Source organism: Rhizobium sp. AN5, from assembly GCF_900215255.1.
In the GTDB taxonomy this organism is placed as follows: Bacteria; Pseudomonadota; Alphaproteobacteria; order Rhizobiales; family Rhizobiaceae; genus Agrobacterium; species Agrobacterium tumefaciens.
Genome location: NZ_OCMJ01000003.1, coordinates 172889 through 287083 on the forward strand (window position 1 = coordinate 172889; position 114195 = coordinate 287083).

Here is a 114195-nt window from a genome sequence, read left to right on the forward strand (position 1 = left end):
GCGGCACCGCCGCGCATTTCGACCGGGCAGCGGCCGATCTGGAAGGATTTGCGCGACCACTCTGGGGCATCGCGCCGCTTGCGCTCAGCGGCGATGCCTTCGCCCATTGGCCGCTTCTGGCCAGAGGCATCGCCAATGGCACCGATCCCGCCCACGCCGATTACTGGGGCGATGTGCGGCAGAAGGATCAGCGGCTGGTGGAACTGGCCGCCCTCGGCTTTGCGCTTCGGCTTGCGCCGCAACATCTGTGGGAACCCTTGTCCGAAGCGCAAAAGGCGAATGTGCGCCATTATCTTCTGGCGGCGCGCGAGCGCATCTATGCCGACAATAACTGGAAGTTTTTCCGGGTGATGGTCGATGCGGCGCTCGATCATCTCGGTATCGAATTCGACCGGAGCCTCACCGAAACATATCTGAAAGAGCTGGACGGATTTTACATCGCCGAAGGCTGGTATCGCGACGGCAACTATCGCCGCATCGACCACTACATCGCCTTCGCCATGCATTTTTACGGGCTGATCTACGCGAAAATCAGCAAACCGGATGATGCATATGCCGAACGTTACCGGGAACGTGCCCGCCTGTTTGCCGGGGATTTCGCAAGCTGGTTCGATGAGGATGGTGGCGCGCTGGCCTTTGGCCGCTCCATGACCTACCGTTTCGCCTGCGGCGGCTTCTGGGGTGCCCTCGCCTTCGCGGATGAGGAAGCGATGCCCTGGGGCGAGATCAAGGGGCTTTATCTGAAACATCTGCGCTGGTGGGCGGGAAAGCCGATTGCCGACCGCGACGGCGTGCTTTCCATCGGTTACGCCTATCCGCAGCTGACCATGTCGGAAAGCTATAATTCGGCGGGTTCGCCCTATTGGGCCTTCAAGGCCTTCCTGCCGCTCGCCTTGCCGGAAAGCCACCCCTTCTGGCAGGCGGAGGAAAAGCTGCCAGACACATCCACAAAACCACGGCCGCTCGTTCATCCCGGCATGGTGATGATGCGCAGTAGGGGCAACGTCACGGCGCTGACGAGTGGGCAGGAAAACCTTTCCATGCGTGGCGGGCCGGAGAAATATGCCAAATTCGCCTATTCCTCGCGTTACGCTTTCGGCGTGGAAGTGGACGAGCGCGGTTTCAAGACCAATGGTTTCGACAATATGCTGGCCTTTTCCGAAGATGGCCGCCACTACCGGGTACGAGAAACCAACCGCACCGTGCTCTTGGCTGGCACTAATCTTCGAGCGACTTGGAACCCATTCCCCGATGTCGAGGTCGAAACGACGCTGGTTGCCGCCGGAGAGTGGCATATCCGGTTGCACCGGATTACATCTGCCCGGCCACTTTCGGTCGTCGAAGGCGGCTTTGCGATAAACCGCAACGATGGCGACCGCGATGCAGTGACCGAAGACAGCGGCCGGGCAACGGTCGATTGCGGCACCGACATATCCGCCATCATCGATCTCGGCTCCAGCACATCCCGCCAGGGCGTGGCGTTGAAGGCGCTACCCAATACCAACCTCATCAATGCCAAAACCACGGTGCCGCAATTGCGGGGCGACATTCCAGCGGGCAAAACCCTGCTTTCCTGCGCCGTCTTTGTGGGACTGGCGGGACCTGAAAGCGAGACAGCTTTGACAACAGTTCCCGCACTTCCGGACATGGAGGCGCTTGACCGCCTGTTTGTTGAGTGCGGTGTTCCAGTAAGCAGCATGGCAGCGGCGGGAGAACCGCAATGATGAGCCCGCTTCCGCGTCTCAGCCTTGCCATGGACCCGGAGCGGACGCAGCATGTGCTGACGCCACAGGCGCTTGAAAAGCTGTCGCAGAGCGTCGACATCCTCGACACGCGGCCGATCTGCGATTTTCACGACCCAGCTGTGACAGCCCAGTTGGAGAGGACAGATATTCTTTTGACTGGCTGGGGTTGCCCCGAGATCGACATGCGGGAACTGGCAATGATGCCGAACCTTCGATTGATTTCGCATGCCGCCGGGACGGTGAAATACTTCCTGTCCCAGGCGGTTTTCGAACGAAACGTCACGGTGTGCAGCGCGGCCGAGGCAAATGCGCAGCCGGTCGCGGAGTTTACGCTGGCAATGATCCTGCTTTCTGGCAAGCGTACCTTCGGTTTCCGGCGCATCTACGGAGAGGATCGCGCGCGGCGAAACGTCGACCGCCTGCAGTCGCAGGTCATCGGCAATCTCGGCCTGACCGTCGGCATTGTCGGGGCGTCACGCATCGGGCGTCGGGTCATCAATCTGCTGCAGCCCTTCGATCTCGATCTCATCCTTTTCGACCCGTTTTTAAGCGCGGTGGAGGCACAAAAGCTCGGTGTGCGTCTCGTATCGCTCCGTGAGCTTATGGCGGTAAGTGACGTCATTTCCCTGCACGCGCCATCCCTGCCGCAAACCCGGCACATGATCGGCGCCGATGCGCTTGCCCTGATGAAGGACGGAGCGACCTTGATCAACACGGCCCGCGGCGCGCTGGTGGACGAAGACGCCCTGCTGGCGGAACTGAAAACCGGACGCATAGAGGCCGTCATCGACGTGACCGATCCGGAAGTTCCGCCACCGGGGTCACCCTTTTACAGCCTGCCGAACGTGTTCCTGACGCCGCATATCGCCGGCGCCGTCGGCCTCGAACGCGCCCGGCTCGGCGACATGGCGATTGCCGAGATCGAACGCTTCTGCCGCGCAGAACCATTGCAACAACAGGTACGTCCGGAACATCTGGAACTGATCGCATGAGAATTTTCGAGCCGGGCCTCTGCTCTGTCACCTTCAGGTCCGTGACGCCGCAGGCCGTGATTGACCTTGCCGTCGCAAATGGCATCAAGGCGATAGAATGGGGTGCCGATATCCATGTGCCACCTGGCGACCTCGAAAATGCAAGGGATGTGGCGGCGCATACGGTGAAAGCCGGTCTTACCGTTTCGTCGTACGGATCCTACATTTTCGCACCGGATTTTGCGGCAGAAGATGTGACCGCAGTTCTCGAAACCGCGAAAGCGCTCGGCACCGGCCATATCCGCATCTGGCCCGGCAGCCGCAAACGCCCATCCGTGGATTATTCACCAGGGGAACGCCGTGCGGCGACCGACGCATTGGCGGCACTTGCCCGGCGGGCGGACGACTACGGAATGACAATCGGCCTCGAATATCACCCCAATTCGCTGACCGACACGCTGCCTTCGGCCTTGCAACTCATGCAGGATTTGCCGATGCCCAACCTCTTCTTTTACTGGCAGCCAGCCCCAGGTCTACCGCTGGATGACGCCCTTGCGGAAATATCCGCGCTCGGCTTGCGCATCTGCCACCTGCACGTCTTCGCGTGGCTCACCGATGCCAGCCGCCTGCCGCTCGGCGAGCGCGCGGACTATTGGCGGGCTTGCGTTGATGCTTTGCCAGTAAGCGACTGGGCTAAACCAGCTTATGCGATGCTGGAGTTTGTCAAAGGTGACAATGTCGGCCAGTTCTCGGAAGATGCGGCGGTGCTGAGCGAGATTCTCGCCGGTTCTTAGAACCGCTTGTTTTTTATCGAAAACCGACGAGGCGAACTAAAATTCGCTATCCATCACAACCGCCCACTGCCCTCATCCCTGTACCTCCCACAGGGATCCAGCCAGCCCAAGTCTTTGGGCTGAATGATTTCCTTCGCCGCGCAGACGCGTCGGCTGGATTCCTATGACAAGCACAGGAATAAGGGAAGGTCTGCTCCTCCCCCATCCGGTTTTTCCTCTTATATCCGCCGCCCATCCGCCCCGAACAGATGCGTCTTCGCCAGATCAAACGCAAAGGGAATGGTCTCGCCGATGCGGATGTGGCGCTGGCCGTCCAGCAGCAGGGTGGCGGGCTGACCATCTGGGGTGCTGGTATAAACGACCGTGGAACCGCCGAGATGTTCAACGAGCTGGATGGACGCATCGCCAAGCGAGGCCGATTGCGCCTGCGGGTTTACGTGTTCGGGACGAATGCCGAAGGTGAGTGGCTCGCCGTCCTCAGCCGCGACCGGCTTTTCCAGCAGAATGCGCTGGCCGGCGACTTCGATGGTACGGTTGGAGCTGTCGCCTGAAGCCACTTTCGCGGAAAGGAAGTTCATCTTTGGCGAACCGATGAAACCCGCCACGAACTGATTGGCGGGATTGTTGTAGAGATCAAGCGGGCGGCCGACCTGCATGATGCGGCCGTCACGCAGGACCACGATCTTGTCGGCCATGGTCATAGCCTCCACCTGGTCATGCGTCACATAGATCATGGTGCTGCCGAGCGTCTGGTGCAGCTTGGCGATTTCGACACGCATCTGCACGCGCAGTTCCGCATCGAGGTTGGACAGGGGTTCATCGAACAGGAAGATTTTCGGCTCGCGGACGATCGCCCGACCGATGGCGACACGCTGGCGCTGGCCGCCAGAAAGCGCCTTCGGCTTGCGCTGTAACAACGGACCGATCTGCAGGATATCGGCAGCTTTCTGCACCCGCGCCTCGACTTCCGGTTTCTTGTAACCCGCCGTCTCCAGCCCGAAAGCGAGGTTCTTGTAAACGCTCATATGCGGATAGAGCGCATAGGACTGGAACACCATGGCGATGCCGCGCTTGGAAGCGGCTGTTTCGTTGACCCTTTCGCCATCGATGCGAAGATCACCCTCGGAGATTTCCTCCAGACCGGCGATCATACGCAAAAGCGTGGATTTGCCACAGCCCGAGGGCCCGACGAAAACGGTGAACTCGCCCGGCTCGATCTTGAGATCGATGCCGTGAACGACCGGAAAAGCGCCGAACCGCTTGACGATTTTTTCCAGAGTAATGCTGCTTGCCATGCTGTTTCTCCCGACCGTCGCGCTGCAGACAAGGCAGCCGCGACGGTGTTGATGTTCTGCAATTCGTTTTCGGTCCCGTTTCGTCCGTTCAGCGTTTCATTCCGGTGGTGGCGATGCCTTCAATCAGCAGCCGCTGGAAGAACAGGAAGAACAGGAAGACCGGTACCAGCGACAGGTTGGACATGGCGAAAAGCGACGTCCAATCCGAGCTGCCGGTGGAATCCACGAAGGATCTGAGGCCGAGCTGTACGGTGTAGGTGTTGATGTCGTTCAGATAGATCAACGGACCGAAGAAATCGTCCCAGGTCCAGATGAAGGAAAAGATCGCGGCTGTTGCCAGAACCGGCAGTGAGAGGGGCAGCATGATCTTCCAGTAGATGCGGAACGGCGAGCAACCGTCCATCACAGCTGCCTCATCCAGTTCACGCGGAATCCCCCGGAAGAACTGCACCATCAGGAAGATGAAGAAGGCGTCGGTTGCCAGATATTTCGGCACGATCAGCGGCAGCGACGTATTCACCCAGCCCATTTCCAGAAACAGGATATATTGCGGGATGAGCACCACGTGATAGGGCAGCATCAAGGTGCCGAGCATCAGCGCGAACCAGAAATTGCGCCCGCCGAACCGCAGGCGGGCGAAAGCGAAGGCGGCAAGTGAACAGCCAACGACGTTGCCGATGGTGGCGAGCACCGAGATGAAGAACGAGTTCCAGAAGAATTGCCCGAAACTGACCTGAAGCCCGGTCCAGCCGCGGATATAGCCTCCGAAATCGACCGACGAAGGAATGAGCGAGGAGGAACCGAACAGCTCGTCCTGCGGGCGGAACGAACCCGAAATCATCCACAGGATCGGATAAAGCATCGCAAAGGAGGCAAGGATCAGCGCCGCATGCAGCAAAACCGACATTAGCGGTGAGCGTTGCGGGCCTTGTCCCGGCCGGGGAGCGGTAACAGCGTCAGTCATCGTAATGCACCCAGTATTTCGCGCTGAGGAACGAGAAGGCCGTGAACAGCGCGATGATGATCACGAGAATCCAGGCAAGCGCCGAGGCATATCCCATGCGGAAGAAACCGAAGGCTTCCTGATAGAGATAGAGCGTGTAGAACAGCGTCGAGTTGATCGGCCCGCCCGTGCCTTCGGAAATGATGAAGGCGGGCGTGAAGGCCTTGAAGGCGTCGATCGTCTGGATCACGGCGTTGAAGAAGATAACCGGCGTCAACAGCGGCAGCGTAATGCGGAAGAACTGCCGCATCTTGCTCGCGCCGTCGATATCGGCGGCCTCGTACATATCCTGCGGGATTTGCCGGAGCCCTGCGAGGAAGATGATCATTGGCGAGCCGAACTGCCAGACGGACAGGATCACCAGCGTGTAGAGCGAGTAGTCCGGATTGGAAATCCAGCTTGGCCCCTCGTAACCGAAAACCTGCCACAGGACCATATTGACGAGGCCATCGGACGCGAAAAGCTGCCGCCATAGAACGGCGATCGCCACGCTGGAACCGAGCAGCGACGGCAGATAGAAGATCGCCCGGTAAAGCGTGAGCCCCTTTATGCCGCGATTGAAGGCGAGCGCCACCAGCAGCGCAAAGATCAGCTTCAACGGTACCGAAAGCAGCACATAGGTAAAGGTGACCTGCATGGCGGCGGCGAATTTAGGGTCGGCAGTGGCGATGCGCACATAATTGGCCGCCCCCACCCAGTCCGGGGATTGAAGCAGGTCATAATTGGTGAAGGACAGATAAAGCGACACCAGCGCAGGCCCGAGGGTGAGACCGAAGAAACCGATCAGCCACGGCAGGAGAAACAGGTATGCGTGAACGTTGCGGTCCAAAAGCCGCTTCACGCCTGCCCGCTTCGGGAGAGCCGCGCTACGGCTCTCCTCCACAAGAGTTTCAGATCGAAAGGCCATCTGCCATCACTTCCGTTTAATGACGGTTTCGGATTCCTTGACGAGCCGGTCACCACCCTCAGCCGCCGAAATCTTGCCGAAGCCGATCTCTTCCGCTGTACGTTTCAGGACGAAGGCGAATTCGCCTGCACCCGGAGGCGGTGCCGGCGGCAGATCGCCAACGCCGGGGGTAATCTCGGCAATATATTCCACCATGCTCTTGCTGACGGCATCGAGCTTGGCGGTCAGCGCGTTACGCATCGATTCCGATGCCGGAACGCCGCGCTCCACACCCAGAACATCGACGCCCTGTGGTTCGGCAACGAGGAAGTTGATGAAACCGACCGCCTGCTCGATGCCGGCACTGCCATTGGCGACGCTGATGAGCATGGATGGTTTCAGGTAGTGACCGGAAGGACCATCCTTCTTGCTTTTCGGGTAGGAGGTTATCGCCAGCTTGGCTTTGTTGAGTGCCTGATAGCCGACAAACTGGTTGGAATGGGCAAATGCCGTTGCCGCCTTGCCCGTCGTCAGCGCGTTGGTTTCAATATTCAACTGGTCGAGCGCCTGAATATCGGCCGGCACGCATGCACCGCTCTTGCGCAAATCCGCCCACATGGTGAACCATTTGGTCGCGTCGGTCGGATCAAAACCGATACCGCCATCCTGCGTGTAGAGTGATTTGCCGTTCTGACGCAGCCAGTTTTCGAAGCTCGGCTCGACGCCGCTGGCATCGGCCGTGGCGTAGTAACCGGGTTTGGGTTTGTTCTTGCTGAGCTTGGCGGCGTTTTCTGCAAACTCTTCCCAGGTCTGCCCGATCGATGGCGGGGTCGCGCCGGATTTTTCCCAGGCCGCCTTGTCGAAGAAGACAGCGCTGGAATTCACTCCAAGATTAACCCCGTAAAGCTTGCCGTCGACCCGACCGGAATCGATGTTCATCTTGCCGAAATCTTCTATCTTCAGGCCCTTGCCGATATAGTCGTCAAGTGGCGCAAGGGCGCCGCGCCGGCCATATTCGAAGATGTAGCGATAATCCATCTGGATCAGATCAGGCGCGTTGCGGCCTGCCACCTGCGTGGCAAGGCGCGGCCAGTAGTCGCTCCAACCGGCAAATTCCCCGGCGATATCGAGATCCGGCTTTATTTGCTTATATGCGGCGATCGCCTTGTTGGTGCGATCCGCACGCTCCTGCGATCCCCACCACAACATACGCAGCCGCGCGGCCTGAGCCTGCGCCGAACCACCTCCCAATGTTGCGAGTGAAAGGGCCGCAAGCCCTGCTGAAAGCACACTTCTCCTGTGAAGCATCACGGGCATTGGCAACTCCTCCCTAATTGACTGCCAAATTGATGATGGGGGTAAACGACTATTGCCGTTTTATAACTAATTGGTTACATGGGAACACCGATCGCCAACATTGTCAAGCGGGTGCTAAGATGGACGAAACGACGAAAAACCAGCTGCCCGATCCGGCCGTCGAGGAAACGCCTGCCCCCAAGCGCAAACGCGGGGCGGCACAGGTGCGAAACCCGGAGAGAACACGGGCCGCCATTCTTGAAGCCGCCCGCCGCGAGGTGGCCGCGAAGGGCCTGGCGGGCGCGAGAATCGATGTCGTGGCGCGGCGTGCCGGCACCAACAAGCGGATGATCTACCATTATTTTGGCGACAAGGACGCGCTTTATCTCGCCGTTCTGGAGGACGCCTATCGCCACATCCGCCACACCGAACGGCGGCTGGACCTGACCCGCAAGGCGCCTTCGGAAGGCTTGCGGGAACTTGCGCTTTTCACCTGGCATTATTTTCTGGATCACCCGGAATTTCTGAGCATTCTCGCAACAGAAAACCTCAACAAAGCCCGATATCTCAGGCAATCTGCTACGATTGCGGCGATGCATTCGAACTTCATTTCCGAGCTTGAGGACGTGCTGCGGCGCGGCCGCGACACTGGCGAATTCCGTGACGGTCTCGATCCGATCGACGTCTATCTGACGATCGCCTCGCTCGGCGCCTTTTATCTGTCGAACCGATTCACGCTGTCGACGATCTTCCAGCGCGACCTGACCGACCCCGCCGAACTCGAACGCTGGGGCCAGCATATCGTCGATACCCTGCTTGCTGCGGTGCGGCCGGTCTGAGCCGTAAAAACCGAATTTCCCTTTAACAACAGCGACGACGCGCCATTCGCATCCGCGAAGCGCGTCGTTTCCTTTTGCGGCGCGGCACAAAACCGTAATTCCTGCCGCCGCAAGAGCATGTGATTTTCCTGCCAAAAACACCTTGACAGATCGCATCCTTCACGACCACAAATAACCAAATGGTTACAAATTGCCATGTTTGACGGAAGCGGCTTTCGGGAAAAGGCCGCCTTGGGAGGAAATTCATGAAACGTATCGGCGTCATCATGCACGGCATCACCGGCCGCATGGGTTACAACCAGCACCTCGTGCGCTCCGTTCTCGCCATTCGCGATCAGGGCGGCGTGGTTTTGAAGAGCGGCGAAAGGGTCATGCTCGACCCCATTCTGGTCGGCCGAAACGGTGCGAAAATCGAGGAAATCGCTAAAAAGCACAATGTCGCGCGCTGGACGACCGATATCGACGCCGCCCTTGCGAACCCGGATGACACGCTTTTCTTCGACGCCGGCACGACGCAGATGCGTGGTAGCCTGCTCGAAAAAGCCATCAAGGCGGGCAAGAACGTCTATTGCGAAAAGCCGATTTCCGACAGCGTGGCAGAGGCGCTGGCAATTGCCAGACTGGCCGAAAGCGCCAGGATCAAACACGGCGTGGTGCAGGACAAGCTGTTCCTGCCCGGCCTTCGCAAGCTGGCGATGCTGCGTGACAGCGGCTTTTTCGGCAAGATCCTCTCGGTGCGCGGCGAGTTCGGCTATTGGGTTTTCGAGGGCGATTGGCAGCCGGCGCAGCGTCCCTCGTGGAATTACCGCCTGAAGGATGGCGGCGGCATCATCCTCGATATGCTGTGCCACTGGCGTTATGTGCTCGATAATCTGTTCGGACCGGTGAAATCCGTAAGTTGCCTCGGCGCCACCCATATCCCCGAGCGTTTCGATGAACAGGGCCACGCCTATGCGGCCGACGCCGACGATGCCGCCTACGCCACCTTCGAGCTGGAAGGCGGCGCCATCGCCCATATCAACTCTTCCTGGGCGGTGCGTGTGCGCCGCGACGATCTCGTGACGTTTCAGGTTGATGGCACGCATGGTTCGGCCGTGGCGGGTCTAACCAAATGCTGGACCCAGCACCGCACCAATACGCCGAAACCGGTGTGGAACCCTGACCAGCCGCAGACCATCGATTTCTACAAGACCTGGCAGGAAGTGCCTGACAACGTCACTTATGACAACGGTTTCAAGGCGCAGTGGGAAATGTTCGTGCGTCACCTCGTCGATGACGACCCATGGCCCTATGGGCTGATGGAGGGCGTGAAGGGCGTGCAGCTGGCCGAACTGGGGCTGAGATCATGGAAGGAACGCCGCTGGCTCGACGTTCCCGCACTTTCCTGAGGAGGTGACCGTGAGCGAACTCAAGCTTCCAAAGGAAGACCGCAGCATCGAGGTCTACAGGCTATCAGGCACGCCGGTCGCCATTGAGAAACGAAGTGCGGCGGATTTCAATCGAGTCGCCTTCGCCGCCGCCCATGTGGTGGCCGATCCCCTTGCCGACAATGACCCATGGTTGACGCCCGCCATCGACTGGGACGCTACCTTGCGCTTCCGTCACCGCCTTTGGGACCTGGGCCTGGGTGTTGCTGAGGCCATGGATACGGCCCAGCGAGGCATGGGACTGGCGTGGCCGCAGGCGCAGGAACTGATCTCCCGTTCGCTGAAGGAAGCGGCCACCCGCAAGGATGCGCTGATCGCCTGCGGCGTCGGCACGGATCATCTTGACGGCGGCGGATATGACCTGAACCAGATTATCGACTCCTACCTGGAACAGCTTGATTTTGTTCAGGGAGAAGGCGGACGCGTGATCCTGATGGCAAGCCGGGCGCTCACCGCTGCCGCCCGCTCCCCGGACGACTATCTCAAGGCCTATGCCAGGGTTCTTTCCCGTGCCGAGAACAAGGTGGTTATCCACTGGCTGGGAGAAATGTTCGATCCTGCACTTGAGGGCTACTGGGGTGCCCGCGACCATATGGCGGCGATGGACACCTGCCTTGCCATGATCGAGGAGAATGCAGACAAGATCGACGGCATCAAGATTTCGCTTCTATCCAAGGAAAAGGAAATCGTCATGCGCCGCCGCCTGCCCGCTGGTGTTCGCATGTATACCGGCGACGACTTCAATTATGCCGAACTGATCGCCGGTGATGAAAATGGTCATTCGGACGCGTTGCTCGGCATTTTCGATGCCATTGCTCCGGCGGCATCCAAGGCGCTCGCCAGCCTGAAGCGCGGTGCAGATAATGAATTCTTCGACATTCTGGAGCCAACGGTGGCGCTTTCGCGCCATATCTTCAAGGCGCCGACCCGCTTTTACAAAACCGGCGTGGTTTTTCTCGCCTATCTGAACGGCTTGCAGGACCATTTCACCATGGTTGGCGGGCAGGAAAGCGCCCGCTCCACGCGGCATTTCGCCGAGCTTTTCCGGCTGGCGGACAAGGCCAATGTGCTTGCCGAACCGGATGTGGCGACGCATCGCATGAAGCAGTTTCTGGCTGTCAGAGGCATTGGTTAAGCGCGAGAGCGAAGGTGGCTGGAGGCCTTCGCAAAAGGGAGGAGTACCGTTATGGGCGTTGAGGGCCTTTCAATAAATTTTGCCACCGTGCGGCAGGGACGTTCCTTCGGGGCAATCGTGGATGCATGCCTTGCGCATGGCATCACCACCATCTCTCCTTGGCGCGAGCAGGTTCACGCTGCAGGCCTTGCTGAAGCAGCACGCATTGTCGAGCAGAACGGCCTTCGTCTCAGCGGCCATTGCCGGGGCGGCTTTTTCCCCGCCCCCGATGCAGAAGGCCGCAGCCGCGCCATCGAGGACAATAAACGCGCCGTGGACGAAGCCGCCGCCATGAAGGCAGATTGCCTAGTGCTTGTCGTGGGCGGCCTGCCCGCCGGTTCTCGAGACTTGAAGGGTGCACGGCAGATGGTGGAGGACGGCATGGCCGAACTTCTTCCCTATGCGAGGGCAGCCGGCGTGCCGCTTGCCATTGAACCGTTGCACCCCTTTTATGCCGCCGACCGCGCCTGCTTCAACACTCTGAAACAGTCGCTCGACCTCTGCGACCGGCTGGGTGCCGGAACCGGTGTGGCCATCGACGTCTATCACGTCTGGTGGGACCCGGAGCTGGAGGAACAGGTGGCGCGCGCCGGGCGAAACGGGCAGATACTGGCACACCATATCTGCGACTGGCTGGTGCCGACCACCGATCCGCTCAACGATCGCGGCATGATGGGCGACGGCATGATTGACCTCAAGGCATTTCGCGCCATGATCGAGGCCGCCGGCTTTTCCGGTCCGCAGGAAGTCGAGATTTTTTCGCATCGTTGGCAGGCACGCCCGGTGGACGAGGTTCTGTCCACCGTCGTCGAGCGTTTTAAAACCGTTTGTTGATTGGGTTCGGGAGTAAGGAAATGCCTGAAAGGGTGAAACGCAAACGTTATGCACTGGTCGGCACCGGCAATCGTGGCACCACCATGTGGGGGCGCGAACTTCTGGCCGGGTGGAGCGACTATGTCGAACTGGTCGGCATTTGCGACCTGAACCTGATGCGCGCAGAACGGGCCCGCGCCATGATGGGGTCGGCCGCTCCGCTTTACGACGACTTCGACCGGATGATGGTCGAGCAACGCCCGGAACTGGTAATCGTCTGCACGCCCGATGATACTCATGACGACATCATTATCCGCGCGCTCGAGGGCGGTGCCGATGTCATCAGCGAAAAACCTATGACCACCACCCCGGAAAAGATTGACCGCATCCGCGCGGCGGAGGCCAAAAGCGGCCGCCGCGTCGACGTTTCCTTCAATTATCGCTTTTCACCGACGGCGGCGCGCATCAAGGAGCTGATCGACGACGGCGCGATCGGCACCGTTACCTCGGTAGATTTCCACTGGTATCTCGATAACCAGCACGGTGCGGATTATTTCCGCCGGTGGCACGCTTTCACCGAACATTCAGGCAGCCTGTTCGTCCACAAGGCCACGCACCACTTCGATCTTCTGAATTGGTATCTCGATTCCGACCCGGTGGAAGTGAAGGGCTTTGGGCAATTGCTGCATTATGGCAAGAACGGACCGTTCCGGGGAACGCGCTGTCGTACCTGTCCGCACAAGGGCGAGTGCGATTATTTCATGGATCTCGCGGCCGATCCGTTCCTGGACGCGCTTTACGAGGACCCGTCGACTATCGACGGCTATATGCGTGACGCCTGCGTCTTTCGCGAGGAGATCGACATTCCCGACACGATGAGTGCCTCGATTCGCTATGCGAACGGTGTGCAGGTCTCCTATTCGCTCAATACCTATATGCCAATCGAGGGACACCACATCGCGTTTAACGGCCATAAAGGCCGCATCGAGATGCGCCAATATGAAAAGCAGCCGTGGACTGAGCCCCCAGCCGACGAAATCCTGCTGGTGAAAAGTTTCGGTGGTGGTGTCGAGCGTATCTGGGTGCCGCATGAGCCGGGCGGCCATTATGGCGGCGACAATCGCATGCGAGACATGATCTTCAAGCCCGGTTCGAACGACCGGCTGCGGCAGCGGGCGGGTTCGCGCGCCGGCGCCATGTCCGTACTCTGCGGCGTAGCCGCATTGAAAAGCGCCCGCGAGGGTGGTGCAGCGGCGGTGAAATCCCTGCCCATCTAGATATTTTCGGCCTGCGGTGCTTTCAACGGCGGTCCGCAGGCCGCAATTGCCAAAAAAGAACGGATAACATTCTGCAGATTACGCGCTTCCTCCATACCGGTAAAACGATGATCGGGGGAAGAAAGAGTGAATCATGTCCAGTTTCGAATCCTTCATTCCGCTCATCATCATCGGCACCAGCCTGATCCTTTTTTTCAAATGGGTGGGGCGTGATATGAACAGGGAAGAGAAAAAACCGAAATCGCGCCGCTGACGCAGGAAGAGACACCGGAACCGACAAGTGCAATCGCCAGATGGCGCATTTTTCCGCATCGGCCCATTGCAAAATCAAAAATTGAGGCTATATTCGGCAAATCGACAATTGCTTGTGACGTCGCTCCTGGGACTCTACGTTCCCGTCGGATTTCCTCTCAAATAATCGATCTAATTCCGCAAGGTATCGCGGAAACCAACAACGATTACTACGAAAGGAAATCGTTATGAACACTGGTACTGTAAAGTGGTTCAACGCCACCAAGGGCTTCGGCTTCATTCAGCCTGACAACGGCGGCACGGACGTTTTCGTTCACATTTCGGCTGTTGAGCGCGCAGGTCTGCGTTCGCTGAACGACGGCCAGAAGATCACCTACGACATCGTGCAGGACCGCAAGTCCGGCAAGAGCTCCGCCGACAACCTTCGCGCAGCTTGATTTGTCATCGGCCCCGCTGGCTACGCATGTACCAGCAGTGGCGCTGAGTGATTGTGAGAGGTCGGGTTAAATCCCGGCCTTTTGTTTTTTTGGCCATGGGGAGGCTCTCATGCGCAAAAATCCTTATCGTTCCGGCGATGCTATCTTTCTGAAGGCGGGCGTACTTGGGGCCAACCAGCCCAAAGGTCCAGGCCGGGTCGTAACGGCTCTGCCAGAGACACAACAAGGTGCGGTTCGCTACAGGGTGCGTTTCCAGCACGAGAACTTCGAACGTAATATAGCGCTCGATGAAATCGATGTGGCTGCGTCTTCATCGCGGCCCGTGGAAATCGAAGGCTCGTCTTCGCGCGTTGCGGGATCGAGCTGGATCAATTCGAATACGATCAGAATCAAAAAATAGCAGCGATGGCTGCGTTAAGGAGATAAGTTGCAGGTACTCGTCAGGGATAACAATGTAGAGCAAGCCCTCCGCGTCTTGAAAAAGAGGATGCAGCGCGAGGGTATCTTCCGTGAGATGCGCGCACGGGAATCTTACGAAAAGCCGTCGGAAAAGCGTATCCGCGAAGAAGCCGAAGCTGTGCGCCGCCACCGCAAGATGGCGAAGAAAAAATTGCAGCGCGAGGGACTGCTTCCTGCTCCCAAAAAGGTTGCCCGCGCCCGATAACTGTCAATTCGCTCCGCAAAGGAGAATGCCATGACCGCGACAAAAGAGGCTGTTTTCAAACCCGGAAAGCTGTCCTCGCAGGACAAGGCATCCATAACGGACAAGGCGGCGAAACAGATCATAACCGCCGAATCCGACCAGCGCGCCAAGAAGACGGAACGGCTTCGCCAACTTCGCGAAGCTCAGGAGGCGGCAATCGCCGCCCCTCCACCCACCCGCACCAAAAAGTCATCCGGCAAGAAATAACCCGGTTGCACTTTTTGACGTCACCTTTCCGAAAAACTTCTTGAACCTGATACGCAACAGGCGCACGCTTCGCCTGTCAGCAATCCGCTGAAGAGTGCTGGTGTTTGAGGGCAGAGTGTCCTCGCCCCCAAACGAAAGGAGGACGAGATGTCTTCCGACTTTTATTCATCAAGCCTTTCACGGAACCTCGTCCGCACCGGCGGTTTGGGTTACCGGGAAAACGCATCGCTTCGCCTGCTTCTCAGTGCCGCCGAAGAAACAGCCATGCGCCTAGATCAGGATCGCGGCGCATCCTCCGGCTTTGCGGCGTTTCCTGATTTTGGCCTCCAGCCCGACATGGTGCGAAGAACCTTCTACGCAGGGCGTATCCGCCTCTCCAAACCAACCCTTCCCTTCGGGAAACTTCCGCTTAACGGACTGCCTTTCCCCTGACGATGAAACCGCCCCGCAGCCTGCCTGCGGCGCGCGATCATGCCCCGGACCAAACCACATCCAACATCAGTTCAATACCAGGAGGACACCATGGCCAAGGGTCAAGTACGCAGCAACAAAGAAGTCCGCAAACCGAAGAAGGACAAGACGAAAGCTCCGGCTGCGGCACCAGCTGCCGGCACGCAGGTCAAGTTCGCAAACTCCACAACTGCGGATGGCAAGAAGAAGTAGGATTGTTCCGGACAGCCCGCTCATAACAGCGCGACGCCCCGGCACGAATTGCCAAACCGCGACCCGATACGCAAAGGGTCGCGACAAATAAAACATATACTGGAAATGCGGACTTGTTTTGGCCACATTGCTCCTCTAGAAAGTTCATACAGCAACTGCTGGTGAGCGCAAAATATGTCGTTCGCAGTTGTTTTCGTCGCTTTAGACTTTTGACCACGGATGTACTGGCACTGGTGTTAATAGCGATATGAGGAAGGTCGGTGCAATATTGCCCCGGCCTTTTTTGTTATCTGCCCTGGTGAGATAATGAATGTCGCCGCGCCGGTCACATACTCGTCAAGGGCTATGGAATTAACTTGCCTATTGCGCGCAAAGAGCGCACCCTTCCCCATCGGTACTTAAAGGGCGTTACCGCCGTCAGGCATCCTTGCCGTCTCAAGCCCCATTTGCACATGCCTCCGGTCTATAGCGCCCCGTGCGGAATTTCCCAGGGCGCGTTGAGGCACATGCCCCCCGAAAACCGGCAACGGTCATCGACCGCACCGGCGAATCGTTTCAAAGCGTTGGAGCGTCCCGTGCAGCCTTTTAAGGGCGCGCGCGAGGCTTCGGCTTTCTGAACCAGTAAGAAAAGAGGCCATCATGTCTTCTGCGCCCCGTAACTGCCTGATCTCCTCTCAAGATCTCGAAATGCTTCAATTGGTCCTCGAAAGCATCGGTTTTAATCACCTTTCCGACGATGATGACAAAAAGCTCCACAACAGAGCTGCCCGCAAGGTTATTGAATTATATCAGGATGGTTTGACCGATCCGGCAGACCTCACCGACGAAATGCGCTTCCTGTTCGGCGTGCAGAAACACGACCGTATCAAGCCGTGGAAGCCACTCCCCCGATATGCAATCCAGGGCCTGCCACTGCTTTACCACCGCCATTGAGGGGAGAGAGCAGATGCGCGAATATATCATGGTCAGCACCGGCCTGTGGCTGGGGCTATTTCTGACCTGGTACCTCGTCACCATGTACGATACGGCGGATAGCGTCTTTACGGCGAACACCGTTCCGTCGCTACCGCTGCTGCTGACATCGGCCGAATGCGAGACCCAATTCGGCATTCTTTTTTCGATGACCGAAAAGCTTTTGAAAGCCGGCGGGCCGATAGTTCCCGACGACTTGCGAAAGAACATAGAGCATTGCATTTCTTCCGATGAGGCAAGCCGCCTTAAACTCAAAGACAATCAACTCATCCGGCTTTTTCCCTGAAGCGCCTCCCGAAGCGGACGGTGTCCGCCAAAATCACTGGTAACAATAATGACTTGGCAAATGAGATATATCAGGAGAAACTGATTTAGTTGGACATCAAGTCCGAGAGTTTGCGTCTGCGTGGAGGGTGAGTATGACGTATGACTGGAGCGGCCGCAGAATGCGCCGCATGCGTGCCGCGAAACTGACGATCATCAGTCTCGTCGCGGCCTTTGTTCTCACGGCTCCAATCTTCGCGCATTACTGAAGCCCCGCAGCGACAAGACGCGATCACACCGGTTGCCCGACCCCTGCCCGCTTTCTCAGGCGACCTTTGAGCCACGTCTGCACTGGCTGATCAAAATAGACCGTCAGGTACCATGACAGACACGTCGTCCCTATCAGGAAAGCGACACCGGCCGGCAAAGCGATGTTTTCCCTATCAACGGCAGGCATCAGAAAATCCGTCCAGGCCAGCAGCGGAATATGCAGCACATAGACGGCGTAGGAAGCTGTGCCGAGAAACGTCGACAACATTCCCACCCTGCGACCCGGCACTATCCTGCTGGCTACGAACAATACCGTCGGCCAGACGAGCAGAACCACCGCGAGATCGAAGAATGGCCGAAGCTCACGCGAAATCGGCACGGCGAGGATGACGCAGACCAGCAGAAGACAGAGGGCCGCATGGACGGGCTTCAGCTCGGTTACGCGATTGCGGAAGCGGTAAACCAGTACGCCTGCGAAAAACGAGAAAAACACCCTTCCCATGCCGGCATACATTTCGTGCCAGCGAAACCCCGCATGCAACTTCCCAAACTCAGCGGCCGCCACGACAAGGACGCAGGCGCTGACAGCCAGAACCACGATTGTCTGTTTCGTAGTCGCCCGCACACCCCAACGGCTGTAAACCGCGTTCACCACCAGCTCGTTGAAAAGCGACCATGCCGGGCTCACCAGAAACAATGCGCCGTTCAATGTGAGCGTGAAGGGTGCCGGAACGAAAAGAAGCCCGGTCAACAACGCGATCGCCAGCTCGCCGGGATTGATGTGGCGATGAAGATCATCGATCGGCGTCGGCAGGCCCAACAGGTAGAGGCAGATGAAATAGGACGCCATCAACGCCAGCCCCAGCCCATACAGTGGATAAAGTCGCGCAAGGCGCGCCTTCATGAAGAAGCCTGGCGTAATCGCCCCTTCGCGCAGTTTCATGCTGTAGGCATGCGCCAGCACAAAACCGCTCAAGGCGAAGAACAAATCGACGGCGAGATAGCTCGAAGCGTCGTCTCTCCCGAAAAACTGTTCGGCATGGCGATGCACGATGAAGAGCGCAGCTACGCCCCTTATGCCATCGAGCAATATGAAGCGTTCCGGGGACGACTGGACCATGGGCGTTGATGCTCGAGAGGACTAGATTATAATTACTTCACGAAAACAAGGTTTACAGCGCAGCGGTTCATCGCATCCAGTCAAAAACTGTTCAACGTCAAACATACCCCGAATTCTTATGGGCACTTCCCCATGAGCCACGCTCTTTCGCAGCCGTCAAAGGCATGCTACGTCCGGATGTCATCGATGCTTTGACCTTCTGACTCTGTGTACCACGCCTCGCAAAAACCGGTTTCGATTTTAGCAAGTGTCCTGGGCGCAAATTCAAACAGGTTGTTCGGCGGCAAACAACTTTCGCGGAGTCCCACCATGTCCACCATCGCCGACCGTATTAAAAAAATCATCGTTGACCAGCTTGGCGCAGATCCCGGCACGGTTGTCGATGACGCTAATTTTGTCGACGATCTCGGTGCCGATTCCCTCGAAGTGGTTCAGGTTGTCATGGAAATCGAGGAAGAATTCGGAGTGGAAATCCCCGATTCCGCCGCAAGCACAATCCTGACCGTTGGCGACGCCATTCGCTTCATCGAAAAAAACAAGGCTTGACCGGCAGCAGCGGATATCAACCCGCCGACAGGGCCGCAACAGGATCGAGGTTCGAGGCGTTGCGGGCCGGCAGATAGCCGAAAACGACACCTATCAGTGTCGAGCAGACGAAGGCAGCAATGATCGACACCGTGGAATAGACCATGGCGAAATTGCTGCTGAAGGCGGAGAACAGCGCCCCAAAGCCGAAGCTGCCCAAAATTCCCAGCGTTCCGCCGATGATGCAGACGAGCACTGCCTCGATCAGGAACTGGCGCAGTATGTCACTGCGCCGTGCGCCGACTGCCATGCGCACGCCGATTTCCGATACACGTTCGGAAACGGAAACGAGCATGATGTTCATCACCCCAATGCCGCCGACCAGAAGCGAAATCACCGCGATCGCCGCAACCAGCAGCGTCATGGTCTGCGTTGTACTGGTGATGGTCTGGCGAATATCGTCAGTGTTGAGAATGTAGAAATCCCGCGTTCCATGTCGCTGGGTCAGAAGAACCGTCACCGCCTGTTCGGCAATTGCGGCGTCAATATCGTCGCTCACCTGCACCGTGATGCTGCGCAGCGACAGGCTGCCGAGGAAGCGTGACTGGACGGCAGTATAGGGCAGATAAAGTGAAAGGTTCTGGCTTGAACCGAAACCGCCCTGCTGCGCCTGCGTGATGCCTACGATGCGGGCCGGCACCTTGCCGATGAGAATGACCTGACCGATGGGGCTGCCGTCGAAATCCGCAAACAATGATTTGCGGGTGTTCTCGTCAATCACCACCTCCTGGGCTTTCTGCGCGACGCTTGCGGCATCAAAAAAGCGCCCCTGTGACAGCTTCGTGCCCTTGGCGACGAAATACCGCTCGCTGACACCATTCACGAGCGCATTCGCCTCCTTCGCGCCGAAACGCACCGTACTGGAGGTCGAGACCGTCGGCGTCACAGCCGCGACATAGGATTGTTGGGCAAGTGCCTCGGCATCGGAGACGACCAGCGTGGTGATCTTGCCCGACCTTATGTCGCCGAAATCCTTGCCCGCGAAAATTTCCAGCGTGTTGGTGCCGAGGCTTGAGATATTCTGCAGCACGCGCTGCTGTGACCCCTGCCCTAGCGCCACGACGCTGATGACCGAGGCGATGCCGATGATGATACCGAGCATGGTGAGAAAGCTGCGCAGCTTGTGCGCCCGCATCGACAGGAGCGCCATGCGCAATGCCTCCCGCAGCGAGGATGCGAGACCGGCGAGACTGGAGGAGCCGCCGGAAACGACAGCGGGCTTGGCATCATCCTTCCGAACCGGCGCGGGATCCGCCCTGCGGTCGGAAATGATGGCGCCGTCGCTGATTTCGATGATCCGTCCGGCACGTCGCGCAATTGACATATCATGCGTAACGATAATGACAGTGCGCCCTTCGGCATGCAGCTCGTCGAGGATGCGCAACACCTCGTCGCCGCTCGCGCTGTCGAGCGCACCGGTCGGCTCGTCGGCAAGAATGATTTCGGCATCGTTCATCAGGGCGCGGGCGATGGAAACGCGTTGCTGCTGGCCGCCGGAAAGCTGGCCCGGACGGTGATCGAGGCGGTCCGCCATGCCAAGGCGGCCGAGCAACCTGGCGGCATCGCTCCTGCGATCGCCTTGTGACTTTCCGGCGTAGATCGCCGGAATTTCGACATTGCCGAGCGCTGTCAGTTCGGCAAGCAGATGGTAACGCTGGAAGATAAAACCGAGATTTTCTCGCCGCAATTCCGAAAGCTGGTCTGCATCGAGATTGCCCGTCTCCCGGCCCCTGATGCTGTAGCTCCCTGACGTCGGCCGGTCGAGGCAACCGAGAATATTCATCAGCGTCGACTTGCCCGATCCGGAAGCGCCGACGATCGCCACCATCTCGCCGGCCTCTATGGTGAGGTCGATATTCTTGAGTACCGTAATCGTACCTTCACCGGACGGATAATCCCGCCGCACGGATTTAAGGCAAATCAGAGGATCAGCCATGGTTCAAAAACCCATCGGCGGGCCGCCAGGCCCCGGCATGGCGTTTTTGGTGGTGTCGATGGAAAGTTCGCCGGTCACCACGCGCTCGTTCTCGGCAAGGCCGGAACGCACTTCCGCCGTGACCTTGTCGTTCAGACCGATTTGGACCCTGCGTTCGGAAATTCTGCCATCGGTGTCTACCACACGCACGGCATAGTCATCGTTGGCGCCCTTGCTACCAAGGGCCGCCGCCGGAACGGTTAGCACGTCCTTCGCTTCACCGAGAACGATATGGACCTCCGCCGTCATATACGTGCGCAACTTGCCGTCCGGGTTCGGCACTTCGAACACGCCATTATAATAGATAGCCTCCGACGACGAGGTGCTGGAAGACGACGATGTGGTCGAGGAAGACGTCGAGGAGCTGAAGCTGGAATCGCTGCGCACTGATTCAGGCGCCGGTTCAATGGACGTAAGCGTCGCGTCGTAACGCTGCTGCGGCTCACCCAGCACCGTGAAGTAAACTGGCAGGCCGGCTTTTACGCGCGTCACATCTGCTTCGGAAATTTCCGTGCGCACCGTCATCCGGTCGAGCTGGCCTAGGATCACGATTGTCGGCGCGGACTGCGTGGCGTTGACGGTCTGCCCTTCCTGACTGACGATAGACAGAACAGTGCCTTCGATGGGCGCAGTGATCCTCGTATAGCCGAGATTGGCCTTTGCCGTTTCGACAGCGACCTGTGCCTCCTCGATCTGGGCGTCGATCGCTTCGATTTGCGCCTGGGTGACTGCGAGCGCTGCAGTGGCGCTTTCGAAATCCGCACGGGAGGCGGCGTTTTTCGACACCATTTCCTGTTGGCGGACAAGGCTCTGGCGGTTGAGAACAAGTGTCGCCTGCTTTTCCACCCGCTGCGCCTTCACATTGGCAAGCGCTGCCAGCGCCGTGCGCAGGCTGTTATTCTGGGTAACGGAATCGATCTCGGCAATGAGATCGCCCGCCTTGACCGTATCTCCAAGTGCGACCTTGACGGCGGTGATGCGACCGGAGGCCTGCGCGCCGACGGCCACCAGACGAACGGGTTTGAGCGTGCCGGTCGCCAGAACCGTCTGCTCGATATCACCGCGCTTCACAGACGAGGTGATATAACCGGGCGTTGCGGCCCGCGTATATTGTGACGAAAACCAGTAGCCACCCAGGGCGAGCGCGACAACCGTCAGCGCCACACCTGCTTTGCGAGCCATTTTCATCGTCCTGTCCTGTCCGGCCGGTCTACTCAAAAGAAGAAACCGACCTCATGTCGTGTTTCACAAGGATGAAGCCATTGTCTGCTTCGATCCATTCATAGGCGGCAGCGGACTTTCTGGCGGATGCCTTGCGGCAGGTGTCGCCACGACGCTTGCCATGTGCATTTTCGCGCCGATCCTTCGCACAGACGGGTTGGTGCCGCTGTTCTTCCTGCCGGGATTTCGCCGGATCTCGCACCGGCCTGTCACCGGCCGCAGCGACCGACCAGACAAAGCTCAAACCAAAAACCGTCGCCAGCATCAGGTAGAAATATCTCATCATCATCTTCCCGCTTGAAAATCACGCGGGGGATCGCAGGCGAGCGATCCCCCGGCTTCAGCCGTTTCCGGCTGATTTCCTCCTTTGCTGGGGGGCTATTAAAGGAGGAAACTTTGAAGAGTGGCGTCAGCCCCGCTCTGCCTGAGGCAGCGGCGGCATCCCGTCGCCATGCGGAGGCTCGACACGACCGTCTCGTGCACGGCCATGATGCGGGCCGGGAGGCGGAGGCGGCATCAATACGCGTTCGAGTTCAGCAAGCTTCTGCACCTGCTGCGGCGAAAGTTTCGGTTTCAGCGTAGCTGCTGCGTCCTGAAGTGCTTTAGCCTGTTCTGCCTTGTTCATTATAAGGCCGGCCAGCTCCTCACCGGCGAGACGCGGCTCCAGCCCCGCCGCACCCGATCCCTTCGGCGGCAATGGCTTGCGTTCCGAAGTGGGCAAAACAAGATCGATCAGCGCAGTGGCATAGGCGCGCCACGGACCAAGCTGTTCAGGTGTGACGCCGAGATAGATTTCCGCCGCCGAAAGTTTCGTCGCCAACCCCAATAAATCCGGGCCCAATAAATCCGGCCCCATCATATCCTGGTGGAGCATCTCAGGTCCGGCCATCTTGCGGCCACGCGGCAGCCTTTGCTCCGGACCATTATTCGAACCGAAGTCAGGACTGGCGAGGAGCGGCACGGCCTGTTCCGTCGCCTGCGGCGCCGGTTCACCCTGCTCCACAGCCCGGGAGGTGGCCGAAGCGCCAAGAACAGTTGTCACGACGACGGCGGTGGCGATTAGAGCGTTTCTCATCTTACCTTCCTTTTCGTTTTCCAACCTGAGAAGACGATAGGAGCTAAGCGTTTCCGGCCTTGGTCCGAATGTTGCCGGTCTTGTTCCACGCAAGGCCTATTTGTAACCGAATGTTGCCAGAGCGGCCGCAGCAAGCTTTCGTTGCAAAAATCCGCCGTTTCTTTGCGCCGCTTATGTATAGTGGCATCAAAAGGTTGGACGATATGGCGACAGTTTCGGTGACACATATTTTGATCGTGGATGACGATCCGGAGATACGCACATTGCTCGCGAAATATCTCGGCTCGCAGGGGTTTCGCGTTTCGATGGCAGCCGACAGGCGAGAGTTCGAAGAACAGTTCGCCTGCTCCGATCCGGATCTCATCGTGCTCGACGTGATGCTGCCGGATGGTTCCGGCCTCGATATCTGCCGCGATCTGCAAGGCCGCCGGCCGCGCACGCCCGTTATTCTCCTGACAGCGCTCAAGGAGGATGTCGACCGGATCGTCGGGCTGGAAATCGGTGCCGACGACTATCTCGGCAAACCCTTCAATCCGCGAGAACTGACGGCGAGGATCAAGGCCGTGCTGCGCCGCGCAGCACCTCAGGAAGCACCTCGCGGCTCATCCACCGCCTATGGTTTTGCGGACTTCACCGCCGATCCGGAACAGCGCTCCGTCATCCACGCCGGCGGTGAGAGGATCGAGCTGACGGGGGCGGAGTTCGATCTGCTGAAAGTCTTCCTCGACAGGCCCGGCCGGCTTCTTTCGCGCGATCAGCTTCTCGATCTTACGCAGGGCAAGGACCGGGGACCGTTCGACCGCTCCGTCGACGTATTGATGAGCCGGTTGCGCAAGAAGCTCGAAACCGATGCCCGGGCTCCGATCTTCAAGACCGTTCGCAATGGCGGTTACCAGATGACGGTTCAGGTCAGAACCCTGCCGGTGCATCGATGAGCTCGCTCAGAAACCGTATCGCCGCACTGTTGATCGTCTCCATCATCGCGGTCATCGCGCTTGCAACTGTGGTGGCCGATCAGACATTGCAGCCGCCGCCGCCAGATGCCACCATCGAGCCCGTTGCCCGCAGCCTTGCCTTTGCCGTGACCATGGCCGAACGCGACCCCTCGCTGCAACAACCCGGCTATTTCCGCATCGAACAGAAGCCGCCCGAAAGTGATCTCGACGGAATGCTTTCGGAGTTTCTGGAAAAGGCCCTTGCACAGGTTGGCGAGCCACGCACCGCAATTGTGATCCGCGCGCCCGGAAATAATGCCCCGGTGGCGGCTATCGCGCTGGAAAAAACCGGATGGCTGGTCGCGGAAATTCCGCATATGGGTCCTCCCCCGGGCGGCTGGAAGATTTTCGGCATGTGGATCGGGCTGATCATTCTTGGCAGTGCTGCTGTTTCCATCTTTGCCGCCAGAAAGATCACCCGCCCCCTCGACATGCTGGAAAACGCCGCTGCCAGCATTGGACCAGACGGTTCGCTGCCGCATCTTTCGGAAACCGGGCCGGGTGAAATTCGCGCCACGGCTCGGGCCTTGAACGAACTCGCCCGCCGCCTGAAGGCGGCAATGGAAAGCAGAATGCGCCTCGTCGCAGCCGCCGGCCATGACTTGAGAACCCCAATGACCCGCATGCGCCTGCGGGCAGAATTCATCGAAAACGACGAAGAACGGGGCAAATGGCTGGTGGACCTCGAGGAACTGAACGCCATAGCCGACAGCGCCATTCTGCTTGTGCGCGAGGAAGTGAGCAAGGATACCGTGAAGATGACCGATATCGGCGCGCTTCTCGGCGAAATCGTCAGCGAACTTTCTGATCTCGGTCACGCTGATGCCCTCGACTTTATGAAACCGGAAGCCGCCATGATGATCAAGGCCGCTCCACTTGCGCTTAAAAGAGCCTTGCGCAACCTCATCCTCAATGCCGTCACCCATGGCAAAACGGCACGGATCGATCTAACCGAGGACGAGAGCGAGGTCGTCGTGACGATCCGCGATGAAGGCCCGGGCATTCCGCAAGAACTGATCGGCCGGGTTTTCGAGCCCTTCTTCAGGGTCGATCTCGGGCGGCGCAAATCGATCCCTGGTGTGGGGTTGGGTCTTGCCATCGCCAAGGAAATCATCGAGCGCTTCGGTGGCACGATCACGATCGCGAACCACAAAAAACAGGGCCTGATCCAGACGGTGATTTTGGCAAAAGTGGCATGATCTCATGCCACAAAACACCTATGCCCGTTAAGATGACCGCGCCGTCATGCCAAAAACAGGCCTTCCGCATAGGCCATCATCAGCGGCCCGACGCCCTTTGCGTCGTCGGAAACGACTGGTTCCGTCAGATAATACTTCGGAGACCCATCGCGATAATTGCCCTCGAAACCGCCGAGGCCCGCGACATGCACGATGCCGGTGAGACGGACGATACCCTCTTCGTTCACCTTGAGCTGTCTCTCAAGCAGGGCCTCAAGCGCGGACCGGCCCGCCGAAAGAGCCGCATTTGCCTCCTCGCCCTTCAAAAGCCCCAGCCGCGCAGTCCGCAGTAAGGCATAGGCGAACATCGCCGAAGCGGAGGTTTCCTCGTAGTTTCCGGCAAGATCCTGTTTGTCCAGCACCTGCATCCAGAGACCGGTTTTAGTCTGCCGGGCAACGATACCTGCCAGAAGCAGACCCGCGCGTTCCCGAAGTTCGATCGTTGCGCCATCAGCCGGCAACATCACCAACGCATCGACCAGCGCCATGGCGAGCCAGCCGACGGCGCGGGCCCATACGGCCGGGGATTGGCCGCTCACGGGATCGGCCCAGCGCTGGTTGCGGCTTTCGTCATAACCATGGACATAGAGCCCACCGGCATCCGCCGTCAGCGTGAGTGCTGTTGAGAATTGCTGTAGCGCATCGTCGATCAGTTCGGCATTGCCAGTCGCCTGCGCATATTCGATCTGGAAAGGAAGTCCCATATAAAGGCCATCCAGCCAGACCTGATGCGGATAACGCTTCTTGTGCCAGTAATTACCGGAGCCCGTACGCGGATGGCTGCGGAGTTGACCCGCAAGATGTTCCGCCGCAGCGAGATAACGCGGATCGCCCGTTTCCGCTGCCAGAGGAAACAGAATGCGACCGGCAAGGATGTGATCGATATTGTATTCCTGCGGATCGTAACCGGCGAGCACTCCGTCTGCCGCTATCTGGGTGTCAGCCAGACGATGCAGATGTTCGTTCCAGCGCCGGTCGCCGGTCGCCTCGAACAGGTGCTGCAAACCCCGATAGACACAGCCATCCTCATAACACCAGCTCCCACCCTTGTAGTGCCTATAGCGGCTGGCGAATTGATCAAAATAATCAGTGGCTTTCATGGGTTTTCTCGATTGAAATCTGTGAGTGGGAAACGGTAGAGGCGCTCAGCAGCGCAGGATCGTCGCAAATGATTTCAGCCTGTTCGAAAACGATCCCCTCATGCAGCATGGGGCGCACCCCATCGGCCATGATCGGCGGTGTGGCCACGGCTGCAGGATCACGCGAGACGATGGTGAGATTGCGAATGGCGATATTGCGGATTGGGGCCTCCGGTAAACCGAGAAAGACGCCGGCGGCATGGGCCAGATGGCGGATTTCCACATCTTCGACAGTAATTCCGTCGATAAACGGGGTCCCGTCGTCGACGGGTGCAGGATCTCGCGACTGCACCCAGCCGTCATGCCCATCGGCATCGCAATGGTAATGGGCATTGGCGGAAAGCGCGGTATGCACGCCATCCAGCAACACCCGGCGCATGGTGATATTGCTGACTGAACCGCCACGGCCCCGCCGCGTCTTGAGGCGCAGGCCGCGATCCGTGCCAACCATGTCACAATCCTCTACCGTCACGTCACGCACGCCGCCCGACATTTCCGAGCCGATCACCAGCCCGCCATGGCCGCGCTCCATCAGGCAATGGCGCACGCTGACGCCGCGTGTTTCCGCCAGATGGTCGTCCTCGCCGTTCGGCCCGCGTTTGCCTGCCTTCACAGCAATGCAATCGTCGCCGACTGAAAAGCGCACGCCTGATATCGTCACGTTGCGGCAGCTTTCCGGGTTGAAACCATCGGTATTGGGACTGTTATGCGGGGCGCTGATTGTGAGACCCGCCGCTGTCAGGGCCTCGCACCCCTGTGGATGGACCGTCCAGGACGGTGCATTGCGAATGGTAAAACCGAAAAGCCCGACATTGCGGCAGGAGACGAGATGCAGGCCGCGCGGCCGGCGCGCGCCGTTGCGGGTTTCTTTCGGCCAGCTCCACCAGTCGCCTCTGTCGCCGGAACCATCAAGAACGCCCCCACCCTCGATGACGAGATTGTCTGCGCCGATGGCATGGACCGGAGCGGCGAAACAGGCATCCGGTAGCCCTTCCCAACTGCCGAGCATGCGGCCCGCCTCATCGCGGGCAGGCAGGATCGGCCAACCATTGCGGGTGGAGGGTGCGCGCAGCAAAGCCCCTTCCGCAAGATGAAACGTCATGTCTCTTTTCAACCGCACGGGAAACGCCGTCCAGAGGTCGGCAGCAAGGCGCAACGTGCCGCCCACAGGCACGGCGGCAACTGCCTCTTCCAGAGCGCGGGCGTTGGCGCGTGCGCCGGCTTCGTCGTCAAGCGCAATATCCGGCTTCAACGAAAATGCCGTCGCCTCGACAAGCCCCGCGCAGGGCGCGGTCCTGAATTCCAGGCTTGCGAACCCATCTGCTTCGAACACATACCGCGTATCCGGACGCAGATCATGCAGCAGCGTCACCACGGTGGCGGTTTTTCCGGTTCGTAAATCACCATCTTGCGAAGTCAGCCGCCATGCCGTCTGTGGCAGGTGATATCGCGCACCGGGTACGGCGAGGCAAAGCACCGCCGTTCGCGCCGAAAGCGCGATGATAGAGGGTTCGTTCATGCTCGTTTCTCGTTGTTCGTGCATGCCCCGCCAAAACAATCGGCGGGAATGCCCATGTCACCCGGCAACCGGATAAAGAGCCCGCCGCCGCGGCGGCGGCGGGCCATTGTCGTCAATCGAATTTGGCCAGAACGTCGTTGGTGGTATCGATGATCTGCTCGGCCGCCTCTTCCGCCGTCAGCTGGCCATAGGCATATTCCTCCAGCGTATCGATGAAGCCGGAGCGGATTTCCGGATGTTCGTTGAAGGGCGAAACTACCGGTCCCGATGCCGCCATGACGATGGCATTGGCGGCGCGCACTTCCGGCTCACCCTTGTCGCCCAGACGCTGCGCAGCAGCCTTGGAAGCAGGCAGGCCGCGAGACGTGCCAAGCGCATCGATACCCTCAGGCTCGTTCAGCAGGCAGTTCAGGATTTGCGCTGCCGCTTCCGGGTTCTTCGAGTTTTTCGAGATCGAAAAGACCATGGAAGGCTTGCGATAAACGCCTTCCGTCACGGCATCGGCGAGCTTCAGCATCGGCACGGGTTTCAGCACCTGCCCATCCTTCAGGGGATCGGCATATTTCGAATAGGTGGAATCCCATTCATAGGAACCAGCGATACGGCCTTCGGACCAGGACGGCTTTTCATAAAGATTGACGTTGCCATCGGCCGCTTCCTCTTTCTGGGAGCGAATGGAGCCGGTTTCCACCAGCTTGCCGACGAACGAGATGCCTTCCGCCAGTTCCTCCGGCGTCCAGGCGACACGGTTGGTCTTGGGGTCGACCAGATCCTTGCCGGTTTTCTGCACCACGGCGAGTGTCACGAGAAGCTGGGCAGTCTCCTTTACGGCATTGAAGGTGTAATGATCCTTGCCGAGCTTTTCCTTGATGGTTTTTGTTGCCGCGAAGAATTCATCCCATGTCTTGGGGATTTCAACACCAGCCTTCTCGAAGGTGGTGGCGTTGAAGAAAAACACGCGGCCGGTGGTGGAGACTGAAAGGCCCTGAAGCACCCCGTTCATAGAACCCGCTTCCAGATCCGTCTCGGCCCATTGCGAAAGATCGAGCGGTTTCAACTGACGCAGTTCGGCAAAACCTTCACCATTCTTGGAAAACAGCGGCAGCCATGGCCAGTTCACCTGAACGATATCAGCCTCCGTCTTGCCTGCCATCTGCGTGGTCAGTTTTTCCAGATATCCATCGAAGCCGGTAAACTCACCTTTGACCGTGTGGCCGTATTTTTCTCCGCAGGCGGCAATCGCCTTCTGGGTGGCGACATGACGGCTCTCGCCGCCCCACCACGACATACGCAGTTCCGCGGCACCCGCCGCAGGCGCAGCCACCGTGGCCAGATAGGCGGCACCAGCCAGCATCGCCATTGTTCTAGTCATCGTCGTCATCTTCATTGTTCTTCTCCTCCTCGAAAAATCAGGCACGCTCGTCCCCTCCTCACAGCGAGACATTGCGGCCATCGGCCTTGTCGAAAATATGCAGCTTCTCGGGGTCCGGCTTCAGTCGCAGAATGCCATCGCGCCCAAGCGCCTCGAATTCGGCTGCTCCCACCACGCTCACGAGCTTCTGTCCGCCGAGATCGGCATGCAGATAGACCTCGTGCCCCATGAATTCGGCGTTGGTCAGTTTCGCCCGCAGCGCCGGCCCATCGGCTTCACCGGCGAGCGAAAGATGCTGCGGACGGATGCCGATGACGGCGTCCGCCGGTCTGGCTGAAAGCCGCTTTTCCAGATGGTCGCCTATCGGAAGACGTTGCCCACCGATGACGAACTCCGCCCCGTCGATCGCCACATCCACAAGGTTCATTTCCGGCATGCCAATGAAACCGGCGACGAACAGATTGGCGGGCCGGTTGTAGAGTTCCTTCGGCGTGGCGACCTGCATGATGCGCCCGGCCTGCATGACGCAGATACGGTCGCCCATGGTCATGGCCTCCGTCTGATCGTGCGTCACGTAGACGACGGTCGAAGACAGGCCTTCCGCCTTCAGCTGGCGATGCAGATCGGTAATGCGCACACGCATGGAGGCGCGCAGCTTCGCATCGAGATTCGAAAGGGGCTCATCGAACAGGAACACGCCCGGTTTCTTGATGAGGGCGCGGCCCAGAGCAACACGTTGCGCCTGCCCGCCGGAAAGCTGTTTCGGCAGGCGATCAAGCAAGGGCTCGATTTCGAGAATGCGCGCGACATTGTCGATTGCCTTCTCGATCTCGGGCTTGGCAACACCGGCAATCTTGAGGCCGAAAGCAAGATTGCCGCGCACCTTCATATGCGGATAAAGCGCATAGTTCTGGAACACCATGGCGATGGAGCGCTTGCCGGGCGGCAGGTCGTTGACGCGCTGGTCTCCGATGAGGATTTCACCGCCGGTGATTTCCTCCAGCCCCGCCACCATGCGCAGCGTGGTGGATTTGGCGCAGCCGGACGGGCCGACGAAGACCATGAACTCGCCGTCCTCGATTTCGAGATTGATGCCGTGCACGGCCTTGAAGCTGCCGCCATAGACTTTTTCGAGATTTTTAAGTTGAACGCTTGCCATTTTCAGCCCTTGACCCCGCCAGACGAGATCCCTTCAATGAAATACCGTTGCGCCGCGAAAAACACGACGAGCGCAGGCGCGATCGTCAGCACCGACATCGCCAGGATGCGGTTCCATTCGAAGGCTTCGGTTGTGTCGATGGAGAGTTTGAGCGCCAGGCTCACCGGATATTTATCGACCGAGGACAGGTAGATCAGCGGTCCCAGAAAGTCGTTCATCGTCCACATGAACTGGAAGAGGCAGACCGAGATCAGCGCCGGCGCCAGCATCGGCACGACGATGTAGACCAGCGTCTGCAGACTGTTGGCGCCATCAACACGGGCGGCTTCCTCCATATCCGAGGGCAGCGAGCGCAGGAACTGCACAAGCATGAAGACGAAGAAGGCATCACCGGCTAGTGCCGAGGGAACCCATAGCGGGAGGAAACTATCCAGCCAGCCGAGGTCACGGAACAGAATATATTGCGGAATGCGGGTTACGACATTGGGCAAAAGCAGGATGGCGATGACCGAGCCAAACAGGATTTTCTTCAGCGGAAAATCGAAGCGCGCGAAGGCATAGGCCGCCATGGTGCAGGAAATCGCCGTTCCGATGACCTTCGGCAGGATGATCAGGAACGAATTCCAGAAAAACCGGCCGAACGTGTAGGGCGTGGAGGTCTGCCAGCCGCGGATGTAACCGTCCAGCGTTGGCGTCTCAGGAATGAAACCTGCACCGGAAAAGATCTCGGAATTGGTCTTGAAGCTTGCGCCGACCAGCCAGATCAGCGGATAGAGCATGATGAAGCCGACCGCGAACAGCAGCGTGTACCGGACAGAGGTCGATAACAGCCGGAGCCTTGCCCGGCGGGCGGCCTGCATGTCGTTTAAGGTTGCGATATCGGTCATGGCATCAATTTCGCTTGTCGCCGGCGTAATAGACCCACTTTTTCGAGGACCAGAAGGCCACGAGGGTCAGCACGGTGATGATGGTGAAAAGAACCCAGGCGATGGCGGAGGCATAGCCCATGTTGAACTTCTTGAAAGCCTCATCGTAAATATAAAGAGGCAGCAGATAGGTAGACTTCAACGGCCCGCCCTGGGTGATGATGTAAGGCCCGTTAAACTCCTGGAATGCCTGCACCATCTGCATGATCAGGTTGAAAAAGATGACCGGCGTCAGAAGCGGCAGGGTGATGAAGAAGAACGTCTTTACCTTGCCTGCGCCGTCGATTGCCGCAGCCTCATAAAGCGACTTGTCGATGGATTGCAGCGCGGCGAGAAAGATCACCATGGCCGAACCGAACTGCCAGCAGCGCAGCAGTGTGATTGTGAAAAGCGCATTGGCGGGATCGCCGAACCAGTCCACCGGCGACAGGCCGATTGCCGCCAGCGCCATGTTGGCCAGCCCTTCGCTGGCGAAGATGTAACGCCACAGCACCGCAATCGCGATCGAGCCACCAAGGATGGACGGAACGTAAAAAGCGGTGCGGAAAAAATTGATGAATTGCAGCTTGTAATTGAGTATCGCCGCGATGAACAGCGCAAAGGCAAGCTTCAACGGCACCGTCAGAAACACATAAAACAGGGTGACGTTCAGGGATTTCATGAACGTGCGATCACGGGTGAAGAGCCGCTCGTAATTGGCCAGTCCCGCCCATGTCGGGTCACTCATCAGGTCGTAGCGGGTGAAGCTGAGATATAGGGAACCCAGAAACGGGATCGCCGTGAAAACCAGAAGTCCGATGATGTAGGGCGTCAAATATCCCAGCCCGAGGAAGCGATTAGATTTCATGACGCTTCTCCCCCACCCCGGAAAGGCGCGGATAACAGAATACAATTTCGTGCAAGTGATTCTCCCGGAACGGCTGACGGCGGGCGCATGATGGCGCGATTTCTCGCCGCAGCCGATCTCCTCCCTCATTGATACGGCGCGTATAAGCAGTTTGTGAGGTGACAAAACCAAATTTCCGAGCCAAGGTGAATTAACAAAGACGAGGAAAAAGATGGACGAAATCGAAGGTGGCATTCTCTCGTCCGTTCCGCCTGCGGCGCTCACGCTTAATCTCACGCGCGCCACGATCAAGATGGAGCACTCCCGCACCTGGCAGATCGACAAATCCAATCAGGTGGACGATCTCATCATCTGCCTGGAGGGTCGCGGGCATTATCTCGTGGACGGTGAGGCACGGGTGCTGGAGCCTGGCGACGCCATGCTGATTTTCAGGGGGCAGCATTTTATCGGCTGGAATGAACAGGCCGTCACCTATCGGGGAGTGGCACAGCATTTCACACTGGATATTTACGGTCGACACAACCTTGTCGCGCAGATGGACCTCAAGCCCAAACTTTCGCTGAGCCGCTGGCCGCTGCTGGAGCCGCTGGTGCGCCACTATCGGCAGAGCGCTCCGCCCTCCTCTGTCACGCTTGGCCAGCATCACCTGTTCATGGTATTGCTGATCGCATTTATCGATGATGCATTTCTCGGATGGGTCGACCGTCCGAGTTTCCAGCCGGAAGGTGCCGAAGCCCTGGACCTGGCTGTCATGAAAGCGATCACGATGATTTCCGCCAATCCGCTCGACCCTGATATCGCCGCAAGGGCGACCGACGCAGCCCCCTACAATCGCGACTATTTCCTGCGGGAGTTCCAGAAAAGGGTGGGGCGCACGCCGAGGAAATATCAGGAATTCAAACGCATGGAACGTGCCATGCATTTCCTTGAAGCCGGGCTTTCAGTTGCGGCGGCGGCGGCAGAAGTGGGTTATGGAGATCCCTATTATTTCTCACGGATGTTCAAGCGCACATTGGGGTTAAGCCCCCGCGACCACATGAACAGGATACGCCGCAGCCGGCACGGCAATCTCATGGCGTTTGACGAGCACGAACAGCAGAGGCTGCTTGCCACCGAAATGGAAAAGGCCCCGGCATAGCGGGGCCTTATTGCGATAAAGCTTTGGAACTACCGGAAAAGTGACGGCAGCCAGAGTGAAAGCGACGGAATATAGGTGACGGCGAGCAGCACGGCTATGCTGGCGCCGAAGAACGGCCAGATCGTTCGCATTGCTTCCCGTATCGTTATGCCGCCAACCGCACATCCCACGAAGAGCACCGTTCCGACCGGCGGCGTATTGAGACCGATACCGGCGTTCAGGATCATCACGACACCGAAATGCACTGGATCGATGCCGAAGGCTTTCACGACAGGCAGAAGCACCGGCGTGGAAATGATGACCATCGGTGCCATATCCATGAAAGTGCCGAGCAAGAGCAGAATGACGTTGATGACCAGAAGCACGATAATCGGATTGTCCGAAATCGCGCTGATTGTCGCGATCATCAGTGACTGTACCTGCAGGAACGCCATCAACCAGCCGAACGACGCAGCCGTGCCGATGACGAGCAGAACCATCGCTGTCGTGCGAACCGCCCCCATCACCGCTTCCACGAAACCGCTCCAGTCCAGCTCACGATAGACCAGCATGGCGACAAGGAAGGCGTAGAGAACGGCAATGCAGGAGCTCTCCGTCGCGGTGAAGATACCCGAACGAACGCCGCCGAAGATGATGCCGATCAACAGAATGCCGGGAAAGGACGCCAGAAGATAATACATCAGCTTCGAAAAGCCGGGAAACGGCTCAGACGGGTAACCCTTGCGCCGCGCGACGATATAGGCGGTGACCATCAGGGCCGCAGCAAGCAGCAGACCCGGAATAATGCCGGCGGTGAAGAGATCGGCCACCGAAACATTGCCACCCGCCGCGATCGAATAAAGGATCATATTGTGCGAGGGCGGGATCATCAACGCGATGATGGCGGCGTTGACAGTGACGTTGACGGCGTAATCCCGGTCATAACCGCGCTTGGCCATTTGCGGGATCATCAGGCCACCAACGGCCGAGGCGTCGGCGACAGCCGAGCCGGAAATGCCACCGAACAATGTCGAAGCGACGATGTTGACCTGCCCTAGACCGCCGCGCAGATGACCGACAAGACCGGCCGCAAAACGGATCAGACGATGGGCTATACCGCCGCGTACCATGAGGTCACCCGCGAAGATGAAGAACGGGATCGCCATCATCGCAAACACGTTCATGCCGGAGTTCATCTGCTGGAAGACCACGACGGGCGGCAGGCCGAGATAAAGAACGGTGGCGAAGGAGGCAATGCCGAGGCAGAACGCAATCGGCGTACCGATCAGCATCAGAAGGGTGAACACACCGAAGAGGATTGTGTAAGCCATTTACGCGGCCTCCTGCACGAACACATCCGCCGCGATTTCCTCGCCGATGACGAGATCGATAAAGCGTTCGGCTGCAAACAGCGCGATCAGAAAACCGCCACCGATCAGCGGGAAGAAATCCATGCCGCCCGGCCATCCAAGAACAGGGATCGTCGCCGTCCATGTTCCGGCAGAGAGGACGGTTCCGTACCAGCACATGCCAACCCCGAAAAAGAAGATCAGTGCCAGACTGGTCAGGTCCATCGCCGCCTGTATGCGCGGCGGCATCATATAGCGCAGAATATCCAACCCCAGATGCACGCTTTCACGCACGCCCACCGCCGCCCCCAGCATGATGAACCATGACATGAGGTGAAGCGAAAGCGGCTCGGACCAACTTGGTGAATCATTCAGGATATAACGGGCAAACACCTGCCAGCCGACGATAAGCGTCATGGCGACCATGCCGACGCCGGCGATGTAAAGTGACGCACGGCTGAGCGCGCCGAGAAATGGGCGGATCGCCCGCATGAAGTTTCGCATTTGCCTTCCTCCTCCAACCTCAGACCAATGACGACAAAAGAAAACCGGCCCTGTTGCCAGAGCCGGTTTTCCCTATGTCACTTGACGGCTTTTACCCGCTCAAGAAGGTCTTTCATTTTCGGATCGGTGACGAACTTGTCGTAGACCGGCCCCATCGCGGCGGCGAACTCCTCCTTGTTGACCTTGATGACGTTAACGCCACCGGCGCGTACCTTTTCTTCCGAGGCCTTTTCGCGCGCACTCCACAATTCACGCATCTTGCCAACGGAATCCTTGGCTGCCTGACGCAGCAGCTTCTGATCTTCCGGCGACAGCTTGTCATAGGAAATCTTGGAGATGACGAGAATTTCCGGATTGAGGGAATGTTCCGTCAGCGAATAGTTCTTCGCCACTTCATAGTGACGGGCGGATTCGTAGGACGGCCAGTTGTTTTCCGCACCATCGACAACGCCTGTTTCAAGCGAGGAGTAAACCTCGCCCATCGGCATCGGCGTAGGGTTGGCGCCAAACGCCTGCATCATCGAAATCCACAGATCCGATTGCTGCACGCGGATTTTGAGGCCCTTCAGGTCCGCCAGTTTTTCGATGGGCTTCTTGGTTGTGTAGAAGGAACGCGCACCGGAATCGTAAAAGGCAAGACCGATTAGGCCGTGCGGTTCGAATGCTGCCAGAACCTCATCGCCGATCGGGCCGTCTACGGTATTGTGCATGTGTTCCGTCGAACGGAACAGGAAAGGCAGGCCGAGAACGGTGGTTTCCTTGACGAGATTGTTGAAAGGCGCAGCGTTGACGCGGTTCATGTCGATGACGCCAAAGCGGGTCTGCTCGATGGTATCCTTCTCACCGCCGAGAACCGAATTGTTCATGACCTGCACCTTGATGCGGCCATTGGAGCGTTCCGACAGAAGTTCGCCCATATATTTCACGGCTTCAACCGTCGGATAACCGTCGGGATGAATATCGGCCGAGCGCAGGGTGATTTCCTGCGCCTTGGCGGAAACGCCTGACAGCGCGATCCCCATCGCGATGCACATCATGCTTGCAATCTTTTTCATTTCTTCCTCCTCCGTTGTAACAACGGCCCCACCCCTCCAAGGCTAACGGACCGAATTTTTCACGCCCATCCGGGCCGGCATGCAAAGACCTTTCATCTGCAAAGGTGATGGGGACCTCCCTTTCCCCAACCATCCCGAATTGAAATTACGCCGCCTTGAATGGCGGCAGCTTGAACAGGGCTTCTGGATTTTCCACCAGCGCTCGATGACGGGCCGCATCATTCGGCAGCCAGCCGAGTGTAAGCTCCGCAAGGCGGGCATCATCCGGATAGGCATCCGTCTCACGGACCGAATTGTGCGGCCAGTTCGTTCCCCAGACGATCCGCTCCGGCGCATGGGCAGCGATACGGCGCGAAAAGGCTGCAACATCTTCATAGGGCCAGGCGTCGCGCGAACTTTCATAAACACCGGCAAACTTGAACCAGAGATTGCCGCGATCGATGAGCTTCAAAAGTGCCGCCATCTCCGGGCCATCCGTGTCGATACCCCTGAAGAATTTTCCATGGTGGTCGAACACCCAGCGCGAACGGATTTTTTCAAGGCGCGGCAGATGATCGAGAAGCCCATTGCCGTCGAACTGAACCGCCACCATCCAGTCGGCCGCATGGGCGCGCTGATCCACCGCTTCCAGTTCCGATAGGTTCACCGCGCCGCCCGGCAAATCCATGATACGGGCGCCCACGGCACCGGCAGCGGCAAGTCTTTCCATGTCCTTTTCAGTCGTGCTCTCATCGATAATCACCACCGCGCGGGCTGCCTCGCCCATTTCTGCCACGCAGGCCAGCGTGTTGCCGTTATCTCGCTGTTGGGCGTTGCCCTGGGTGATGATGACGCGGTCGATGCCGAGCCATTGCATCAGCTGGCGATAATCCTCAGGCCCCGGCAGCGCACCCGGCGGCAGGCCCGGCCCACCCGGCAAGGCTGGATAACCGGGCAGATACATATGCATCTGAGTATCGACCGCCCCTTTCGGGAACGCTGGCTGCGGCGGTGTCCCGCTTAGTTTTCTGACAAGTTCGCTCATGACTGTGGCATCCTGAATTCAACGAGTGCGTCGCGGTTGATCTCGATGCCGAGACCGGGACCATCGGGAATGGCGACGACACCGTTCACCGCCTCTATCGGCTGTTGCAGCACGGCCTGACGGAACGGATTATGCGTCCGATCGAATTCCATGATCGGCTCGATGGGGTTTACCCGCACCGGATCGGGCACCATCGCCGCCATGAACTGCAGGGCAGCGGCGATCTGCACGCCCGTGCCCCACACATGCGGCACAATGCGCACGCCGTGCAGCGTGGCAATCGTGGCAATCTTCTGCGTTTCGGAAAAGCCACCGCAGCCGCAGAGGTCGGGCTGGAGAATATCCACGGCACCGGCGGAAAGCGCCTGCCACATGCCGTAACGCCCGTGCCAGGTCTCGCCTCCCGCAACCGGGATTGGTTGGCCCGCCCGCACGCGGGCATAGGCATCGAGCTGCTCCGGAACCACCGGCTCCTCGAACCAGTCGATGCCGTATTCAGCCGCACGGTTGCCGAGCGCGATGGCTTCGGTAACGGTATAGCCGTGATTGGCGTCGATCATCAGCCGCATATCCGGCCCGATCGCGTCGCGCACGGCGGCAATGACCGCAAGATCCTCCTCGATGCCGAAACCGATCTTGATCTTGCAGGCGTGAAAACCCTCTGCACGGCGCTCCGCCATCTCATTGGCATTGTCGGAGATGCGGTCGACCCCATCACGCTTGAAGCTGCCGGTGGCATAGGCGCGCACGCTTTCGCGCCAGCGCCCGCCGAGCAACATGGAGATGGAGGTTCCGTAATGCATTCCCTTGATATCCCACAGCGCGATATCGATACCGGACAGGGCGGTAATGCTGAGGCCGCGCTGGCCCTGGTCACGCAGGGCATTGTAAAGCACGGCCCAGATCTTTTCGGTCTGGCGGGGATCCTGGCCAATAAGCCAACCGGAATAGGCCTGAACCACGGCGGCGTTCGGTCGCGCCGGACCGAGGCATTCGCCCCAGCCGACGGTCCCGTCATCGCATTCGATTTCGACCAGAACATGGGCACGTCGGTCAAAGCGCATGGATGCGCTTTCAAACGGCGTGCCCAGCCGATGTTCGAGCAGATGCGTCCGCACCGCTGTGATCTTCATCGTTCCCCTCCCGTTATACCTTGATCACACCTTGCGCTTGTGCGTGCCGATCAGGGCATCGAGCATGCCGATTTCCTCATTCGTCAGATCCTTCAGCGGCGCGCGCACCGGACCGGCATCGAAGCCCTGCAGGCGAACGCCAGCCTTGATGGCGGAAACGGCGTAACCCTTGGCGCGATTGCGGATCGCCATGAACGGATAGAAGAATTCCGTCAGGATGCGTTCGCAGGTGGCGCGCTCGCCGGCCCGCAGCGCCGCATAGAACTCGTTCGCAAGGCCCGGCACGAAGTTGAAGACGGCCGAGGAATAGGTGGTGAAACCGGCGCCGAGATAGGCTTCGGCAAACAGTTCCGCCGTCGGCATGCCGCCGAGATACATCAGGCGGTCACCCATCTTGGCGGTGATCTGGCGAACGAGACCGATATCACCGGTGCCGTCCTTGAAGCCGACGAGGTTCGGGCACTCATCGCAGAGACGCGCCAGCGTATCCGCCTGAAGCACCGAATTGTCGCGGTTATAAACCATGACGCCGATGCCGACCGACTGGCATATTTTCTTGATGTGCGCGTAAAGGCCTTCCTGCGGCGCATCGATGAGGTAATGCGGCAGAAGCAGGATGCCATCAGCACCGACCTTTTCGACCGAGCGTGCGATATCAACCGCAACCTCGGTGCCGTAGCCGCAGCCGGAAACGATTGCCGTTTCACCGGCCACTTCCTTGGCAGCCGAAACGATAGTAGGGATTTCATCCGGTTTCAGCGAGAAGAACTCGCCCGTACCGCCGGCGGCAAACAGCACCGGCGCCTTGTAACCGGCAAGCCATTCGACATGCGCCCTGTAGCTATCGGCCGCAAAACGACCCTCGGAATCAAAATGCGTTACCGGGAAGGAGAGCAGGCCGGAGCCAAGCGCCGCCTTGATTTGTTCAGGGTTCATAATCCGTATTCCTCTGCAAGTTCACTGACTGGAAGCCACCTAAACCGCTTGCCGCATATTTGTCAACAAGTCATCATACAAGTTATATGATGAATTTTGAAAACCGGCGCGCATTAGCGCGCCAGCCAGCCGCCATCGACATTGAGGATGGCGCCATGCACATAGTCGGCCGCCGGCGAGGCGAGGAAAACCGCCGCCCCAGCGATGTCTTCAGAATGCCCCCAGCGGCCTGCCGGGATGCGCTCCAGAATGGCCTTGTTGCGGGCAGCATCCGCCCGCAACGCCTCGGTATTGTTGGTTTCGATGTAACCAGGCGCAATGGCATTGACGTTGATGCCCTTCGCGGCCCACTCATTTGCCAGAAGCTTGGTCAGACCCGCAACGCCATGTTTCGCCGCCGTATAGGACGGTACGCGGATGCCGCCCTGAAACGACAGTAGCGAGGCGATATTGATCACCTTGCCCGGACGACCTTTCGCCAGCAATTCCTTGGCGAAGGCCTGCGTGGTGAAAAACAGCGCCTTGAGATTGACGTCCATCACCTCATCCCAGTCGAGCTCTGAAAACTCCACGGAATCGGCGCGGCGAATGATGCCGGCATTGTTGACGAGAATATCGAAACCGGCGTCGGCAAAGCTGTCCCTGGCGGCGAGTGGATCGGCAAAATCAATCGACAATGCGGCGGCGTTGCCGCCGTTCTTCGCGATCATGTCCAGCGTCTCATCCGGCGCGCGGCGGGCAGCGCAGACGACTTCCGCGCCGGCCGCGGCGAGGCCGACGGCGATTGCCTGACCAAGCCCGGTATTGGCACCCGTCACCAGCGCCTTACGCCCTTGAAGCGAAAAGGGATTTTTCATTTCAGATCCCCCGGCTGAATGAAGTCCATATCGGTATAATCGACATTGTCCCCAGCCATGGCCCAGATGAAGGTGTACGAACCGATGCCAGCGCCGGAATGGATCGACCAGGGCGGAGAAATGGCGCCCTCTTCGTTGGAAATGAAGAGATGCCGCGTTTCCTGCGGCTCACCCATCAGGTGCAGAACGCGCGACTTTTCATCCATGCCGAAATAGAGATAGGCCTCCATGCGGCGATCATGAATATGCGACGGAATGGTGTTCCAGACGGAGCCGTCCTCGAGCGTCGTATAGCCGAGCACCAGCTGGCAGCTTTCCATGACGAGCGGGTGGATGAACTGGTTGATTGTGCGCTTGTTGGAGGTCTCGGCCGCACCAAGCTTGACCTCCTTGCTGTCGGCAAGGCTGACGAGCTTTGCCGGCAGGCTGCGATGCGCCGGGCATGAAGTGATGTAGAACCGGCCCGCGCCATCGAAGGTCACCGCACCGCTGCCCGCACCGAGATACAGAACGTCGCCACGATTGAGCGTGTACGTCTCGCCACCAGCGTTGACGGTGCCGGTGTCGCCGATATTGACGATGCCCATCTCGCGTCGATCAAGGAACGACGGCGTCTTGGTTTCCTCGACCTTGTCCAGCATCAGCGGGGCACCATCAGGCACCGCGCCGCCCATGACGAAACGGTCGTAGTGGGTATAGATCAGCCTGATTTCGCCGGAACGGAACATGTCGTTGGCGAGGAAATGCTTGCGAAGCCCATCGGTATCGAGCGTTTTTGCATATTCCGGGTTGACGGCCTGCCTTGTTTCGACGGTCAGCATCAAACTCATCCTTCATGATTGTTGCGTATAGGACATAATATATGTTATCCGCTTTTTGTACGATCTGTATGACAAGGTCAAGAGGGACCTGGATATCTCGACCACGCCGGAGACGTTGAATGGGGGGGTCCCGCAGCCTCGATGATCCGCAGTCCATTCGTTTAGGGAGAATTGCAATGAAACGGCTTCTTGTTACCGGTGCGGCTGGCCAGCTCGGCCGCGTCATGCGCAAGCGCCTCGCACCGATGGCCGAGATATTGCGTCTTGCCGATCTTTCGCCGCTTGATCCTGCCGGGCCGAACGAGGAATGCGTGCAATGCGATCTGGCCGACGCCAGCGCCGTCGATGCGATGGTCGCCGATTGTGACGGCATCGTCCATCTTGGCGGCATATCGGTGGAGCGGCCTTTCGAGCAGATCCTTCAGGGCAATATCATCGGGCTTTACAACCTCTATGAAGCGGCCCGCGCCCATGGCCAACCGCGAATCATCTTCGCGAGCTCCAATCACACGATCGGTTATTATTCCCAGACAGAGCGGCTTGGCCCCGACGTTCCCTTCCGGCCGGACGGTCTTTACGGCGTGTCCAAATGTTTCGGCGAAAGCCTCGCCCGCATGTATTTCGAAAAATTCGGCCAGGAGACGGCGCTGGTCCGTATCGGCTCCTGCACGCCGGAACCGCAAAATCACCGCATGTTGTCGACCTGGTTTTCGCAGGATGATTTCGTATCGCTGATCGAGACGGTTTTCCGCGCGCCGGTGCTCGGCTGCCCGGTCGTCTGGGGCGCATCGGCCAATGATGCGGGCTGGTGGGACAATTCCCACCTCGGCTGGCTTGGCTGGAAACCGAAGGACAACGCCGAGACTTTCCGGCAGCACATTGCCGAGACAACACCGCAACCAGACCCTAAAGATGCGGTGGCGCGTTTTCAGGGCGGCGTTTTCATCGACAATCCGATCTTCAAGGCGACGTGAAATGCCATATGGGACCGACAGGCATGACAACCGGTCTTTCCTGCGCGAGCAGCGGGATTGCAAGCCGGACCTCGAATGACGTATCGAGGAATACCGGACACTAACCCGCACCCTTTATTAGAACGGCGATGACAATGACAAAAGCGATAACCTCCGAACCGGCAGCTCCGCAGGCCAAGACGCTTGTGGTGAAGGTTTCCGAGGAGCTCCGCAGCCAGATCGCCAAGGGCCGTTACAAGACAGGCGAGCGCCTGCCTTCCGAAGCGCAGATGACGCAGGAATTCGGCGTAAGCCGCACCGTGGTGCGCGAGGCCATCGCCTCACTGAGGTCCGACGGGCTGGTCGAGCCTCGTCAGGGTGCGGGCGTCTTCGTGCTGGAGCCAGCGCCTGTCGAGCGACGGCCTTTCCATAACGTCGATCTTGCCCGTGTCTCGTCCCTGATCGAAATGCTCGAACTGCGCACCGCCGTGGAAGGTGATGCCGCCGGTCTTGCGGCCGTTCGCCGCTCCCCGGCGCAGGAGGAGAAAATCATCGAAGCCTTCGATGCCTTCCGCGCCAGCGCCGCCAAGGGCATTCCGACAGCAGAGGCCGACTTCGCTTTTCACCTGGCTGTTGCCGACGCAACCAACAATCCGCGCTTCAGCGAGTTTCTACAGGTGCTTGGCCCCACGCTCATTCCGCGCCGCGCCGTTGCCGAAAACGGCAAGGAAACCGTGCTTTCGCCCGCTGACCTCAACCGGCTTGTCGGTGAGCACGAAGCAATCCTGATTGCGATACAGGACGGCGACGAAGAGGCGGCAAGAAGCGCCATGCGCCACCACCTGAAAAGCAGCCAGACGCGTTACCGCGCCATGCTGCGCGCGCCGCGCTGAATTTCAAGCTTGAACGACATCGCATGACCGAGGAGAACGACATGCAGCAGCTTCCGACATTCCCCACCGTTTCACCCGACGACGGCGTTGAACGCACCGTGCTTTCCGAAGCGCCGGAGCTGATGGTGGTTTCGTTCCGCTTCAAGACCGGCGCCGAAGGCAAGCTGCACAACCATCCGCATGTGCAATCCACCTATGTCGCCAGCGGCAGCTTCCGCTTTTACCGCGATGGCGAAGCCTACGACCTGCAGAAAGGCGACAGCCTCATCATTCCCGGCCATGTCGAGCACGGCTGCCTCTGCCTGGAAGAAGGCGAGCTCATCGACTGCTTCACCCCGCGCCGCGACGACTTTCTCTGAATCTGGCCGGCCTCAGGCCCGGGACAAATCCCGCAGGGTGCGTGGCAGGCTGTTCATGCACTCTGCCCCTGCTGTAGTAACGAGAAACTGGTCCTCGATCATCAGCGCGCCCAGACCTTCGCCGTAAAACGGCGCTTCAAGTGCCACCACCATGCCGGGAAGAATGACCTCCTCATTGTCATGGGAAAAGAACGGCCATTCCTCTATGCCCACGCCCCCGCCGACGGAATGGCCGAAATGACCGCGATAATATTCGCTGAATCCGTCTTTACGCATCGAATCCAGCATGGCGGCGTGCACCGCACCGAATGTATTGCCGGGACGAATCGCTTCCAGCCCGCTGGCAGAAGCTGCCTCCAGCGCCTTGAAAATATTGGCCGCGAGCGGAGAGACCGGACCCCATGAAAACGTCCGCGCGCCATCCGACGAATAACCATCGACCAGCGTGCCAACATCGGCCTTGATCAGGGCACCGGGCGTGACGACCGCCGTCATATCCGACAGGGCCGGACCGACAGATATATAGTCCCAATGGCCGCTCAGCGAAAAACCCGACTTCAAGGCATGCGACTGAGCGCCGGCTTTCCAGGCGTTGGAAAGCTCGCCGAGCGCCACGCCCGGCCGCACGGCCGCCGCCATCTCGGCCAGCCCTGCCTCAGCGGCCGCTGCGGCCCGCCTGAGAAGTTCGATCTCGCGCCCGGATTTCACCGCACGCAGACGTTTCAGCACTGTCGAACCATCAACCCAGGTCACAGCGGGCGTCGCCTCACGAAGAGCCAAAAAATCGGCCGCGGGCATGAATTCGAGATCGGCACCGATGCGCGCCGCAGACAGCCCGCGTTCCCGCAGAAGGTCGGCCAGCAAAACAAAGCAGGCGGCGCGATCGAATGTCTCCGGCCTCTGTCCGCCGGAATTGTTTCGGCGATAGGCACCGTCTACCTGCGAGACGTTTTCGACACCCGACAGATCGACCATATCTATCCAGATGCGGTGTCGGCGCAGATCGACATCCGGCGCGGCCTTCTCGACAAGAGGTGCGGCGTGATCGCTGACGACGGCGGCAAGCCCGGACGCAGCATCGGCTAGCACCAGCACAATCGCCGACCCCGCCCTGCCCCACATCGTCGCAACGCCCGCATGTGCTCCTACCGCATAACGGAAGGCTTCGGGCTGGAAAAGCACCAGCGCATCCATGCCCGCCTCACCCATCAACTGCTGCGCACGGCCTCGATCGATATCGCCCATAAGAACCCCGGTAGATTGTTTCACCCGCCGTGTTTTCAGGCGGGCGCGATTTTATCAAGATTCCGATTTATCAGCGGCTGCTGAGAGAAAGAAGCAGGAAAACAAGATAAGGTAGGAGGTTGGGGATAGTCCTCCTATAAAACAGTGCTTTTAGCACCACCATAGCATCCGCATTCCGTCACCCGGACGAGGTCCGGGGTCCAGCACGGTCAAGTCCTTGATCGCAAAAGGCTCCAGCCACGGCGCTGACACACCGTGGCTGGATGCCGGTCAAGCCCGGCATGACGGAGGAGAGGTAGCCGACTTTATCATCCATCTGGAGACCGCGGAAAACCCGCCGCCTCCGGTCGCGTCACGCCTCCAGCCACTTAACCTGCTCAGCCGTCAGCTTGATATCCAGCGCCGAAAGGCTGTCCTCCAGTTCGGCAATGGTGCGCGGCCCGATCAGCGGAATGACCGGGAAAGGCTGGGCGATGACATAAGCGAGCGCGATGTGGATCGGATGGCGGCCGAGTTTCCGGGCAAGCTCGATCGCCCGGTCGCGGCGGTGGAAGTTGCGGTCGGAATACCAGACGCGGACGATTTCCTCGTCATCGCGCTTGTCCCGCCCCGCACGGTCGGTGAAGAAGCCGCGCCCCTGGCTCGACCAGGCGAAATTCGGGATCTGGCGGGATTGGAGCCATGCCTTCCACTCATCATCCGATGCCGCCACACACCCCGCCCAGATGGGATCGAGCATTTCGGCAAGCGAGAAATTATTGGAAAGTGCGCCCGGCGCCTGTTTGCCGTTCTTTTGCGCATAGGCGGTGGCCTCGTCCATACGCTCGCGCGTCCAGTTCGATCCGCCAAAAATGCCCCGAATGCGACCACGCCGGACTTCGGCATCCATCGCATCGACAAATTCGCCGACCGGCACGTCGGGATTGTCACGATGCATGAAATAGACATCGACATAATCCGTCTTCAGACGCTCCAGCGACTGGTTGAGCTGCTTGGCGATCATGTCCGGATAGCAGAGCGGCGAATGCGCACCTTTGCCGATCAGCACGATTTCTTCGCGCGGCACGTTGCGGCTGGTGTGCCAGTCGCCGAATATGGCTTCCGTCTTGCCGCCGCCATAGACATAAGCCGTATCGAACAGATTGCCGCCCGCCTCATAAAAGGCATCGAGCGTCAGGGACGCGGAGGCGAAATTGGGGAAGAACTCGAAACCGAGTGCAACCACCGAAGCGGTTTTGGTGAGGCCGGGTATCTGCCGCTTCGGAACCGCATTGCCTGCCACGACCTTGCCACCGGCAATATTCGTGATGCGAGAGGTTGCTTTTTCGACGCTGTATTCCAGGCCAACGGCGGCACGCCACTGGTCCATGACACGTAGATTGCCGAGACTGTCGGCCCAGCCCATGCCGGGCGCGCCGAATTCCTGCTTGCCCTGCCTTATCGCCTCACCTGCTGCATCGACTTCGAAGGAATAGAGCCAGCGGTCTTCCGGCAACTCGATGGTTTCGACCTTGTCGCCCCTGAAAATATCGATCCGGCCGGTGCCACCCTTGTGGCCGGCGGCGAACCAGAAATCCTTGACCTCGATACGGCCTTCCGAACCGATGATGCGCAGCACATTGTCCTGCCCTGCCATGATCGAGCAGGAGACTTCGGCAATGATGCCGTTCGAAAATTTCAGAACGGCCGAAGCCCATTCATCGACGCCCGACTGGCCGAGATGGGCCGCACCTACAATCTTTTCCGGTTCGACGAAGGGTTTTCCTTCGACTGCACCGGCAATCAGCCGCACCATGGATACGGGATAACCGCCGACATCGAGAATGCCGCCGCCTGCCGTCTCATTGGAAAACAGGCGATGATCGGCACGGAAAGACCCCATGTTGAAACCGAAACTGGAGCGGATGATGCGGACATCGCCAACGGCGCGGTTCCTGATCAACTCCACCAGTTTTGCCGTCTGCGGATGCAGGCGGTACATATAGGCTTCGCCCGCAAAGACATCAGCCTTTTTCGCTTCGTGGAAAATGGCGTCGGCATCATAGGCGGAAAGCGCGATGGGCTTTTCCACCAGCACGTTTTTGCCCGCACGGATCGCCTTGATCGCCCATTCCGCATGGCCGGTATGGGGCGTGGCAATATAGACGGCGTCGATATGGGGATCGGAAAGCAGCGCATCGTAACCATGGATGATGCGCGCGCCGGGAAAGGCGTCAGCAAGGCCGGGCTTGTCCGGATTGCGGGTGGCGATAGCCTCGAGCTTACCCGTGCGGGAATGGGCAATGCCGTCCGCAAAGGTCTTGGCGATGGTGCCCGGGCCGATAATGCCCCAGCGGATCGGTTGGTCGGTCGTCATGAAATCCTCGTCTTGACTTGCGTGCTTGGGAAAGGGTTCAGCGCAGGCGATTGCCCTGACTGTCGAAAAGAAATGCCTTGCGGGCGGAAAGACCGACCGTCAGCCGATCACGATTGGCGACGTCTCGCGATTCCGGCCGCTCGATGACCAGTTGCTCACCGCCTTCCGTACGGGCATAGACATAGCTGGTATTGCCGAGGTGCTCGGCGACATCGACGTGAACGGTGAGATCGGCATCGCTCTGCCCGACATCGGCAAAATGTTCGGGCCGGATACCGAGCGAAACCTTGCTTCCCTCATTGAGCCGGTCCTTGATCGGCAGGGTCAGCCGCACGGCAGGATCGCTGTCGAGCGACAGCGTAACGCTTTGTCCACCTGTACCGATGACGGTCGCCTCCAGAAAATTCATCTTCGGCGAACCGACGAAACCGGCAACGAAACGGTTGGCGGGGTCGTCATAAAGATCGAGCGGGGCACCGACCTGTTCGATATTGCCCGCCCTCAAAACCACGATCTTGTCGGCCAGCGTCATCGCCTCGGTCTGGTCGTGGGTGACATAGATCATCGTGGTGCCAAGCTGCTTGTGCAGCCGCGAGATTTCCACCCGCATCTGCACCCGAAGTTCCGCATCGAGGTTCGACAAGGGCTCGTCGAACAGAAAGACCTGCGGTTCGCGCACGATGGCGCGGCCGATGGCGACACGCTGCCGCTGCCCGCCGGAAAGCTGCTTTGGCCGACGTTCCATCAACTCGTTGATCTGCAGGATTTCGGCAGCGCGGCTGACACGCTTTTCCGTGTCGGCCCTGGGATTACCGTTCATCCTCAGGCCGAAGGACAGGTTTTCGGCAACCGTCATGTGCGGATAGAGCGCATAGGATTGAAACACCATGGCGATGCCGCGATCGGCCGGATCTGCATCGTTGACCGTTCTGCCGCCGATACTGATATCGCCGTCCGATATATCCTCCAGCCCCGCGATCATACGCAGAAGCGTTGATTTGCCACAGCCGGACGGGCCGACGAAGACCACGAACTCGCCATCGGCAATATCGAGATCTGCACCATGGATGACTTTCAGCGCACCGTAGCGCTTGACGACATTCTTGAGCGAAAGTTCCGCCATGCGGTCTCTCCCCTTACTTGACTGCCCCGGCAGAAATGCCGGCGATGAAGTGGCGCTGCAAAGCCACGAAAACGATGAGAATGGGTGCGGTGAGCAGAACTGCACCGGCCATGATGCCACCCCATGACACTTTGGTAAGCCCGATGAGGGTGCCAAGTGCCACGGGTGCGGTCATCATTTCCGGGCGGGAGTTGATCAGCAGCGGCCAGAGATAATTATTCCACGAAGCGAGGAAGAGGATGATCGACAGCGCCGCCATGGTGGGGCGCGCCAATGGCAGGGCAATGCGCAGGAATATCTGCCATTCCTTGACGCCCTCGACCCTTGCTGCATCGAAAAGCTCCGTTGGCATCATGGAAAAGGATTGCCGCATGAAGAGCACGCCGAGCGAGTTGAACAGCGGCGGCACGATGAGTGCCACCCAGGTGTTGGCGAGCTTGAATTCGCGCGCCACCATGATGAATTGAGGAATGACGACGACTGCAAAAGGCAAGGTGATGGTGCCGAGAATGATGGCGATCACCACCGAGCGTCCCGCAAAACGATAGCGCGCCAGCGCCCAGCCCGCCATGGAGGTCAGAAACACCGAGAGAACCGTATAGATGACCGCAACGGTGATCGATATGAACATCGCCCGCAGGAAGTTGGTATCCGCCTGAAGGTTTTTGAAGTTCTCGATGAAATTGGTGGACGGGACGAGCACGATGTCGGGGCTGAAAATGCCAAAATCAGGCATTGTCGAGAACACGAACATCATCCACAGCGGAAATAGCCAGATGAGGGCAAGCGGCGTCAGCGTCGCATGCAGCGCGATCTTCTGCCAGAGAAGCGATCTGGATTTCGATCTCATTTCGGCTCCCTCCCGACCCAGAGATTAAGAAGCGAAATGGCGATGGCGAGCGCCGCCATGGTGTAAGCGATGGCCGAGGCGTAACCGAAATTGAGCGAAGTGAAGCCTTGCCGGTAAAGAAACAGGCCCAACGTTTCCGTGCCGCCGCCCGGACCACCCCTGTTGGTGATGAGGAAAGGCTCGGCAAAAAGCTGCATGGTGCCGATGACGGACAGGACCACGCAGAAAAGGATGATGGGTTTCAACAGCGGCAGTGTGATGTGGAAAAATTGCTGCCGCTTGTTCACCTTGTCCAGTGTCGCCGCCTCGTAGACATCGCCGGGGATGGATTGCAGGCCAGCCAGAATGATGATGGCATTATACCCTGCCCAGCGCCACGTGACGGCGATGATGACGAGCGCCATGGCCGCATTGGCATTGTCGAACCACGAGATGGGCGAAAGGCCAACGGAAGTGATGAGCTTGTTAATAATGCCGAAATCGGCACTGAACATCAGCCGGAAAACGGCCGCATAAGCGACTTCTCCGACGACGACGGGTGCGAAGAAGGCAAAACGGTAAAGCGGACGCACCTTCAACAGTGGCGAGTTCAGAAGCACCGCCATGACGGTCGCAAGCGCGATCATGACAGGCACCTGAATGACGAGAATGATCAGCGTATTGTAGAGCGCGTTATAAAACGCCGGATCGGAGACGAGCCGACCCCAGTTCATGGAGGGCGCAAACCGCCACGGATTGATGCGGGTATTCTGGAACGACAGCATGAACGAGCTGACGATCGGCCAGACCCAGAACGTCGCGAAAATCAGAAGATAGGGCGCAAGGAACGCATAAGCGATCCTGTTCCTTGACGGCATGACGACCTCCAGATGCGATGGTTGGAAAGCTTGGAGAGGCCGGTCCTGCTAAAACCGCAAGGCCGGCCATTCGAGAGCTTCATTCCGCGACCGGCAGCCCCGTGGCCGTTTCGATCTGCTTTGCGGCATCGTCGAGAGCTGCTTTCGCATCGGGATAACCACCTGCGAAATATTTGGTCTGTGTCGCCTTGTAGATCGCATCTGCATCCGACTGGAACGCGGTGCCACGGCTGGGCACGATTTTCGGCAGGGTCGCCAGAATATCGGTCCAGACCGCCTGCCCACCCCAATAGGGCTGCTTTTCCTTGACGAAAGGATCATCGATGGCGGAGAGAAGCGACGGAACGAGGCCGAATGACTTCAGCATCGTCACCTGCCCCTCATTGGTGGTCAGCGCGTAATCGATGTACTTCCAGGCGGCTTCCTTGTGCTTGGACGCCGAACTTATCGCCAGCGAAGAGCCACCGAGATTGGCGGCATGCGGACCGTCGGGCGTAAGGCTCGGCATCATATAGACACCCCACTTGCCCGAAAGATCGGGAGAGCCGGAGCGAACCGTGCCTTCATACCAGGCGCCATACATCTGGCTCGCGGCCTTGCCGGCAGTATTGGCCTGGATCTTCTCATCCCAGATCGCGGCCGTGATGATGCCGGCATCCCTCATCTGCTTGATCTTTTCAAGCGTCGCGACACAGGCAGGTTTGTTGATGGTGATGTTCTGGCCGTCGGTCGAAAAGTAACCGCATCCCTGCTCGTTGGCGATCATGCGGAACCACTCGCTGTCGCCGTTGAAGTCGGCCTGCGCCATCACGGTGCCGGGATTGGCAGCCATGACCTTCTTGCCAGCCGCGATGAAATCATCCCAGCTTTTGATGGTGGCCGGATCGACAGCAGCCTTTTCGTAGAAATCGCGCCGGTAAAAAACGGCCACCGGACCCGAATCCCAAGGCACCGCATAAGCTACGCCATCAACCTCCAGCTCCGTGCGTTTGAAGTCAGGAAAAAGCGCCTTTTTTTCAGGCGTATAGCCAACTGCAGTCAAATCCGTGAAACAATCCGGAAACCGGCTCCAGAACAGTTCCGCCTCGAAATTTTCGACCGTTACAATATCTGGGAGGCCGTCGCCACCCGCTGCGCAAGCCGCCAGCGTCTTGTCGAAAACCTGATTGTTTCCAAGGTCTTCAACAACAATCTTGATGTCAGGATTTTGCTTGTTGAACCCTTCGACAGTGGATTTAAGCGCCGATGCGGCGACATTCCAGCTCCAGATGGTTACGGTCTCGGATTGCGCCATTACCGGTGCTGCAAGGAGCACCAGAGCCGTCGACGCGCCAAGAAATTTAAAGCACATTGAAAACCTCCCTTTTTCAATTGCCGTTCTTTAGCGAACATGGGCACATTACCGGCGGCAGGAAATCTGTCTCGTACAAAGGGAACATCGATTTGGCGGAAAGTAAGATTGCCGAAAGAGCCTTCTACCAGCCGGGTGCAAGCAGCATCGAAGGCATGCCGACCACGCTCCAGCTTTTTTACAACCACCCGCCCATCATGCTCAGGCCGCACTGGCATGCGCAGGTGGAGGTGAACTATGTGATGTCGGGATCCGTACATTACCGGATGGGCGACCACGACCTTTCGCTCGATGCCGGCCAGATGTGCATTTTCTGGGGTGGCCAGCCGCACCAGATGGACCGTTCCTCCGATGATTCGATTTATGCGGGCGCGCATCTGCCGCTCGTCCATTTTTTCCGCATGCGGCTGCCGGCTGCGGTTTCCAGCCTGCTGATGGGCGGCGCAACGATGGTGAGTGCGCAGACAGACCGGGCCGACGAGGAAAATTTCGGCCGCTGGTTCCGTTACGTCACGTCGGGTGATCCGGCCAAGGCGCAGCACGCGGTGGAGGAATTGCTGCTGCGGGTGGAGCGCATGTTCCTCGAGCCCTATACCGTCATATCCTCCGCCGTCAGCGGCAAGCGGGAAGAAAATGACGAGAGCATGGCACCCTCCATCGGCGTGGTGCGCATGTGCGATTTCATTGCCGCCAATTTTCTAGACGACATCGACGCGACCGAGATTGCCCGCGCCGCCTCGCTTCATCCGAAATATGCGATGAACCTGTTTCGCAAATCCACCGGCATGACGCTGATCAAATACCTCACCTTGCTCAGGCTTTCCCGCGCGCAGGCGATGCTGATGAACGGCAAGGACAATATTCTGCAGATTGCCATGGAAAGCGGCTTCGGCTCCGTCAGTGCCTTCAACAAGGCGTTCCGTCAGATCGCCGGCATGTCGCCTTCCGATTTCCGCCGCGACATGCGCGCGACGGCGGCTTAATTTTCCGCCTCTTCAAAATCGGAGTAGCCGGCACTGCGCTGACCTGCCGCCTTGCGATAGGCGCGGGGCGAATTGCCGAGCATTCGCCGGAACATGGTGGTGAAAGCCGGAATATTCTCATAACCGGCATCCAGCGCCACATTGGTCACTGCCTCGCCCGCGGCAAGCCTTGGCAAAGACGCAAAAATGCAGGCCTGCTGGCGCCAGGTGACGAAACTCAGCCCCAACTCTTTGCGAAATAACCGCGTAAAGGAGCGCCGGCTCATGCCCATGGCGGCGGCCCAGTCATCGATTTCCACTCTGGCGACAGGCTTTTTCAGGAACTCGCGGCAAAGACCGGCAAGACGCTGATTATCGGGAAAGGGTAATCCCAGCGGGCGTTCCGGCAGACGGTTGACCTCATCGAGCAGAAGCGCCCGCACCAGTCCCTGCCGATGAAAAGCGGCGGGTTGCAACTCCTCGCCCAGCAATTCCGAAATCAGGCTGGAGGCGAGGGCGGTAATTTCCACCACCCTTGGGGCCTCGGCTTGAAACAGATCGGGGTGAACGTAGATCGAATGCATCTCCACCGTTGAGATGATCTCGGCCTCGTGTTTCAGCCCGGCTGGAATGATAAGCCCGTGACCGGGCGGTATCATCCAGCGCCCGGCGGCGGTGCTGACCAGCACGACGCCCTGGCGTGCGCACCATATCTGCACCCGTCCATGGCTGTGGATCGGCGTACGGTGTCCTGTGGGATAAGCACGGTGAAGCGCCAGCACCGGCTCGTTGGTGCCGTCGATCAATTTCAGGCTGCGCTCATGGTCGTCATCCGCCAGACGGGCGGGTTTTAGCGATTTGATTTTTGCCATTTGGCCCATTCACAAAGAAACTCGTCCAGAACACGAAAGCAGGCCAGAAACAATATGAATAAAAGCGGGAAGAAATAAAGGCACGTTTCCCGTCTCTCGCGGGAAATCTGGAGAGGATACATCATGGCCACCGTCACCAGCACCGGGTTCAGCCCGCAACGCACGGCGTTTTCAATCATTGCAGCAGCCAGCTTCTGCCACATGCTCAACGACATCATGCAATCGCTGCTGACGTCGCTTTATCCGCTGCTGAAGGCCAATTATGCGCTCGACTTCATGCAGATCGGGCTGCTCACCTTCGCCTTTCAGGTCACCGCATCGCTGTTGCAGCCGGTCGTCGGCATGGTGACCGATCGCTGGCCCATGCCTTTCTCCCTGCCAGTCGCCATGCTGTCCACCTGTGCCGGCCTCATCACGCTCGCATTCGCTCACAGCTTCGAGGTGCTCGTGATCGGCGCCTGCCTGATCGGTGTCGGCTCGGCTATCTTCCATCCGGAGGCTTCCCGCGTTGCTCGTCTGGCATCCGGTGGTCGCCACGGTCTGGCACAGTCCTTCTTCCAGGTTGGTGGCAATACAGGCACGGCCATCGGCCCGCTGCTGGCCGCCTTCATCGTCATCCCGTTCGGTCAGTCCAGCCTCAGCTGGTTCTCACTGATCGCGCTGATGGGCTTTGCCGTCTTGTCCTGGGTCGGCGTCTGGTATACCCGCCACCGCCGCGCGAATGTCGGCAAGGCTCCTGCCAGCCGCGCACTTCCGCTGGCACGCGGCACCGTGATGATGACGCTTGCCGTGCTGGTGGTTTTGACCGCCACCAAGAACGCCTATCTCGCCAGCCTTTCCAGCTATTTCACCTTCTACACCATCGAGAAGTTCGGGCTGGGCGTGCAGGATGCGCAGGTTCTGCTGTTCCTCTTCCTTGGCGCTTCTGCGGCGGGCGTTTTCTTCGGTGGCCCGATCGGCGACCGCTTCGGCTCGCGCGTCGTCATCTGGTTCTCGATCCTCGGCGTCATTCCTTTCGCGCTGATGCTGCCCTATGCGAACCTGTTCTGGACGACCGTTCTCGTCGTCGTCATCGGCTTCGTCTTCTCCTCCGCCTTCTCGGCAATCGTCGTGTTCGCGCAGGAACTGGTACCCGGGCGCGTTGGTCTCATCGCCGGCATGTTCTTCGGTTTTGCCTTTGGCTTCGGTGGCATCGGGGCCGCGGTTCTCGGGATCTATGCGGATAAGGAAGGCATCGAGTTCGTCTATCGCATCTGCTCCTACCTGCCGCTGCTCGGCCTGTTGACCGTGCTTTTGCCAAAGTTGCCGAGCCACCGGTAAAGACCCTTCGCTCTCAAGCGTTTCGTGACGGCAGTCACCTGTGATAATCACGGTGACTGCCGTAATTCGTTGAGCGAAGACCAGCCACATGCAGATACCGATAAAATCGATCCTCGTCTTTCATGCTGCGGCAAGGGCGGGCAGCATTTCGCGGGCGGCGGAAGAGCTGAGCGTTACGCCTTCAGCCGTTTCCCAGCAGATCCAGTTGCTGGAAGGCCAGCTTGGCACGACGCTGATGGCGCGGACCGGCCGCAAGGTGACGCTGACGGAGGCGGGCGAGCGGTACTTCTCGATGATCACCGCACAGATCGAGCAGATCACCGATGCCACCGACAGTATTCGCGGCTTCCGCTCGGTGACGACACTGACAATCAGGGCAACCCCGACCATTTCCAACAAATGGCTGCTGCCGCGTCTCGGCTCCTTTCTGGAGGAGCATCCCGAACTGGAAGTGCGCCTCGACGGCACCAACGAGCCGACCGATTTTTCGCAGGAGCTTGTCGACATAGAGCTGCGCCATGGCGATGGCCGCTGGCCGGGCCTGTTTGTGGAAGGGCTCGTGGAGGAAGAGTTCCTGCCGGTCTGTTCACCGGACATGCCCGGTGCCGGCACATTCCTGCCCGAAGATTTGCAGAACCAGCGGCTTATCCACTCGGTCAAGGCGCAGGCGCAATGGAACCACTGGTTCCCGCTCTCCGGCGTGACGGCTGAAAAGCGCTGGCGCCGCGTTCTGTTCGATCGCAGCCACATGGCCATCGACGCCGCCGTTCTAGGCATCGGCGTGGCGCTGGAAAGCACGTTGATGATGGAGCGGGAACTGCAACGCGGAATGCTGATCCCGGCCGTGGCCGATGCACCCCGCATCAAGCTCGTCACGCAATGGATCGTTTGCCCGCATTCCCACCTGCGCCAGAGAAAAGTGACGCTGTTTCTGGAGTGGATGCGAAAACAACGCGACGAGTGGCGTGCCCGTCGCGTTGTCTGATGCTTCAGGCTTCCTGCTTCAGTCTCAATAAAGACCCATCAACCGTATCGGCCCGAGCGTCAGCACCGGGAAAAGCACGAGTGCGAATATGGCGAGCGTCAGCACCGTCATCGGCGCCAGCGAACCACGAATGACATCCTCGATCTTCATGTTCGCCACCTGTGCTGCCGCGAACAGGCAGACCCCGACCGGCGGCGTTACAAGGCCGAGTGTCAGCGTCATGACAGTCACGATCAGGAAGTGGATCGGATCGATGCCAAGCGCCTCCACCGGCGGCATCAGCACCGGAATGAGGATGAACATGGCAGGGATAGCCTCCATGAAGATACCGATGATCAGCAGGAAAACGAAGATCACCAGCATGCCCGACATTGGCCCAAGGTTCATCGCCTTCAAAAGCTCGGCCACCTGTTCCGGCAGGCCGTCGAAGGTGAAGACCCAGGCGGCAAGCTGCGAGGTGGCGGCGATGAACAGGATGGTGCCGGAAATGCGCGCCGTGGAGATCAGTATTTCCGGCAATTCGCGAACCGGCAGCGTGCGATAGACCAGCACACCCAATACGGCCACATAAACGACCGCGATGGCTGCGGCTTCCGTCGGCGTGAACAGGCCACTGGCGATACCGATGATGAGGATCAGCGGCGTGAGCATCGGCAGGATGGCGCGAAGGCCGGTGACGATAACCAGACGGAAATTGAAGGGCGTCGGCGGATTGTAGCCGTAATGCACCGAATAGAAATGGTTAAACACAAGAAAAGCGAAGGCGATGAAGAGGCCGGGCACCAGACCCGCAATGAGCAGCGTGCCGATCGACACGTTGGCAATGGAACCGGCAATCACGATCAGGATCGAAGGCGGGATGATGGAGGAGAGCGTGGAGGTGCAGAGCGTCATGCCGACGGCATAACCCTTTGGAAATCCGTGTCGCTCCATGGCCTTGATTTCGATTGCGCCCACAGAGGCGATATCGGCGACAGAGGAGCCGGAGACGCCGGAAAAGATGACCGACGAAATGACGTTGACGTGGCCAAGCCCACCGGGAAGCCAGCCGACCATGGCCTCGGCGAAATCGAAGATGCGCTCCGCCACACGCCCGCGCTCCATCACCGTACCGACCAAAATAAAGAGTGGCACGGCGACGAGAAGGAAAGAGTTCATCGACGAGAACATCGTCTGCGAAAGTAGGTCCATGGGCATGGAGGTGAAGAGCCACAGCGTGCCGACACTGGCGAGCGCCAAAGCGATGGCGAGCGGCACACCCAGCATGCTGAGACCGAAAAAGGCGATGAGAAGAAAGACCGACATGGCTCAATGTCCTGCTGAAATGGAGATATCGGCGTGCGCGATCTCGTCCGCGGGGATACCGATCTCGGGGAGCGCGATCAGGTCCCGCCTGCTGCGCAGCGATTCGATGATGGCCAGCACGGCGATGACGGCCGAGACAGGCAGAACCATGCCGATGGTCCACATGGGGATGGGCAAAGTCGCGGCGGTCTCGTTCATCATGATCTGCTGGCGCACCAGGGTGAAGCCCGTCCAGCCCATCATGCCGAAGAAGAACACCGAAGAACCGACATAGATCGGCACCGCCAAGCGCCTGAACAGGCGGTGGAAAAGCACTAGAAATAGCACGACCCGGGCGCTTTCAACGGTGCGGAAACCTGCGGCGAGGCCGAGGAACACCATCCAGATGAAGAGAAAGCGTGTCGCCTCCTCGGTCCAGGGAAGAGGGCTGCCGATGAGGCGGCCAATGACCTGGAGAAGAACGACGACAAGAATACCGAAACAGGCCGCCCCGGCGGCGACATCAGCGATGACCTTGACGATGGTGCCGAGCACCGACGGTTTCGTATCGCGCATGACAATACCCTTCCACTGCTGAAACCGGATATCCGGTAAAACGAATGCCACCCTGCCGTTGCGGCAAGGCAACCCTTGCTGACGCTGGGAGCGGCCGGGTTGCTAATCGGTGCAACCCCGGCCCTCCTTTCACTGGCGGCGTCAGTTCGTCTTGAGGAAAGCCTGCGTCTTGTCGAAAAACGCCTGATCTTTCACGAGGGCGGAGAACTTTGCCGAAAGACCAGTCGCGACAGCCACGAAAGCCTTGCGCTCGTCATCGGTCAGCGTGTTGACCTCCATGCCGTTCTTCTTCAGCGTTGCGAGCGACTTGTCGATATCGGCAGCATCGTTCTCGGCTTTCCACAGCTCGGTTTCCGTGGCCGCGTCCCTCAACGCCGTCTTGAAGCCCTCGTCGAGGCCTTCGAAACGGGCCGGGTTCATGCCCAGCACCCAGGCGTCAGCGATGTGGTTGCTGATCGTCAGGTATTTCTGCACTTCATAAAGCTTGGCGCTGACAGGCACGTTGACCGGATTTTCCTGCCCGTCGACGACTTTCAGCTGGAGCGCGTTATAGACTTCCGCAAAGGCCATCGGCGTCGGGGCAGCACCCATGGCGCCGAAGAATTCGACCCAGAGCGGATTGTTCGGCACACGCAGCTTCATGCCCTTGAGATCGGCAGGCGATTTGATCGGCGCCTTGGAGTTGGTGATCTGGCGCAGCGGCCGAGACCAGAGATCGAGCCCAAGAATGCCGATCTTGCTCAGATCGCCGGAAAGCTCCTTACCAAGATCGCTGTCGAGATAGACGCGCAACTGGTCGATATCGCGGAACTGATAGGGAATGGCGATGGCCGTGAATTTCGGATTGAACGTCGCGTAAAGCGATGTCGAGTTCAAGAGCATGTCGAGCGAACCGCCGGCCAGCTGCTTGACGCCCGCCGAAGGATCGCCGCCATAAAGCGTGCCGTTCGGAAACACCTTGATCTTGAGCTTGCCGTCGGTCTTCTTCGAAACAATCTCGGCGAACTTGTTGGCCGCGAGCGTGATTTCCGACGTATCGGAATCCGGCGTCGAAAGCGTGAGCGTTTCCGCCTGCGCGATCGATGCAACAAGCATGGTGGCGGCAAGAGCCAGCCCGTAAAGTTTTGAAATTTTCATGTGTTCCTCCCTTTGTTGTGTCTAAACAGTTTCGAGCGTTCCTCCGAACGCATTCATGCGCTTAATTTCAAGGATCACACCGCTGTGATCAAGTTCGCCCGCACCATGCTCGACCATGGAACGGAACAGCCGGTCAACCTCCTCGCTGACCGGTAATTTCAGGCCCCGCCCCCGGGCAAAGGCCAGTGCCGTGGACGTATCCTTCAGCTGATATTTCGCTGGTCCGCCGGGGCGAAAATCGCCCTCAACCATGCGTTTTCCGTGCTGGCGGAAGACGGTGGAATCGGCAAAGCCACCAAGCAAAGCCTGCCGCACCTTCGCCGGGTCGGCTCCGCCCTCTTCGACAAGGGTGAGGGCCTCCGCGACGGCGCAGATCGTTGAAGCCACGATCAGCTGGTTGGCGAGCTTGGCCAACGAGCCGCAACCCACCGGACCGACATGGGTGACGCGGCCAAGGCAATCGAATAGTGGCCGCAGCGCATCCACGTCCCGCTGTTCACCACCGGCCATGATCGCAAGCGTTCCTTCGATCGCCCCTTTTTCACCGCCGGAAACCGGTGCGTCGACATAAGCGACGCCATGAGCCTTTGCCGCCTCCGCCTGTTCCCGTGCGCTGTCGACGGGAATGGAACTCATTACAAGAAGGACCGCGCCGGGTTTCATCGCTGAAATGACACCCGACGTCCCGAGCAAAACCGCGTCGCAGACCGGGCCTGAACTCAGCATGCAAAGCACGACATCCGCCTGCGCCACCGCCGCGCCAGCTGTCGCCACCGGCTCAACGCCTTTTTCCACCAGAATGGAGGCTTTTTCAGCGCTGCGGTTCCAGGCCCTGACCGGGAAACCGGCCTCAGCCAGACGCGCCGCCATGGGTGCGCCCATGATGCCCGTTCCGATGACGGCAATGTCGCGGATGTCCTGCATTTTCTCCATCCTTCAAAGCCATTGCCGGTTGAGGAAACGCACCGGCAACTCTTCTTCTATGAGGGCGGGAAACGCCTCGCGAAACCGGTCGAGATGGGGTGTTTTCAGATGGTCGTCGAAAGCTTCGCGGCTGTCATAGACCTCGTAGAACACCACGTTGTTTCCGGATTCCGGCCGCACCACATCGAATTGCCGGCAACCCGGTTCATCCTGAACCGAATGGATGGCATCATCTTGCGCTGCGTTCAGAAAGGCATCCATCGCGTCAGGCTTGACCCGGAATTCCGCGATTACCACGAAAGCTCCATTCGGCATGTCCCGTTCTCCGTCCATCACGCCGCAGCATCTTTTTGCGGACGGAACTGGTTTTCCATGTCCTGGCGAAGCTTCACCACATCCAGGTCGCTCACCAGTTCCACATCGTCGAAGCTGACGATCTGGTCCTTCCTGATGGCGCGCTTCAGCTTGACATTATGGGCAAGGCCGATCGGCAGCGCCTTGATGTCCAGGCTGCGGGTGGCCGGGATGGCATTGGCCCAAACCGCGTAACCGCCCTCGCCATCAAGCATTTCGCCGGGCTGCATGTCCTTCTTGGCCGTCGCAACCGCATCGCCGCGGAACTCCTTCGAGCAACCGGTGGCCTCATTGCGCAGTACGGCCGAAAGCACGCTGATCGAAGTTTCGAGACCGATGATGTGGAACGGACGCCACATGGAGGCGTACCAGCCCGAAGGATCGGTCAGCAGTCCATATTGCTTGAAGCAGGCGCGGGCATATTCATTATGCGCCTTGAAGGTGACGAAAACGCCGTAACGGATGTTATTAAACACCTCGCGACCATCCGGCTCCTGGCTTGCGGCAATATCCACGAGACCGGAGCGCGACATGCGGCCACCATCCGCAGCAGGGCGGAAGACGCGGGCCAGATCGTGCAGGCCGGCGGGCGGGAAGGCCAGACCGTCATCCGGGCAATCCAGCCCCGTGCCGTTTGCGACCGCCGCCATCTCGATGGCCGCCTTGGTGCCGTCGGTAAATGAATTGTACATTTTCGGATTGAAGTCGCCCTTGGCCACTTCCTCGTCAGTCCAGCCAAAGTAGCTCCAGACCGTATCAGGCGTCGAATACCGGTAACGCGGCTCGAAATTCATGCCCTTGCCGGCGGAAACGACCTCGAAGCCGGTGGCGCGTGCCCAATCGACCAATTCGCAGATCAGGGCCGGCTGGTCACCGTAAGCCATGGAGTAGATAAGACCCTTGGCCCGCGCCTTTTCAGCCAGGATCGGCCCGACCATCACATCGGCTTCCACATTGACCATGACGACATGTTTGTTGTGGTCGATGGCTCCGAGCGCATGGCGCGCGCCAGCCAGCGGATGGCCGGTCGCCTCGATCACGCATTCAATCTCGCCGCAGGCGAACAGTTCGTTCACATCGTCGGTCACATAGGTCTTGCCGCTCTTCAGCGCATCGGCGCAGCTCGTCGCGTCATAACGTTCCCTCGGCCAGCCGACGCGGTCAAACGATTCCCGCGCCTTGCCGACATTGAGATCGGCGACGGCGACCATGTGGAAACCGGCGATGCGCTGCGCCTGCGCCAGAACCATGGAACCGAACTTGCCGGCACCGATGAGACCGACCCTGACGGGCTTGCCACCGGCTGCGCGCTGCGACAGAAGAGAATAGAGATTCATGTTTTGACATCCTTCGCTGGGGAAATTGCTGGCGAGAGTGCCCAGTCAGCCCGGCGAAGGCCATGCGATACCGAGGCTGCGAAGGGTTGTCCCTCGCGGCACCGAAGACATGACGTTTCTGCGTTCCTCCCGGATCCCGGCACACACTTGCGCCGGCTCCCGCGGTCGCCTCCCAAAGCAACCCTGGGAACAGAGTAGGAGCGTTCAAATATTAGTTCTATTTAGAAAAACAGATTTTTCTTTTAATTTTTCTAACAAACTATCAAGCCGATTTGCGCAGCATCAGATCGGCACTGAGGAGAATGCGCTCGCGCATCCGTGTCGTGTCATCCGCCTCCTCATTCAGCTTCTGCAGCAGAAGTTCGATCGATAGCCTGCCGATTTCGTTATAATTCTGCGCAACCGTGGTAATCGGCGGGCAGGCATAACGCGAAAGCGGATGATCGTCATGGCCGGCGACCCTGAGATCGTAATCCGTGCCATGGCCGACCCTGATGCCCTTCTGGAAAGCGGCGGCGATGACGCCGAAGGCGATACGGTCATTGGCGCATAAAATAGTGCGCGAGGGCAAATGCCCTGCCCCATCCAGCAACCGGGTCGCTTCATCAAAGGCGAAACGCTCGAAATCCCAAGTGACGGTGCCGGGAACACCGATGACATGCGGCTCGAAACCAAGACGCTGCATCGCCTCCTCATAGGCCGTGCGGCGCGTTGCGGCGTTGGTATTGACCTGCGGCATGTCGAAGAAACAGGGCGGCTCGCCCGAACGGCAGAGATAATCCACCATCAGCCCGACGCTCTGGCGGTTGTCGGTGCCGACAAAGGCCGAGGTCTCGTCGAGTGGAGAATCGACATAGACGATCGGTATGCTGGCCGCCAGCTGCTCTAGCGTGGCGCGATGGGATTTGACGCCGAGCGGAGCGATGATGGCGCCCGCGACATTCATCGACTTGAAGGTGCGGATAGCCCGATCCTCGATTTCCGCCTTGCCGTCGGACGACAGCACGAAGGCAAGGAACCCCGCCTCGTTGGCGATGAGTTCGATACGGCTCGTCAGCGCCATGTAGAACGGGTCGGTCGAGTTGGGAATAATGATGCCGATGATATTGGAGCGGCGGCGGTTGAGGTTGACGGCGAAGATATTCGGTCGGAAGCCCGATTTCTTCAGCGCATCCTCGATGGCATCCCGCGTCTTCTTGCGGACCGAGGCCGGATCATTGAAGTATTTCGAAACAGTCGGGCGGGAAAGGCCGACGAATTCCGAGAACTCTTCCATCGTCCTGATAGATTTGGCCAAAGTGCTTGCCCCCATGAAATATTACATGTGGTACTCTATATCGACCGGCCTTCGCACGAAAAGCCGGTCGAATACGGTTATCAACGGCCAAACGATCATTCGGCTGCAAATTGCACTTTCATCGTCGCCGGATCGGACGGCTTTTTCATAAAGAACGGCAGCATATCCGAAAGCGGCAGCCGGTGCGACACCAGCCGCGCCATGACATCGCCATCCGTTTCCAGAATGGCAAGCGCCTGCGGTATGTTGCGGTTCAGCGAATGTGAGCCGACAAGCTTCAGCTGCCGCCGGAAGATTTCGAAAGGCGCAACCGAGATACGGGCATCCGGCGCGCAGACACCGAAAAACAGCGCCGTGCCGCCATCCGCGATCAGCGGGATCATTGCTTCCGCAACAGCTGCGATGCCGGTCGCATCCGCCACGAAATCGAACGACTTCTGTTGCCGCAGCAGCGCCTCTGACCCGGAAACCGCCGGCTGAAGTCCAAGACTTTCAGCGAAGTCCAGCCTGCTTTCGTTGATGTCCGCAATCGTCACCGTCGCGATGCCGCGTGATTTCAGCGACAGGGCGAGCAGCAGGCCGATGGGGCCGGCGCCAAAAACAAGCGCATTGCCCGGCACCGACCCACTCTCGCCAATGCCTGAGCTCTGCATTCCGTTGACGACGCAGGCGAGCGGTTCGGCAAGTGCTGCCACGTGATAGGGCATGGAATCTATGCCATGCAGTTGGTCGGCGCGCACCACGCTGAATTCCGCAAAACCGCCATTGTGGGAAACGCCATAGGCCTTCAGCGTGCTGCAAAGGTTGGTAAGCCCTTTCCTGCAACTGGTGCAGGTGCCGCAGGGCAGATTGGGATCGACGACAACCCTGTCGCCGACCTTGATGCCCGTGACATCTGCCGCCACCGCCGCAACTTCGCCGGCATATTCATGGCCGGGAATGACGGGAAAGGCACCGTCACCGTAACGCGCATGCAGCACGTCGATATCGGTATGGCACAGCCCCGAAGCCTTTACCCGGACAAGGGCATGCCCCGGCGGCAGATCGGCGACGGGCACGTCAGTAAGCACGGCACGTCCCTTCTCGACGAATTGAATCGCATGCATGGTCATCTCCGGCTTTTCAGCTCATCCAGTTGCCGCCGTCGACATTATATGTCTGGGCGAGAATATAGTCGCTGTCGGAAGAGGCGAGGAAAACTGCAAGGCCCTTAATGTCATCCGGCGTGGCGAAACGGCCGATCGGAACGGATTTGGCTACCGCCGCCTTCTTCTCACCCGGCTTCAAGCCTTCCCATTTAGCGAAATGCGCATCGACCACTTCCCAATGCTCGCCATCCACGACACCAGGCGCAATCGCATTGACGTTGATGCCGTGTTTGACGAGCGCCAGCGCCGCCGACTGCGTGGCGGAAATGATCGCCGCTTTGGAAGCGCAATAAAGCGTGACGAGCGCCTCGCCCCGCCGACCGGCCTGGCTCGCCATATTGATGATCTTGCCGCCGCGCGCACGCGCGATCATGACATTGGAGACGGCCTTCATCATGAAAAGCGGCCCCTTGAGATTGATGTCGAAAACCCGCTCATAGCTCTCTTCGGTAATGCCGTTGATCGGCGCCATATCGAAGATCGCGGCATTGTTGACGAGAATATCGATGCCGCCGAATTCCTCATCGACCGCCTTTACAACCGCATCGATCTGACCAAGGTCAGTCACGTCCAGCCGGATGGCCTTGGCGGATGGGCCGATAGCGGCTGCAGAAGCGGTTGCCCTGGCAATATCGATATCGGCGATGATGACCTTTGCACCCTCATCGGCGAAAGCCTGTGCAAAACCAAGGCCGATGCCGCGGGCGGCGCCGGTAATCAGCGCGACCTTGTTCTTCAATCTCATGTCGATCTCCGTGATGCATGACGAGTAAATTGGCCATGCCCGTTTGTTGTTAGATATTTTCCTCCCTCCCCTCATTGCTGTGCTTGTCACAGGAATCAGGAGATGGATGTGACAGCCCCACCCATGCCGCCCGCCACCAAGAGGCGAACGGGCGGCACGCCGGGAGGACGCGGCTACTTGATGTAGCCCGCGCGGGTCATGTCACGCTCGACCTGTTTCTGGGCGCCCTCGAGCGCCGTATCGACGGTCTGCTGGCCGGAGAGTGCTGCCGCAATCTGCTGGCCGACAACCGTGCCGATCGACTGGAATTCCGGTATGGCGACGAACTGCACGCCGGTATAGGGGACCGGATCCTTTGTCGGCTTCGACGGATCGGCGGACATGATGGCTTTCAGCACCGTATCCGCAAAGGGTGCGGCCTTCTTGTATTCCGGCAGCTCATAGGTGGATTTGCGCGTACCGGGCGGCACGGCGACCCAGCCTTCGCTTTCGCCGACCGTCTTAACATAGTTCTTCGAGGTCGCCCATTTAACGAATGACTTGGCGGTTTCGAGCTTCTTCGTGGTGTTCGGAATTGCAAGGTTCCATGACCACGACCAGCTCGATCCGTTCGGCGTTGCCTCTACCGGAGCACGCGTGAAAGCGGTCTTGTCGGCAACCTGGCTCTGTTTGGGATCGTAGATACGTCCCGCAGCCGAAGTAGCGTCAATCCACATGGCGCAATGGCCGGATGCGAACAGCGTCTGGTTCTCGTTAAAACCGTTGGTCGCCGCACCGGGCGGGCCGTAGGAGGTCATCAGCGCAACATAATCCGAGATCGCCTTTTTCCACGGCTCGCTCGTCAGCTGCGGCTTCCAGTCCATGTCGAACCAGCGTCCGCCATAGGTATTGATCATCGTGCCGAGGAAAGCCATGTTCTCGCCCCAGCCGGGCTTGCCGCGCAGGCAAATGCCATATTGCTGTTTCGACTTGTCCGTCAGCTTGGCTGCGAAGTCCTTGATCTGGTCGTAGCTTGGATTATCAGGCATTTTCAGGCCGGCCGCGTCGAACAGGTCCTTGCGGTAAAGGGTGAACGAGCTTTCGGTGTAAAACGGCACCGCGTAAAGCTTGCCGTTCACCGTCAGGCCTTTCTTGATCGGATCGAGCAGATCGGCGTAATCGTAATCGTCGCCGAGATCATCGACCGGGGCCAGCCAGCCCTGCTTGCCCCAGATCGGCGCTTCGTAACCGCCGATGGTCATGATGTCGAACTGGCCGCCATTGGTGGCGATATCGGTGGTGACGCGTTCGCGCAGAACATTCTCTTCCAGCACGATCCAGTTGATCTTGTTTCCTGTTTCCTTCTCCCAGGCGCTGGAAAGCTTCTGCATGATGATCATGTCGCCATTGTTGACAGTGGCGATGTTGATTTCTTCCGCCTGCGCAAGTCCGGCCAAAAGGCCCGCTCCAACCACAGACGACGACAGAATTCCAATGAATTTGCTCATGAGACCCGCTCCTCCTTTACGGATGTCCCCGCATAACAATACATGCGTAAATTTTTATCTCGCAAAATCGCGCCATTTGTCAACATCCAAAAATAAAATGTGACGTGAGCACTCTTGGATATATTTCTATAAATAGCTGTTTTAAAGTCGATAATGTCATCAAAAATAATTACATGATCCGCTTTACTTGCTGCATCGCAACAAAAACATCATCAAAAAATATCTTGACGCGCGTAAATTTTAACTGATATCCGGAAAATAACAGAGCCGGGACGCCGGGGATTTGCACCCACCGGAAAGGTGGGAGCCGAATGCATATGGAGGAGATGATGAGGCAGGTATCCGCACTTGCGCCGCACGCGAAAGGCCCGACCATTACGGCGGGTGAAATCCTCGTGGAAATCATGGCGACGACAGTGGGCGACGGTTTTCTCGAGCCGCAAACGCTGATCGGCCCCTTTCCAAGCGGCGCGCCCGCCATTTTCATCGATCAGGTCGCGCGTTGCGGCGGCAGCGCCGGCATTATCGCGGCGGTGGGCGATGACGATTTCGGCCGCCTCAACATCGAGCGGCTGCGCCGTGACGGCGTGGACATATCGGCCATCGCCACCATTGCGGACCGGCCGACCGGCAGCGCTTTTGTCCGCTACAGGGAAAACGGTGCACGGGATTTCGTTTTCAACATCGCCCATTCGGCAGCGCGCGAAACGCACATGACTGATAAGGCGCAGGCTCTCATCGAACAGGCGGGCCATGTGCACGTCATGGGATCGGCGTTTGCGATTGCCGGTATCGGCGAGATCATTCTGGAGGCGATCAAAAGCGTCAAGGCGCGCGGCGGCTCGGTGTCTTTCGATCCGAACATCCGCAAGGAACTGGTGCAGGGTAACGAGGGCCGCAAGCTAATCGATGATCTCCTTGATGTCACCGACCTTCTGCTGCCTTCCGGCGAAGAACTTCAAGCTGCCTCCGGTCTGGATGACGAGGACGCAGCGATAGAAAAGCTCCTCGCCTCCGGTATCGGCGAGATCGTGCTGAAGCGCGGCGCTCAAGGCGCCAGCCACTTCAGCCGCGCCTATGGACGCATCGACGCCCCCGGACTGACGGTCTCCGAAATCGATCCGACCGGCGCGGGCGACTGTTTCGGTGCAACCTACCTCACCTGCCGCCGCCTCGGCATGCATCCCGAAAGAGCGCTCGCCTATGCCAATGCATCCGGCGCGTACAACGTTATAAGGCGCGGCCCCATGGAGGGCGCTGCCAGCCTTGCCGAACTTGACGCCTTCATGACCGCGCTATTGTCGGAGGAAGTCCTATGACCACCATTCTGGAAAATCTCGCCGCCGCGCGCCGTGCCGGCAAGCCGGCAGGCATCACTTCGGTCTGCTCTGCCCACCCCGTTGTCCTGCGCGCCGCAATCCGCCGCGCCGCTGCCGGTCAAACAGGCGTGCTGATCGAGGCCACCTGCAACCAGGTCAATCATCTCGGCGGTTATACCGGCATGACGCCGCGCGACTTCGTTACCTTCGTCAACAGCATTGCGCAGGAAGAAGGACTGCCCGGCGAGCTCCTGATTTTCGGCGGCGATCATCTCGGCCCCAATCCCTGGCGCAGGGAGGAAGCCGAGGACGCGCTGACAAAAGCAGCCACCATGGTCGAAGCCTATGTCACAGCCGGTTTTCGCAAGATTCATCTGGATGCGTCGATGGGCTGCGCCGGTGAGCCGGCCGCACTGGATGACGTGACCATTGCCAATCGCGCGGCAAAACTCGCGGCTGTCGCCGAAAAGGCAGCCGCCGAGGCGGGGCTGCCAAAACCGCTTTACATTCTCGGCACCGAAGTGCCGGTGCCGGGCGGCGCCGATCACGTGCTCGACATGGTGGCGCCCACCGAGCCGCAGGCGGCGCGCACGACCATTGACCTGCACCGTGAGATATTTGCGCAGCACGGTCTTTCCGATGCGTTCGAACGGGTCATCGCCTTTGTCGTGCAGCCCGGAGTGGAATTCGGCAGCGACAATGTCGTCGCTTACAATCCGGATGCGGCCACGGCGCTCAGCGCCGTGCTGGACGGCGAACCGCAACTGGTCTTCGAGGCACACTCGACGGATTATCAAACGAGAGCAGCGCTTGCCGCCCTGGTGCGCGATGGATATCCGATCCTGAAAGTAGGTCCGGGGCTGACCTTCGCTTACCGCGAAGCACTCTACGCTCTCGATATGATCGCATCCGAGATGGTCGGCGACTATGGCGACCGGCCGCTGGCGCGGACCATGGAACAGCTGATGCTCGGCGCGCCCGGCGACTGGCAGGGTCATTACCATGGTGATGACATCACGCTCAGATTGCAGCGTCACTACAGCTACAGCGACCGCATTCGCTATTACTGGACAAGGCCCGAGGCACTCGCAGCCGTTTCCGCCTTGCATAAGGCGCTTGACGGGAAGACAATTCCCGAAACCCTGCTGCGCCAATACCTCGGCGAGCTGCCGCTCGCCACGGTTGCAGGCAAGGATATGGAGGAGGTTCTGATCGCCGCGGTGGATCAGGTGCTAGCAACCTACCATGCGGCGACGGGCGAAGGTCGCTGCTAAGACAATCGTCAAGTTAAATTCGGATGCCCCGGCGGAGACGTTGCGGGTATCGGTCATGGAGGGGACTACCAATGGCAACACGAAACACGAGCGGTCTGGCGCGGGTTATGCTTGCGCCTTCGGTGCTGCTTTTGCTGGTGTGGATGATCGTGCCCCTGGCGATGACGCTGTGGTTCTCATTCCAGAACTACAATCTGCTCAACCCTGCCAATGTCAGCTTTGCAGGCCTGTTCAATTACCAGTATTTCTATACCGATCCGGCCTTCTTCCAGTCGATCTTCAACACACTTGCCATCGTCGGCGGCGTGCTTTTGATCACCGTCATCGGCGGTATTGCGATTGCGCTTCTGCTTGACCAGGACATCTTCGGTCAGGGCATCGTGCGCATCATGATCATCTCGCCCTTCTTCGTCATGCCGCCTGTTGCGGCGCTGGTGTGGAAGAACATGATCATGCATCCCGGTTACGGCGTGCTTGCCGATCTGTCGCGCTTCTTCGGCCTGCAGCCGGTCGACTGGTTCGCGCAGTTTCCGCTGCTCTCCATCATCATCATCGTCGCCTGGCAATGGCTGCCCTTTGCGACGCTGATCCTGCTCACCGCCCTCCAGTCGCTCGATGGCGAGCAGAAGGAAGCGGCCGAGATGGATGGCGCCAACTTCATCAACCGCTTCATCTACCTGACGCTGCCGCATCTTGCCCGCGCCATCACCGTCGTCATCCTCATCCAGACGATCTTCCTGCTCGGCGTTTACGCGGAAATCCTCGTCACCACCAATGGCGGACCGGGTTACGCCTCGACCAACCTTGCCTTCCTCATCTATCGCACGGCGCTTCTGGGCTACGACGTCGGCGGCGCATCGGCCGGTGGCATCATCGCCGTCGTGCTCGCCAATATCGTCGCCATCTTCCTGATGCGCGCCGTCGGCAAGAACCTCGACCGTTAAGGAGAAGCGATCATGGCCCGCAAGACAACGACACGCGCAAAGATCGGCTTCACCATCGCGGCATGGGCCGTGGCGTTGCTGCTGTTCTTCCCGATCCTTTACGCCTTCCTCACCTCGATCAAGACCGAGCCGGAGGCGATTGCAGGCTTCAGCCTCATTCCCTCGGGCACGCTCGAAAACTACATCACCGTGCAGACCCAGCGCGATTACTTCAAGCCGTTCATGAACTCGGTCGTGCTGTCGCTCGGCTCGACGATCATCGCGCTCATGATCGCCATTCCCGCCGCCTGGGCCATGGCATTCTCGCCGACCAAACGCACCAAGGACATTCTGATGTGGATGCTCTCCACCAAGATGATGCCGGGGGTGGCGGTGCTGGTGCCGATCTACCTGATCTTCCGCAATGCCGGCCTGCTCGATACCCGCATTGGGCTGACCGTCATGCTCACCTTCATCAACCTGCCGATCGTGGTGTGGATGCTTTATACCTACTTCCGCGAAATCCCCGGCGAGATCCTTGAGGCAGCCCGCATGGATGGTGCCTCGCTCTGGAACGAGATCGTGCATGTACTGACCCCAATGGCGGTTCCGGGCATTGCCTCGACGCTGCTCCTGAACGTCATTCTCGCCTGGAACGAATCCTTCTGGACCATCCGGCTGACGACCACCAATGCGGCACCGCTGACAGCCTTCATCGCCTCCTTCTCCTCACCGCAGGGGCTGTTCTGGGCAAAGCTCTCGGCCGCCTCGATGATGGCGATCGCCCCCATTCTCGTCATCGGCTGGTTCTCGCAGAAACAACTCGTGCGTGGCCTCACCTTTGGCGCCGTGAAATAAGGAACGACAATAATGGGCAGCATTTCCCTTCAGAACGTGTCCAAGCTCTTCGGCGAGGCAAAAGTCATCCCGTCGATCGATCTCGATATCCATGACGGCGAGTTCGTCGTCTTCGTCGGCCCGTCCGGCTGCGGCAAGTCAACGCTGCTGCGCCTGATTGCCGGGCTGGAAGACGTCTCCGGCGGCAGAATAGTCATCGACGGCAACGACGCCACCGAAAAGGCCCCGGCCGAGCGCGGCCTTGCCATGGTGTTCCAGTCCTATGCGCTCTATCCGCATATGAGCGTGCGCAACAACATCGCCTTCCCGCTGAAGATGGCCAAGCTCGACAAGGCGGTGATCGATAAAAAGGTCGACGATGCCGCCCGTATCCTCAACCTCACCGATTATCTCGAGCGCCGGCCCTCGCAACTGTCCGGCGGCCAGCGCCAGCGTGTTGCCATCGGCCGCGCCATCGTGCGCGAACCGAAGGCGTTCCTGTTTGACGAACCGCTCTCCAACCTCGATGCGGCGCTGCGCGGCACCATGCGGCTGGAAATCTCCGAGCTGCACAACACACTGAAGACGACGATGATCTACGTCACCCACGACCAGGTGGAGGCCATGACCATGGCCGACAAGATCGTGGTCCTCAACCGCGGCAATATCGAGCAGGTCGGCTCGCCGATGGAGCTTTACCGCTCGCCCGCCAACCTCTTCGTCGCCGGCTTCATCGGCTCGCCGCGCATGAACCTGGTGACCGGCGATTACGCCCGGCAAAAGGGTGCGACCACCGCCGGCGTGCGACCCGAGCACCTGACGCTGTCGAAAGAAACCGGCCTGTGGCAGGGCAAGGTCACGGTTGCCGAACATCTCGGCTCCGACACCTTCCTCCACCTCGACGTCCCCGGCATCGGCCCCATCACCGCCAGAACCGACGGTGAATTCGAATGCAAACACGGCGATACCGTCTTCATCACACCCGATGATGCCAAAATCCACAGGTTCGATGACAAGGGCATCGCTATATGAAGCCTTAAGTTCAGGCCTCGTCGATCCTGACACCGTTTCGGTCAAAAACATGAAGCCGTTCCTGCGGGAAACCGACCCGCAGGGACCCGCCCGGCTGCAACAGCGCCCGATCAGACGAAAACAGCTTGAAGGGCAATCCATGCACGGTCAGGTGCAGGATGATGCCGAGACCCGTCGGCTCTACGAGATCGACGGTCGCCTCGACGGCACCATCCGCAGGCGAGACGGTGACATGTTCCGGCCGGATACCGAGTGTGACCGGCTCACCATCTGCAAGCTTCACGTTGCGGCCGAGTTCGAGGCGTGTGCCATCGCCGAGCACGACGAAACTACCGCCATTCTCCCGCCCGAGCCGTCCTTCGAGAAAATTCATGCCAGGCGAACCGATGAAACCGGCGACGAACAGATTGGCTGGGCGATCGTAGAGATCGAGCGGTGCGCCGATCTGCTGCACATGGCCGGCATTCATCGCAACGATACGCGAGGCAAGAGTCATCGCCTCGATCTGGTCATGGGTGACATAAACCGAGGTCGCGCCGAGATCAGCATGCATGCGCTTGATTTCGGCCCGCATCTGCTCGCGAAGCCGTGCATCGAGGTTGGAGAGAGGCTCATCGAACAGAAAGGCCTTAGGCTGCCGCACGATGGCCCGGCCCATGGCGACGCGCTGGCGCTGGCCGCCGGAAAGCGCCTTCGGACGGCGTGCCAGATAGGGATCGAGACCGAGTTTCGCCGAAGCACCGGCCACGGCCGCCGCGATTGTTTCCTTGGTGCTGCGGCGCAGGCGCAGGCTGTAGCTCATATTGTCGGCGACGCTCATATGCGGATAAAGCGCATAGGACTGGAACACCATGGCGATATCCCGGTCCTTCGGCTTGCGGTCGTTGACGCGCTCACCGTCGATGGTCAATTCGCCCGCTGAAATCTCCTCCAGACCGGCGATCATTCGCAGCAGTGTCGATTTTCCGCAGCCGGATGGGCCGACGAGGACGATGAATTCGCCGTCCTCGATCTTCAGATCGACCCCGTGCAAGACCGCAAGGTCGCCATAGGTCTTGCCGACATTCTTCAGCTCGATGGAAGCCATGGGATTATCCTTTCACCGCGCCGGCCGTCAGGCCCTGCACGAGATAACGTTGAATGAGCAGGAAGAAGAGACAGGCCGGAATGAGCGCCAGAACGCCCGCCGCCATCATCTGCCCGAAATCGACGGAAAATTTTGAAACGAAGGTCAACAGCCCGACCGGGAATGTGGCGCTCTGGTTGCCCGAAATCAGCATCAGCGCAAACAGCAGCTCGCTCCACGCGGCGGTGAAGACGAAGCCCAGCGTCGCAGCGATGCCCGGCAAAGTCAGCGGCAGGATGATCTGGCGGAATGCTGTAAACCGGCTTGCCCCGTCGATCATCGCCGCCTCTTCCAGATCCTTCGGAATACCGTCGAAGAAGGACTGCATGAGGAAAGTGGCAAACGGCACGTTGAAGGCGGTGTAGACGATGACGAGACCCGTCAGGCTGTTGGTGAGGCCGAGCGGCGACAGCATCTTGAAAATCGGCGCGACCAGCATGACCAGCGGAAACATCTGGGTAATCAGCATCAGCGCCACGATCCAGTATTTGCCCTTGAAGCGGAACCGCGACAGCGCATAACCGGACAGTGACGAGAGTACCGTAACGGCAAGTGCCGTGGAGCCGGCAACGATGACGCTGTTCTTAAAAAATGTCGGGAACGCACTGTTTTCTATGACATATCGATAGTGATCCAGCGTCGCGTGCGACGGCCACATCCGCACGCCTTCGCTATAAAGCAGGTCATTCGGCGTGACCGAGACCTTGAGCAGCCAGAACAGCGGAAACAGCGCAAAGACGATATAGGCGAGGATCGCCAGGCGATGGGCAAGGGTGAGGAATATCCTTGATGTCATCGGTCAGTCCTTCTCGATAAGGCGTTGGCGCAGGAGCACGATGAGCATGGAATAGGCCAGAAGCAGCACCAGAAGCACCAGCGCGATGGCCGAGGCATAACCGAAATCGAGCCGCCGGAAGGCCTGCGTGAAGATGTAGCTCGCAACGATCTGGGTGCGATCTGCCGGTCCGCCATTGGTCATGACGATGATGAGATCGGCAAAATTGGCGATCCAGACGGTGCGCAGCAAAACTGTGATGGCGATGGTGGGTGCGAGAAATGGGAGGGTGATGGAGGTGAAGCGCTGCAACGGGTTTGCCCCATCGATGGAAGCGGCCTCGTAAAGATCACGCGGGATCGCCTGAAGTGCGGCAAGCAATGTGATGGCGAAGAAGGGAATGCCCCACCAGACATTGGCGATGATCGGCCCCCACATGGCCAGCTGCGGATCGGCAAGAATATTGTTGGGCGCGGAGAGAAGCCCGAGCGAGACCATCCAGTGCGGCAGCGGTCCTATGACCGGATTGAACAGCCACGCCCAGTTGAGACCGGCGAGGAAGGTTGGCACGGCCCATGGCAGAAACACCAGCGCCTGTGCCAGCCCTCTGCCCGCGAACGGCTTGTCCAGCAGCAGCGCCAGAATGAGACCGAAGAAAAACTGCAGGAATACCGAAGCCCCCGTCCACCACAGCGTATTTTTCAGCGCCCGGTAAAAGGCCGCATCCTGCGACAGTGCCTCCAGATGCTTCAGGCCAACGAAACCGCCGGAAAAAGGATTGAGCAGCTGCACGTCGCGAAACGCATAGGACAGGCCGAGCACCAGCGGCACCAGCATGACGGCAACGATGAGCACGAGAACCGGCGCACTATAGAGCCAGGGTTCGGCCCAGTCGGCAAAACGCTGCATTGCCGGCTTGCCGACGCGGTTGCGCGCGGCCACGGGTCCGGCGCCATGGGCATAGGACATGATTGATCGCTCCTGATCGGACGGCGGGGGGCGGACAAGTTTTTCTAACGCTTCTGGCCAGCCGGTCCGCACGTTTTGAAATGGGGCCTGCCGTTTGGGACAGCCCGCAAGAACGGCCGCGCGGGTTCAAACCTCGCGCGGCCAACCGTGTGGTTTATTTGGAGGCGAGGAACTTCTGCTGCGCCTTCGTCATATAGTCAGCCCATTGCTTGGCGAGGTCTTCCGGTGAGATATCGCCAAGAAGCGCTTCCTGCGATGTCTTGATAACCAGCGAATCCTTGAAGAATGCGAATTCCTCAAGATAGGTCGGCATCTTCGTCGGCACGGCGTTCTTGTCCGCCAGTTCGTCGAACCAGCCCTTGAACTGCTCGCTGGCGTAGAAGGGGTCCTTCTCCGCCGACTTGTGCACCGGCAGCGCACCCGTCTTCTTGTTCCACTCGATATTGCCTTCCGGCCCTTCCAGCGTCTCGACCAGTTTCCAGGAGAGGTCCTTGTTGGCGGATGCCGACATGATCGACCAGCCGGCGAAACCGATGGTCGGGAAGGTCTTGCCGTCAGGGCCCTTCGGCATGGTCATGACGCCGAAATCTTCCGGCTTCATGCGCTGGGCAATGGCGATAAGGGCGTCCGGATCCTGATCGAGGAAGGCGCAGGTGCCAGAATAAAAGCCCGCGACGATCTCGTTGAAGCCCCAGTTGACGCTATCCTTCGGCGCCAACCCGGTCTTGTAGAGATCGACCACATAGGTCAGGCCCTTGACCCAGCCAGGGCTGTCGAAGGTGGATGTGCCGTCCTTGGTGAAGAACTCGTTCGATCCCGCCATAGACGCGCCGAACATGACCCAGCCGTTAAGGCCGCCCGGCCCGCCACGCAGGCAATAACCGTATTTGCCGGGAAGTGCTGCGACCTTCTTGGAGGCATCGGCGAATTCGTCGAGCGTCTTCGGCGGCTCCTTCACGCCAGCCTGTTCCAGCAGTTTCTTGTTGTAGAACATGGCCCGGAGATAAAAGCCGTAGGGAAGCATATAGGCCGTGTTCTTCACATCACGGCCGAGTTCCAGAGTGCGTTCGCTCAGACCCTTGGTGTACTCCCACTTGGCGAGATAAGGCTCGAGACTTTCGAGCATGCCGTTATTGGCATAAAGCGAAAGCCAAGTGTCGGGCATTTCCATGACATCAGGCACATCGCCGGCGGAGACCATCGTGGCGAATTTCTGGAAGGCCTCGCTCCAGGGCAGCGAGATGATCTCCACCTTGGTACCGGGATTGGCGCTTTCGAACTTCGAGACGATGCCCTTCAGCGTTTCCGTCCGTTCGGGACTTGTAATGACCTCGACCAGTTTCAAGGTCGTATCCGCCAGCGCCGTTCCGGTCATCAGGGCGGTAAAGATTGCTGCTGCTACCAGTTTTTTCATGTCGTTCTCCCCTTTTTGTCGTCAGTTTTAAGACGCGTCAGACGACCGAGGCCGCCTTGATCGCGGGTTCGAGATCGTTCCAGAGCGCTTCCGTGCCCTCCAGTCCGACATGCAGGCGCACGGAACGCGCGCTGATGCCGAACGTGTGGGCGGAGTTTGGCTGCGCCTTCTGTTCAAGCACCACTTCACCCGGGACGATCAGGCTTTCATGCCCACCCCAGGAAACACCCAGTTTGAAAAGCTTGAGGCGGTCGGCAAAAGCGCGCACATCCACCCCTTCCTTGAAAATGAAGGAAAACAGGCCGGACGTACCGTTGAGGCCAGGCGGCAGGCGGTTCGCCAATCCCGGATGGCAGACCTTTTCCACCACATCGAGCGCCTGCAGGCGGCTGGCAATATCCAACGCCGATGCCTGATGCGCCTTCATGCGCAGCGGCAGGGTGCGCAAGCCGCGGATGAGCAACCACGCATCGAAGGGCGACATCTTGCCACCGAGATAGGGATAGGTCTCTGCCCGAATGCGGTCGATCATTGCCTTTGAACCGGCAACCACGCCGGAGACCACATCGCTGTGCCCGCCGAGATATTTCGACGCCGAATGTACGACGAGATCGACACCGAGCGAGATCGGCTGCTGGAAGACAGGGCTTGCCCAGGAATTATCGATGACGGTGACGGCGCCATGGCGCTTGCCGATCGCGGCGAGTGCACCGACATCATGGGCCTCCATCACCCAACTGGTCGGGCTTTCCATGTAGAAGAGCTTCGCGCCCGGCATAGCCTTTTCAACCGCCGCCTCGTCGCGGCCGTCGACATAAACCACCTCGACATTCATGCGCTTCATGAAGGTACCAAACAGGCGGAACGCATCGGGATAGACATGGCGCACCGCGACGATGCGGTCGCCCGGCGAAACGAAGGAGAGAACGGTGGAGGAAATAGCCGACATGCCGCTGGCGAAGCCAAGCGCATCTTCCGCGCCCTCAAGCTTTGCCAGCATTTCCTCAAACATCCTGACGGTCGGGTTCAGTCCGCGCGTATAGACCGGCCTCACTTTCTCGCCGCGATAGGTGGAAACCATTTCATCATAGCTTGAGAAGGTGAAAAGCGAGGTCTGCACAAGCGGCGGGACCACAGCTTCGAAAGCGTGGGTCTCGTCATGCGCTACAATCAGGGAGGCGGGATCGAAGAGATCGTTGCCTTGGTTCATTTCGACATGTCCTTGATATCCTCCTCGACGACGGCGAGGATTTTCAGTGTTTCTTCACGGGCGGTCTCTGCATCGCCGACGGCGATTGCGTTGAATAGCGTGCGGTGAAAGGGAAAGGAGCGGCCGGCGAAATCCGGGCGGTCGAACGGCTTCGACCAGAAGCGCTCGAAACCTTCGCGCATCTGCTCCAGAAGCTGCTTGAAAAGCGTGTTGTGAGTTGCGTCGTAAATCGAAAGATGGAAAGCGAGGTCGGCCTTGCCGGATGTTCCCTCAGCCAGATGCACCCGCTCCATCTCATCGAGCCGCGCTTCCATCGTGGCGATATCCTCCACCGTGCGCCGGCGCGCCGCAGCCATCGAGGCCTCAACCTCGATGCCACGCCGGACTTCCAACGTCATCAACAACGCATCGCGCAGGCTTTCGGCATCGATGGAGATAGGCATATGCACGGTTGCGGCAGAAATCGGCTTAAGCAGATAATTGCCGCTGCCCTTGCGGCTGTCGATAACGCCCAGCGCCTGAAACTTACGGATGACCTCGCGAATGGTGGAACGGCCGACACCCAGGGCCACCATCAGCTCCCGCTCGGCCGGCAACCGGTCTCCAGCCTTCAGTCCTGCCCTCTCGACGTAATCGGAAAGTGCCGCCTCGACCTGGCGCACACGGTCGCTGGGTGGAATAGGCTGCATCAGTTCGCGGCTGGATCTGTCCAAGACTTACCCTTTGAATTGGTCTGACATCTTACCATTTCAAACGGTCGATCGATTGTCAACGGGGAACGCAAGTAGCCTCAACGGGAAGATCACCATCCCTGTTGAACCGCGTATTCGGGGAAAATAGAAGGAATTTAGAGATTTGAGCGCTTGTAACGCTGTGGAAGGCTTACCGGCTGGGCAAAATTTGCGAGACGGCTCAATGACCTTGGGGCCTAGGACAGAAGGAAAAACTTCTCCTCCGTCGTGCTCGGGCCTGTCCCGAGCACCTGCCAGCTATTGATTTTACGATACGTGACTGGATCCTCGGAACGGGCCCGAGGATGACGTCGAGTGTGGGGATACGTTAGTCAGGTGTCTGAGGGTGGCTGGTGCCACCCTCGCCCTTTTCGTCTTCTTACTGACTAAGCACGGCCGCCTTGATGGTATCGATGTTGTGGTTGACCATATCGATATAGGTTGCGGCCGGGCCGTCGGCTGTAGAGAGCGCATCGGAATAAAGCGTTCCGCCGACTTTCAGGCCGGTTTCCTTGGCAATCTGGTCCATCAACCGCTTGTCGGTGATGTTTTCAACGAAGATCGCCGAGGCCTTGTCGTGCTTGATCTGATCCACCAGCTTGGCGACGTCGGCGGCAGACGCTTCGGAATCCGTCGAAATGCCTTCCGGCGCCAGGAATTCGAGACCATAGGCATGCTCGAAATAACCGAAGGCATCATGTGAGGTGATGATGTTGCGTTTTTCCGGCGGGATGGCGGCGATCTCGGTCTTCACCTTCTCGTTCAAAGCCGCGAGCTTGGCGATATAGGCCTGTGAATTGGCGGTGTAAGTTGCGCAACCGGCCTTGTCGACCTCGCAAAATGCGCCGGCGATGTTCTTCACGTATATTTCCGCGTTCTTGATTGACTGCCAGGCATGCGGATCGAATTCACCGTGATTGTGTCCCTCATGGTCATGCGCTTCCTCTGCCTTGTGGTCGTGACCCGCCCCTTCCTCGGCTTCCGGATGTGCGTGACCGGCTGGCTCGTCGGAAATCTTGAGGGGTTTCACGCCCTTGGTCAGCTCCACCACCGGCGCCTTTGTGCCGCTGGTATCGATCAGCCGCTTCAGGAAGCCTTCGAATGCAAGGCCGTTCACCAGCACCACGTCCGCCTTGCTGACAGCAACGGCATCGGCCGGGCGCGGCTCGTAGACATGCGCGTCGCCGTCCGGTCCGACGATCGTGGTGATTTCGACGCGGTTGCCGCCGACATTCTTCGCGAAGTCGGCAATGATCGAGAAGCTGGCCACAACCTTGAGTTCAGCCGCAGAAGCCTGCGCCATCAGGACCGGGGAAAGGGAGAGAAGGCTTACGCAGGTAGCAAGACGTAGGGTTTGGAACATGAAGGGTTCTCCTTTTTTCAAACGCTGTTTTCAGGCCGTTCTGTGACGACCGGAACCGAGAAGATCGCGAAGCACACCGCGTGTGCCGAAGACGATGGACAGGACATAGATGACGCCTGTGGAAAGGATGATCGCCGGACCTGATGGCAGCGACGCGTGATAGGACAGAAGCAGGCCTGCAAAACACGAGACCATGCCGATGCCGATCGAGATGAAGCACATTGGCGCGACGCGGTTGGACCAGAAGCGGCTGGCGGCAGCGGGCAGCATCATCAGGCCAACCGAAAGCAGGGTTCCGAGCGCCTGAAACCCGCCGACCAGATTGAGGACGACGATGGCGAGGAAGAGGAAATGCACGGGGCTCCCCCAGTTGCTGACCGAGCGCAGAAACAGGGGATCGAGGCATTCCGCCAGCAGCGCGCGCCAGAATACCATCATCACCGTTAGCGTTACGACGCAGATACCGCCGATCAGGCCGAGCGCTTCGTTGTTCAGTGCCAGCACCGTGCCGAAAAGCACATGCATGAGATCGACACTGGAGCCGCGCCAGGAAACGAGCAGCACGCCGAGCGCCAGCGAAATGAGGTAAAAGGCTGCGAGCGAGGCATCCTCCTTCTGGATGGTGAAGCGCGACACCGCACCGGCACCCAGTGCCACCAGAAGACCGACGACCAGCCCGCCGATGGTCATCGGCAAAATCTCCAACCCGTAAAACAGAAAGCCCACCGCCGCGCCCGGCAAAATGGCGTGCGACATGGCATCACCCGTCAGGCTCATGCGGCGCAGCATCAGAAACACCCCGACCGGCCCGCAACTGACAGCCAGGATCAAGGCGCCGGCAAGCGCACGCTGCATGAAGATATACTGGATGAATGGCTCGATGAAGAAATCAGACATGGATATGCGAATGCGCCTGCGAGTGTTTGTGGAAATCCTGCGGCTTGTCCGCCAGGTCGGCGTTCACCGCCGCTGCAACGGGTTCGCACCAAGGGGCGTCGCCGTCCCATGCCTCGTGAAACCGTCGTGCCTGCTGCATCATTTCGGGCCTCAGAACCTCCCGTGTCGGGCCAAAGCCCACCAACCGTCTGGCAAGCAGAAGCGTTTGCGGAAAATGCTGACGCACCAGCTCGTAGTCATGAAGAACGGCCAGAACCGTGCGCCCCTCGGCAACCCATGCTTTGATCAGCACCATGAGGTCGGCGACGGTGCGCTCATCGACAGCGTTGAAGGGCTCATCCAGCAAAATCAGCTGCGCATCCTGCAACATGGCGCGGGCAAAAAGGGCGCGCTGCATCTGGCCGCCGGAGAGTGAATCGATATAGCGTTTTTCAAAGCCGGAAAGTCCGACCGCTTCCAACACATGGGCCATGGCCGCCCGGTCCGACTGGCGATGGCGAGCGAGCAGGCCGCGTTTGGGCCAGAGACCAAGCGCGACCAGATCGCGCACCTGTGCCGGAAAGGAACGGTCGAGTTCAGACTGCTGCGGCAGATAGGCGACGGAAACGCCTGGAGTAACCCGGCATTCACCGCCAAGTGGCTTCAAAATCCCGGCGATGCCCTTCATCAGCGTCGATTTTCCCGACCCATTGGCGCCGACCACCGCCGTGAGCGACCCTTTGGCAATATCGCCATCCAGATGATGCACCGCCGCGCGGCCTGCATATCCGAGTGTCAGATTTTTAAAGGCAAGGCACGGATCGTTCATCGATCCCTCCGGGGCATGATGTCATTTGATGACCCCTCATATGTAATGTTATTACATTCGTCAAACGAATACGTAATGAAATAACATTAACTATCGGAAAGGTAGGCTCCATCTCACATTGGACGACAACCTCAGGATCGCCTGGGGGTGTGATCATGCGGGGCTCTGGATTCCCGGGACAAGCCGAAGGAAGCATCCGGCAAGCAATTTTTCTAAAGCCAGTTGACACGCTGCGCCCATCTAATGTTATTACGTTACAAACAACAAGCGATGTAGCCACCAGCCCCGTCGTTCCCAAACCGCAAGTCGTGACGACGATGACTGCCACGCTACCACCGCTAATAAAACGAGGCCCGCATGTCGAAAAAACTTCCCGTCACTGTCCTCTCCGGCTTTCTTGGTGCCGGAAAGACGACGCTTCTCAACCATATTCTCGCCAACCGCGACGGTCTGCGGGTCGCGTTGATCGTCAACGACATGAGCGAGATCAATATCGATGCGGCACTTGTACGCGATGGCGGCGCCAATCTTTCGCGTACCGAGGAACAGCTTGTGGAAATGACCAATGGCTGCATCTGTTGCACGCTGCGCGACGACCTTCTGAATGAGGTACGCGCGCTCGCCGAGCAGGGCCGGTTCGATTATCTGCTGATCGAATCCACCGGCATCGCCGAGCCGCTGCCGGTGGCCGCCACTTTCGATTTTCGCGATGAAAACGGTCGCAGCCTTTCCGATGTCGCGCATCTGGACACGATGGTGACGGTGGTGGATGCCGCCAATCTTCTAAACGACTACGGTTCCTCCGACTTTCTTGCCGACCGTGGTGAGACGGCGGGTGAAGGGGACAACCGCACTATCGTCGACCTTCTGGTCGAGCAGATCGAATTTGCCGATGTCGTTGTCCTCAACAAGATCGGCACTGCCACGCCGGATGAGCGTGACGCCGCCCGCAAAATCATCGTCGGGCTGAACCCGGATGCAAAACTCATCGAAGCCGATTTCGGCAAGGTGGAACTGAAGGAGGTGCTGGGCACCGGCCGCTTCGATTTCGCCAAGGCCGAAGAACACCCGCTGTGGTTCAAGGAGTTGCACGGTTTCAAGGACCACATTCCCGAGACCGAGGAATATGGCATCCGCTCCTTCGTCTACCGCGCCAAGAAGCCGTTCGATCCCGTGCTGTTCCAACGTTTTATCGACCGCGCCTGGCCGGGTGTGGTGCGTGCCAAAGGCTTCTTCTGGCTGGCCACGCGGCCGGCTTATGTCGGGGAGATAAGCCAGGCTGGCGCACTGGTGCGCACCGGCAAAATGGGCCTTTGGTGGTCCGCCGTGCCGAGCGAGCAATGGCCGCGCGAGCAGCAGTTCCTCGACATGATGAAGCCCTATCTCGACCCGGTCTTTGGCGACCGCCGGCAGGAAATCGTCTTCATCGGTTCCGATCCCATGAGCGAAGCGCGCATCCGAGCGCAGCTCGATGCGTGTCTGATCGACACAGATGCCTTCACCCCGGACGCATGGCGACACCTGCCCGACCCCTTCGCCAGCTGGGACCGGAAGGCGGCTTGATTGGTTCTCAACTCCGGCATTTTAGACGAGCGGATGCCTCTTTCGCCTTCTCCCCGCCGGGGAGAAGGTCTCGGCAACGCAATTCAAAGAAAATTCAGCGTCACCAGCGTCAGCACAAGATAACGCCCAACCTTGGCAATGGTAACAAGCAGAAGAAAAACCGGCAGCGGCTCCTTCATGATGCCGGCCGCAACCGTCAGCGGATCGCCGATCAGCGGCGCCCAGCTGAGCAGCAGCGACCACTTGCCGTAACGCCTGTACCAGTTCTGGGCACGTTGCAGCGCGGCTTCCCCAACAGGAAACCACCGCCGATGCCGGAAGCGTTCGATGCCACGGCCGAGCAGCCAGTTGGCGAGGGATCCGGCGACATTGCCGGCGCTGGCAACAGTAACCAGCAGCCAGACCGGCTGGGACTTCAAAAGGATCAGGCCGGCAAGTGCGGCCTCCGACTGCATGGGCAGGATGGTTGCCGCGACAAAAGCCGTCAGAAACAAACCCGCATGTACCGCCAGATCGGCCATTCCGTACCCTTCAGATTTAGCGAATCCCGCTGCTCCTGAAGTGCCGGATGACGACACCTGTCGTCAAGCGCCATGGCGTTCGATACAGATGGCCTTACGGCGGATTGGCGGCGACGGCTCTGACGATATCATCACGCTCTATATCCAGCAGCGCCTGGTGAATTGAGAATTGCCGGGTTTTGCCGGATGCGGACAAAACGAGGATTACCGTTTCCTTCGGTGGGCAATCCGGCTGCACGCAGGCAATCTCGTTGACGGAAACGATCTCGTCCTCGCGGAGGGCAAGCAGCTCCCGCGTCCAGTGTTTCAGAAGACGGGCCTGAGAGACTATCGCAGAGCCGCTGCGTGCAAGCGGATTTGCTCTTGCCGTCATCGGGAAACCTTTCTTGCTGCCTGCGAGGCCAATGCCTCGAAGAGATCGCGGATCGGCTGCTGCGGCATATCCATGCCAATGAGGACAACACGGGTTGCACGGTTGCCATCCGGCCAGCTTTCCAGACGGCTCAGCGGATAAAGCCGGTGCTGCACGGCATGGGCGACCACTGGACGGTTCAGATCATCCGTCGCACCGAAAACTCCCTTGAGCCGCAGCAGACCGGAATGCACGTTGCTGGTGACGAGTTCGAGAAAGGTAACGATCGCCTGCGGATCGAAAGCGCCATCGAACGTCAAATCGAACGCCTCTACCCCGGCACCATGACGGTTGATATCGTGCCCGTGCGCGGCATGCAGGCTCAGCCTGTCGGCGGCAAGCCAGCCCGTCACGTCTTCCGGCTTGTTACGCAACGAATAATCCGCTGGCGCAAACAGCGACATCAGATTGAAGTCGCGCGCATTGCGGTCATGCAGGCGCGCGGCAGGATTGAGATCGGAGAGGCTCTCACAGCCCATCGCCGCCCCGTCAGTGAGATCGGTTTTGGTCAAAACAATGTGATCGGCAAAGGCAAGCTGTTTCCAGCCCTCGATGAAACTGTCGAGCATCGCCTGGCCGGAGGTAACGTCGAAAGCGGCAACGACGCCTGAGAGATGAAAGTGGCGGGCGACGATATGATCGCGCAGGCCCGCGGCAGGCGTACCGCCGGGAATCAGGCTGTTGATGATCGGCGCAGGATCGGCAAGGCCGGTGGTTTCGATGACGACACGCGATATTTCCGGCACCACCCCTTCCAGAAAGGCCTGATACAACTCGTAAAGCGAGGTGCGGATATCGCTGGTGGCGGTGCAACAGATGCAGCCGGTCGTGGTCCTGAAATAACGCTCCGATCCGGTGCGGACCAGGCCGTGATCCATGGGCACCGAACCGAATTCGTTGACGATGACGGCGGCACCACGCATTTCCGGTTCGCTCAGAAGCTCGTTCAGAAGCGTGGTCTTGCCCGCGCCCAGAAAGCCGGTAAGCAGTGTGACAGGCACCGTTCCGGTGGATGGGGTGACGGACGAGACGTCTTCTGGTGCAACCGCCTTCTTCCCCTTCATTCCGAACACATCCGCACCTTCAAGCAGCAAATCTTGGAGAGACTTAATACGTAATGTAATAACATATCAATACTCCTTTGAGAAATTCCTCGTGAACATGGCCTCGGAAAGCCGCTTCCGGTATCCCGTCGCGAACCATGCCCGCAAGCACACGAAAAAACCAAAGCGGACCCAAAATGGAATAATAAAACCGTTTCGTTCACTTTCGTTTTTTTCGTTCCACCGTCTATTGCATTTTCATTAGAGTTCGCTTTAAATCAGGCCGCTAATACAGAAAAGCTCGCCCGCAGCCATATCGAGGAGGATAGGCTGCAATAAGGGGCTGTATCTTTTACTGTTTTTAAAATGGGAGGAATCGCCTTGAAAAAACTCAGCTACCGTCTTGCTGCGGCATCTGCGCTTTCGTTTTTTGTCACATCGAACGCATTCGCCGCGACGGAAATCCAGTGGTGGCATGCCATGACCGGCGCCAATAACGAGGTCGTGGACGCGCTCGCGAAAGAGTTCAACGAAAGCCAGACAAACTACAAGATCATGCCCGTCTTCAAGGGCACCTATCCGGAAACCCTGAATGCCGGTATTGCGGCCTTCCGCGCCAAGCAGCCGCCGGCGATCATTCAGGTGTTCGACGCCGGTTCAGGCGTGATGATGGGTGCTGCCGGCGCAATCAAACCGGTGGCGGAAGTATTGAAGGAAGGCGGCTATACCTTCAACAAGGACGAATATCTGGCCGGCATCGTCGCCTATTATTCCAAGCCTGACGGCACCATGCTGTCCTTCCCCTATAATTCGTCCTCGCCGATCCTCTATTACAACAAGGATACCTTCCAGAAGGCAGGCCTTGACCCGGCAAATCCGCCGAAGACCTGGCCGGAGGTTTTCGAAGCCGCCAAGAAGATCAAGACAAGCGGCGCTGCCCAATGCGGCTTCACCTCAACATGGTTGACCTGGATCCAAACCGAAAACTTTGCCGCATGGAACAACGTTTCCTATGGCAGCAATGAAAACGGGCTGGGCGGCACCGATGTGAAGCTTGCCGTCAACGCGCCGCTCTTCGTCGAACACTTCCAGGCCATTGCCGACCTTGCGAAAGACGGCACCTTCCGTTACGGCGGGCGCACTTCGGAAGCCAAGCAGCTGTTCATGTCCGGCGAATGCGGCATCCTTACCGAATCCTCCGGCGGCCTTGGCGACATCATCAAGACCGGCATGAATTACGGTATCGGCCAGCTTCCCTACTACGAGGGTCATGGTCCGCAGAACACCATTCCCGGCGGCGCGAGCCTCTGGGTCTTCGGCGGCAAGAGCGATGCCGAATATAAAGGTGTGGCCGAGTTCTTCCATTTCCTTTCCCAGACCAAGATCCAGTCTCGTCTGCATCAGGTCTCTGGATACATGCCGGTAACGATCGCGGCCTATGAGGAAACCAAGAAATCCGGCTTCTATGACAAGAATCCCGGCCGCGAAACGCCGCTTCTGCAGATGATGGGCAAGCCACCGACAGAAAACTCCAAGGGCGTGCGCCTCGTGAACCTGCCGCAGGTCCGCGACATCATGAACGAAGAGTTCGAGGCGATGCTGGCCGGCAAGCAGGACGCGAAATCCGCACTCGACAAGATTGTCACGCGCGGTGATGCGGCCATCAAGCAGGCCACCGGCAACTAAACGATCCCTGCCCCCGCCCGCATCCTTACCCGGTGCGGGCGGTATTCCCATTTCATCAGGAGATCGCCGTGCAAAGCGTCGTATTCCCCAACAAGATCCTGCCCTATCTGCTGGTCGCGCCACAGATCATCCTGACGGTGATCTTTTTCTTCTGGCCGGCAAGTCAGGCGCTCTACCAGTCGACCATGCGCGAGGATGCCTTCGGGCTGAACAGCAATTTCGTCGGGCTGGCCAATTTTTCCGCCGTACTTTCGGATGAAAGCTATCTGAACGCGCTGCACGTCACGGTCATTTTCAGCGTCCTGACCGCACTCGTCTCGATGGGGCTGGCATTGCTTCTGGCAACGGCGGCAGACCGCGTGGTGCGCGGCAAAGGTTTTTACCGCACCATGATGATCATGCCCTATGCTGTGGCACCCGCCGTTGCTGGCATGCTGTGGCTGTTCATGTTCAATCCGGCCATGGGAACTTTCTCCTACATCCTGCGCCGCAACGGCATTATGTGGGACCCGCTGCTCAACGGCAATCAGGCCATGCTGCTCGTGGTCGCAGCCGCCGCATGGAAGCAGATCAGCTATAATTTCCTGTTTTTTGTCGCAGGCTTGCAGGCAATTCCGAAATCATTGCTGGAGGCGGCCTCCATTGACGGCGCACGCGGCTCGCGGCGCTTCTGGACCATCGTTTTCCCGCTGCTGGCGCCGACGACCTTCTTCCTGCTGGTCGTCAACACGGTCTATGCCTTCTTCGATACGTTCGGCATCATCCACGCAGTTACCGGCGGCGGCCCTGCCAAGGCGACGGAAACACTGGTCTACAAGGTATACAATGATGGCTTCGTAAACCTGAACCTCGGCTCTTCCGCCGCGCAATCCGTCATCCTGATGGTGATCGTCATTGCGCTGACCGCCTTCCAGTTCCGCTTCGTCGAGAAGCGCGTGCATTACGGCTGAGGATTTCCTGATGATTGAAAATCGCCCGGTCGCCCGCGTGATCGCCCATCTGATGCTTGTTCTCGGCATCATCATCGTGGCCTTCCCGATCTACTACACCTTCATCGCGTCATCCATGACGTCGAATGACATCATCCGCCCACCGATGTCGCTGCTGCCCGGCGACCATCTTGGTGAAAACTATACAGACGCCATGGTCGGCGGCGTCGAAAGAGTGGTTGGCGTCAGCCTTGAACGGCTGCTGTTCAACAGCTTTGTGGTGGCGCTCGCCATTGCCATCGGCAAGATCGTCATTTCGTTCCTGTCAGCTTTCGCAATCGTGTTTTTCCGTTTTCCCTTCCGCATGGGTTTCTTCTGGATGATCTTCATCACGCTCATGCTGCCGGTGGAGGTGCGCATCCTGCCCACCTACAAGGTCATCGTCGACCTGGGGCTTATCGATACCTATGCGGGACTGACCTTGCCGCTGATGGCATCCGCGACGGCGACGTTCCTGTTCCGGCAGTTTTTTCTGACCATTCCCGGTGAAATGGTCGAGGCGGCGCGCATCGACAATGCAGGGCCGTTCCGCTTCATGCGCGATATTCTGCTGCCGCTGTCGAAAACCAATATCGCCGCTCTCTTCGTGATCCTGTTCATCTATGGCTGGACCCAGTATCTCTGGCCGCTGCTCGTGACCAACGACGCCAAGATGAACACGATCATCATCGGCCTCAAGCGCATGGTGGATTTCACCGACGCTTCGACGCCCTGGAATTATGTGATGGTGACGGCGATCCTCGCCATCATCCCCCCGATTATCGTTGTGGTGCTGATGCAGCGCTGGTTCGTCAAAGGTTTGGTGGAGACCGAGAAGTAATGGCAAAAATTGCGCTGAAAGACGTCCGCAAGGTTTACGGCGGCAATGTCGACGCTATCAAGGGCGTATCGATGGATATAGCCGATGGCGAGATGATCGTATTGGTCGGCCCCTCCGGCTGCGGAAAATCAACATTGCTGCGCATGATCGCCGGGCTGGAAAGCATATCGGGCGGTGAGATCGTCATCGGCGACCGAGTCGTCAACGATCTCGAACCGTCAGACCGTGATATTGCCATGGTGTTCCAGAACTACGCGCTTTACCCGCATATGACGGTGCGGCAGAACCTCGCCTATGGCCTCAAGAACCGCAACACGCCGAAGGACGAGATCGACCGGCGTATCACCGAGGCGGCCAAGGCACTGGAAATCGAACAATACCTGGAGCGCAGGCCGCGCCAGCTCTCGGGTGGCCAGCGCCAGCGCGTGGCCATGGGCCGTGCCATCGTGCGCAAGCCCGCCGCATTCCTGTTCGATGAGCCGCTGTCCAACCTCGATGCCAAGCTGCGCGTGCAGATGCGCGTCGAAATCCGCCGCCTGCAACGCTCGCTCGCCACCACCAGCGTCTACGTAACCCATGATCAGATGGAAGCTATGACGCTAGCCGACCGCCTCGTGGTGCTGAATGCCGGCCGCATCGAGCAGATCGGCACACCTATCGAGCTTTACGAAAAACCGGCCACCACCTTCGTCGCTACCTTCATCGGTTCGCCCTCCATGAACCTCCTGCCCTACGGCACCCCATCGGCTAACGGCGCATCCGGATGGTCGGTGAATGGATCAGGTGCGCTGCCGCAAACCGCTGCCACACTTGGCATCCGCCCGGAAGACATCACGCTCGCGGAGACAGAAGCTCCCGATGCCGCTTTCACCGGCACCGTGCGGGTGGACGCCGTGGAATTGGTGGGCGCGGAAAGCTACGTGCACGGCTCCTTCACAGACGGCACCACCATCGTCTTCCGCGTTCCCGGCCGTTCGCAGCTTGGCATCGGCGAAAACCTGCGGATTGCCGCCCAGACGAAGGACTTCCATCTGTTTGATGCAGCGGGGAAGCGGATTTAGGATCTTACGACAGACAAGGAGACACCCGCCTCTCGGCGGGTGCTCGGACTACCAGACCAGCTCAACCTGTGGCCTACCGTTGGAGGTTTTCTCCACCGTACGTCCGGACGTATCGATATTGCAGTGGATACGCTGCCTGAAAGCCGAGAAGCTTTCGAAGGTCACCACATCCACGGGATCGTCGAGATGCAAGGTCAGCCGGTAGCGTTCCGGGTCGCCGCCTAGCGTTTGCACGCCCAGAACGGAGGCTACGAAGGGCTGGCCGAGATAGAGGCCTTCCACCCGCGAACCCAGAAGATAAGGATTGAATGCGGGACGGTTTCCCGCCGTGGCATACAGGGTGTTCCAGTCGCGGAAGCCATATTGCGCAGCGATGAGTTCCAGCGCCTTTGAATGGGTGATTGTCTGCCCCTGCCCTTCAAGGGCGGCGCGCAGCCGTTTTGCCTGCTCTTTCAGTCCCTCAAGCGCGGGAAGCGGTTTGGACACGTTCATAACGGTTCTCCAACATGCGCATGCCGTATTTTTCCGAAGGGGTCCGCGTTGCCATCGACGACATGCAAAACATGGGGATGACCGTCATTCCAAAAAGAGCTTCACCAGGGGCGCAAACGCCTGCGGACGGCCGGGGCTCTTCTGCCCGTGGCCGTCCGTATAGCTCAGAAAACGCCGCCCGTCAAAGGCGGCGCCGGAACCTAGGCCAAGGTCAGAAGCGATAGGTGATACCCGCACCGATCAACCAGGGATCGAGTTTCGCTTTGCCGCTGATTGGCGTGCCGCCGAGTTCTGCGGTCCAGTCGGTCTTCAGGAAAATCTTCTTCACGTCGAAGTTCACGCCCCAATGCTCGTCCAGCATATAGTCGAAACCCACCTGCACGGCCGCGCCGAACTTGTTCTTGACATCAAGATTGCTGAAGCCGGGTTTTTCGGACTGGTTGTAGAACATCGAATAGTTCACGCCCGCGCCGATATAGGGCTTGAAGGCGCCGAAATCGGTAAAGTGATATTGCAGGGTCAGCGTCGGCGGCAGCAACCACGTCTTGCCCACCGGCGTACCGGCCAGCACACCCTCGCCGTTGATCTTGGCGTATGTGGTGCCAAGGATGAGTTCGGCAGCGATATTCGGGGTGAAGAAATAGCTGATGTCGAGTTCAGGAATGACCGTATCCGAATAGGAGAGACCCGCACCCGGCACACCGTCAACGCTGCCGCTGTCATGGGTGATGACCCCGAGACCACGCACGCGCAGCATCCATGGGCTCGCCGCCGCAATCGCCTCTTCAGCGGTGGGGGCTGGTGCCGGCGGGGCCAGATCTGCCGCCATCGCGTTGGCCGACATCAGCATCGCCGCGACGCTCACCGTAACACTGGCAAGCAAGGCGGTCTTTTTGTTCCTGTTCGTCATTCCATCTCTCCTATCGCGCGCCGCAGCCGGGCAAGCCCGGGAAACCGGCTGATGGCGGCGGGCCTTCGCGAATCCTCGCTTGCCGCAGCCGCTACGGCCACTATCGCCAAGGGAGAGGTGAACGGATTGAGATGGATCAAACCGAAAGGCGAACGATAAGCCAGGGCAGCTAGCCGCCGCATGCTGTGATAATTACGCAACAGATAGCCATGACAACGGTCAAAATAGCGGGCTCGGCAGTCGGAAGTCGGCCTGCTTTCACAAGCCTTCTCCTTTGCAATCTCAGGCGGCCTGCGGTGCCAAAGTCGCGGAACCCGGCTTTTTGAGAAGCAGCACCGAGACAGCAGCGATCATGCACATCACACCGGCAATCTGCAGCGCGGGCATGTAAGTGTCGAAGTCGCTCTTGAAGAAACCTGCGCCAAAGGCAGCGGTGGCGGCCCCCAACTGATGCCCGGCAAACACCCAGCCGAAAACCAGGCCCGCCTTTTCGCGGCCGAAACTCTCAGCGGCAAGCTTCACCGTTGGCGGCACGGTTGCCACCCAGTCCAGCCCGTAAAATACGGCGAAGACCGAAAGCTCCACGAAGCTGAAGCCCGAGAAGGAGAGATAGATCAGGGACAGCCCGCGCAGACCGTAAAACCAGAAGAGCAGGAAGCGGTTGTCGAAACGGTCGGAAAGCCAGCCGGCGAAGATGGTGCCGAAGAAATCGAAAATGCCGATCACCGCCAGTGTGCCGGCCGCCGTGACCGCCGCCATGCCGAAATCACCGCAGATGGAAATCCAGTGTGTCTGGATAAGGCCGTTGGTGGAAAGTCCACAGACGAAGAACGTGCCGAAAAGCACCCAGAAAACCGGGTTTCCGGACACGCTCTTCAACGTCAGTATAGGGGATGCCAGTGTTGCAAGAAACTTGTGGTCCTGCTTCGGCGGTTTTACCACCACCGTCTCGCCATAGGCTGGCAGGCCGACATCGGCGGGATGGTCACGCATCAAGAGCAGCACGAGAATCATGGCGATCGCAATCACCGCAACGGATAGCGTCAGCGCGGTGCGCCAGCCATAGGCCTCCGTCAGTGCCGCGAGCAAAGGCAGAAAAACCAGCTGGCCGGTGGCGTTACTGGCCGTCATCAGGCCGATCACCAGTCCCCGACGCTTCGAAAACCAGCGCGACGCCACGGTCGCGCCCAGCACCAGTGCCGTCATGCCGGTGCCAACACCGATCACCACGCCCCATAGCAGCAACAGCTGCCACACCTCAGTCATGAAGAACGAAGCGACGATGCCGCCCATGATCAGCGCAAGGGCCGTCGACACGACCTGCCGAATACCGAAATGGTTCATGAAGGCAGCGGCAAAAGGCCCGAGCAGGCCGAAGAGCACCAGCCTGACCGCCATGGCAGATGAAATATCGGCAATATCCCAGCCGAACTCCTGATGAAGCGGCTGGATCATCACCCCGGCCGATCCCATCGCGCCGGCGGTTGCCAGCATCGTCAAAAAGGTGGTTGCAGCAACAAGCCAGCCATAATGTATATTTCTGTCGGCCATCCAGCTGGCAAGGCGTGTGGAGAGCATGTTCAAAATTCCTTTCCAGCGGCCAGCGGCCGAAATTTTACGGGTATATACCCTATATTGCGGGCAGATACCCGTTTTATCATCAAAAAATTACAGGGCTGCGAGTAGTTCCTGCAATTGAACGGTCTTTTCAGGGCCAAGCCGGGCCTCGATTTCGTCCTGTACTCCGTCCCAGAGGGGCGCGCCTGTTTTCAGGATCTCCTGCCCCTGCTCCGTCACGGTCAGCATCGCTTCGCGCTGATCCTCGCCATGGCCGATGGCCACCAGCCCAATGCGGGCCAGCACCTTGGTATTGCGACCAACTGTCGAGCGGTCCAGTTCCACCCGCGCGGCGAGATCGGTAAGCGACACCGGCGCCATGCGGTTGATGTTCCGCAACAGGCTGAACTGGCCGATATTGACGCCAAGCGGTGCCAGCGCCTCGTCGTAATAGGACGAGACCTTACGGGATGCTTTACGCAGCAGGATGCAGTGACAACTATCGTTTGGCATTTGTCTCGGGTATATACCCGCAAACTCTCCTGCGCAAGAGATGTTCGAAAATTATCGGCAATCAAAGGCCGTCCGCAAGGCCACAGGGTAGAAAGAAAAACCCCGGCAATCAGCCGGGGTTTCATATCAGTGACAGGGCTCGTCTCAGGCAGAGAGCCTGCGGCCGCTTGCGACCAGCATGCCAGCCGCACCTTCCAGCCAGCCGGCTTTGAGTTCAAGCGCCAGAAAACGGCTACGCTCGAACGGGCCGGGCATGATCAGGTGCTGGGCCTTATCGGCAAAAAAGCCGAAACGCTCATAATAGGCGGCGTCGCCGACCAGAAGAATGCCGCCATGGCCACGTTTGGTTGCCTCGGAGATTGCTGCACGCATCAGCGCCGAACCGATGCCCTTGCCCTCATGGGCAGCATCAACCGCAAGCGGGCCAAGCAGCAGCGCTTCGACAGCGCGGCCTTCGCGCGAAATGCCGGCCTCGACATTCCACAGGCGCACCGTGCCGATGACATGGCCGTCCTCGTCACGGGCGACGAGCGCCAGACCTTCCGCTGGCACGCGGCCGGCGCGCAGCTTTTCGGAAGACTTGCGGCGGCGGCCAGCGCCCATGGCGCGGTCAAGCAGGTTTTCACGGGCAACGACATCGCCCGGATTTTCCTGATCGACATGAAATGTCTGCGGGGTGAAAAATGCACGTACCGAATTCAGAAGAGCGGCCATCTCTCGGCCCTCCATCACACAACCGCCCACACGCGGCCCTTGATCAAAAATTGGTGGAGCCGTTCCGGCCCGCCGACACGCTTTCCTCGGCTGGAAGAGGAGCAGCAAGCAGGGATTTGCGCAACAGCACAATCGGCAAAGCCGGAACGGAAGCTTGTTCGAGACGCCGCCTTACTCAGCGGGCGGCGTTCGGATCAGATGACGTAGGCTTTCAGCGGCTCGAAACCGTTGAAGGCAACCGCCGAATAGGTCGTCGTATAGGCACCTGCGCCCTCGATCAGAACCTCGTCACCGATGGTCAGAGAGACCGGCAACGGGTACATGTTCTTTTCGTACAGCACGTCGGCGCTGTCGCAGGTCGGACCGGCCAGAACGCAAGGCTCCATCTCGTCCTGATCGCGCTCGGTGCGGATCGGGTAGCGGATAGCCTCATCCATCGTCTCGGCGAGACCGCCGAACTTGCCGATATCGAGGAACACCCAGCGATGGTTGTCGTTGTCGGACTTGCGCGACACGAGAACAACTTCCGCCTTGATGACGCCAGCGTTACCCACCATTCCACGGCCCGGCTCGATGATCGTCTTCGGGATCTGGTTGCCGAAGTGCTTGCGCAGCGCCGTGTCGATAGCCTGGCCGTATTCTTCGGCAGCAGGAACGTCGCGCAGGTACTTGGTCGGGAAACCACCGCCCATATTGACCATCTGCAGGTGAATGCCCTGCTTGGACAGCGAAGCGAAAACGCGCTTGGCATCGCCCAGCGCTGCATCCCATGCGTCGAGATTCATCATCTGCGAACCGACATGGAAGGAAACGCCGTAGGACTCGAGGCCCAGCTGATGTGCGTAGACCAGAACATCAACAGCCATCTGCGGTACGCAGCCGAACTTGCGCGACAGCGGCCATTCGGCACCTTCACCGTCCGTCAGCACGCGGCAGAAGACGCGCGCGCCAGGAGCGGCACGGGCAACCTTCTCGACTTCCTCATGGCTGTCGACGGCGAAGAGATCGATGCCGAGCGCGTAAGCGCGGGCGACATCGCGTTCCTTCTTGATGGTGTTGCCGAACGAGATCCGGTCGGACGTTGCACCTGCATCAAGCGCCATCTGGATTTCAGCCACGGAGGCGCAATCGAAGTTGGAGCCGAGTGAAGCAAGCAGCTTCAGGATTTCGGGAGCCGGGTTTGCCTTGACCGCATAATAGATCGCGCTGTTCGGCAGCGAATGCCGGAACGCGTTGAAATTGTCGCGCACGACGTCGAGGTCGACCACGAGGCAAGGGCCTTCGGGACGTCGGGTCTTGATGAAATCGAGAATGCGTGCAGTCGTCATCGATATATTCCCTATAAAACCGGCTCCGGAAAATCCGGAGGACAAAGGACGCTCGAGATATGCATACGAATCAGCCGGTGGAGGCGCAGAATCGATAGCATACGCTCAAGGCGCAAATATGAATGACGCCCTGCCAGAGCATCATTCGGCTTTGTCTGCCATCGATTGGAGGGAATGACCCGACCGCACTTCAGGCAATGATGGTGTGCCTCTTCAGTACCCCGGCTGATGGAAAGCCGGCAGAGAACCAGAAAGGCCCGCACCGTCGTTGCTTCATATGTCCTCGCATTTCCCGGTTGGCCGGAATAGCGACTGGAGGGGTTAGTTCCAGGTACCTTACCGAACTCCTCACCACATCGAGGACTCGGCGGACACACATGGGCACGTGCGACTTTGGGCAGCACGGGAGATAAGAATATTCGCCGTCATAATCAAGAGGATTTTTTCACCATATAGCGGATTTTTTCGGCAACCATTTTACGGGTTGAACAGTCACGCCTCAGCGTTCAATTATATGGAACGAACCGGAGGATTTTCATGGACACGCTCACCCGCATCCGCGCCTTTATCGACGTTGTCGAAGCGGAGGGTTTTTCCGCCGCTGCCCGCAAGACCGGGCGTTCCAAGGCGCTTTTGTCCAAATATGTCCGGGAACTGGAAGATGATCTCGGTGCACTGCTTCTCAACCGCACCACCCGGCAATTCTCGCTGACGGAGGCCGGCCATACCTATTACCGCACCGCCTCCGACATTTTGAAGGAGATCGACAACCTCGCCGATCTGGTGCGCGAGAAGAATGCCGATCTGAAGGGCAAGCTCAGAATATCCGTTCCGCGCACCTTCATCGACGCCGATGTTGGCCAGAGCCTCATCGATTTCGCCAAGGAAAATCCGGAACTGTCGCTGGAAATCGTCGCTGATGACCGATTCGTCGATCTGATCGAGGAAGGATTCGACCTTGCGATTCGCATTACGCGGCTGGAAGATTCAGGCCTCATCGCCCGCAAGATCTCCGATTTCCGGGTCTATGCAGTGGCGACGGCGGATTTTGTCGCCAGACACGGCCCGCTCAATGGTCCTCAGGACTTTTCCCGCGTGCCCTTCATCATCGACACCAACACCCGCTTCCACAACACCGTGCGTTATCTTGAAGCGGATGGCGGCTCGAACTCCGTTACCATCAGTGGACCGATCGAGGTGAACAGCCCGCAAGCGACACTCCGCGCCGCCCGCGCAGGGCTTGGCATCGCCATGGTGCCGGACTTTATTGCAAGACCCTTCATCCAGTCCGGCGAGCTTGTGACCCTGTTCGACGACTATATTTCCAAAGACCGCGGCATATATGCCGTCTACCCCCACCGCCGTTACCTTCCCGCCAAAGTGCGCAGCTTCGTGGATTATCTCTCGGCGTGGTTCAGGAAAAATGGATGAAGAGCGGGGGGAGCGGTATAGTTTCCGCCGACCTTCCTCTCGTCATGCCGTATTTAATCCGGCATCGAGCCGCGGCGCGCCAGCGCCATGAAAGACTCTATCGCGATCAACGACTTGATCGCGCTGCACCCCGGATCTGGTCCGGAGTGAAGGAGTGCGGATGCAACGCCTGCCTTCCCGCGGGCGTTGCATAGCTGGAAACCGCTTATCAGAACGGCGAATCCGGGAAGTGGAACTGCTTGGCATTTTCCTTGGTGATCAGCGTCGCGTCGAGAATATACTCGCCGGCAACCGGCACCTGATCGTAAAAATGACCAGCCGTCAGCTGCATGGCGGTCGCCACCATCGCTGGCGGATAGAGCACGTCGACCGGAACCAGCTTGTCGCCGTCCATCACGCGCTTGATCATGTCCTTGGAGCCGGCGCCAGCAACAATATACTTGATATCGGTGCGTTTCGCCTGCTGGATTGCCTCCAGCACGCCAACCGCCATGTCGTCGTCCTGACACCAGACCACGTCGATCTTCTTGTATTTGGTCAGGTAGTCCTGCATCACGCGGAAGGCGTCGTCGCGGTTCCAGTTGCCGTACTGGCGGTCGAGAACCTTGACGCTGGAGCCGGCAATACCCTTGTCGAAACCATCCTGGCGCTGCTGGTCGATCGGGATCGGCAGACCGCGAATGACCACCACTTCCGCATCAGGCGTGGTTTTCTTGATGTATTCGCCTGCCACCTGTCCCAGTGCCGGATTGTTACCCGCAACGTATAGATCGCGGATCGAATTGTCGTTGACGCTCGGCGCGCGGTCGACGAGCGCGACAAAGGTGCCCTTGTCCTTGATCTCCTTGATGGCGTTGACGAGCGGATCGGGATCAGACGGCAGCACGACCAGTGCGTCCAGCCCCTGCACGGCGAGATCCTGAAGCGCGTTTGCCTGATTGGCGGCATCCGGCGAGGTCTTGACGATGACGTTCAGACCCGGATGCTCCTTCATCAGAAGCTTTGCCACCCGTTCGGCATGGTAAACGACGCCCGCCGTCCAGCCGTGGTCGGCCGCCGGAATGGATACGCCGATCGTTACCTTCTTCTCCTGCGCATGGGCAGAACCCGCAAGAACGGCAGCCAGCGCGACAAATGCCACGCCGATGAATTTTCTACGCATAGTCTCTTTCCTCCCAAGACCGGGGCGTTCCTCCTGTTGTAACCGCGCATGCCCCAGATTGCGCGGCCAGATGTCTCATCGATGTCCGGCTATCTGCGGCTGAGCGAACGCTGCACCAGCATGGCGATGATGATGATCGCGCCCTGAATGGCACCGATCAGATATTCGCTGACGAAGTTCGACAGGATCATGATGTTGCCAACGATTTCCAGAATGAAGGCGCCGCAAATCGTGCCCCAGATGCGCCCCACCCCGCCCCGTAGCGCGGTGCCACCGACGACGACGGCGGTGATGGCCTGCAACTCCCACAACATGCCTGTAGTGGCCGAAGTGGAGGCAAGACGCGGCACGTAAAGCAGGACGGCAACGGCGACGCAAAGACCCTGAACCACATAGGCAATCGTGCGGACGCGAATGACCGAAATACCGGAGTAACGCGCCACATCCTCGCTGGAACCTACCGCCGTCAGATGCCTGCCGTAACGGGTACGGTAAAGCACGAAAGCGGCGATGGCGGCAGTGACGAAGATGACGATGACCGGCACCGGCACACCGATAACATTGCCGAAATAGACCGGGCGATAAAGCGTCTGGATTTCCGGGTTGCGCAGTGTGATCGCGCCCCCTTGCGACAGCCAGGTGGTGAGACCGCGATAAATGCCCATGGTGCCAAGCGTGGCGATGAAGGGCTCGATGCGGCCGATGGTGGTGATGAGGCCGTTTGCAAGCCCACAAGCGGCGCCGATGGCGATAGCCAGCGCCATGGCGGCCAGCAGCATCACCAGCGGATTGGCAATAACGCCGCTGTTCATGAACAGGATCATCAGGCTGGCAACGAAAGCCACCATCGCGCCGACGGAGAGATCAAGTCCGCCGGATGTGATGACATAGGTGGCGCCGAGCGCAATGATGGCGATGAAGGCGCTGCGGGTAACCACGTTCAGCAGATTGTCGATGCCGATGAAATTCGGATTGGCGACGGCGCCGAGAACCAGCAGCAAAGCCAGCGCCACAAAGGGCGCAACGGCGCGCAGGTCCCAGTCTTTCGAGGTCTTCGGCGTTTTGCCGTTATCAAGTGCGGCCTCAGTCATATTTCCCCTCAATTGTCTTTTCTTCAGGCCAATCTGCCGGGACATTAGCCCTCAGGCGAATTCCTGCGTGTGCACGCCAGTCGCAAGCGCCACGATATCGTTTTCGGTCATGCGTTCCCCCGTCACCTCGCCGACGATCCTGCCGGAGCGCATTACAAGGACGCGGTCGCAGATGCCGATCAGTTCCGGCATCTCCGAGGAGACGACGATGATCGACCTGCCCTCGTCTGCAAGCTTTGCTATGAAACGGTAGATCTGTTCCTTGGTGCCGATATCGATGCCGCGTGTTGGCTCGTCGATGATGACGATCGATGGATCGAGCAGCATCATCTTGGCGAGCAGCAGCTTTTGCTGGTTACCGCCGGACAGCTGGCCCGCGAGCAAGTCCTTACTTCCCGTGCGAATATCGAAATCACGCACCGCATCATCGAGCGCTGCCTTCTCTCGACGGATATCGATCTGGAACAGGCGGCTGAATTTCCTCAGCGAGGCGAGTGTGAGATTGACCCGCAAGTCCTTCGTCAGCAGCAATCCCTTGCCCTTCCGATCCTCGCTCAGATAAACGATACCGGCCTTCAGACTGTCTTCCGCCTTTGCAAAATGCACAGGCTTTCCGAGATGGCGGATCGTCCCCCGCCCTGGACGCAGGCCAAGCACGCCCTCCATAAGCTCCGTTCTGCCCGCGCCGACGAGACCCGCAAAACCGAGGATTTCGCCCTTTCGCAGGCTGAAACCGGCATCCTGCGCATAACCGGGAACGGTGAAATGCTCCACCTGCAAGACAGGCTCGTGCTCGCCGCCGGCGTTCCTGTCCGGATAGAGCTTGGCGACATCGCGTCCCACCATCAACCGCGCCATATCGGCGGGCTCAAGCGCCGATATTGGGTGGGAGCCGACCAACCTGCCATCGCGCAGAACGGTCACACGGTCGGCAATCTCCTTCACCTCCGGCAGGCGGTGCGAAATATAGAGCACGGCCACGCCCTTTGCCCTTATGTCCCTGATAACGTTCAGCAGCGCATCGGTTTCAATGGGCGTGAGGCTTGCGGTCGGCTCGTCGAAAATGACGACGCGATGCGGCACGAGCAGAACGCGGGCTATCTGCACCAGCTGGCGCTGGGCAATCGACAAGCTGCCGACGACGGCATCGGGATCGATCGTACCGCCGAGATCGGCGATAGCCCTCAGGGCGCCGGCACGCATGGCGCGGTCGTCCATCATCGGGCCTTTGCACAATTCGCGGCCCAGATAGATGTTCTGAGCCACCGTCAGATCCGGGGCCAGCAATATTTCCTGATGCACGAGAACGATGCCGCGATGTTCAGCGTCGACAGGTCCGCTCAGCGTAACTGCCTCGCCATCGATCCTGATTTCCCCACTCGAAGGCTTCTCATTGCCCGCAAGCAGTTTCATCAACGTCGATTTGCCAGCGCCGTTCTCGCCAATGATGGCGTGAACTTCGCCGGCGCGCACGGCAATCTCTATATCCTTCAGAACCTGGACGGGACCGAAAGATTTGGACAACCCGACAGTCCGTATAAGGACCTGATCTGGAGATTCCTCAGCAAAAGCCATGTGTCGTCACCGGTACCCGGTGCGAATGAACGGAGCTTGCCCCTCGATTTTACTTGAAATCATCATGCACGAACTCCTCCCAAAGCTCTTGGGAAGAAGCTAACGTTCGTTTTGAGGTACGTAAAGCAAATTTCGCTGGTCTTTTAGAATACACTCAAATTTGACCAGGACGATGGCGCCTAACGGCCCAAAAATTGGCGGCCATGGTCCCGCAGAGCATTGGAAATCCTCAGTGAGGCAATGCACCCACGAGATGCCTGTGGTTAGAGAAGGCGCTTCAGGGAGCTGGCTTCGGGTTGCGGGGAGGCCTTCGTTGTATCGCTGTTGTCGGCAGACCTGTTGCGCATTGCGGCGTAATAGGCGTTTTTTTGCTCGTACATATGCATGTCGGCACGGCGCACCAGCGATTCCATTGTCTCGCCGGCCTCGCTGGTTGCCACGCCCAGCGAAAGACTAAGCGGCGCATTGGAGTAGAACTGGTTGTTGATCTTCAGCAGTTCGTAAATGGTATCCACCATCGCCGCGGCGATCTGCTTGTCTGCGCCGGGCAAAAGGATGGCGAATTCATCACCGCCAATGCGCGCAGCATGGTTCGGCGCAGTAACGACACCGTTCAGGACTTCGCCAAGGCGCCGCAACAGCGCGTCGCCTGCGTCGTGCCCGAGCTTGTCATTGGCGTCCTTGAGGCCATTGAGATCGATGACGATGGCCGAAACGGGCCGGATCGTGCTGCGTTCCAGCCTGTTCATTTCGTCCGAATAGAACGCGCGATTGTGCAGCTTGGTTAGCACATCATGCTTGCCGAGATATTCGAGATAGGCCTCCGCCTTTTTCCGCGCCGTAATATCAGTCAGCGCCACCTGCACCAGCGACCAGTCGCGTTCGTGGCCGGGGAAAACGGAGAAATGCAGCAGCACATGCCGCTCTGAACCATCCAGCGCGTAGTTCACCACTTCGCGATGGTGGTTGAGATTGCCGTTCCACAGCTCCATCAGCTGTTCGCGGAAGGGCTTTTCCATTTCACCACGGAAAATATCGCCAAGCCGCTGCAAGAGAACCTGACGGTCCGGTGCACAAAACAGGTCCAGTGTTGCCCGGTTGACGTCGATCACGCGGATTTCGCTCATGCATTGGCGCACGAATTCGGGATGCACATCCATGAACACCCGGAAGTCGACGATGCCGCGTTCCCTGACCTCCTCGATCAGACGCCGAACCCGGCTGAAATCCTCCACCCACAGGGAAACGGGCGAATGTTGGAACATGCCTTCAGCATAACGGCGGTTGAAAAGCTCCTTGCGGCGAGCCTCCTCACGTTCCGTCACATCCTCTGTGGTCAGCAGCAACCGCCCGAGCGTCTGTTCGTAGCCGGGTATGACCGCACCGCGCAGCTGGATATCCAGCCGCTTTCCGCCAATCGAGTAATTGACGGCGTTGCTGATGAATTCGGTTTTTCCAGCCCAAAGCTCGGAAAGCTCGTTCACATGGCTTTCAAGCATGTCATCGCGGAAAATCCGGTGCAGATTATCGATCAGATGCGCCTTGTCCCGCGCTTCGAACAGTTCCAGCGTCTTGGCATTAACCTGAACTACGCGGATTTTCTGCGAGCACGCCGCCACCCGCGACAGATCTTCCAGCAAAAACGCCCGGATATCCTCGACGCCCTGCGCCCGCCAGATATCGAACTGGCTTTTCACCTCGCTGAAATCCTCGATCCACATCGCCACAGGGGCAAGATTGAAGATATTGGTATCGATCGTTTCAATCATACGGGCAGTCTTCTTCAGGATAATAAGGGCGGATGCCGAATGCCGAAATCGTGCGAGACAGCGATGACTGACCGCATATCTGGATTTATTAGGGATATTCGATCCAACGCAAGCCTTTATCGCGCAAGCCACCGGATTGCGCGATAAATCTCGGTTTCGCCAAGATTCCGCCCGTTACCAGAGCTTCACGTGGCGGTTCACATCCTTGTAGAGCAGGTAGCGGAAACGGCCCGGCCCGCCTGCATAGCAAGCCTGCGGGCAAAAAGCGCGCAGCCACATGAAATCACCCGCCTGCACTTCCACCCAATCCTCGTTCAGCCGGTAAACCGCCTTGCCTTCCAGCACGTAAAGACCGTGCTCCATGACATGGGTTTCCATGAAAGGAATGGTAGCGCCCGGCTCCAGGCTGACGATGTTGAGGTGCATGTCGTAACGCACGTCGTCGGGATCGATAAACCGGGTGGTCGCCCATTTGCCGTCCGTATCCGGCATCGCCGACAGAGCGTGCTCATCTTCATGCGTGAAGATCGCCGGCGGCGGCTCAAGGCCGTCCACCGCCTGAAACGCCTTGCGGACCCAGTGGAACTTGACTGGTGCCGTGCCGGAATTGCGCAGCTGCCAGCGCGAGCCGGCGGGCAGGAAGGCGAAGGAACCGGTCCGCAATGCATGCTGCACGCCCTCGAACTCCACGGTCATTTCACCATCAACGACAAAGATCGCCGCTTGCGCCCTTGCGTCTGGCTCCGGCCGCTCGCTGCCGCCGCCGGGCTGCACTTCAACGATATATTGCGCAAAAGTCTCAGAAAAACCGGTCATCGGCCGGGCGATGATCCAGGCCCGTGTCCCGGTCCAGTGCGGGAGCACGCTCGTCACGATATCGGACATGACGGTTTTGGGGATGACCGCATAGGCAGCCTTGAAAACAGCCTTGCTCGACAGCAGTTCCGTCTGACCCGGCAGACCGCCCATATCCGAATAATATTTCTTCATTTCAGCCATTCCATTCTGCAACGCATTTCGCGCGAATTCTTAGGCCTGTAGCGACGTTTAATCAAATAATTATTGGCGTGCACAGGGCTTGCCGCCCGCATGGTAAAATGCGGGCGGCCTATTTCGCGCGGACATGCGAAACGAAGTTCGGCTCAGGCCTTTTTGCGCATCGTGGCATAGACGATGTTGTGGTTTTCGCCGAAAAATACCTCCGCCTCGATACTTGCGGGATCGGCGCTGGCGTTGACGATCCGCCACATATCCGCCTTCGAGCGCAACAGCAGCGCCCAGTTCATGAAGGTCTCCATGTAGCCGTCGACCACGATGTCTTCGGAGAAGTTGGCGAAGAGGAACATTCCGCCGGGCTTCAGCATCTCCATGCAGCGCCGCGTAAGCTTGATCGCCACCTTGTCGTTCAGGTAATCGTAAAGACCGGCGGCATATACCAGATCGAATTTGCCGAGCTCGTGCGAACGCAGGACGATGTCACGCACCGAACCGTCAATCGCCTCGATGCAGCTGCCGTTGAAATCGCGGGCAACGGAACCGACACTCAGGGGATCTTGGTCAAGCGCCACCCAGCGCCGGATCTTGCCCTCTTTCAAGGCCACGGATGCATCCGCCTCGCGCAGATGTCCGGATGCAATGGTGAGGATTTCCGTTTCGCTTCCATGCCGGGCCGCGGCCTCGTCAACAAACCGGGTCAGCAAATCCCGCCGCTCGCGGACAGCGACCGAGGAACTGGCGTCCTTCGTATAATCGTAGAGAGCCGCGCCAAGCGGCGTTGCGTTCTTCACCTTATCGGCAACGCTGTCGTGACCGTAGATGAAGTCGAGAAGCTGCGCATCGCCCGAATAACCCCGCGGCTTTTCGAACGACCAGCGCGTGAACGGATCTTCCAGAAAATAGTCCGACACGGAGTGATTCTGCACCAGAGGAATCAGTTCAGCCCACACGCTTGAGTGGAGCTTTTCGCGCAGGCCATGCAGTGCGCCTGCCGTTCGATGTATTATCTCATGTGCTGAAACACCATTTTCGAACTGCTGTTGTGCCAATTCGAGAATGATCGCGATCTCTGCTTTCGCAACTGCGAAATGCTCATCGAACGCTTCCGTTTTCCGTGCAAAAATCTCTTTTGCGACAGTATCAGGAGTGATCAGACTTGCCCCGTCCAGATTTCTTTTCTTTACCTGCCTCACTTCAGCCTCCAGTATTAACACATTGTTAACTATACGTTTCTGGGAGACGGAAGGCCACTCGCTTTCGATTTTTGAGCAGTGTAGGGATACATTAGTTTATTAGCGTATTTTTTTGGTCACACTCGTGGACCGGAGGAGAAAGCGGATACGCGATTTAGTGAAACTTAATGTTGCGAGCGTATGATGCGCTCTTGCTTTTCATGTTTCCGCCCGCATGGAGAGAAATCGGCAGGAAATCGCGCTTAGCGTGAAAGTACACGCAAAGGTCGAATAAGCAGTTACTTGATAAAGTATACGCAACACTATGGGAAAGTGCATGAAGCACACGTTAGGCGAGGTGAGTGGACAGCAAGAATATCGGCGGCCGGACGCCCGGTTTTCTGATGAACTTCTTGCCCTTTACCAGCAGGAAGGTGAGCGTAGCCGCCGGGGTTCGATCAGGCGGGGCCTGTGGACGGCTGTTTTCATCTATCTGCTATTTGCCATTACGGACATCATTCTGGTGCCCGACGTCGCCTTTTACACCATCATCGCGCGACTTATCGTCGTCCTGACGTCCCTGCTGACGCTCGAAATTCAATTGCGCATGGGCGCGAGCACCGCCGCACTTGACCTCACCTGCGCCACTGCGCTGGTCATGGGCTATATTGGCTGGCTCGTGCCCTCGCTCTTGACCGACAATCTCGAAAACATGTCCTATTACATGGTTTTCGGGGCGATCTTCATGATGGGCGCCAATCTGTTTTTCACCTTCCGCTTCCATCTTTCGCTCGTGTCATCGGGCATCATTCTCGTCACCTATTTTCTGGCGGCGACGCAGTTTCCCGAAGATGCGTTCTACAAGCTCGCTTTCGGCACCTTCTATATATCCTGCTTCGTCTTCACCTCTTACGTGAACTGGAACCTGAACCGGGAACGCTACCACGTCTTTCTCAACGCACTGGAGGCCAAGGCCCAGCAGAAAGCGGCGGATGAGCGCGGGCAGGCGCTGTTGCGGCTTTCAAATACCGATTCCCTGACAGGCCTGCAGAACCGCCGCGCCATCGACCAGCATCTGCGCCTGTTGTGGGACAATTGGAGCAAGAAGGGGGAAGGTTTCGCCGTCTTTCTGATCGACGTGGATTTCTTCAAGAAATACAACGATCGCTACGGCCACCAGGAAGGCGACAAGTGTCTCGTTACGGTGGGCAACGCCCTGCAGGACGCGATCATCGACCATGGCGCCTCCATCGGCCGTTATGGCGGTGAGGAGTTCATCGTACTCGCTCCGTTCAAGTCCAGACAGCAGGTTGGTGAGCTTGCCGAAACCATCCGCCACACCGTCGAAGACCTGTCGCTTTCGCACGATCAGCGCCGGGACGGCACCTTCATCGTCACCGTCAGTATCGGCGCGTCTTTCACCCGCCCCAATCCGGACGGCAAGCTCGAAAAGATCATCAACGAGGCGGACCGGGCGCTTTACATCGCCAAGGCCAATGGCCGCAATTGCATGAAGCTGTTCGATCCGGACGATCCGCAGACCAGCGACGAAACCGAAAATATCGCCGCACTTCTGAAAATCGCTGTCGCGGAAAACCTCGTTTCTCTCGTCTATCAGCCGATCCTCAACATATCGACCAACGAGACGGCGGGAGCCGAAGCGTTGATGCGGCTTCGCCTGCTCGACGGTGGCTCCGTTTCGCCCGGCATCTTCATCCCGATTGCCGAACGCACCGGCACGATCATGGAGCTCGGTCTCTGGACCATAAAGACCGCCTGCCGGCAGATACTGGCCGATGACAAGGTATCGGTGGTCAGTGTCAACGTATCGCCGATGCAGCTGAAGAACCCCGGTTTTGCTACCTCGGTCGCAGCGATCCTCGTTGAGGCGGGGATTGCCGGCGGCAGGCTGGCCTTCGAGATCACCGAGGGCCTGGATATGGAGATGCATTCGGATGTATTGCGCTGCCTGAACGATCTGAAGACGCTCGGCATCAATATATGGCTGGATGATTTCGGAACTGGATTTGCGGGCCTTTCCTGGCTGCGGATGACGGATTTCGATACCGTCAAGATTGACCGCTCCTTCCTGCATGACAGCAAGACACCCCGCGGCCGGGCGATGTTGCAGGACATGATCCGTCTCATCCGCAATCGCGGCCACAAGATCCTGATCGAAGGCGTGGAGACGGAAGAGCAGCTGAGGCTCGTGCGCCAGCTCGAGATCGATTATGCGCAGGGTTATTATATCGGACGCCCGGTCGTCGCCGAAAGGCTGAACGTGGCGACTACCCCCTACCCGCAGCCCAAAATGCTACAGCGCCCCGCCTGACGATGCGATGGCGGCGAAAAGCCGCCGTCACCGACAGGCCCCGTCTTAGTGATATGCGGGCGGAATGATCGAGAATTTTGCCGCAAGTTCCGAAAACGCAGCCCGCGTGACGGGATCGACAGGTGCGCCTTCCCTCTCCCGCTTTGCCGCTACCGCCCATTCCCGATCGCCCGGCGCCATGACCTTGCAGTCCTCACGCGCTGGCGATCCCCGCAGTACCTCAAGATAGCGTTTCATGCCCTCGTCGAACACTTCGCGCTCAAGGAAGGCTTCCGGCTTCAACGCAAGGACGAAGGCCCCAAGCCCGCGCGGCTTGGAAAAATCAGGCCCCGACATTGGGGCGATATCGAAACTGAGCTTCATGCCGCTGAGAACGGCGCTGAAGATTTCTACCATTCCCGCAAGCGCCGCTCCCTTGAAACCGAAGGCACCGCCCAGCGGAGCCAGCATTTCAACGGCATTGGGGTTCTGCGTGTCGATACCGTCGCCATCAGACGCAACTCCTTCCGGCAATTGCTGTTCCAGGCTGCGGTAAAGCAAAACCCGGTTATAGGGCACGGCGCTGGTGGCCATGTCCAAAAGCCAGGGCATGTCATCGGCTGCCGGCACACCGACTGCAATGGGGTTGGTGCCGTGGAAACGCATCGCGCCGTCATGCAGGCGCACGAAACTGTCGGAGTTGCAAAAGGCGATGCCGATATACCCCTGCCGCGCCGCCTCCAGCACGTAAGCGCCGGCCGGGCCGAAATGCGAGGAATTCCTGATCGCAACGGCACCGATGCCGAATTTGCCCGCAAGCGCCATAGCGCTGTCCATGGCCGCATAGGTAGCGCGGGCGCCATGGGCATGGTCGGCGTCAATCGTCTCCACCGCGCCGAAACCGGAGACGCGGCTGATCTGCGGCCGGGGATTGAGTCGCCCGCCTTCAAGTCCTGCGACGTAGTGAGCAAGAAGCCGAACGCCGTGGCTGTCTACGCCCAGCCGTGTGCCATGCATCATGGCGCGGGTCGCCGCATCGGCCGTTTCATCATCGGTGCCGACAGCCAGGAAAACGGAACGGCAAAACCGCTCCAGTTCATCCAGCCTTGCGAGGACGGTGACATTTTCATTGCTGTGCGACATCAGGGGAACCTCCCGATTCCAGAATCCATGCCGCACAAGCTAGTCACGGGGCGCGTTTTTGCAATCGAATATCGCGCCCCGAATGGATCAATCAGTCGTCGCCGCCAATCGCCTCGTAAGTGTCGCGTTCACCGGCGATGATGGCGCGCTTGCCGACATGGTTGGCGGGACCGACAATGCCTTCCTGCTCCATGCGCTCGACCAGGGAGGCGGCACGATTGTATCCGACCGACAGGCGGCGCTGGATATAGGAGGTGGAGCATTTCTTGTCGCGCATCACGACCTTGACGGCCTTTTCATAGAGATCGTCGCTATCGTCGTCGCCCATCGATGTCTTGTCGAAGACCGCCGTTTCCTCTTCCGCCTCGTCGTCAGCCTCGTCGGCGTCTTCCGTAACGGTGCCGAGATATTCAGGCCGACCTTGGGTCTTCAGATGCGCCACGACCTTTTCTACTTCCTCGTCCGACACGAACGGACCGTGGACACGGGAGATACGGCCGCCACCCATCATGTGCAGCATGTCGCCCTGGCCGAGCAGATGTTCGGCACCCTGTTCGCCAAGGATGGTCCGGCTGTCGATCTTCGAGGTCACCTGGAAAGAAATGCGGGTCGGGAAGTTGGCCTTGATCGTGCCGGTGATGACATCGACCGAGGGGCGCTGGGTGGCCATGATGAGATGGATACCGGCAGCGCGCGCCATCTGCGCGAGACGCTGGATCGCGCCTTCGATCTCCTTGCCCGCGACCATCATCAGGTCGGCCATCTCGTCGACGATGACGACGATATAGGGCATGGCGGTGAGGTCCATTTCCTCCTGCTCGTAGACAGCTTCGCCGGTTGCGCGGTCGAAGCCGGTCTGCACGTTGCAGAACACCGTCTCCCCTTTGGCGCGGGCGGCAGCGGCCCTTGCGTTGTAACCGTCGATATTGCGCACACCGAGACGCGACATCTTGCGATAGCGGTCTTCCATTTCGCGCACGGCCCATTTCAGTGCCATGACCGCCTTCTTCGGATCGGTGACGACAGGGGTCAGAAGATGCGGAATGCCGTCATAGACCGAAAGCTCAAGCATCTTGGGATCGACCATGATCAGGCGGCATTCCTCCGGCTTCAACCGGTAGAGCAGAGACAGGATCATGGTGTTGATGGCGACCGACTTGCCCGAGCCGGTGGTACCGGCAACGAGCAGATGCGGCATCTTCGCCAGTTCGGCGATGACAGGTTCGCCGCCAATGGTCTTGCCAAGGCAAAGGGCTAGCTTCTGGCGGGTCTCGCTGTAATCGGTCGCTTCGATAAGCTCGCGCAGATAGACCGTCTCGCGCACCGGATTGGGAAGCTCGATACCGATGACATTGCGGCCGGGCACAACGGCGACACGCGCCGAGAGCGCCGACATCGAGCGGGCGATATCGTCCGACAGGCCGATAACGCGCGAGGACTTCACGCCGGGGGCGGGCTCGAATTCGTAAAGCGTCACAACCGGGCCGGGGCGCACATCGATGATCTCGCCCTTGATGCCGAAATCCTCCAGCACGCTTTCCAGCAAGCCAGCGCTTTGCTCAAGCGCCTCTGGCGTCATGGTCGTGGTCTGCTGGACGCGTGCCTGCTGCAGAAGATCGATGGAGGGGTATTCATATTCGCCGTCTGCAAAGACCGGCGCTTCCCGGAACATCGGCTGCGAGGCCTGGATGGGCGCGCGGGGCGTGAAACGCGGCTCGGCAACGATTCTTTCTGTCGGCTGAACCTGCTCAACAGGCCTCTGCGGCTCAGCAACCACGACCGTCTCCACGACCGGCTGCGGAGCGATCTCTGGTTCAACGACCTGAGTTGGGGCTGGAATTGCAGGATGATGCACGCCGATTTCGCGGTAAAGCCTGATCGCTGAACCACCTGGAATCCTGACGACGGGCGGTACGGCCGAAAGCCGGATTGCCGGAGCGGCAGGAGATGCGGATGCCAGCGTCGGGGCAATCGCAGGTGCTGTCAGCAACGGGTTTGCGAGAATTGTGCGCGCAGATGCGGGAAGGCCTTCTCCGGCGTCAACAGGCAGATCGAGCGTCATCACTTCCCAGAAAAGCTCATCCGGCAGATGGGCGGCAAAGGCGGGAATGGATGCCTGGTGCGTTGCGACCTGTTCGAAAGATGCAACCGACGCGGCGGGCAGCGGCTGAACGGGTGAATCAGTTCCCGGCACCGGCGCTTCGAAGACCGTGGGTGTGTCAACCGGCTGAGGCGGCATCAGGGCCGCTGCAGCGGCTTCTTCCGCTTGTTTGCGCGCAAGCTCCAGTCGCAATTTGTAGGTCAGCGCCCTTGCGCCCCGCGCGTCCGGCGGCTGCGGCAGAAACGGCATGCGTGGCGGTTGAATGCGCGGCTCCGGCGACTTTACGACCGTTGGAAGTGCAGGCTCCTGCACAGTAATCTCCGGCTGCACGACCATCTCAGGCTCGGCAGCTTCGGAAGGGATGTCGGCGGGAGCTTCCTCTTCCACAAGATGCGGCGTCTCGACCGGCATGCGTCGGCTAAAGGCGCTTTCCGGCGTGCGGGTGAAACGCACATTCGGGCCAAGCACGAAAGCATTCTGCCAGCCCGGCATTTCGGCGCGACCCTCGATGGCGTCGGCAGCGCTGACATCGGCATTCGGCCGGGGCGCAACACCCGCCTTCATTGCCGCGGCCTGCTCCTGACCGGCAACGGCCTTGCCGCCGGCATGACGAGCCTTATCGCTCCCCTCCCCTACGCTATTGGACGAATTCTGGAATCTGGATCGGGAGAAGCTCATGGCAGCGTGCACACTCATCATAAACGTACATATTTCGGTCTCCCTGAAATAGAAAATAAAGGTTAATTACCCCTTTCCAAACCGGGTCACGCAGACAGAATTTCGCTTTTGCCACAGGCGGGACGTGACATACGCCAGCAAGGTATCGGCACTCCAAGCCTCTATATTTATTGCGTTAAATCAGTTTTTCATCGCCGCTTTACGGCAACCGGCGCGGCTTAAGAAAAGGGGAGTGGCGCCTTGAAGCATATTGTTTCCGCAAGCGGTCGCGCAACGTAAAATCATTGCTGTAAAGCCCGTGAATTAACGTGGACACTGCTGCGGTTGCAGTCTTAAGATCGGGCAGGCCGCGGCCCAGCGGAAAGGCCCGCCCGCCCTCATTCCGGAGTGAACCTCATGTCGCCTGTCCACCTGTCCCGCCGCTCGCTTGTCAAGACCTCGCTCCTTCTTGCCGCAACCACCGGACTTGCGGGCATTGCCGCCGCGCAGCAGTCAAAGCCCGGTGGGCGGTTGATCGTTGCGGCCGATTCGGAGCCGAAGAACCTCAACCCGGCCATCGTTGCCTCCAACGGCGTGTTCTATATCGCGAGCAAGATCGTTGAGCCGCTGGCCGAGACCTCCTTCAATGGCAGGGACGGGCTGGAACCAAGGCTTGCGACGGAATGGCATGGATCGGATGACGGTTTGAGCGCCACGTTCAAGCTACGCGAAGGCGTGACCTGGCATGACGGCAAACCCTTCACCTCCGCGGATGTGGCTTTTTCCGCACTTTCGGTGTGGAAGCCGCTGCAAAACCTTGGGCGGCTGGTCTTTGCCAATCTTGAAAAAGTGGATACGCCAGATGACCACACGGCCATCTTCCACTTCTCCAAGCCGACACCCTTCCAGCTCATCCGCAACGCTTTGCCGGTTGTCACCAGCGTCGTGCCGAAACATCTTTATGAAGGCAGCGATATCGCCACCAATCCGGCCAATACGAAACCGGTCGGCACCGGACCTTTCGTTTTTGCGGAATATAAGCCCGGCGAATATTACCGCCTGACCCGCAATCCCAATTACTGGGGCAAGAACCAGCCGCAGCTCGATGAGATCATCTATCGCGTTCTGCCCGACCGGGCGGGCGCCGCCTCCGCGCTTGAAGCCGAAGAAATCCACCTTGCGGCCTTTTCCGCCGTGCCGCTTGCCGATCTTGCCCGCATCGCGAAGGAGCCGGGCATCAAGGTGATCCCGGAAGGTTACGAAGCCCTCACCTATCAGCTCGTCGTGGAAATCAACCACCGCCGCAAGGAGCTGGCCGACCTCAAGGTCAGGAAGGCGATCGCCCACGCCATCGACAAGAAATTCGTTATCGACAAGGTCTTCCTCGGTTACGCCACGGCATCGACCGGCCCCGTACCGAAAAATGCACCTCAGTTTTATACGAGAGACGTCGAGACATACGATTTCGACGTTGCCAAGGCGAACGCCCTGCTGGACGAGGCGGGTTATGCACGCGGAGCGAACGGAACGCGGTTTTCACTGAAGCTTCTGCCAGCGCCTTACTTCAATGAAACCAAGCAATTCGGTTCCTATCTTCGCCAGGCGCTACAGGAAATCGGCATCGATGCCGAACTGGTCAACAACGATGCCGCCGCGCACCAGAAGGCCGTCTATACCGACCATGCCTTCGATCTCGCCATCGCGCCGCCGGTCTTCCGTGGCGATCCGGCGATCTCCACCACCATTCTCGTGCGCTCCGGCATTCCAGCCGGCGTCGGCTTCTCCAATCAGGGAGGCTATGAGAACAAGGCGCTCGATGCACTGATCGACAAGGCGGCGGAAACCGTGGATACGGCAGCCCGCACGGTGCTCTACAAGGATTTCCAGAAGCAGATCGCCGCCGATCTGCCGCTGATCAATGTCGCCGAATGGGGTTTCATCACGGTTGCGCGCGATACGGTCAAACACGTCGCCAGCAATCCACGCTGGGCCGTTTCCAACTGGGCGGATACGGTGGTCGGCACCTGAGGAAGCGCCGTGAGGCGCGCGGCGACATTGCTACGGCGAAGGGTGATCAGCGCCATTCCAGTGCTGCTGATCGTTCTTGTCTTTACCTTCGTGCTGCTTGAAAACGCATCCGGTGACGCGGTTGACGCTTATCTCGTCTCCATCGGCGGCGGCGACGCCGGACTGCGGGATGCCCTGCGCGAGCAATATGGTCTGAACGGTTCGGTGTTGGCCCGCTTCTGGCTTTACGCCAGCTCGGTGCTGCGACTTGATTTCGGCTGGTCGCTTGCGTTTGACCGACCGGTGCTGGGGCTGATCCTCGAACGGCTGCCGAACACGCTGCTCCTGATGGGCAGTGCCACCGCGCTTGCTTTCATCACCGGCACCGCGCTCGGCATCCTGGCGGGCGCCCGTCCCGGCGGGTTGACCGACCGGGTACTCTCGGCCCTGTCGCTGGCGCTTTACGCCACGCCGGGCTTCTGGCTCGGCCTTGTGCTCGCCATCGTCTTTGCCGTGCAACTGAGGTGGCTGCCAACATCCGGCATCGAAACCATCGCATCCGGAAAACAGGGATTTGCAAGGGCGCTCGATATTGCCCGCCATCTTGTCCTGCCGGTCGCCAGTCTCGGGCTGATCTATCTGGCGCTTTTCCTGCGCGTCATGCGTACTGCCATGGCGGCGGTCTGGCCGCTGGATTTCGTGCTGTTCGCCAAGGCCAAGGGGCTTTCGAGACGGCGGATCGTGCTGCGCCATGTCGCACGCAACGCCGCCCTGCCCCTCGTCACCGTGCTTGGCCTGCAAGCGGCAACCATGCTCGGCGGCAGCGTGGTGATCGAGAGCGTTTTTGCCATTCCCGGTTTTGGCCGGCTTGCGCAGGAAGCCGTCAGCGGTCGCGACACACCGCTCTTGATGGGCATTATTCTGACAAGCGCCGTTTTCGTTGTCCTGATCAATCTCGTCGTTGATATTCTCTATGCCGTGTTCGATCCGCGCATCGGCAGCGGGGAGCAACAGACATGAGTTTCACTCTCCGGCTCCTGCGCAGTTTCGAAGGTGCGGCAGGTGCCATCATTCTAATGCTGCTTGCAGTAACGGCGCTCGCCGCTCCCCTCCTGTTTCCAGGTGACCCGCTGTCGATCGTAGGTGAGCCGCTCATCGCGCCCTTCTCCGACGCCGCCTCCCCCCTCGGCACCGACCGGTTGGGCCGCGATGTACTGGCGGGACTTGCCCACGGTGCGCAGGCATCCCTGCTCGTCGGCATCGGCGCTGCCGCTGCCGCCCTCATGATCGGCACCGTCGTCGGCACCATTGCCGGATTTGCCGGTGGCCTCGTGGATGAGGCGCTGATGCGTGTTACCGACGCCTTCCAGATCGTGCCGAATTTCCTTCTGGCGCTCGCCTTCGTCAGCACCATCGGTCCATCCATGCCCATCGTCATCCTTGCGATTGCGCTTGGCGCCTGGGCGGATCCAGCGCGGTTGATGCGGGCGCAGGTGTTGAGTATCCGCGAGCGGGATTACGTGCAGTCCGCCCGCGCCATCGGGATGCATCCGCTGGAGATCGCGTTTCGGCAAATACTTCCCAACGCCCTGCCGCCGGTTCTGGCGCTCGCCGCCATCATCGTCGCCGCCGCTATCCTCACCGAGGCGGCATTGTCCTTCCTCGGCCTTGGCGATCCGAATATCGTTACCTGGGGTTCGATGATCGCGGAAGGACGCAACGTGCTGCGCTCGGCGGCGTTTCTCTCAGTCATCCCCGGCATCGGTCTTCTGGTCACGGTTCTCGGCGTCTATCTTCTCGCGGAGGGGATCAACAAAGCGATGGCGACAGGGAAAGAAACGCCATGAGCGGCAATGCACTCTGCAGGATCGACGATCTCAGCGTCCGCTATGCGGCCGGCGACGGACCGGCGCTGCAGGATATTTCGCTGACGATCCGGCAGGGACAAAGGCTGGCGATCATCGGCGAAAGCGGTTCTGGCAAATCGACGCTCGCCAAGGCAATTGTCGGGCTTCTGCCTGTGAGCGCACGGGTTTCCGGCGATATTTCCTGGAGCCGCGACAGCGGTCTTTTCACGGACAGGCCGCAGCCGGGCCGCGATATCGGCTATATTTTTCAGGATACCGGTGCGACGCTGAACCCGGTTCTCACCATCGGTGAACAGGTGGCAGAAGGCGCTGTTCGGCATCTGGGCCTTTCATGGAAGCAGGCACGAGATCTTGCCCGCGATCTTCTGGAACGGGTGCGGTTGCCGCATCCCACGCATCTCCTCGGCGCCTATCCGCACCAGCTTTCCGGCGGGCAAAGACAGCGTGTGGCGATTGCTGCCGCCATTGCCGCGCACCCCGCAATCCTGATCGCCGACGAGGCGACGAGCGCGCTCGACACGGTGAGCCAGGCCGCCATTGCCGCGCTGCTGGATGGGCTGGTGCGTGAAGAAGAAAGAACGCTGGTCTTCATCACCCATGATATTGGTCTTGCTTCCGGCCTTGCCGACGAGATCGCCGTTCTGCATGCCGGACGGCTGGTGGAGCACGGCACCACCCGGCGGGTGTTATCCGCGCCTGCGCACGACTATACGCGCGCACTGCTCTCCGACTATCTCGACCTTTCGACACCGCCTCTGATCAATGAGGCCGCGTCATGAACGAAGCCCTTCTGAGCGTAGAGAACCTCTCGAAAACCTACCGGACCGGCGCACGCACGGTGGAAGCACTGTCCGATATATCCTTTTCGCTTCAGCCCGGCGAGACGCTTGGGCTTGCCGGCCCCTCCGGCTGCGGAAAATCGACACTGGCACGCATCCTGATGCGTCTGATCCCG

Annotated in this window: 109 protein-coding genes (2 of these 109 only partly in view); 43 read left to right on the forward strand and 66 right to left on the reverse strand. The window is 59.1% G+C overall.

Going from position 1 to position 114195, the window contains the following annotated elements:
* The 3 genes in view from CRP02_RS04245 to CRP02_RS04255 are tightly spaced (each overlapping or abutting the next) and all read left to right on the forward strand, a layout consistent with a single transcriptional unit that may run on beyond the window.
* Positions 1-1724, forward strand: the 3' portion of a protein-coding gene (locus CRP02_RS04245; protein WP_097170372.1) for a DUF2264 domain-containing protein. 154 nt of this gene lie to the left of the window's left edge; only the last 1724 of its 1878 coding nucleotides appear in the window; its start codon lies beyond the left edge, outside the window; it ends in the stop codon at positions 1722-1724.
* Positions 1721-2737, forward strand: a complete 1017-nt coding sequence (locus CRP02_RS04250) for a hydroxyacid dehydrogenase (RefSeq protein WP_097170373.1) — start codon at positions 1721-1723, stop codon at positions 2735-2737. Before CRP02_RS04245 ends, CRP02_RS04250 begins: the two co-directional genes overlap by 4 nt.
* Complete coding sequence (locus CRP02_RS04255; RefSeq protein WP_097170374.1) at positions 2734-3510, forward strand: sugar phosphate isomerase/epimerase family protein; 777 nt, start codon at positions 2734-2736, stop codon at positions 3508-3510. The genes CRP02_RS04250 and CRP02_RS04255 overlap by 4 nt, the downstream gene beginning before the upstream one ends.
* Before the next feature lie 218 nt (positions 3511-3728).
* Here the strand turns inward: CRP02_RS04255 and CRP02_RS04265 are convergent, their stop codons facing one another.
* From CRP02_RS04265 to CRP02_RS04280, 4 genes are all read right to left on the reverse strand, one after another.
* Entirely contained in the window at positions 3729-4805 is a 1077-nt protein-coding gene (locus tag CRP02_RS04265; RefSeq protein ID WP_097170375.1) for an ABC transporter ATP-binding protein, read from the reverse strand.
* Between the two features lie 88 nt (positions 4806-4893).
* Positions 4894-5769 (reverse strand): carbohydrate ABC transporter permease, encoded by an 876-nt coding sequence (locus tag CRP02_RS04270; protein ID WP_013761392.1) that lies wholly within the window; start codon positions 5767-5769, stop codon positions 4894-4896.
* Complete coding sequence (locus CRP02_RS04275; protein WP_174002656.1) at positions 5762-6715, reverse strand: carbohydrate ABC transporter permease; 954 nt, start codon at positions 6713-6715, stop codon at positions 5762-5764. Before CRP02_RS04275 ends, CRP02_RS04270 begins: the two co-directional genes overlap by 8 nt.
* Before the next feature lie 6 nt (positions 6716-6721).
* Entirely contained in the window at positions 6722-8011 is a 1290-nt protein-coding gene (locus CRP02_RS04280) for an ABC transporter substrate-binding protein (RefSeq protein ID WP_097100266.1), read from the reverse strand.
* A gap of 119 nt (positions 8012-8130) precedes the next feature.
* Between CRP02_RS04280 and CRP02_RS04285 the strand changes: the two genes are divergently transcribed.
* From CRP02_RS04285 to CRP02_RS04345, 13 genes are all read left to right on the forward strand, one after another.
* Entirely contained in the window at positions 8131-8829 is a 699-nt protein-coding gene (locus CRP02_RS04285) for a TetR/AcrR family transcriptional regulator (protein ID WP_003517856.1), read from the forward strand.
* Between the two features lie 245 nt (positions 8830-9074).
* A complete protein-coding gene (locus CRP02_RS04290; RefSeq protein WP_179783937.1) occupies positions 9075-10217 on the forward strand; it encodes a Gfo/Idh/MocA family protein in 1143 nt (380 codons plus the stop codon).
* 10 nt (positions 10218-10227) lie between these two features.
* On the forward strand, positions 10228-11391 hold the full coding sequence (locus CRP02_RS04295; protein ID WP_097171239.1) for a dihydrodipicolinate synthase family protein: 1164 nt from the start codon (positions 10228-10230) through the stop codon (positions 11389-11391).
* Between the two features lie 51 nt (positions 11392-11442).
* Entirely contained in the window at positions 11443-12264 is an 822-nt protein-coding gene (locus tag CRP02_RS04300) for a sugar phosphate isomerase/epimerase family protein (protein WP_097170376.1), read from the forward strand.
* Positions 12265-12284: 20 nt separating this feature from the next.
* Entirely contained in the window at positions 12285-13520 is a 1236-nt protein-coding gene (locus tag CRP02_RS04305; protein WP_097170377.1) for a Gfo/Idh/MocA family protein, read from the forward strand.
* A 479-nt stretch (positions 13521-13999) separates the two neighbouring features.
* Complete coding sequence (locus CRP02_RS04315) at positions 14000-14209, forward strand: cold-shock protein (RefSeq protein ID WP_003517872.1); 210 nt, start codon at positions 14000-14002, stop codon at positions 14207-14209.
* A 109-nt stretch (positions 14210-14318) separates the two neighbouring features.
* Positions 14319-14609, forward strand: a complete 291-nt coding sequence (locus CRP02_RS04320; protein ID WP_003517874.1) for a hypothetical protein — start codon at positions 14319-14321, stop codon at positions 14607-14609.
* 27 nt (positions 14610-14636) lie between these two features.
* Positions 14637-14873, forward strand: a complete 237-nt coding sequence (gene rpsU, locus CRP02_RS04325; protein WP_003517876.1) for a 30S ribosomal protein S21 — start codon at positions 14637-14639, stop codon at positions 14871-14873.
* Between the two features lie 30 nt (positions 14874-14903).
* Entirely contained in the window at positions 14904-15119 is a 216-nt protein-coding gene (locus tag CRP02_RS04330; RefSeq protein ID WP_003517878.1) for a hypothetical protein, read from the forward strand.
* A gap of 147 nt (positions 15120-15266) precedes the next feature.
* Complete coding sequence (locus tag CRP02_RS04335; protein WP_003517879.1) at positions 15267-15551, forward strand: hypothetical protein; 285 nt, start codon at positions 15267-15269, stop codon at positions 15549-15551.
* A 90-nt stretch (positions 15552-15641) separates the two neighbouring features.
* Entirely contained in the window at positions 15642-15782 is a 141-nt protein-coding gene (locus CRP02_RS27455; RefSeq protein ID WP_003517881.1) for a hypothetical protein, read from the forward strand.
* A gap of 639 nt (positions 15783-16421) precedes the next feature.
* Positions 16422-16715 (forward strand): hypothetical protein, encoded by a 294-nt coding sequence (locus tag CRP02_RS04340; RefSeq protein ID WP_013761399.1) that lies wholly within the window; start codon positions 16422-16424, stop codon positions 16713-16715.
* Between the two features lie 13 nt (positions 16716-16728).
* Positions 16729-17040, forward strand: coding sequence for a hypothetical protein (locus CRP02_RS04345; RefSeq protein WP_003517885.1), 312 nt, complete (start codon positions 16729-16731; stop codon positions 17038-17040).
* Positions 17041-17310: 270 nt separating this feature from the next.
* On the opposite strand, the gene CRP02_RS04350 is transcribed toward CRP02_RS04345, so the two are convergent.
* Complete coding sequence (locus tag CRP02_RS04350; RefSeq protein WP_097170378.1) at positions 17311-18408, reverse strand: acyltransferase family protein; 1098 nt, start codon at positions 18406-18408, stop codon at positions 17311-17313.
* 309 nt (positions 18409-18717) lie between these two features.
* On the opposite strand from CRP02_RS04350, the gene CRP02_RS04355 reads away from it, so the two are divergent.
* The gene (locus CRP02_RS04355; RefSeq protein WP_003517889.1) at positions 18718-18954 is read left to right on the forward strand and encodes an acyl carrier protein; all 237 of its coding nucleotides are present in this window, start codon (positions 18718-18720) and stop codon (positions 18952-18954) included.
* A gap of 16 nt (positions 18955-18970) precedes the next feature.
* On the opposite strand, the gene CRP02_RS04360 is transcribed toward CRP02_RS04355, so the two are convergent.
* The 4 genes from CRP02_RS04360 to CRP02_RS04375 all read right to left on the reverse strand — a co-directional run bounded on the left by CRP02_RS04360 (position 18971) and on the right by CRP02_RS04375 (position 23264).
* Entirely contained in the window at positions 18971-20929 is a 1959-nt protein-coding gene (locus tag CRP02_RS04360) for a MacB family efflux pump subunit (protein WP_097170379.1), read from the reverse strand.
* 3 nt (positions 20930-20932) lie between these two features.
* Positions 20933-22156, reverse strand: a complete 1224-nt coding sequence (locus CRP02_RS04365; RefSeq protein WP_097100260.1) for an efflux RND transporter periplasmic adaptor subunit — start codon at positions 22154-22156, stop codon at positions 20933-20935.
* A 22-nt stretch (positions 22157-22178) separates the two neighbouring features.
* The gene (locus CRP02_RS04370; RefSeq protein ID WP_097100259.1) at positions 22179-22472 is read right to left on the reverse strand and encodes a hypothetical protein; all 294 of its coding nucleotides are present in this window, start codon (positions 22470-22472) and stop codon (positions 22179-22181) included.
* A 126-nt stretch (positions 22473-22598) separates the two neighbouring features.
* Complete coding sequence (locus tag CRP02_RS04375) at positions 22599-23264, reverse strand: hypothetical protein (protein ID WP_097171240.1); 666 nt, start codon at positions 23262-23264, stop codon at positions 22599-22601.
* 173 nt (positions 23265-23437) lie between these two features.
* Between CRP02_RS04375 and CRP02_RS04380 the strand changes: the two genes are divergently transcribed.
* The gene (locus CRP02_RS04380) at positions 23438-24199 is read left to right on the forward strand and encodes a response regulator (protein WP_097100481.1); all 762 of its coding nucleotides are present in this window, start codon (positions 23438-23440) and stop codon (positions 24197-24199) included.
* A complete protein-coding gene (locus CRP02_RS04385; RefSeq protein WP_097170380.1) occupies positions 24196-25458 on the forward strand; it encodes an ATP-binding protein in 1263 nt (420 codons plus the stop codon). Before CRP02_RS04380 ends, CRP02_RS04385 begins: the two co-directional genes overlap by 4 nt.
* A gap of 44 nt (positions 25459-25502) precedes the next feature.
* On the opposite strand, the gene CRP02_RS04390 is transcribed toward CRP02_RS04385, so the two are convergent.
* The 6 genes from CRP02_RS04390 to CRP02_RS04415 all read right to left on the reverse strand — a co-directional run bounded on the left by CRP02_RS04390 (position 25503) and on the right by CRP02_RS04415 (position 32459).
* On the reverse strand, positions 25503-26597 hold the full coding sequence (locus tag CRP02_RS04390; RefSeq protein WP_097170381.1) for a glycoside hydrolase family 105 protein: 1095 nt from the start codon (positions 26595-26597) through the stop codon (positions 25503-25505).
* Complete coding sequence (locus CRP02_RS04395; RefSeq protein ID WP_097170382.1) at positions 26584-28155, reverse strand: glycoside hydrolase family 28 protein; 1572 nt, start codon at positions 28153-28155, stop codon at positions 26584-26586. The genes CRP02_RS04390 and CRP02_RS04395 overlap by 14 nt, the downstream gene beginning before the upstream one ends.
* Positions 28156-28267: 112 nt before the next feature.
* The gene (locus tag CRP02_RS04400; protein ID WP_097171241.1) at positions 28268-29536 is read right to left on the reverse strand and encodes an ABC transporter substrate-binding protein; all 1269 of its coding nucleotides are present in this window, start codon (positions 29534-29536) and stop codon (positions 28268-28270) included.
* Positions 29537-29585: 49 nt separating this feature from the next.
* On the reverse strand, positions 29586-30686 hold the full coding sequence (locus tag CRP02_RS04405; protein WP_097170383.1) for an ABC transporter ATP-binding protein: 1101 nt from the start codon (positions 30684-30686) through the stop codon (positions 29586-29588).
* A 2-nt stretch (positions 30687-30688) separates the two neighbouring features.
* Positions 30689-31573 (reverse strand): carbohydrate ABC transporter permease, encoded by an 885-nt coding sequence (locus tag CRP02_RS04410; protein ID WP_097100254.1) that lies wholly within the window; start codon positions 31571-31573, stop codon positions 30689-30691.
* Between the two features lie 4 nt (positions 31574-31577).
* Positions 31578-32459, reverse strand: coding sequence for a carbohydrate ABC transporter permease (locus CRP02_RS04415; protein WP_003517909.1), 882 nt, complete (start codon positions 32457-32459; stop codon positions 31578-31580).
* Between the two features lie 211 nt (positions 32460-32670).
* Between CRP02_RS04415 and CRP02_RS04420 the strand changes: the two genes are divergently transcribed.
* Complete coding sequence (locus CRP02_RS04420) at positions 32671-33597, forward strand: helix-turn-helix domain-containing protein (protein ID WP_097170384.1); 927 nt, start codon at positions 32671-32673, stop codon at positions 33595-33597.
* A 29-nt stretch (positions 33598-33626) separates the two neighbouring features.
* Here CRP02_RS04420 and CRP02_RS04425 read toward each other — a convergent pair whose 3' ends face one another.
* From CRP02_RS04425 to kduI, 8 genes are all read right to left on the reverse strand, one after another.
* On the reverse strand, positions 33627-34907 hold the full coding sequence (locus tag CRP02_RS04425; protein ID WP_097170385.1) for a TRAP transporter large permease: 1281 nt from the start codon (positions 34905-34907) through the stop codon (positions 33627-33629).
* Complete coding sequence (locus tag CRP02_RS04430) at positions 34908-35429, reverse strand: TRAP transporter small permease (protein WP_013761414.1); 522 nt, start codon at positions 35427-35429, stop codon at positions 34908-34910.
* 77 nt (positions 35430-35506) lie between these two features.
* Complete coding sequence (locus CRP02_RS04435; protein WP_065660050.1) at positions 35507-36484, reverse strand: TRAP transporter substrate-binding protein; 978 nt, start codon at positions 36482-36484, stop codon at positions 35507-35509.
* A gap of 145 nt (positions 36485-36629) precedes the next feature.
* Entirely contained in the window at positions 36630-37508 is an 879-nt protein-coding gene (locus tag CRP02_RS04440; RefSeq protein ID WP_097170386.1) for an amidohydrolase family protein, read from the reverse strand.
* Positions 37505-38641, reverse strand: a complete 1137-nt coding sequence (locus CRP02_RS04445) for a D-galactarolactone cycloisomerase (RefSeq protein ID WP_097170387.1) — start codon at positions 38639-38641, stop codon at positions 37505-37507. The genes CRP02_RS04440 and CRP02_RS04445 overlap by 4 nt, the downstream gene beginning before the upstream one ends.
* Before the next feature lie 24 nt (positions 38642-38665).
* Positions 38666-39577, reverse strand: coding sequence for a 5-dehydro-4-deoxyglucarate dehydratase (kdgD, locus tag CRP02_RS04450; protein WP_097100249.1), 912 nt, complete (start codon positions 39575-39577; stop codon positions 38666-38668).
* 113 nt (positions 39578-39690) lie between these two features.
* Complete coding sequence (gene kduD, locus CRP02_RS04455) at positions 39691-40434, reverse strand: 2-dehydro-3-deoxy-D-gluconate 5-dehydrogenase KduD (protein WP_097170388.1); 744 nt, start codon at positions 40432-40434, stop codon at positions 39691-39693.
* On the reverse strand, positions 40431-41255 hold the full coding sequence (gene kduI / locus CRP02_RS04460; protein ID WP_097170389.1) for a 5-dehydro-4-deoxy-D-glucuronate isomerase: 825 nt from the start codon (positions 41253-41255) through the stop codon (positions 40431-40433). The genes kduD and kduI overlap by 4 nt, the downstream gene beginning before the upstream one ends.
* Before the next feature lie 176 nt (positions 41256-41431).
* Between kduI and CRP02_RS04465 the strand changes: the two genes are divergently transcribed.
* From CRP02_RS04465 to CRP02_RS04475, 3 genes are all read left to right on the forward strand, one after another.
* The gene (locus CRP02_RS04465; protein ID WP_097170390.1) at positions 41432-42229 is read left to right on the forward strand and encodes an NAD-dependent epimerase/dehydratase family protein; all 798 of its coding nucleotides are present in this window, start codon (positions 41432-41434) and stop codon (positions 42227-42229) included.
* 134 nt (positions 42230-42363) lie between these two features.
* Positions 42364-43101, forward strand: coding sequence for a FadR/GntR family transcriptional regulator (locus tag CRP02_RS04470; protein WP_003517927.1), 738 nt, complete (start codon positions 42364-42366; stop codon positions 43099-43101).
* Positions 43102-43142: 41 nt separating this feature from the next.
* Positions 43143-43460 (forward strand): cupin domain-containing protein, encoded by a 318-nt coding sequence (locus tag CRP02_RS04475; protein WP_003517929.1) that lies wholly within the window; start codon positions 43143-43145, stop codon positions 43458-43460.
* A 12-nt stretch (positions 43461-43472) separates the two neighbouring features.
* On the opposite strand, the gene CRP02_RS04480 is transcribed toward CRP02_RS04475, so the two are convergent.
* The 6 genes from CRP02_RS04480 to CRP02_RS04505 form a co-directional block, all read right to left on the reverse strand.
* Positions 43473-44705: a M24 family metallopeptidase gene (locus CRP02_RS04480; protein WP_097170391.1), complete on the reverse strand. Its 1233-nt coding sequence runs from the start codon at positions 44703-44705 to the stop codon at positions 43473-43475.
* 352 nt (positions 44706-45057) lie between these two features.
* Positions 45058-47061: an aldo/keto reductase gene (locus tag CRP02_RS04485; protein ID WP_097170392.1), complete on the reverse strand. Its 2004-nt coding sequence runs from the start codon at positions 47059-47061 to the stop codon at positions 45058-45060.
* A 37-nt stretch (positions 47062-47098) separates the two neighbouring features.
* On the reverse strand, positions 47099-48184 hold the full coding sequence (locus tag CRP02_RS04490) for an ABC transporter ATP-binding protein (protein WP_097170393.1): 1086 nt from the start codon (positions 48182-48184) through the stop codon (positions 47099-47101).
* Between the two features lie 13 nt (positions 48185-48197).
* Positions 48198-49034 (reverse strand): carbohydrate ABC transporter permease, encoded by an 837-nt coding sequence (locus CRP02_RS04495; RefSeq protein ID WP_003517937.1) that lies wholly within the window; start codon positions 49032-49034, stop codon positions 48198-48200.
* Positions 49031-49891, reverse strand: a complete 861-nt coding sequence (locus CRP02_RS04500; RefSeq protein WP_013761426.1) for a carbohydrate ABC transporter permease — start codon at positions 49889-49891, stop codon at positions 49031-49033. The genes CRP02_RS04495 and CRP02_RS04500 overlap by 4 nt, the downstream gene beginning before the upstream one ends.
* Before the next feature lie 79 nt (positions 49892-49970).
* On the reverse strand, positions 49971-51242 hold the full coding sequence (locus CRP02_RS04505; protein WP_097170394.1) for an ABC transporter substrate-binding protein: 1272 nt from the start codon (positions 51240-51242) through the stop codon (positions 49971-49973).
* Between the two features lie 92 nt (positions 51243-51334).
* Between CRP02_RS04505 and CRP02_RS04510 the strand changes: the two genes are divergently transcribed.
* Positions 51335-52225 carry a helix-turn-helix domain-containing protein gene (locus tag CRP02_RS04510; protein WP_013761428.1) on the forward strand — a complete coding sequence of 297 codons (891 nt, stop codon included), beginning with the start codon at positions 51335-51337 and terminating at the stop codon, positions 52223-52225.
* Here the strand turns inward: CRP02_RS04510 and CRP02_RS04515 are convergent.
* On the reverse strand, positions 52222-53076 hold the full coding sequence (locus tag CRP02_RS04515) for an AraC family transcriptional regulator (RefSeq protein WP_097171242.1): 855 nt from the start codon (positions 53074-53076) through the stop codon (positions 52222-52224). The two genes, CRP02_RS04510 and CRP02_RS04515, sit on opposite strands and share 4 nt — an antisense overlap.
* 123 nt (positions 53077-53199) lie before the next feature.
* Here CRP02_RS04515 and CRP02_RS04520 point away from each other — a divergent pair, with 123 nt between their 5' ends.
* Entirely contained in the window at positions 53200-54396 is a 1197-nt protein-coding gene (locus CRP02_RS04520; protein WP_097100238.1) for an MFS transporter, read from the forward strand.
* A gap of 88 nt (positions 54397-54484) precedes the next feature.
* Positions 54485-55381, forward strand: a complete 897-nt coding sequence (locus CRP02_RS04525) for a LysR substrate-binding domain-containing protein (protein WP_003517949.1) — start codon at positions 54485-54487, stop codon at positions 55379-55381.
* A gap of 24 nt (positions 55382-55405) precedes the next feature.
* On the opposite strand, the gene CRP02_RS04530 is transcribed toward CRP02_RS04525, so the two are convergent.
* From CRP02_RS04530 to CRP02_RS04575, 10 genes are all read right to left on the reverse strand, one after another.
* Entirely contained in the window at positions 55406-56686 is a 1281-nt protein-coding gene (locus CRP02_RS04530) for a TRAP transporter large permease (protein WP_003517952.1), read from the reverse strand.
* A gap of 3 nt (positions 56687-56689) precedes the next feature.
* Entirely contained in the window at positions 56690-57241 is a 552-nt protein-coding gene (locus CRP02_RS04535; RefSeq protein ID WP_097170395.1) for a TRAP transporter small permease, read from the reverse strand.
* A gap of 141 nt (positions 57242-57382) precedes the next feature.
* The gene (locus CRP02_RS04540; RefSeq protein ID WP_060642674.1) at positions 57383-58378 is read right to left on the reverse strand and encodes a DctP family TRAP transporter solute-binding subunit; all 996 of its coding nucleotides are present in this window, start codon (positions 58376-58378) and stop codon (positions 57383-57385) included.
* Between the two features lie 21 nt (positions 58379-58399).
* Positions 58400-59302 carry an NAD(P)-dependent oxidoreductase gene (locus CRP02_RS04545; protein ID WP_097170396.1) on the reverse strand — a complete coding sequence of 301 codons (903 nt, stop codon included), beginning with the start codon at positions 59300-59302 and terminating at the stop codon, positions 58400-58402.
* A gap of 12 nt (positions 59303-59314) precedes the next feature.
* Positions 59315-59617 (reverse strand): putative quinol monooxygenase, encoded by a 303-nt coding sequence (locus CRP02_RS04550; protein WP_097100480.1) that lies wholly within the window; start codon positions 59615-59617, stop codon positions 59315-59317.
* 17 nt (positions 59618-59634) lie between these two features.
* The gene (locus CRP02_RS04555) at positions 59635-60993 is read right to left on the reverse strand and encodes an NAD(P)H-dependent oxidoreductase (RefSeq protein ID WP_097170397.1); all 1359 of its coding nucleotides are present in this window, start codon (positions 60991-60993) and stop codon (positions 59635-59637) included.
* Between the two features lie 262 nt (positions 60994-61255).
* On the reverse strand, positions 61256-62269 hold the full coding sequence (locus CRP02_RS04560) for a LacI family DNA-binding transcriptional regulator (RefSeq protein ID WP_019566487.1): 1014 nt from the start codon (positions 62267-62269) through the stop codon (positions 61256-61258).
* A gap of 116 nt (positions 62270-62385) precedes the next feature.
* Positions 62386-63396 (reverse strand): D-altritol 5-dehydrogenase, encoded by a 1011-nt coding sequence (locus CRP02_RS04565; RefSeq protein WP_097171243.1) that lies wholly within the window; start codon positions 63394-63396, stop codon positions 62386-62388.
* A gap of 16 nt (positions 63397-63412) precedes the next feature.
* Positions 63413-64183, reverse strand: a complete 771-nt coding sequence (locus CRP02_RS04570) for a galactitol 2-dehydrogenase (RefSeq protein WP_025595922.1) — start codon at positions 64181-64183, stop codon at positions 63413-63415.
* A 173-nt stretch (positions 64184-64356) separates the two neighbouring features.
* Positions 64357-65670 carry an ABC transporter substrate-binding protein gene (locus tag CRP02_RS04575; RefSeq protein ID WP_097170398.1) on the reverse strand — a complete coding sequence of 438 codons (1314 nt, stop codon included), beginning with the start codon at positions 65668-65670 and terminating at the stop codon, positions 64357-64359.
* Between the two features lie 311 nt (positions 65671-65981).
* Between CRP02_RS04575 and CRP02_RS04580 the strand changes: the two genes are divergently transcribed.
* From CRP02_RS04580 to CRP02_RS04600, 5 genes are all read left to right on the forward strand, one after another.
* On the forward strand, positions 65982-66989 hold the full coding sequence (locus CRP02_RS04580; RefSeq protein WP_179783938.1) for a sugar kinase: 1008 nt from the start codon (positions 65982-65984) through the stop codon (positions 66987-66989).
* Positions 66986-68263, forward strand: a complete 1278-nt coding sequence (locus tag CRP02_RS04585) for a D-tagatose-bisphosphate aldolase, class II, non-catalytic subunit (RefSeq protein WP_097170399.1) — start codon at positions 66986-66988, stop codon at positions 68261-68263. Before CRP02_RS04580 ends, CRP02_RS04585 begins: the two co-directional genes overlap by 4 nt.
* Positions 68264-68334: 71 nt before the next feature.
* Positions 68335-69207, forward strand: a complete 873-nt coding sequence (locus CRP02_RS04590; RefSeq protein ID WP_013761441.1) for a carbohydrate ABC transporter permease — start codon at positions 68335-68337, stop codon at positions 69205-69207.
* A gap of 12 nt (positions 69208-69219) precedes the next feature.
* The gene (locus tag CRP02_RS04595; protein WP_003510506.1) at positions 69220-70044 is read left to right on the forward strand and encodes a carbohydrate ABC transporter permease; all 825 of its coding nucleotides are present in this window, start codon (positions 69220-69222) and stop codon (positions 70042-70044) included.
* A 12-nt stretch (positions 70045-70056) separates the two neighbouring features.
* A complete protein-coding gene (locus CRP02_RS04600) occupies positions 70057-71055 on the forward strand; it encodes an ABC transporter ATP-binding protein (protein ID WP_013761442.1) in 999 nt (332 codons plus the stop codon).
* 10 nt (positions 71056-71065) lie between these two features.
* Here the strand turns inward: CRP02_RS04600 and CRP02_RS04605 are convergent, their stop codons facing one another.
* The 9 genes from CRP02_RS04605 to aztA all read right to left on the reverse strand — a co-directional run bounded on the left by CRP02_RS04605 (position 71066) and on the right by aztA (position 80348).
* Positions 71066-72142: an ABC transporter ATP-binding protein gene (locus CRP02_RS04605; RefSeq protein WP_097170400.1), complete on the reverse strand. Its 1077-nt coding sequence runs from the start codon at positions 72140-72142 to the stop codon at positions 71066-71068.
* A 4-nt stretch (positions 72143-72146) separates the two neighbouring features.
* The gene (locus tag CRP02_RS04610; RefSeq protein WP_003510396.1) at positions 72147-72977 is read right to left on the reverse strand and encodes a carbohydrate ABC transporter permease; all 831 of its coding nucleotides are present in this window, start codon (positions 72975-72977) and stop codon (positions 72147-72149) included.
* Positions 72978-72980: 3 nt separating this feature from the next.
* Positions 72981-73925, reverse strand: coding sequence for a carbohydrate ABC transporter permease (locus CRP02_RS04615; protein WP_097100229.1), 945 nt, complete (start codon positions 73923-73925; stop codon positions 72981-72983).
* Positions 73926-74079: 154 nt separating this feature from the next.
* Complete coding sequence (locus CRP02_RS04620) at positions 74080-75339, reverse strand: ABC transporter substrate-binding protein (RefSeq protein ID WP_097170401.1); 1260 nt, start codon at positions 75337-75339, stop codon at positions 74080-74082.
* Positions 75340-75376: 37 nt separating this feature from the next.
* On the reverse strand, positions 75377-76549 hold the full coding sequence (locus tag CRP02_RS04625; protein ID WP_097170402.1) for a PLP-dependent transferase: 1173 nt from the start codon (positions 76547-76549) through the stop codon (positions 75377-75379).
* Positions 76546-77238 carry a FadR/GntR family transcriptional regulator gene (locus CRP02_RS04630; protein ID WP_179783994.1) on the reverse strand — a complete coding sequence of 231 codons (693 nt, stop codon included), beginning with the start codon at positions 77236-77238 and terminating at the stop codon, positions 76546-76548. The genes CRP02_RS04625 and CRP02_RS04630 overlap by 4 nt, the downstream gene beginning before the upstream one ends.
* Positions 77239-77659: 421 nt before the next feature.
* The gene (gene aztC, locus CRP02_RS04635; protein ID WP_097170404.1) at positions 77660-78643 is read right to left on the reverse strand and encodes a zinc ABC transporter substrate-binding protein AztC; all 984 of its coding nucleotides are present in this window, start codon (positions 78641-78643) and stop codon (positions 77660-77662) included.
* A gap of 30 nt (positions 78644-78673) precedes the next feature.
* Positions 78674-79540: a zinc ABC transporter permease AztB gene (aztB, locus tag CRP02_RS04640; RefSeq protein WP_097170405.1), complete on the reverse strand. Its 867-nt coding sequence runs from the start codon at positions 79538-79540 to the stop codon at positions 78674-78676.
* A complete protein-coding gene (gene aztA, locus CRP02_RS04645; protein ID WP_097170406.1) occupies positions 79533-80348 on the reverse strand; it encodes a zinc ABC transporter ATP-binding protein AztA in 816 nt (271 codons plus the stop codon). The genes aztB and aztA overlap by 8 nt, the downstream gene beginning before the upstream one ends.
* A 357-nt stretch (positions 80349-80705) precedes the next feature.
* Here aztA and zigA point away from each other — a divergent pair, with 357 nt between their 5' ends.
* A complete protein-coding gene (gene zigA, locus CRP02_RS04650; RefSeq protein WP_097170407.1) occupies positions 80706-81911 on the forward strand; it encodes a zinc metallochaperone GTPase ZigA in 1206 nt (401 codons plus the stop codon).
* Positions 81912-81994: 83 nt separating this feature from the next.
* Here the strand turns inward: zigA and CRP02_RS04655 are convergent, their stop codons facing one another.
* The 3 genes from CRP02_RS04655 to CRP02_RS04665 form a co-directional block, all read right to left on the reverse strand.
* Positions 81995-82432 carry a YqaA family protein gene (locus CRP02_RS04655; RefSeq protein WP_097170408.1) on the reverse strand — a complete coding sequence of 146 codons (438 nt, stop codon included), beginning with the start codon at positions 82430-82432 and terminating at the stop codon, positions 81995-81997.
* A gap of 94 nt (positions 82433-82526) precedes the next feature.
* Positions 82527-82805 carry a hypothetical protein gene (locus tag CRP02_RS04660; protein WP_065659474.1) on the reverse strand — a complete coding sequence of 93 codons (279 nt, stop codon included), beginning with the start codon at positions 82803-82805 and terminating at the stop codon, positions 82527-82529.
* The gene (locus CRP02_RS04665; RefSeq protein WP_179783939.1) at positions 82802-83908 is read right to left on the reverse strand and encodes a CobW family GTP-binding protein; all 1107 of its coding nucleotides are present in this window, start codon (positions 83906-83908) and stop codon (positions 82802-82804) included. The genes CRP02_RS04660 and CRP02_RS04665 overlap by 4 nt, the downstream gene beginning before the upstream one ends.
* Before the next feature lie 354 nt (positions 83909-84262).
* Here CRP02_RS04665 and ugpB point away from each other — a divergent pair, with 354 nt between their 5' ends.
* The 4 genes from ugpB (at position 84263) to CRP02_RS04685 (ending at position 88443) form a co-directional block, all read left to right on the forward strand.
* Positions 84263-85573: a sn-glycerol-3-phosphate ABC transporter substrate-binding protein UgpB gene (gene ugpB, locus CRP02_RS04670; protein WP_174003735.1), complete on the forward strand. Its 1311-nt coding sequence runs from the start codon at positions 84263-84265 to the stop codon at positions 85571-85573.
* Between the two features lie 68 nt (positions 85574-85641).
* The gene (gene ugpA, locus CRP02_RS04675; RefSeq protein WP_003510646.1) at positions 85642-86523 is read left to right on the forward strand and encodes a sn-glycerol-3-phosphate ABC transporter permease UgpA; all 882 of its coding nucleotides are present in this window, start codon (positions 85642-85644) and stop codon (positions 86521-86523) included.
* A 10-nt stretch (positions 86524-86533) separates the two neighbouring features.
* The gene (gene ugpE, locus CRP02_RS04680; protein ID WP_003510648.1) at positions 86534-87382 is read left to right on the forward strand and encodes a sn-glycerol-3-phosphate ABC transporter permease UgpE; all 849 of its coding nucleotides are present in this window, start codon (positions 86534-86536) and stop codon (positions 87380-87382) included.
* Positions 87382-88443, forward strand: a complete 1062-nt coding sequence (locus tag CRP02_RS04685; RefSeq protein WP_097170410.1) for a sn-glycerol-3-phosphate import ATP-binding protein UgpC — start codon at positions 87382-87384, stop codon at positions 88441-88443. The genes ugpE and CRP02_RS04685 overlap by 1 nt, the downstream gene beginning before the upstream one ends.
* A 48-nt stretch (positions 88444-88491) precedes the next feature.
* Here CRP02_RS04685 and CRP02_RS04690 read toward each other — a convergent pair whose 3' ends face one another.
* The 6 genes from CRP02_RS04690 to odc2 form a co-directional block, all read right to left on the reverse strand.
* On the reverse strand, positions 88492-88935 hold the full coding sequence (locus CRP02_RS04690) for a glyoxalase superfamily protein (protein ID WP_097170411.1): 444 nt from the start codon (positions 88933-88935) through the stop codon (positions 88492-88494).
* Between the two features lie 211 nt (positions 88936-89146).
* Positions 89147-89845: an OmpW/AlkL family protein gene (locus tag CRP02_RS04695; protein WP_003510654.1), complete on the reverse strand. Its 699-nt coding sequence runs from the start codon at positions 89843-89845 to the stop codon at positions 89147-89149.
* A gap of 282 nt (positions 89846-90127) precedes the next feature.
* On the reverse strand, positions 90128-91423 hold the full coding sequence (locus CRP02_RS04700; RefSeq protein ID WP_013761455.1) for an MFS transporter: 1296 nt from the start codon (positions 91421-91423) through the stop codon (positions 90128-90130).
* 90 nt (positions 91424-91513) lie between these two features.
* Positions 91514-91915 carry a MarR family winged helix-turn-helix transcriptional regulator gene (locus CRP02_RS04705; RefSeq protein ID WP_097170412.1) on the reverse strand — a complete coding sequence of 134 codons (402 nt, stop codon included), beginning with the start codon at positions 91913-91915 and terminating at the stop codon, positions 91514-91516.
* A 144-nt stretch (positions 91916-92059) separates the two neighbouring features.
* The gene (locus CRP02_RS04710; RefSeq protein WP_013761478.1) at positions 92060-92629 is read right to left on the reverse strand and encodes a GNAT family N-acetyltransferase; all 570 of its coding nucleotides are present in this window, start codon (positions 92627-92629) and stop codon (positions 92060-92062) included.
* A gap of 194 nt (positions 92630-92823) precedes the next feature.
* Entirely contained in the window at positions 92824-93957 is a 1134-nt protein-coding gene (odc2, locus tag CRP02_RS04715) for an ornithine/lysine decarboxylase (RefSeq protein ID WP_003510663.1), read from the reverse strand.
* Positions 93958-94494: 537 nt separating this feature from the next.
* On the opposite strand from odc2, the gene CRP02_RS04720 reads away from it, so the two are divergent.
* Positions 94495-95388, forward strand: coding sequence for a LysR family transcriptional regulator (locus tag CRP02_RS04720; protein WP_003510664.1), 894 nt, complete (start codon positions 94495-94497; stop codon positions 95386-95388).
* A 208-nt stretch (positions 95389-95596) separates the two neighbouring features.
* Here the strand turns inward: CRP02_RS04720 and CRP02_RS04725 are convergent, their stop codons facing one another.
* The 6 genes from CRP02_RS04725 to CRP02_RS04750 all read right to left on the reverse strand — a co-directional run bounded on the left by CRP02_RS04725 (position 95597) and on the right by CRP02_RS04750 (position 103174).
* Positions 95597-96550 (reverse strand): substrate-binding domain-containing protein, encoded by a 954-nt coding sequence (locus tag CRP02_RS04725; protein ID WP_097100219.1) that lies wholly within the window; start codon positions 96548-96550, stop codon positions 95597-95599.
* Positions 96551-96639: 89 nt separating this feature from the next.
* Positions 96640-97641: an ABC transporter permease gene (locus tag CRP02_RS04730; protein ID WP_097170413.1), complete on the reverse strand. Its 1002-nt coding sequence runs from the start codon at positions 97639-97641 to the stop codon at positions 96640-96642.
* Between the two features lie 51 nt (positions 97642-97692).
* Positions 97693-99216 (reverse strand): sugar ABC transporter ATP-binding protein, encoded by a 1524-nt coding sequence (locus tag CRP02_RS04735; RefSeq protein ID WP_003510667.1) that lies wholly within the window; start codon positions 99214-99216, stop codon positions 97693-97695.
* A 263-nt stretch (positions 99217-99479) separates the two neighbouring features.
* On the reverse strand, positions 99480-100985 hold the full coding sequence (locus tag CRP02_RS04740; protein WP_097100217.1) for a sensor domain-containing diguanylate cyclase: 1506 nt from the start codon (positions 100983-100985) through the stop codon (positions 99480-99482).
* Between the two features lie 174 nt (positions 100986-101159).
* A complete protein-coding gene (locus CRP02_RS04745; RefSeq protein ID WP_097170414.1) occupies positions 101160-101984 on the reverse strand; it encodes a bifunctional allantoicase/(S)-ureidoglycine aminohydrolase in 825 nt (274 codons plus the stop codon).
* 143 nt (positions 101985-102127) lie between these two features.
* Positions 102128-103174 carry a class I SAM-dependent methyltransferase gene (locus CRP02_RS04750; RefSeq protein WP_013761484.1) on the reverse strand — a complete coding sequence of 349 codons (1047 nt, stop codon included), beginning with the start codon at positions 103172-103174 and terminating at the stop codon, positions 102128-102130.
* Positions 103175-103490: 316 nt separating this feature from the next.
* Here CRP02_RS04750 and CRP02_RS04755 point away from each other — a divergent pair, with 316 nt between their 5' ends.
* Positions 103491-105485, forward strand: a complete 1995-nt coding sequence (locus tag CRP02_RS04755; RefSeq protein WP_097100215.1) for a putative bifunctional diguanylate cyclase/phosphodiesterase — start codon at positions 103491-103493, stop codon at positions 105483-105485.
* Between the two features lie 45 nt (positions 105486-105530).
* On the opposite strand, the gene CRP02_RS04760 is transcribed toward CRP02_RS04755, so the two are convergent.
* Positions 105531-106607, reverse strand: a complete 1077-nt coding sequence (locus CRP02_RS04760) for an Ldh family oxidoreductase (RefSeq protein ID WP_038493899.1) — start codon at positions 106605-106607, stop codon at positions 105531-105533.
* A gap of 91 nt (positions 106608-106698) precedes the next feature.
* Positions 106699-109407, reverse strand: coding sequence for a DNA translocase FtsK (locus CRP02_RS04765; protein WP_097170415.1), 2709 nt, complete (start codon positions 109405-109407; stop codon positions 106699-106701).
* Between the two features lie 375 nt (positions 109408-109782).
* On the opposite strand from CRP02_RS04765, the gene CRP02_RS04770 reads away from it, so the two are divergent.
* The 5 genes in view from CRP02_RS04770 to CRP02_RS04790 are tightly spaced (at most 9 nt apart) and all read left to right on the forward strand, a layout consistent with a single transcriptional unit that may run on beyond the window.
* Entirely contained in the window at positions 109783-111393 is a 1611-nt protein-coding gene (locus tag CRP02_RS04770; RefSeq protein WP_097170416.1) for an ABC transporter substrate-binding protein, read from the forward strand.
* A 9-nt stretch (positions 111394-111402) separates the two neighbouring features.
* On the forward strand, positions 111403-112392 hold the full coding sequence (locus CRP02_RS04775; protein WP_097170417.1) for an ABC transporter permease: 990 nt from the start codon (positions 111403-111405) through the stop codon (positions 112390-112392).
* Positions 112389-113219: an ABC transporter permease gene (locus CRP02_RS04780; RefSeq protein WP_097170418.1), complete on the forward strand. Its 831-nt coding sequence runs from the start codon at positions 112389-112391 to the stop codon at positions 113217-113219. Before CRP02_RS04775 ends, CRP02_RS04780 begins: the two co-directional genes overlap by 4 nt.
* Positions 113216-114019, forward strand: a complete 804-nt coding sequence (locus tag CRP02_RS04785; protein WP_097170419.1) for an ABC transporter ATP-binding protein — start codon at positions 113216-113218, stop codon at positions 114017-114019. The genes CRP02_RS04780 and CRP02_RS04785 overlap by 4 nt, the downstream gene beginning before the upstream one ends.
* Positions 114016-114195 carry the start of an ABC transporter ATP-binding protein gene (locus CRP02_RS04790; protein WP_097170420.1) on the forward strand. It continues 606 nt past the right edge of the window, so the window shows 180 of its 786 coding nt (coding positions 1-180); the start codon lies at positions 114016-114018; its stop codon lies beyond the right edge, outside the window. The genes CRP02_RS04785 and CRP02_RS04790 overlap by 4 nt, the downstream gene beginning before the upstream one ends.

Coding starts and splice junctions, on each gene's coding strand:
- zigA (WP_097170407.1), top strand. CDS start 80,706: ATGTCGAAAAAACTTCCCGTCACTGTCCTCTCCGGCTTTCTTGGTGCC.
- CRP02_RS04690 (WP_097170411.1), bottom strand. CDS start 88,935: ATGAACGTGTCCAAACCGCTTCCCGCGCTTGAGGGACTGAAAGAGCAG.
- CRP02_RS04785 (WP_097170419.1), top strand. CDS start 113,216: ATGAGCGGCAATGCACTCTGCAGGATCGACGATCTCAGCGTCCGCTAT.
- CRP02_RS04375 (WP_097171240.1), bottom strand. CDS start 23,264: ATGAGAAACGCTCTAATCGCCACCGCCGTCGTCGTGACAACTGTTCTT.
- CRP02_RS04430 (WP_013761414.1), bottom strand. CDS start 35,429: ATGCGAAACTTCATGCGGGCGATCCGCCCATTTCTCGGCGCGCTCAGC.
- CRP02_RS04555 (WP_097170397.1), bottom strand. CDS start 60,993: ATGAATCTCTATTCTCTTCTGTCGCAGCGCGCAGCCGGTGGCAAGCCC.
- CRP02_RS04760 (WP_038493899.1), bottom strand. CDS start 106,607: ATGTCGCACAGCAATGAAAATGTCACCGTCCTCGCAAGGCTGGATGAA.
- CRP02_RS04730 (WP_097170413.1), bottom strand. CDS start 97,641: ATGACTGAGGCCGCACTTGATAACGGCAAAACGCCGAAGACCTCGAAA.
- CRP02_RS04600 (WP_013761442.1), top strand. CDS start 70,057: ATGGGCAGCATTTCCCTTCAGAACGTGTCCAAGCTCTTCGGCGAGGCA.
- CRP02_RS04535 (WP_097170395.1), bottom strand. CDS start 57,241: ATGCGCGATACGAAACCGTCGGTGCTCGGCACCATCGTCAAGGTCATC.
- CRP02_RS04610 (WP_003510396.1), bottom strand. CDS start 72,977: ATGACATCAAGGATATTCCTCACCCTTGCCCATCGCCTGGCGATCCTC.
- CRP02_RS04550 (WP_097100480.1), bottom strand. CDS start 59,617: ATGCCGAATGGAGCTTTCGTGGTAATCGCGGAATTCCGGGTCAAGCCT.
- CRP02_RS04285 (WP_003517856.1), top strand. CDS start 8,131: ATGGACGAAACGACGAAAAACCAGCTGCCCGATCCGGCCGTCGAGGAA.
- CRP02_RS04420 (WP_097170384.1), top strand. CDS start 32,671: ATGGACGAAATCGAAGGTGGCATTCTCTCGTCCGTTCCGCCTGCGGCG.
- CRP02_RS04625 (WP_097170402.1), bottom strand. CDS start 76,549: ATGAACCAAGGCAACGATCTCTTCGATCCCGCCTCCCTGATTGTAGCG.
- ugpE (WP_003510648.1), top strand. CDS start 86,534: ATGATTGAAAATCGCCCGGTCGCCCGCGTGATCGCCCATCTGATGCTT.
- CRP02_RS04655 (WP_097170408.1), bottom strand. CDS start 82,432: ATGGCCGATCTGGCGGTACATGCGGGTTTGTTTCTGACGGCTTTTGTC.
- CRP02_RS04465 (WP_097170390.1), top strand. CDS start 41,432: ATGAAACGGCTTCTTGTTACCGGTGCGGCTGGCCAGCTCGGCCGCGTC.
- aztB (WP_097170405.1), bottom strand. CDS start 79,540: ATGTCTGATTTCTTCATCGAGCCATTCATCCAGTATATCTTCATGCAG.
- CRP02_RS04345 (WP_003517885.1), top strand. CDS start 16,729: ATGCGCGAATATATCATGGTCAGCACCGGCCTGTGGCTGGGGCTATTT.
- CRP02_RS04300 (WP_097170376.1), top strand. CDS start 11,443: ATGGGCGTTGAGGGCCTTTCAATAAATTTTGCCACCGTGCGGCAGGGA.
- CRP02_RS04270 (WP_013761392.1), bottom strand. CDS start 5,769: ATGACTGACGCTGTTACCGCTCCCCGGCCGGGACAAGGCCCGCAACGC.
- CRP02_RS04740 (WP_097100217.1), bottom strand. CDS start 100,985: ATGATTGAAACGATCGATACCAATATCTTCAATCTTGCCCCTGTGGCG.
- CRP02_RS04385 (WP_097170380.1), top strand. CDS start 24,196: ATGAGCTCGCTCAGAAACCGTATCGCCGCACTGTTGATCGTCTCCATC.
- CRP02_RS04570 (WP_025595922.1), bottom strand. CDS start 64,183: ATGAGATTGAAGAACAAGGTCGCGCTGATTACCGGCGCCGCCCGCGGC.
- CRP02_RS04440 (WP_097170386.1), bottom strand. CDS start 37,508: ATGAGCGAACTTGTCAGAAAACTAAGCGGGACACCGCCGCAGCCAGCG.
- odc2 (WP_003510663.1), bottom strand. CDS start 93,957: ATGACGACTGCACGCATTCTCGATTTCATCAAGACCCGACGTCCCGAA.
- CRP02_RS04595 (WP_003510506.1), top strand. CDS start 69,220: ATGGCCCGCAAGACAACGACACGCGCAAAGATCGGCTTCACCATCGCG.
- CRP02_RS04475 (WP_003517929.1), top strand. CDS start 43,143: ATGCAGCAGCTTCCGACATTCCCCACCGTTTCACCCGACGACGGCGTT.
- CRP02_RS04365 (WP_097100260.1), bottom strand. CDS start 22,156: ATGAAAATGGCTCGCAAAGCAGGTGTGGCGCTGACGGTTGTCGCGCTC.
- CRP02_RS27455 (WP_003517881.1), top strand. CDS start 15,642: ATGGCCAAGGGTCAAGTACGCAGCAACAAAGAAGTCCGCAAACCGAAG.
- CRP02_RS04580 (WP_179783938.1), top strand. CDS start 65,982: ATGCATATGGAGGAGATGATGAGGCAGGTATCCGCACTTGCGCCGCAC.
- aztC (WP_097170404.1), bottom strand. CDS start 78,643: ATGTTCCAAACCCTACGTCTTGCTACCTGCGTAAGCCTTCTCTCCCTT.
- CRP02_RS04330 (WP_003517878.1), top strand. CDS start 14,904: ATGACCGCGACAAAAGAGGCTGTTTTCAAACCCGGAAAGCTGTCCTCG.
- CRP02_RS04395 (WP_097170382.1), bottom strand. CDS start 28,155: ATGAACGAACCCTCTATCATCGCGCTTTCGGCGCGAACGGCGGTGCTT.
- CRP02_RS04445 (WP_097170387.1), bottom strand. CDS start 38,641: ATGAAGATCACAGCGGTGCGGACGCATCTGCTCGAACATCGGCTGGGC.
- CRP02_RS04695 (WP_003510654.1), bottom strand. CDS start 89,845: ATGACGAACAGGAACAAAAAGACCGCCTTGCTTGCCAGTGTTACGGTG.
- CRP02_RS04560 (WP_019566487.1), bottom strand. CDS start 62,269: ATGGAAGAGTTCTCGGAATTCGTCGGCCTTTCCCGCCCGACTGTTTCG.
- CRP02_RS04515 (WP_097171242.1), bottom strand. CDS start 53,076: ATGGCAAAAATCAAATCGCTAAAACCCGCCCGTCTGGCGGATGACGAC.
- CRP02_RS04360 (WP_097170379.1), bottom strand. CDS start 20,929: ATGGCTGATCCTCTGATTTGCCTTAAATCCGTGCGGCGGGATTATCCG.
- CRP02_RS04485 (WP_097170392.1), bottom strand. CDS start 47,061: ATGACGACCGACCAACCGATCCGCTGGGGCATTATCGGCCCGGGCACC.
- CRP02_RS04255 (WP_097170374.1), top strand. CDS start 2,734: ATGAGAATTTTCGAGCCGGGCCTCTGCTCTGTCACCTTCAGGTCCGTG.
- kdgD (WP_097100249.1), bottom strand. CDS start 39,577: ATGAACCCTGAACAAATCAAGGCGGCGCTTGGCTCCGGCCTGCTCTCC.
- CRP02_RS04735 (WP_003510667.1), bottom strand. CDS start 99,216: ATGGCTTTTGCTGAGGAATCTCCAGATCAGGTCCTTATACGGACTGTC.
- CRP02_RS04630 (WP_179783994.1), bottom strand. CDS start 77,238: ATGCAGCCTATTCCACCCAGCGACCGTGTGCGCCAGGTCGAGGCGGCA.
- CRP02_RS04305 (WP_097170377.1), top strand. CDS start 12,285: ATGCCTGAAAGGGTGAAACGCAAACGTTATGCACTGGTCGGCACCGGC.
- CRP02_RS04265 (WP_097170375.1), bottom strand. CDS start 4,805: ATGGCAAGCAGCATTACTCTGGAAAAAATCGTCAAGCGGTTCGGCGCT.
- CRP02_RS04415 (WP_003517909.1), bottom strand. CDS start 32,459: ATGAAATCTAATCGCTTCCTCGGGCTGGGATATTTGACGCCCTACATC.
- CRP02_RS04275 (WP_174002656.1), bottom strand. CDS start 6,715: ATGGCCTTTCGATCTGAAACTCTTGTGGAGGAGAGCCGTAGCGCGGCT.
- CRP02_RS04710 (WP_013761478.1), bottom strand. CDS start 92,629: ATGGCCGCTCTTCTGAATTCGGTACGTGCATTTTTCACCCCGCAGACA.
- CRP02_RS04480 (WP_097170391.1), bottom strand. CDS start 44,705: ATGGGCGATATCGATCGAGGCCGTGCGCAGCAGTTGATGGGTGAGGCG.
- CRP02_RS04410 (WP_097100254.1), bottom strand. CDS start 31,573: ATGACCGATATCGCAACCTTAAACGACATGCAGGCCGCCCGCCGGGCA.
- aztA (WP_097170406.1), bottom strand. CDS start 80,348: ATGAACGATCCGTGCCTTGCCTTTAAAAATCTGACACTCGGATATGCA.
- CRP02_RS04665 (WP_179783939.1), bottom strand. CDS start 83,908: ATGAAGGGGAAGAAGGCGGTTGCACCAGAAGACGTCTCGTCCGTCACC.
- CRP02_RS04525 (WP_003517949.1), top strand. CDS start 54,485: ATGCAGATACCGATAAAATCGATCCTCGTCTTTCATGCTGCGGCAAGG.
- CRP02_RS04320 (WP_003517874.1), top strand. CDS start 14,319: ATGCGCAAAAATCCTTATCGTTCCGGCGATGCTATCTTTCTGAAGGCG.
- CRP02_RS04685 (WP_097170410.1), top strand. CDS start 87,382: ATGGCAAAAATTGCGCTGAAAGACGTCCGCAAGGTTTACGGCGGCAAT.
- CRP02_RS04505 (WP_097170394.1), bottom strand. CDS start 51,242: ATGTGCTTTAAATTTCTTGGCGCGTCGACGGCTCTGGTGCTCCTTGCA.
- CRP02_RS04350 (WP_097170378.1), bottom strand. CDS start 18,408: ATGGTCCAGTCGTCCCCGGAACGCTTCATATTGCTCGATGGCATAAGG.
- CRP02_RS04470 (WP_003517927.1), top strand. CDS start 42,364: ATGACAAAAGCGATAACCTCCGAACCGGCAGCTCCGCAGGCCAAGACG.
- CRP02_RS04380 (WP_097100481.1), top strand. CDS start 23,438: ATGTATAGTGGCATCAAAAGGTTGGACGATATGGCGACAGTTTCGGTG.
- CRP02_RS04280 (WP_097100266.1), bottom strand. CDS start 8,011: ATGCCCGTGATGCTTCACAGGAGAAGTGTGCTTTCAGCAGGGCTTGCG.
- CRP02_RS04705 (WP_097170412.1), bottom strand. CDS start 91,915: ATGCCAAACGATAGTTGTCACTGCATCCTGCTGCGTAAAGCATCCCGT.
- CRP02_RS04390 (WP_097170381.1), bottom strand. CDS start 26,597: ATGAAAGCCACTGATTATTTTGATCAATTCGCCAGCCGCTATAGGCAC.
- CRP02_RS04355 (WP_003517889.1), top strand. CDS start 18,718: ATGTCCACCATCGCCGACCGTATTAAAAAAATCATCGTTGACCAGCTT.
- CRP02_RS04435 (WP_065660050.1), bottom strand. CDS start 36,484: ATGAAAAAGATTGCAAGCATGATGTGCATCGCGATGGGGATCGCGCTG.
- CRP02_RS04605 (WP_097170400.1), bottom strand. CDS start 72,142: ATGGCTTCCATCGAGCTGAAGAATGTCGGCAAGACCTATGGCGACCTT.
- CRP02_RS04755 (WP_097100215.1), top strand. CDS start 103,491: ATGAAGCACACGTTAGGCGAGGTGAGTGGACAGCAAGAATATCGGCGG.
- CRP02_RS04540 (WP_060642674.1), bottom strand. CDS start 58,378: ATGAAAATTTCAAAACTTTACGGGCTGGCTCTTGCCGCCACCATGCTT.
- CRP02_RS04370 (WP_097100259.1), bottom strand. CDS start 22,472: ATGAGATATTTCTACCTGATGCTGGCGACGGTTTTTGGTTTGAGCTTT.
- CRP02_RS04660 (WP_065659474.1), bottom strand. CDS start 82,805: ATGACGGCAAGAGCAAATCCGCTTGCACGCAGCGGCTCTGCGATAGTC.
- CRP02_RS04400 (WP_097171241.1), bottom strand. CDS start 29,536: ATGACGACGATGACTAGAACAATGGCGATGCTGGCTGGTGCCGCCTAT.
- CRP02_RS04290 (WP_179783937.1), top strand. CDS start 9,075: ATGAAACGTATCGGCGTCATCATGCACGGCATCACCGGCCGCATGGGT.
- CRP02_RS04340 (WP_013761399.1), top strand. CDS start 16,422: ATGTCTTCTGCGCCCCGTAACTGCCTGATCTCCTCTCAAGATCTCGAA.
- CRP02_RS04315 (WP_003517872.1), top strand. CDS start 14,000: ATGAACACTGGTACTGTAAAGTGGTTCAACGCCACCAAGGGCTTCGGC.
- kduD (WP_097170388.1), bottom strand. CDS start 40,434: ATGAAAAATCCCTTTTCGCTTCAAGGGCGTAAGGCGCTGGTGACGGGT.
- CRP02_RS04745 (WP_097170414.1), bottom strand. CDS start 101,984: ATGGCTGAAATGAAGAAATATTATTCGGATATGGGCGGTCTGCCGGGT.
- CRP02_RS04725 (WP_097100219.1), bottom strand. CDS start 96,550: ATGCGTAGAAAATTCATCGGCGTGGCATTTGTCGCGCTGGCTGCCGTT.
- CRP02_RS04565 (WP_097171243.1), bottom strand. CDS start 63,396: ATGCATGCGATTCAATTCGTCGAGAAGGGACGTGCCGTGCTTACTGAC.
- CRP02_RS04500 (WP_013761426.1), bottom strand. CDS start 49,891: ATGCCGTCAAGGAACAGGATCGCTTATGCGTTCCTTGCGCCCTATCTT.
- CRP02_RS04590 (WP_013761441.1), top strand. CDS start 68,335: ATGGCAACACGAAACACGAGCGGTCTGGCGCGGGTTATGCTTGCGCCT.
- kduI (WP_097170389.1), bottom strand. CDS start 41,255: ATGCTGACCGTCGAAACAAGGCAGGCCGTCAACCCGGAATATGCAAAA.
- CRP02_RS04530 (WP_003517952.1), bottom strand. CDS start 56,686: ATGTCGGTCTTTCTTCTCATCGCCTTTTTCGGTCTCAGCATGCTGGGT.
- CRP02_RS04585 (WP_097170399.1), top strand. CDS start 66,986: ATGACCACCATTCTGGAAAATCTCGCCGCCGCGCGCCGTGCCGGCAAG.
- CRP02_RS04490 (WP_097170393.1), bottom strand. CDS start 48,184: ATGGCGGAACTTTCGCTCAAGAATGTCGTCAAGCGCTACGGTGCGCTG.
- CRP02_RS04575 (WP_097170398.1), bottom strand. CDS start 65,670: ATGAGCAAATTCATTGGAATTCTGTCGTCGTCTGTGGTTGGAGCGGGC.
- CRP02_RS04770 (WP_097170416.1), top strand. CDS start 109,783: ATGTCGCCTGTCCACCTGTCCCGCCGCTCGCTTGTCAAGACCTCGCTC.
- CRP02_RS04405 (WP_097170383.1), bottom strand. CDS start 30,686: ATGGCAAGCGTTCAACTTAAAAATCTCGAAAAAGTCTATGGCGGCAGC.
- CRP02_RS04425 (WP_097170385.1), bottom strand. CDS start 34,907: ATGGCTTACACAATCCTCTTCGGTGTGTTCACCCTTCTGATGCTGATC.
- CRP02_RS04720 (WP_003510664.1), top strand. CDS start 94,495: ATGGACACGCTCACCCGCATCCGCGCCTTTATCGACGTTGTCGAAGCG.
- CRP02_RS04545 (WP_097170396.1), bottom strand. CDS start 59,302: ATGCAGGACATCCGCGACATTGCCGTCATCGGAACGGGCATCATGGGC.
- CRP02_RS04615 (WP_097100229.1), bottom strand. CDS start 73,925: ATGTCCTATGCCCATGGCGCCGGACCCGTGGCCGCGCGCAACCGCGTC.
- CRP02_RS04335 (WP_003517879.1), top strand. CDS start 15,267: ATGTCTTCCGACTTTTATTCATCAAGCCTTTCACGGAACCTCGTCCGC.
- CRP02_RS04250 (WP_097170373.1), top strand. CDS start 1,721: ATGATGAGCCCGCTTCCGCGTCTCAGCCTTGCCATGGACCCGGAGCGG.
- CRP02_RS04780 (WP_097170418.1), top strand. CDS start 112,389: ATGAGTTTCACTCTCCGGCTCCTGCGCAGTTTCGAAGGTGCGGCAGGT.
- CRP02_RS04700 (WP_013761455.1), bottom strand. CDS start 91,423: ATGCTCTCCACACGCCTTGCCAGCTGGATGGCCGACAGAAATATACAT.
- CRP02_RS04765 (WP_097170415.1), bottom strand. CDS start 109,407: ATGATGAGTGTGCACGCTGCCATGAGCTTCTCCCGATCCAGATTCCAG.
- CRP02_RS04620 (WP_097170401.1), bottom strand. CDS start 75,339: ATGAAAAAACTGGTAGCAGCAGCAATCTTTACCGCCCTGATGACCGGA.
- CRP02_RS04520 (WP_097100238.1), top strand. CDS start 53,200: ATGGCCACCGTCACCAGCACCGGGTTCAGCCCGCAACGCACGGCGTTT.
- CRP02_RS04495 (WP_003517937.1), bottom strand. CDS start 49,034: ATGAGATCGAAATCCAGATCGCTTCTCTGGCAGAAGATCGCGCTGCAT.